Origin of the sequence: Pantoea sp. GL120224-02, from assembly GCF_900215395.1 — a bacterium.
Classification (GTDB): Bacteria; Pseudomonadota; Gammaproteobacteria; order Enterobacterales; family Enterobacteriaceae; genus Pantoea; species Pantoea communis.
Window position 1 is genome coordinate 56149 of record NZ_OBEC01000001.1, and the last position, 115343, is coordinate 171491.

Here is a 115343-nt window from a genome sequence, read left to right on the forward strand (position 1 = left end):
GATTTCACCGCAAGGCAAAACTCTTTCAGGTTATCCCGATCTGCCCCCTTTACCGCGCAATGCGCCGCTTTCTGAAGCCTATCCCGCTTTAGTGCACTTTTACGATGGCAGCTATCGTAAGCAGCCGATTCGTATTGCGGCGTTATGGCAACCGGTAAACGAGCAGGGCGTAGAGGGGATGGCGCTGGTTCTGGTGGCGGAAACCCTGAATTCTCGTCATGGGTTTGCGGAAGGATTATTGCGCACCGCGTTGATCAGTCAAAGCTTTCTGGTGTTGATTACCCTGCTGTTAGCCAGCCTGTTATTACGCAAAGTGTTGCGGCCGCTGCGCCGATTATCGCGCATCATGCTACGACGTGCGCCAGGTGAGTTGACGCCTTTGCCGTCGCTATTGCCCTGGTCGGAATTGCAGCCGTTAATTATTGCCTTTAACCGGCATCTGGAACGACTGCGCGGTTTGCTGGCACGACAGGAACGTTTTAGTGCCGACGTTTCACACCAACTGCGTACGCCGCTCACCATTTTAAAAACCCAGGTTGGCGTTGCGCTCAACAGTGATGATCCTGCGCAGTGGCGCGAAAGTCTGCTCGGCATGCGCCGTACGCTCAACGATACGGTGCAACTTACCGATCGGCTGTTGCAGCTGGCGCAAATCAAAGCCCGGCACGGTGAGGACAAGCCTTTTTCTCGGGTCAGTTTGAATGAAATTGTGGAACAGGCATGTTTCAGCAGCTATGCCGGCGCGCGCCACAAACACATCGATCTGGGATTTGAAGGCGACATTCCCTGTGTGGTGCAAGGCGATGGCTTATTACTGGCCGAACTCTGTGCCAACCTGCTGGACAATGCGATTAAATACACGCCAGAAGGCGGGATCGTCACGGCGAGATTGCGGGAGAAGCAGCTGGAAATTGAGGACAGCGGACCGGGCATTAGCGCGGCACAACAGCATCAGGCATTGCAGCCGTTTGGTCGCCTGGATACTGCCAGCCAGCCCGGTGCGGGCATCGGGCTGGCGCTGGTCAAAGATATCTGTGCCTGGCACGGTGCGCAGTTGCTGCTGGATCGCAGCCCGCAGCTGGGCGGGCTGCGCATCATCATCAGCTTTCGCTGAGCTGAACGGTACGTTCACGTGGCTTGCGCAGCGGTGTTTTCAGGCGTTGTGCCAGAATCACACCCACTAACGTCATGCCACCGCCAATCCAGTGATAGGCATGCAGTTGCTCATGCAGGAACATCACGGCAATGATGGCGGTAAACGCGGGCACAAAATTCATAAAAATGGTGGTGGTACTGGCACCTAGACGTTGCACACCAAGGATCCACAAGAACGGCGCGATAATGGACGCGAAAAGCCCGGCAAACAGCACCAGCGGAATGTTATGCAAGTTCAGCGTGACGTCCGGTGCGCGCAAGAATCCAGGCAGTAACAGCAACACACCAAAGAAAATCTGCACGTACAGGCTCTGCCAGGTCGGCAGAGGGATCGCCCAGCGTTTGGTCAGCACACCGTAAAGCGCATACGAGGTGGAAGCCGCCAGCATCATCAACTCGCCGTTGCCCAGACGCTGATTCAGCAACTGAGCTGGATTCCCTTCACTCACCAACCATACTAAACCGGCAAAGGACAACAGGCCGCCGATCAAAATGCCGCGCGTCGGCGCAAGGCGTAAAACGAACAGGCTGAGCAGAATGGTCAGTAGCGGAATCGTGGCACCCAATATACCCATCATCACCGCCGACACGCTGTGGGCGGCATAGTAGGCGAGACTCTGATAAAGCACCATGCCCAACAGGCCGAGGATCAATAATCGCCACAGATTGGCCTTCACGGCATGGCGATGGCGCCACACGCCGGGCAGGCTGAAGGGGGCCAGCACGATGAGCGCCAGCAGCCAGCGATAAAAGGAGATGGCGGCAGGATCGATGCTCCCGGCAGAGAGTTTGCTGACAATGGTGTTGATCGACCAGATCATCACCGCAATCAACGGAAACAGTAAATTCATCGTACGACTCCTGAGTTTAATCGCGAATAGTTTACATTTGACCGGTTTTGTTCAGATAGTTAAAATCGGACAATATTCGTTAGTGACCGGACAGAATGAATTTACAGATCGAGTATCAGCCGCCGATTGATGCGCCGCTACTGCGCTATTTTATGCGCTACGAGCAGGCTAATGCGAAAACTGAATATCTCCCGCATCTGCACAGTTGGGGTCAGGTGATTTTTGTCACCAGCCACGTGCTGGAGATGGAAGTGGAGGGGGAACGGTTATTAACGCCCGCTGATATGCCGATCTGGATCCCGCCAGAACAGCGCCACAGCAGCTATAACCATTGCCATGCCCAGTTCCGCACCTTCAATCTCGCCGCCGATCTCTGTGCGGAGATGCCCGACAATGCCTGTTTACTGCACGTCGATGCGATTGTGCACGCCATCATGAATGATTTTGCACAGCGTGAGTTGGAGCAGCCTCAAACGGAAGCGGACTGGCGACTGTGTGAAGTCTTGATTGATCGTCTGCGTCAGGCACCGGTGCACACCAGCTATTTGCCGTTGTCGGACGACAAATTTCTCGCGCCTATTTTGCGCGCGCTGGAAGAAAATCCCGGTGATAACACCACGCTGGCACAATGGGCGAAGCGGGTGTTCACCACCGAGCGTACGCTGGCGCGACGTTGTCAGCAGCAGTTGAAGATGTCTTTCAGCGAATGGCGCCAGCGTTTACGGTTTTTGCGTGCCATTGCGCTGCTGGAGCAGGGGTGCAGCGTGCAAGGCATTGCACACGAACTGGGCTATAGCTCGTCATCAGCCTTGATTGTGATGTTCCAGCAGCAGGCCGGCACCACGCCGGATCGCTATCGCAGCCGGTTAGGTTAATCCCCGGCTTTATGTAAGAATACGCGCCTCAAAACGCATCAGCAGACAGGACCGCCGCAGTGAAAATTCTCGTCGATGAAAACATGCCTTACGCTCGTGAACTCTTCAGTCGCACGGGTGAAGTATTGGCCGTGCCGGGACGTCCGTTACCCGAAGCAGAGTTACAGGATGCCAGCGGACTGATGGTGCGCTCGGTGACTAAAGTGAATGCGGCGCTGTTGGCCGGTACGCCGGTGAAGTTCGTTGGCACCGCCACGGCTGGCACTGATCATGTGGACGATGGTTCTTTGGCGGCCGCCGGAATCGCCTTCTCGGCGGCACCCGGCTGTAACGCAATTGCGGTGGTGGAGTATGTGTTCTCCTCCTTACTGCTGCTGGCCGAACGCGATGGTTTTGAACTGCGCGATCGTACCGTAGGTATTGTCGGCGTGGGCAATGTAGGGGGGCGTTTGCAAAAACGTCTTGAAGCCTGGGGGGTGAAAACCCTGTTGTGCGATCCGCCGCGTGCGGATCGTGGCGATCAGGAAACGTTCCACACGCTGGATGAGCTGGTGGCGCAGGCCGATATTCTGACCTTCCATACGCCGCTATTTAAAGACGGCCCCTATAAAAGCTGGCACCTGGCCGATATGGCACTGCTGATGGCACTCCAACCCAACACCATTCTGATCAATGCCTGCCGTGGCCCGGTGGTGGATAACGCCGCGCTGCTTGAAGTGATGAAAATGCGCAGCGACCTCAGCGTGGTGCTGGATGTGTGGGAGCCGGAGCCGGATCTGAACCTCGATCTGCTGGACAAAGTCGATATCGCCACGGCACATATCGCCGGCTATACGCTGGAAGGCAAAGCGCGCGGCACCACACAAGTATTTGAAGCCTGGTGCGCGTTTATCGGTCAGCCGCAACAGGTGGCGCTGGAGAGTCTGCTGCCTGCACCGGAATTTGGCACCATTACGCTGCACGGCAAGCTCGATCAGCCAACGCTGAAACGACTGGTGCACCTGGTGTATGATGTGCGCCGCGACGATGCGCCACTGCGAAAAGTGGCTGCCAAACCGGGCGAATTTGATCGCCTGCGCAAGCAGTATGAAGAGCGTCGTGAATGGTCATCACTGCAGGTGAAATGTGATGATGCCGATAGCGCCGCGATGCTGGAAAAGCTCGGTTTCCGCGCCAGTTTGTAAAGTTAAATCAATCCCCTGCGTTTCGCGCGGGAAAAGTCTTAAATGTCAGGCGGTGTCATCACCGCCTTCTGTTTTTATGTCATTGTCTGGAGTAAACCAACATGTCTGACGGCTGGAATATTGCGCTATTGGGCGCAACAGGCGCAGTAGGGAACGCTGTACTGGAATTGCTGGCAGAACGCCAGTTCCCGGTTGGTGAATTGTATCTGCTGGCGAGCGAAAACAGCGCCGGTGAAAGTGTGCGTTTTGATGGTCGCACCCTGCGCGTGCAGGATGCGGCTGAATTTGACTGGACGCAGGCGCAGCTGGCGTTTTTCGCTGCCGGACGTGAAGCTTCCGCGCGTTACGCGGATGAAGCCGCAAGCCAGGGTTGCCTGGTGATCGACAGCAGCGATCTGTTCGCGCTGGAGCCGGATGTCCCGCTGGTGGTGCCTGATGTGAACCCGCAGGTGCTGGCCGATTATCGCAATCGCAACATCGTGACGGTGGCCGATGCGCTGGTAAGCCAGCTGTTAAGCGCTATCAAACCGCTGGTGGATACGGCGGGGTTAAGCCGTTTGCAGGTGACCAATCTGATGTCGGTTTCCAGCCACGGTAAAGCGGCAGTGGATGGCCTGGCGGGCGAAAGCGCACGTTTGCTGAATGGTGTACCGGCAGATGAGCACTATTTTGGTCGTCAGTTGGCGTTCAACCTGTTGCCGCAGTTAGCGGATAGCCATGGCAGCGTGGAGAGTGAACGTCGTCTGGTGGATCAGGTGCGCAAAGTGCTGCAGGACGAAGGCTTGCCAATTGCCGTCAGCAGCGTGCAGGCGCCAGTGTTTTACGGCAACACGCAGATTGTGCATGTCGAAAATTTACGTCCGCTGTCAGCCGAAGAAGCGCGAGATGAACTGGCGCGTGCTGATGACATCAACCTCAGTGAGGACGGTGAATATCCGACGCCCGTCAGCGATGCATCAGGCAATGATGCGCTGAGCATTGGCAATGTGCGTAATGATTACGGTCTCCCTGAGCTGCTGCAATTCTGGTCCGTGGCTGACAACGTTCGTTTCGGCGGCGCACTGATGGCGGTAAAAACCGCTGAGAAATTGGTGCAGGAGTACTTCTATTAATGTTGTCTGAAGAAACGACATTTAAGCTGGCGTTAGGCATTGAGTACGACGGCAGCCGTTACTACGGCTGGCAGCGACAGAACGAAGTGCGCAGCGTGCAGGAAAAGCTGGAAAAAGCGCTGTCGAAAGTGGCGAATCACCCGGTGGTGGTGTTCTGCGCCGGACGCACGGATGCCGGTGTGCACGGTACCGGGCAAGTGGTGCATTTCGAAACCACCTCGCAGCGCGCCGACAGCGCCTGGACGCTGGGCGTCAATGCCAACCTGCCGGATGACATCGCGGTACGTTGGGTGAAAGCGGTGCCGGAGGAATTTCATGCCCGCTTTAGCGCCACCGCGCGTCGTTACCGCTATGTGATTTTCAATCAGCGGCTGCGACCGGCGATTCTTGGCAACGGCATCACCCATTTTTATCATCCGCTGGATGTCGAGAAAATGCAGCGTGCCGGTCAGTGTTTAATTGGCGAGAACGACTTTACCTCGTTCCGTGCGGTGCAGTGCCAGTCGCGCACGCCGTGGCGCAACGTGATGCACCTTAACGTCACACGTTACGGACCTTATGTGATTGTCGATATCAAAGCCAACGCGTTCGTGCACCACATGGTGCGCAATATTGTCGGCAGCCTAATGGAAATTGGCTGCGGCAACCAGCCGGAAAGCTGGATGGCTGAGTTGCTGGCGGCAAAAGATCGTACTCTGGCGGCAGCGACCGCTAAAGCCGAGGGGTTGTATTTGGTGGCGGTGGATTACCCATCTCACTTTGCGTTACCTCAGCCTGCGTTGGGACCGTTGTTCCTCGCAGATTAATTTAAATGAGTAAGGATGTTTGGGAGCCGGAACATTATGGAATTCATCCACTTTTTGATCGACTTTATTCTCCATATTGATGTGCATTTAGCCGAACTGGTGGCGCAGTACGGCGTCTGGATTTACGCCATTCTGTTCCTGATCCTGTTCTGCGAAACCGGCCTGGTGGTCACACCTTTCCTGCCAGGGGATTCGTTACTGTTTGTTGCTGGCGCGCTAGCGGCACTGCCGGGTAACGATCTCAACGTGCATTTAATGGTCACGCTGCTGGTGGTTGCTGCCATCCTCGGCGATGCGGTGAACTACACTATTGGTCGGTTGTTCGGTGAGAAGCTGTTTAGCAATCCGAACTCGAAAATTTTCCGTCGCAGCTATCTGGATAAGACCCACGCCTTCTACGATCGCCACGGTGGCAAAACCATTATACTTGCGCGCTTTGTACCAATCGTGCGAACCTTTGCCCCCTTTGTGGCGGGGATGGGACACATGTCTTATCGCCACTTTGCGCTCTTCAACGTGACGGGCGCACTGCTGTGGGTGCTGTTGTTCTCCTATGCCGGTTACCTGTTTGGTGATTTGCCGGTGGTACAGGAGAACCTAAAACTGCTGATTGTTGGCATCATTGTGGTCTCAATTTTGCCAGGCGTGATTGAAGTATGGCGCCATCGCCGTCAGGCACGTCAGCAGAAGCCACAGTAAGGCTGTCACCAGATTTTTATCCACAGCGTGAACGGGTTGTGGTTTAATGAGCGACATTTACGGCCTGCTGAAGGTGATTTCAGCAGTCACAAGAAGACTGGACCAGGTCAGCATTAAACAGAAAGGTCATCAATGAGCTGGATTGAACGCATACTGAATAAAAGCACCACCACGCCAACACGCAAAGCCAGTATCCCTGAAGGGGTCTGGACCAAATGCGATAGCTGTGGTCAGGTGCTGTACCGCGCCGAACTGGAGCGTAACCTTGAGGTCTGCCCGAAGTGCGACCACCACATGCGCATGCACGCCCGTGAGCGTTTGCACACCATGCTGGATGAAGGTTCTCTGGTTGAATTAGGCAGCGAGCTGGAACCGAAGGATCTGCTCAAGTTCCGCGATTCTAAGAAGTACAAAGATCGTCTGGTTGCCGCGCAGAAAGACACCGGTGAGAAAGATGCTCTGATCGCCATGAAAGGCACCCTGCACGGTATGCCAGTGGTGGCGGTGGCTTTTGAGTTCTCCTTTATGGGCGGCTCAATGGGCTCTGTGGTTGGCGCGCGCTTTGTGCGTGGCGTTGAGCAGGCACTGGAAGATAACTGCCCGCTGATCTGCTTCTCTGCCAGTGGCGGTGCCCGTATGCAGGAAGCGTTACAGTCGCTGATGCAGATGGCAAAAACCAGCGCAGCGCTGGCGAAAATGCAGGAACGCGGCTTGCCGTACATCTCCGTGCTGACCGACCCAACCATGGGCGGTGTGTCTGCCAGCTTCGCGATGCTGGGCGATTTGAACGTTGCTGAACCGAAAGCGCTGATTGGCTTTGCCGGTCCACGCGTTATCGAACAGACCGTGCGTGAGAAACTGCCACCGGGCTTCCAGCGCAGTGAGTTCCTGATCGAAAAAGGCGCGATCGACATGATCATCCGTCGTCCGGAAATGCGCTTTAAGCTGGCCAGCCTGCTGGCGAAAATGATGAACCTGCCAGCGCCGCTGCAGGATGGTGATCAGCCTTCTACGGCTGTGCCAGAGAGCAACGAGGCCTGACAGGCAACGAAAAGCGGTGGTTAAACGCTTTTCACCAATGAACCGTAAACACCCAGTCATTCGAGTTGCAGCAAGGCGGCAAACGAATGAAGCCCCGGCAGCTTACCCAGTAAGGGATCGGGGGTGATTGAGTGCAGCCCACGCCGCTGCGGCTTGAATGACGATGTGTAAGATGAGTAAACGGGACACATGGACACTCTGCAGCTTCCTCAAGCCACGTCGCCTTTGGCCACGTGGCTTCATTATCTTGAACACCTGCATTCACAGGCCATCGAATTGGGCCTGAATCGTATTCAACGCGTCGCCGCACGCCTTGATCTGCTAAAACCCGCTCCGTTTATCTTCACCGTTGCCGGTACCAATGGCAAAGGCACCACCTGCCGCACGCTGGAAACGCTGTTGATGGCCGCAGGCTATCGCGTGGGCGTGTATAGCTCGCCGCATCTGGTGCGCTACACCGAACGCGTGCGCGTGCAGGGCTCCGAGCTGGATGAAGCGCTGCACAGCGCCAGTTTCGCCAGTATTGAAGCTGGACGCGGTGACATTTCACTCACCTACTTTGAATTCGGCACCCTCTCTGCACTGAATCTGTTCCGTGAGGCCAATCTTGATGTGGTGATCCTCGAAGTGGGTCTTGGCGGACGTCTTGATGCCACCAATATCGTCGATGCGGATGTTGCGTTGATCACCAGCATCGCGCTCGATCACACCGATTGGCTGGGGCCGGATCGCGAAAGCATTGGTCGCGAAAAAGCCGGCGTGTTCCGTGGTGGCAAACCTGCAGTCGTCGGTGAAGCCGATATGCCGCACACCATCGCCGAAGTCGCGGCGGAGAAGGGCGCGCAGCTGCTGCAAATCAACCGTGACTGGCAGTGGCAGAAGCAGGAAAATAGCTGGACGTTGCAAGATAGACACGGTGAACTGCGCGACCTGCCGTTGCCGCAGGTGCCGTTGCCCAATGCGGCGACCGCGATCACCGCGCTGCGCGCATCAGGACTCAATGTCAGCGAAGCGGTGATCCGCGAACACCTGCCTCTGGCGATTCTGCCCGGACGTTTCCAGACGGTGAGCGAATCACCACGCGTGATTCTCGATGTGGCACATAATCCGCATGCGGCGCATTATCTGGCTTCACGTCTGGCGGAGTTGCCGAAAAGCGGTAAAGTGCATGCAGTGGTCGGCATGTTGCATGACAAGGACATCGCGGGGACGCTGGCCGCGCTGGCACCGCAGGTGGATCGCTGGTTCTGTGCACCGCTTGACGGTCCGCGTGGCGCCACCGCCGATGAGCTGATCGCCCACCTTGAAGGTGGCAATGCGTATGATAACGTCGATGCAGCATGGCAGGCCGCGCGTCAGCAAGCCGCGCCTGAGGATGTGATTCTGGTGTGTGGTTCTTTCCACACCGTTGCACAGGTTATGGAATCGATGTCAGCGGAGAATGGCAGTGGCAAGTAAGTTTCAAAATCGCTTAGTCGGTACCGTCATTTTGGTGGCGATTGGCGTCATCGTGCTGCCGGGGCTGCTCGACGGCAAGAAAAAGCATTACAAAGAAGAGTTCGCGGCGATTCCGCTGGTGCCAAAGCCGGACGATCAGCAGGATAGCGAAATGGTGCCGCCGGTGACGCAACCGCTCCCGGCGCAGCCGCCGGAAGGGGCGAGCACGGCGCAAACCTCGGATAACGGTAAAGCCAGCAGCTCGGCCAGCAATGGCAATGCGCAACCGGTGCAGAACAGCGAGCCTACGCTGGTGACACCGCCGCCGGTGCATCAGCAGACGAAGCCGGTTGAGCAGCCGAAGCCAAAAGTGGTCGAGCAGCCCAAACCTAAGCCGGTTGAACAGCCGAAGCCAAAACCGGTCGAACAACCGAAGCCCAAAGTGGTAGAACAACCGAAACCGGTTGAGCAGCCAAAAGTGGTCGAAACACCGAAACAGAGTGAACCGGAAGCGGCTCCTGCGGGGCAGGCGTTTGTGGTTCAGCTGGGTGCGCTAAAGAATGCGGCCAAGGTCAGTGAGATTGTGGCGCAACTGCGTCTGTCAGGATATCGTGCCTTTACCGTGCCATCCACGCCGGTGCAGGGACAAATCACGCGCATTTATGTGGGGCCGGATGCCTCAAAAGCGAAGCTGCAGAGTTCGCTGAGTGAGCTACAAAGCATCTCCGGGCTCGGTGGCGTGGTGAAACCGTACGGCACGCGTTAATGCTGTGATAAGCCGCGCCGATAGCAGTAAAAGGCGCGGTATAGCACAAGCGGTTAAGCGAAATGTTGTCGTAAAGCTGTTTTATATCAGTGGGTTAAATTGCTGATTTTACTCAGGGCGAGGAAAGTTTTTTTCATCGCCCTTTTTATGGATACAGAACCGGAAAACCCTACGCAAACGTTTTCTTTTTCTGTTAGAATGCGCCCCGAACTGGATGCAGGGGTGCATAAGCACTGGGTTGGAAGCGTTCATGATCTGGATTGATTACGTCATTATTGCGGTAGTTGGTTTTTCGGCTCTGGTCAGCCTGATTCGTGGGTTTGTCCGGGAAGCCTTATCTCTCGTTACCTGGGGATGCGCGTTTTTTGTCGCCAGTCATTACTACACCTACCTTGCAGTCTGGTTTACAGGTTTTGACGACGAACTGGTTCGCAACGGCATCGCGATAGCGGTGTTATTCGTTGCCACTCTGATTGTGGGTGCCATCGTGAACTATGTGATCGGCTCGCTGGTGGAAAAAACCGGCTTGTCGGGAACCGACAGGGTGTTGGGGGTCTGTTTCGGGGCGTTGCGTGGCGTGCTGATTGTTTCCGCTATGCTCTTCTTCCTCGATACATTCACCGGCTTTTCCAAAAGCCCGGACTGGCAACAGTCGCAACTCATTCCCCAGTTCAGTTACATCATCAGGTGGTTTTTCGATTACCTGAAAAGCACGTCCAGTTTTATACCCCGGTAACGCCACCGGGAGTGCGGCCAATGAGGAAATGACAACATGTGCGGTATTGTTGGTATCACCGGTTTTATGCCAGTAAACCAGTCGATTTATGACGCGTTAACGGTGCTGCAGCACCGCGGGCAAGATGCCGCCGGCATTTGTACCATCGATGCGCTTAACTGCTTCCGTCTGCGTAAAGCGAATGGCCTGGTGAGCGATGTCTTCGAAGCACGCCACATGCAGCGTTTGCAGGGTAATATCGGGATTGGCCATGTTCGCTATCCAACCGCGGGCAGTTCCAGCGCTTCTGAAGCGCAGCCTTTCTACGTAAACTCCCCGTATGGCATCACGCTGGCGCACAACGGCAACCTGACCAACGCGCACGAACTGCGTAAGCATCTGTTCGAAGTGGGTCGCCGTCACGTTAACACCACCTCTGATTCTGAAATCCTGCTGAACATCTTTGCGCAGGAGCTCGACCGTTTCCAGCATGACCCGCTGGAAGCTGACAACATTTTTGCTGCGGTAGCGGCAGTGCACCAACAGGTGCGCGGCGCTTACGCAGTGGTTTCGATGATTATTGGCCATGGCTTAGTTGCGTTCCGCGATCCAAACGGGATTCGCCCATTAGTGCTGGGTAAACGCGTGATTGCTGATGGTCGCACCGAATATATGGTGGCGTCAGAAAGCGTAGCACTGGATACTTTAGGCTTCGAGTTCATCCGCGATGTGGCGCCTGGTGAAGCGGTGTACATCACCGAGCAGGGACAACTCTCCACGCGCCAGTGTGCTGAGAATCCCAAAACCAACCCTTGCCTGTTCGAATACGTCTACTTTGCGCGTCCAGACTCCTTCCTTGATAAGGTGTCGGTCTACAGCGCACGTGTGCGTATGGGCACCAAACTCGGTCAGAAAATTGCCCGCGAATGGGAAGACCTGGATATCGATGTGGTGATTCCTATCCCGGAAACCTCCACTGATGCCGCGCTGGAAATCGCCCGTATTCTCGACAAGCCATATCGTCAGGGCTTCGTGAAAAACCGCTATGTGGGCCGCACCTTTATCATGCCAGGCCAGCATATGCGTCGTAGCGCGATTCGCCGCAAACTGAACGCCAACCGTGCTGAGTTCCGTGATAAGAACGTGCTGCTGGTTGACGATTCTATCGTGCGTGGCACCACGTCTGAGCAGATCATTGAAATGGCGCGCGAAGCCGGTGCAAAACGTGTTTACCTGGCGTCTGCCGCGCCGGAAATTCGTTTCCCGAACGTCTACGGTATCGATATGCCGAGCGCTACCGAACTGATCGCGCATGGCCGTGAAGTGGAAGAAATTCGTCAGCTGATTAAAGCCGATGCGCTGATCTTCCAGGACCTCGATGATCTGATCGAAGCAGTACGTGAAGAGAACCCGGATATCGCACAGTTTGAGTGCTCGGTATTCAACGGCGTTTACGTCACCAAAGATGTCGACCAGCAGTACCTCGAGTATTTGCAGTCACTGCGTAATGACGATGCGAAAGCGATTCAGCGTCAGAACGAAGTGGAAGGTCTGGAGCTGCATAACGAAGGCTAACCGCCTCGTGGTGCTCATCTTTAACAGGGCGGGGGAAACTCCGCCCTGTTTGTTTTTGTATTTTTGCTCAGTGAGCGGCTATCATTGCCGCAATCTGAACGGGCAGGGCTGAATAATGAAACGACTGATCATTGGTATTTCCGGCGCCAGTGGCGCGATATACGGCGTGCGATTGTTGCAAGTGCTGCAACCTTTGGCCGATGTGGAAACCCATTTGGTGATCAGTCCGGCTGCGCGTCAGACGTTATCGCTGGAAACGGATTACAGCCTGCGTGATGTGCAAGCACTGGCTGATGTGGTGCATGACGTACGTGATATCGCTGCCAGCATCTCATCAGGTTCCTTCAAGACACTTGGCATGGTGATTTTACCCTGTTCAATGAAAACCCTTTCCGGCATCGTGCACAGCTACAGTGATAGTTTGCTGACGCGCGCCGCCGATGTGGTGCTGAAGGAGCAGCGTAAACTGGTCCTGTGCGTGCGCGAAACGCCGCTGCATCTTGGGCATTTACGCATGATGACCACGGCCGCGGAATTGGGCGCACTGATCATGCCGCCGGTGCCCGCTTTTTATCACCGCCCACAAAAAATTGAAGATCTGGTCGATCAAACTGTCAATCGCGTCATTGATCAATTCGATATTGAGCTGCCGCAAGACCTGTTTACCCGTTGGCATGGCGCATAATGGTGCAATTTTGCACTAACTGTGTGCAATTTCGCGTGCCCGATCACTCTTCGTGCATCTTGTGCACCAAAAGTTAACAATGTCGCTTTTTCTTCCTCACGTCGCTGTTATATTTCCCTCACAAACTAAGTGCTTGCGCCCCTGAAGGGCGCGGTATTTAGTGCGCCTGAGCACGCTTTCGCCGTTTTGCATAACTGGCATGAAACCTGCAAATCATTCAGCGCAAACACACATCACGACCATATAACAATAAGCACTTCACTTGAGGGTTACCTATGAAAAAGCGAGTTCTGGCTCTTTCCCTGATGCTGGCCATGTCCAGCGCTGCGAGCGTGTTCGCTGCGGTACCAAAAACGCTGCGCATCGGGACAGACCCGACATACCCGCCGTTTGAATCCAAGAATGCACAAGGCCAGTTAGTCGGCTTTGACATCGATCTGGCGAACGAAATCTGTAAGCGTATCGAGACCAAATGTACTTATGTGGAAAGTGATTTTGATGCACTGATCCCGTCGCTGAAAGCGAAGAAGATCGACGCTATCATCTCTTCTCTCTCCATCACCGAGAAACGTCAGGAAGAGATCGCCTTCTCTGAAAAACTTTACGCCGCCAATGCGCGTTTAGTGGCGAAGAAAGGTTCCAGCCTGCAACCGACCATCGAATCGCTGAAAGGTAAAAACATTGGTTTGCTGCAGGGCACCACTCAGGAAACCTACGCCAACGAAAACTGGCGTCCTAAGGGTGTCACTGTAACGCCATACGCCAACCAGGATCTGGTGTATCAGGATCTGGATGCAGGTCGTATCGATGCGGCTTTCCAGGATGAAGTGCAGGCGAGCGAGGGCTTCCTAAAACAGCCAGTGGGCAAAAACTATGCGTTTGCCGGTCCAGCGGTTAAAGATGACAAAATCTTTGGTGTCGGTACTGGTATGGGCTTGCGCAAAGACGATGCCGATCTGAAAGCAGCCATCGACAAAGCGTTCGATGCCATGCGTAAAGATGGCACCTACGACAAGATTGCGAAGAAGTACTTTGATTTCAACGTGTACGGCGATTAATTGTCCTGTTTTCTGACCTTGATGATTGATTTGCAGCAGGGTTGGTCATAACTATTCACTCCGGGCGCTTACTTATGTAAACTCCCGGGGTTCATACGCTTGCCGCCATCTACCCTGTGATTCAAATCCTGGTCAGGACTGTCCGTTAGTTGGGCAGCGTTTGTTATTTTCCCTCACGACAGGATCGAACCCATGCTGTATGGCTATTCTGAAGTAATCCTAAAAGGCACCCTGGTGACCCTTGAGCTGGCACTCAGCTCCGTGGTGCTTGCCTTAGTGCTTGGCTTAATGGGCGCTGGCGCCAAACTCTCTCGCAGTCGCCTGCTGGTGATGATTGCTGAAGGCTACACCACCTTAATCCGCGGTGTACCTGATCTGGTTTTGATGTTGCTGATCTTCTACGGTCTGCAAATCGCTCTCAATACGGTCACTGATGCGCTGGGCATGGCGCAGTTTGATATCGATCCGATGGTGGCCGGTATCATCACACTTGGCTTCATCTATGGTGCCTATTTCACTGAAACCTTCCGGGGTGCTTTCCTCGCTGTGCCAAAAGGGCAGATTGAAGCGGCTACCGCTTTCGGTTTCACCGGTTCGCAAACTTTCCGTCGTATTTTGTTCCCGGCGATGATGCGTTTTGCGTTACCAGGTATTGGCAATAACTGGCAGGTGATTCTCAAAGCCACAGCGCTGGTGTCGCTGCTGGGGCTGGAAGACGTGGTGAAAGCCACGCAGCTGGCGGGTAAAAGTACCTGGCAGCCGTTCTACTTCGCGATCGTCGCGGGGGTGATTTATCTGGTGTTTACCACGCTGTCGAACGGCGTGCTGTGGTGGCTTGAACGCCGCTACACGGTGGGTGTGAAAAGGGCAGAGCTATGATCGATATTATTCAGGAGTATTGGAAACAGCTGCTCTGGACAGATGGTTACCGTTTTACCGGCGTCGCCATTACGTTGTGGTTGTTGATTCTTTCCGTGGTGATCGGTGGTTGTATGGCGGTGTTGCTGGCGATTGCGCGTGTATCGCCAAATCGTTATATCTCAACGCCCGTCTGGCTGTTCACCTATGTCTTCCGTGGTACGCCGCTGTATGTCCAGCTGCTGGTGTTCTATTCCGGCATGTATACGCTGGAAGTGGTGAAAGGATCGGAGCTGCTGAATGCCTTCTTCCGCAGCGGCCTGAACTGTACGCTGCTGGCCTTTACGCTGAACACCTGCGCTTACACCACCGAAATTTTTGCCGGGGCCATTCGCGCGGTTCCCCATGGCGAAATTGAAGCGGCACGCGCTTACGGTTTCTCCCCGTTTAAAATGTATCGCTGCATCATACTACCGTCGGCGCTGCGTACCGCGCTGCCAGCCTACAGTAATGAAGTGATCCTAATGCTGCACTCCACCGCGCTGGCATTTACTGCCACGGTGCCAGATCTGTTGAAAATCGCGCGTGATATTAACTCGGCGACCTACCAGCCGTTTACCGCGTTTGGCATCGCTGCGGTGCTGTATCTGATTATCTCTTACGTGCTGATTAGCCTGTTCCGCAAGGCGGAACGCCGCTTCCTGGCGCACGTGAAACCTTCTTCATCGCATTGAGTATCACTATGGCTGACAACAAATTAAGCGTTACCGAACTGCACAAGCGTTACGGTGAACATGAAGTTTTGAAAGGCGTATCACTGCAGGCGAACGCCGGCGATGTGATCAGCATTATTGGCTCGTCCGGTTCCGGGAAAAGTACCTTCTTACGCTGCATTAACTTCCTCGAAAAGCCGAGCGAAGGCACCATTTCGGTTAACAACGAGCAAATCAATCTGGTGCGCGATACCGATGGACAGCTGAAAGTGTCCAACAAAGAGCAGCTGCGTTCACTGCGCACTCGTCTGACCATGGTGTTCCAGCACTTTAATTTGTGGAGCCATATGACGGTGCTGGATAACGTCACCGAAGCGCCAATCCAGGTGCTGGGGCTGAGCAAAGCCGAAGCGCGTGAGCGTGCGATTAAATATCTGGATAAAGTCGGCATTGATGAGCGTGCGCGTGCTAAATATCCGGTGCATCTTTCGGGCGGTCAGCAGCAGCGTGTGTCCATTGCCCGCGCCCTGGCGATGGAGCCGGAAGTGCTGTTATTTGATGAACCGACTTCTGCGCTCGATCCCGAGTTAGTCGGCGAAGTGCTGCGCATCATGCAGAAACTGGCTGAAGAGGGTAAAACCATGGTGGTGGTGACGCATGAGATGGAGTTTGCTCGTCATGTTTCCAATCACGTGATTTTCCTGCATCAGGGCAAGATTGAAGAGCAGGGCTCGCCAGATGAGCTTTTCGGCAATCCGAAAAGCCCACGTTTGCAGCAGTTCCTGTCGGGATCGCTGAAGTAAATTTTGCACGATGGTTAAGGCGATGGAAGCGGGGGCAGAGGAGTAAAGCATCCCGCGCCAGGGATGGCGCGGGCTGAGGCCCAGGGATGGTTTATGCCGTCTTTACGATCTGCCCCCGCTTCCTGAGCAGGCGCTGAAAACTCACTCTCGCAGTAACCTCAGCGCCGTATCTTCATCGGTTACCAGTCCCGATACCCAGCCGCCCTGCAATGCAGCCCGAATCGCCGGATACTTCCGCTCGCTGCCGGAAAAACCAATAATCTTGCGCTGTGTCTGGCTCTCCAGCAATACGCTGGTCAGTAGCTCATCGGTTTCGCCCCGCACGCGCTCACCTTGCTGATTGAAAAAGTGACCGAGCATTTCGCCCACCACGCCGCGTGCATTCAGTGCCTCAACCTGTGCATCGGTGATAAATCCTTCGGCATTTAACGGACAACCCGGCATCACTTCCCCAATCCCCACAAAAGCCACGTCCGCCTGCAATGCGCGATCGGTGACGCGCTGATACACCTGATGCTGCACCCACATCGCTTTATCCTGTGGTGTGTCGGCGTACAGCGGCGCAGGAATGAAGAAATATTTGCCCTGCATCTTTTCGGCCATTTTTAACGGCACATCGTAGCGTGTACCGGAATCATCGCGTGCAATCGCCCCAATCATCGAAACGCACTGATGCTGCGGACGATCCACCCAAGGCAATGCATCGATCATTGAGCGTAGAGTCTTGCCCGAACCAATGCCAAACACCTGCGGCGTTTCCTCATTGATGAACTGTGACATCACCGCCGCGCCTTCCACCGCCAGCATTTGTTGAATGGCGTCATCATTCAGATTGGCCGATGGCACCACGCGGCACAGATCCAGACCAAATTTCTCCTGCACCTCGCGCGCCAGCTGCAAACAGTGGGTGACGGGATGATCGATTTTTACGCTCACCATGCCCATCTCGCGTGCGCTGGAGACCAGACGCTGCGCAACCTGACGTGACAATCCCAATGCCTGCGCAATCTCTTGCTGCGTGACGCCTGCAACGTAGTACATCCACGCGGCACGTGCGGCCAGCTCCTGCTTTTTCTCTTCTCTGCTCATCACGCTGTTCCGTCAAAACTGATGCGACATCTTAGCGCGTGTTTTACGAAAAGCACTAACTGAGCAAAAGCCCCAAAAAAGAGCAAATGTATTATTTGTGATAAGGCTCTCAGAACGATCCTCGCCACGCACACTATGCTACCTGTCATCGGGCAAATGCCCTGTCTTGTGGCAAATGTTTAATTGAGGCGATTATGACCAATCAATCAGTGTGGATGCACATCGGCGCGGGATCTTTCCATCGGGCACATCAGGCGTGGTATCTGCATAAACTGCGCGAGCAGGGAGACGAAAGCTGGAGCATCGCGCTCGGCAATATCCGCAATGACGCTGTTTCGCTGCTCAATCAGTTAGCGGTGCAGAACGGCGAATATGTGCTGGAAACCGTGACGCCAGAAGGTGATCGCGACTATGAAACTATCACTTCGCTGCGCAAAATCATGCCGTGGGACAGTGAAATTAGCGCGCTGGTTGAGCAGGGGGCCAATCCGCAAACCCGTGTAATTGGCTTTACCGTGACTGAAGCGGGCTACTACCTGACACCTGAATTTAAATTGGATCTCAATCAGGCAGACGTGAAGGCCGATCTGGGTGGCGACATCCGCACTATTTATGGCGCACTCAGCCGCATCCTGACAGCGCGTGTTGCACAAGGTGGCGCGCCGGTCACACTGCTGAACTGTGACAACCTGCGCCATAACGGTGAGCGTTTCCGTGAGGGATTCCTCGCCTTCCTTGCCGCCAAAGGCGATACCGCGCTGGCAGATTGGGTGCGCACGCAGACCACTTCACCGAATACCATGGTCGATCGCATTACTCCACGCCCAACGCCGGATGTGGCGGAGCGCGTGCAAGCCGCAACCGGCAAACAGGATGGGGCAGCGGTGATGGCAGAGTCCTTTATTCAGTGGGTGATTGAAGATGACTTTATTGCCGGGCGTCCGGCGCTGGAAAAGGTCGGCGTTGAGCTGGTGGAGTCGGTGCTGCCGTGGGAAGAAGCGAAAATCCGCATCCTCAATGCGACGCATGCCGCGATTGCCTGGGCGGGCACGCTGATTGGCTTGAACTATATCGATGACAGCACACGTCATCCGGCGATTTATCAACTGGCGCACGACTACGTCACTCAGGATGTCATTCCCTCTCTGTCGCCCAGCCCGCTTGATTTAGCCGATTACCGCGACGTGGTGCTGGCCCGCTTTAGCAACCCATACATCAAAGACACCAACCAGCGCGTGGGCGCTGATGGCCTGTCCAAAATTCCCGGCATGGTGACGCCAACCCTGCAACAGTGCTACCAGCGCGGTGCGCAACCCAGTGCAACAGCGGTGATTCCGGCACTGTTCTTCCTGTTTATGCAGCGCTGGGCCAACGACGATCTGCCGTATTCCTATCAGGATGGTGCGCTACAGGCCGATGCGCTGCGTAACCAGTTCGCCAGTGCCGATCCGCTGAAGGCCTTCCTGAGTGATAGCGCGCTGTTTGCCGAATTGGCAAACGACAAGGCGTTTCATGCGCTGGTGACGCACCGTGTCGCAAGTTTGCAACAGTGGCTGAAACAGCCAGAACTGGCGGCGGTGTAATCATGTATCTCGGCATTGATATCGGTACGTCAGAGCTTAAAGCGCTGATCATCAACGCGTATGGTGAGATTGTGGTGTCACAGCATGCCACGCTCACTGTGCAGCGCCCACATCCCCACTGGGCAGAACAGGATCCCGAACGCTGGTGGCAAGCCTGCACTGAGGTGCTGGCGGCATTGCGTCAGCAATCTCCTGATGCGTGGGCTGCTATCCGTGCCATCGGCTTATCCGGCCAGATGCACGGGGCCGTGCTGCTGGATGCGGATGGCAAGGTTTTGCGCCCGTGCATCTTGTGGAACGACACGCGCAGTGCGCCACAGTGTGAGGTGCTACGTAAATGCTATCCGCAGATGATGGCGATCAGCGGCAACATGATCATGCCCGGCTTCACCGCGCCGAAACTGCGCTGGGTGGCGGAACATGAGCCGGAGATCTTCAGCCGCATCGATAAGGTCCTGCTGCCGAAAGATTATCTGCGCTGGCGTCTTACCGGGCACTTTGTCAGCGAGCCTTCGGATGCTGCCGGTACGCTATGGCTGGATGTGGCACAGCGTGACTGGTCTGAAGAACTGCTGGCCATCACCGGACTGACGCGCGCGCAGATGCCTGAACTGGTGGAAGGCAGCGCGGTGAGTGGCCGTGTGCAATCGGCACTGGCGAGTGAGTGGGGTCTATCCACCTCGGTTACGGTGGCGGGTGGTGGCGGTGACAATGCCGCATCGGCGGTCGGCGTGGGTGCAGTGAATACGGGGGATGCTTTTATCTCATTGGGCACTTCCGGTGTGATTTTCGTTGTGAACGATCGCCTGCAAGCCGACCCTCAATCCGGCGTGCATGCCTTCTGCCATGCGCTACCGGGTCGCTGGCATCAAATGAGTGTGATGCTGAGTGCCGCCAGTTGCCTGCGCTGGTTGTGTAATCTGCTGTCGGTTAGCGAAAGCCAGTTGATGCAGGAGATGGCACAGCTCAGCGATGAACAACTGCGGAGTGCCCCGATATTCCTGCCTTACCTGTCAGGTGAGCGCACGCCGCATAACGATCCTGATGCCTCCGGTTCTTTCTTCAATCTTCGCCACGAAACACCGCGTGCTTTGCTGGGCTATGCGGTGATCGAAGGTGTGGCATTTGGGCTGGCGGATGGGCTGGCGGTGCTCGGGGATGCCCAGCACCACATTCAGCAATGCAGCCTGACCGGCGGTGGAGCACGCAGCACGCTGTGGGCACAGCTGATTGCCGACGTGTTGCAACTGCCCATCGTCACCCATCCGGCCAGCGCATCCGGTGCGCTGGGCGCCGCACGACTGGCATGGCTGGGCGATGGCGGTAATGAGCAAGAGGTCTGCCTGAAACCACTGGTGCAGGCACGATATCAACCGGATGCCACGCGCGGTGCGGTGCTGCAAAAGCGGCTGCGTCTGTTCCGCGAACTCTACATCCAACAACAACAGGTGCGCAGCTTGCTGCCTGCATAACGGCTTACCGAACAGAAGGTGATGGTGATGCAATCGAACGAATACTGGTTTGGCTTACCGAAAAAGATGTTTTGGGGCTTCCTCGCTATCGCGATTTTCATGGCGGGTGATGGCTTTGAAATGGCGTTTCTGTCGCGCCATATCACCGACATGGGCTTTACACCTGCGCAATCTGCGGTGGTGTTTACTTTCTATGGTTTAGCGGCGGCGCTGGCGGCCTGGGCGTCGGGCGTGGTGGCTGAGCTGATCACCCCGCAGCGCGCCATGATGATTGGCTTTGTGCTGTGGATCGTGATGCATGCGCTGTTTATGTCGCTGGGGCTTGGTCTGCGCAACTATCCGCTGATGGTGCTGTTCTACGGTATCCGCGGGCTAGCTTATCCGCTGTTTATCTACTCGTTCATGATGATGCTGGTGCAGGTCTTGCCACGTGAGAAACTGGCAGCAGCTACCGGCTGGTTCTGGGCAATGTATTCCGTCGGCATCGGCGTGGTCGGCAGCTATTTGCCAAGCCTGACCATTCCGATGCTGGGGGAAACCGGGACGCTGTGGCTGGCGATTATCTGGGTGGCCTGTGGTGGAATTCTGGCGTACTTCAGTCTGCGCAACGTGCCGGTGGATCGCTCACGTGTGAATTTGCCGATACGTGACAAAATGACCGAGATGTCGCGGGCCGTGACCATCCTGTTCACGAATCAGCACGTGTTTTATGCCTGCCTGATTCGCATCATCAACACGCTGTCGCTGTTTGGTTTTGCCATCATCATGCCACTGCTGTTTGTCGATCGTCTCGGCTTCACTATCTCTGAATGGCTGCAGATCTGGGCGGTGTTCTTCTTTGTTACCATTTTCACCAACATCTTCTGGGGCATCACCGGTGAGAAGCTAGGCTGGATCCGTCAGGTGCGCTGGTTTGGTTGCCTGGGAATGGCGATTTCCAGTCTGATGTTTTATTACCTGCCGCTGTATGCCGGTCACAACTTCTGGGTGGCGCTGATTCCGGCAGTGATGCTGGGGATCTTTGTGGCGGCATTTGTACCGATGACGGCGGTATTTCCAACGCTGGAACCGCATCATAAAGGTGCCGCCGTCTCGATCTACAACCTGTCGGCGGGCCTGAGCAATTTCGTGGCTCCGGCTATCGCCTCAGTGATGCTGCCGTTCTTTGATATCGTCGGGGTGGTATGGGCTTATACCGCGCTGTATGTGTTTGCGGGGGTGCTGACCTTTATCATTCGCGTGCCGCAGCCGGGACATACGCGTGAAGAGAGGGCGGTGAAATCGCGAGTAGCGGAACAACGCAGCTAAGCGAAAAACGGCGGCTCAGGGCCGCCGTCTGTTTATCAGACCACATCCTGCAGCGCTTCCTGCAAATCATACCAGCGGAAGCCAAAACCCGACTCCTCCAGCCGTTTCGGCAAAACATGCTGCCCACCCAGCACCAGCACGGCAGATTCTCCCATCATCAACTTAATCGCGCTGGCTGGGGTGCGCATAAACGCCGGTCGATGCATCACGTGGCCGAGTGTGGCGGCGAACTGCTCATTGCGCACCGCATAAGGCGCAACCATATTGAACGGTCCGCTCAGGTCGTTATTGTCGATCAGCCAGATGATCGCGTTAACCAGATCGTCAATGTGAATCCACGGCAGATACTGCTTCCCACTGCCAATCGGACCGCCGACGCCAAGTTTGAACGGTAGCTTCATTTTTGCCAGCGCGCCGCCTTCCTCTGCCAGCACTACGCCAGTGCGTAATAAACAAACCCGGGTGCGATCGCTCTGTGCATTAAGTGCCAGCTGTTCCCAACGTGCACACAGGGCATGAGTGAACTCATCGTGACCGGGATCGTCTTCCGTTAATACCAGATCGCCGGTATCACCATAAAAACCGGTCGCGGATCCGGAAATTAAAAAATGCGGTGGGTTGCTGCTGGCGTGGATCAGCGAAACGATTTGCTCGGTGATCTGCCAGCGACTTTCACACAGCCGCTGTTTCTGTTGTTCGGTCCAGCGTTTATCGGCGATCGGCTCGCCCGCCAGATTAATCACGCCATCAATACCGTCGAGATCGGTTTGCTGATTGATACCGGACCAAAGCGAAACGCGAGGATCCAGTTTGTCCCGTGCCGCCGCGACATCTCGGGTGACGACGTTCACCTGATGTCCGAGCAACAGCAGACGTGGTATCAAATGGCGGCCTATCAAACCTGTGCCACCGGTAATAAGCAGGTGCATGCTGAGCCTCCTTGTAATTTATTTTCTGCTCAGACTGATCATAGAAGAGAAGCGCACGGATAGCGTGACAGCGCTTACGCTAATGAAGAAAAAGGGAAAGTTTGTGTTGGTCTTAAGGTCAAAGATCCGACCAGCACACCATTGCCTAAACAAATAAAAATCGGTAAATAGAAAGCACACCTGATGCTTATTGAGGCAGCCGATGAACTATCCATCCATCACCTTGTGGTCCGATGCATCCTTTTTCAGCCCTTACGCCATGTCTGTCTACGTTGCACTCACCGAGAAAGGCATTCCTTTCACCCTGAAGCGCGTGGACTTAGCGCAAAACGCTCAGCTTGATGATGACTACCGCGCGCTGTCGCTGACGTGTCGCGTACCTACGCTGCAGATTGATGATCTGGTGCTGAATGAATCTTCAGCGATTGCTGAATACCTCGAAGAGCGTTTTCCGGCCCCTGAATTTGAGCGTCTCTATCCACGCGATCGTGAAAAGCGTGCGCACGCGCGTGAAGTGCAGGCGTGGTTGCGCAGTGATTTAATGGCGCTGCGTGCTGAGCGTCCGACGGAAGTGCTGTTTGCCGGCGAGCGCTTTGCGCCATTAACCCCGGCAGGCGAGCAGGCGGCAAGCAAATTGATCGCGGCGGTTCAGCGTCTGCTTCCGGATGGACAACAAAACCTGTTTGGTGAATGGTCGATTGCCGACACCGATTTGGCAGTGATGATTAACCGCCTGGCACTGCATGGCGACACGTTACCGGTGAAATTGCAGCATTACGCCGAGTTTCAGTGGCAACGTGCGTCAGTGCAATTGTGGCTGGCCGAATCGGGCAAATCGCGCTAAGCACGAAGAGCCTTGCGGAGGCGAAAAGAACGCTTTACCTTACCGCTCATTCTAATAAGGCATCGCAAACAGGCGCGTGCTGGGCACGCCGAAAACAGAAAAGGGTTACGGATGGTGGATCAAACGGCAGATAGCGGTATCGAGTGGGTTGATATCGTTAGTGAAGAGAACGAAGTCATTGCGCAGGCCAGCCGTGCGCAGATGCGTGCGCAGAATTTGCGTCATCGTGCGACCTACATCGTGGTGCATGATGGTATGGGCAAAATTCTGGTGCAGCGTCGTACTGAAATCAAAGACTTCATGCCGGGTATGCTCGATGCGACCGCCGGTGGCGTAGTGCAGAGTGGTGAAGACATGCTGGAATCTGCACGCCGTGAAGCGGAAGAAGAGTTAGGGATCGCCGCAGTGCCGTTTGCCGAGCATGGTAAATTCTACTTCGAAGATGAGCACTGCCGCGTCTGGGGTGGATTGTTTAGCTGTGTGTCACATGGCCCATTCGCCATGCAGGAAGAAGAAGTGGATGAAGTGTTCTGGATGACGCCAGAAGAGATCACTGCACGCTGCGATGAATTCACCGACGACTCGCTCAAAGCCGTATCACTGTGGCTGAGCCGCAACAGCGATGCCGCGCGTCGCAAGCAGAGCAGCGAATCCTGATTCCCGCTACGTTCGAACAAGGCGCCCAACGGCGCCTTTGTTGTTTCTAATGCTCACGTAAAATGTCTTTGAGCAGTTGCAGGGCCTTATCAAACTGTGGCTGCGGAATCGTCAGCGGATAAAGAAAACGGATCACATTACTGTGTACGCCACAGGTCAGTAAAATCAGCCCTTGTGCCAGCGCCTGTAACTGAATCGCTTTGGTGATTTCTGCTGATGGTCGGCCTGCGTCATCCTGAAACTCTGCCGCAACCATTGAGCCGTAACCGCGCATCTCAGCAAGGGATGCGCATCCTGCACTCCGCAAAGTGGCACTGAGCTGTTCGCCCAATTGATTAGCGCGTGCGCACAGCTGTTCTTCATCAATAATATCCAGCACGGCATGCGCGGCGGCTATCGCGGGCGGGCTGCCCGCATAAGTGCCACCTAAACCACCCGGCTCAGGGGCATCCATCACTTCGGCACGCCCGGATACGGCCGATAACGGAAACCCGCCCGCCAGACTTTTTGCCATGGTGATCAAATCTGGCTGCACATCATAATACTCACTGGCGAACAGCTTGCCGGTGCGTGCAAAACCGCTTTGAATCTCATCGGCGATTAACAAAATGCCGTGACGATCGCATAAGGCACGTAACGCAGATACAAACGCTGGTGGCGCAATATAAAAACCGCCTTCGCCCTGCACGGGTTCGAAAATGATCGCCGCCACCTGCTGTGGGCTGATATCACTGCGGAAAATCGCTTCCAGACTCTCTAATGCCTGATGCACGCTCACGTTGTGCAGCGCATTAGGATACTGGGCGTGAAATACCGAACCGGCAAACGGCCCAAAGCCGGTTTTGTAAGGCACGACTTTGCCCGTCAACGACATGGTCATATTGGTGCGCCCGTGGAATGCGCCTGTGAACGCAATAATGCCGGGACGCCCGGTCGCCGCGCGGGCAATCTTCACCGCGTTCTCTACCGCTTCTGCACCGCTGGAAAAGAAGGTGGTTTTCACCTCGCCACTAATGGGCACGCGCTGGTTAAGCCGCTCAGCGAGATGAATATAATTCTCGTAAGGGATAACCTGAAACGCGGTATGGGTAAAGCTATCCAGCTGCTGCTGCACGGCCGCCATCACTTTCGGATGACGATGCCCGGTATTCAGCACCGCAATGCCTGCCGCGAAGTCAGCGTATTCGCGCCCATTCTGATCCCACACCGTGGCGTTTTCCGCCTTAACCGCATAAAAATCACACATCACACCCACACCGCGCGGCGTGGCCTTCAATCGACGACGGTGCACATCACTGTTGCTCATCATTCACCTCGCAAGTCACGGGAGCCTGAGATCAGTGTGATCGTCAGGATGTTTTTTTGCCAGTGAACCACTGCGTGAAAGTCGCCACGTTACATTCGCTCTGAATGCGAAGGTGTGCGCCACAAAAGCGATGATGAAGTTTGAAGGGCAGGGAAGAAGAGTATTAACAGAAACGTACGACATAGCCTTTCATGACAAACAGTAAGAATGCTGAGGTGTGCACCTCAAAAGCGATGATCAAGTTTGAAAGACAGGGCAGGCCAGTGCGAAGAGCGAAGCGTCCGCGCCATGGACGGCGCGGCCGATCTGCAGGGATGCGTTAATCCTTCGCGATCGGACTGGCCTTCCCTGTCGTTTGCACCGAGCATTCAGCGACAACTGCACCCAGCCCACAGCAACACCCAGCCCACAGCAACACCCAGCCTTCACCACCCACCAATCTTAAAGCAAAAAAAAAGAGCACAAGGTTTAACCCTCATGCTCCTTACGTTCAGCAGAAAGAAAAAGGAATTAACCTTCCGCCTGCTTTGACTGAATCGCGGTCAGTGCGATGGTATAAACAATGTCATCCACCAATGCGCCACGTGACAGATCGTTCACTGGCTTGCGCATACCCTGCAGCATCGGCCCGATGGAAATCAGGTCGGCCGAACGCTGAACCGCTTTGTAAGTGGTGTTACCGGTGTTCAGATCCGGGAAGATAAACACGGTCGCACGGCCTGCAACGGCAGAGTTTGGTGCTTTCGACTTCGCGACATCTTCCATAATCGCAGCGTCATACTGCAACGGACCATCGATCACCAGATCAGGACGTTTCTCCTGCGCGATACGCGTCGCTTCGCGTACCTTCTCAACGTCGCTACCCGCACCGGAGTTACCGGTTGAGTAAGAAATCATCGCCACGCGTGGATCGATACCAAAGGCTTTGGCGGAATCCGCAGACTGAATCGCGATCTCTGCCAGCTGTTCTGGATTCGGATCCGGGTTAATCGCGCAGTCACCGTACACCAGCACCTGCTCAGGCAGCAGCATAAAGAACACGGAAGACACCAGTGAACTGTTTGGCGCGGTCTTGATCAACTGCAACGGCGGACGAATGGTATTGGCGGTGGTATGAACAGCACCTGACACCAAACCGTCCACTTCACCGCGCTCCAGCATCATGGTGCCGAGCATCACGTTATCTTCCAGCTGCTCCTGCGCGACCACTTCGGTCATGCCTTTGCTCTTACGCAACTCAACCAAACGCGGCACATAATTCTCGCGCACCACTTCTGGATCGACAATCTCAATGCCCTGGCCCAGCACCACACCCTGAGCGGCAGCGACACGCTGGATCTCATCCGGGTTACCCAACAGTACACAAGATGCAATGCCACGCTCGGCACAAATCGCAGCGGCTTTCACGGTACGTGGCTCGTCGCCTTCTGGCAGCACAATGCGTTTGCCTGCTTTACGTGCCAGCTCGGTCAGTTGATAACGGAAGGCTGGTGGAGACAGACGACGGCTACGTTCGGAAGTCGCAGTGAGTGATTCCACCCAATCGGCATCGATAAAGCTGGCCACATACTCCTGCACCTTCTCAATGCGCTGGGTATCATCTGCAGGCACTTCCAGATTAAAGCTCTGCAGGCTCAGTGAGGTCTGCCAGGTATTGGTTTTCACCATAAACACCGGCAGGCCCGTCTGGAAGGCACGTTCACACAGACGCGCAATCGGTGCTTCAATCTGATAACCACCGGTCAGCAACACGGCACCGATCTCAATACCGTTCATGGCGGCGAGACAAGCTGCAACCAGCACGTCTGGACGATCGGCCGATGTCACCAGCAGTGAACCCGGACGGAAGTGCTCCAGCATATGCGGAATGCTACGTGCGCAGAACGTCACCGATTTCACGCGGCGGGTCTGGATCTCACCTTCGTTAATGATCTCTGCATTCAGATGGCGGCACATATCGATGGCACGCGTCGCGATCAGATCGAAACTCCAGGGTACACAGCCCAGAATCGGCAATGGGCTGTTAGCAAACAGCTGCTTAGGATCGATATTGGCAATATTTGCTTTCGTCGAATCATCGAAAATTTCAGACAGGTCAGGGCGCGTACGACCCTGCTCATCCACTGGCGCATTCAGTTTATTAATGATCACGCCGGTGATGTTTTTGTTCTTACTGCCGCCAAAGCTGCTTTGCGTTAATTCAATGCGCTCTTTCAATTGCGCAGGCGAATCATTGCCCAGCGCCGTCACAAACACGATTTCCGCATTCAGGGTTTTTGCGATTTCATAGTTCAGTGAAGAGGCAAACTGATGCTTGCGGGTTGGCACCAGTCCTTCAACCAACACCACTTCCGCGTCTTGCGCATTAGCGTGGTAGTTAGCGATGATCTCTTCCATCAACACGTCTTGCTGGTTCGAACCCAGCAGTGACTCAACGCGTGACATCTGCAGCGGTTCAGCGGCAGGGATCGCGGAGTTCTTACGAATGATGGTGGTGGTCTGATCGGGCGCATCGCCGCCCGCACGTGGCTGGGCAATCGGCTTGAACACGCTCAGGCGAACGCCTTTGCGCTCCATGGCACGAATCACGCCGAGGCTGACGCTTGTCAGGCCGACGCTGGTGCCGGTAGGGATGAGCATGATTGTACGTGACACTATAAAAACCTCTCAGGTGTTGCAGACTAGCCAAAACAACTCCGTCAGCCTGAGCTGACGGAGAGAAGTGTATTTAGGCGGTCAGACGCGCGGCGTCCTGGGCGATAACCAACTCTTCGTTGGTTGGGATCACCACGGCCGGGCGGGTGCCCTCTTTGTTGATAAAGCCAGACTTACCGAAGCGGGCCGCGAGGTTACGCTCGTGATCCACTTCAAAGCCCAGAAGACCCAGTTTCGCCAGCGCCAGCTCACGCACCATCGCCGCGTTCTCACCGATACCACCGGTGAACACCACGGCATCCAGACGACCTTCCATCAGCGCGGTGTAGCTGCCGATGTATTTCGCCAGACGATGGCAGAACACGTCCATCGCACGCTTGGCATCTTCTTTGGTCGCGTAGTTGTCTTCAACATAGCGGCAGTCACTGGTGACTTCGGTCAGACCCAGCAGACCAGACTCTTTGGTCAGCAGTTTATTGATCGCATCCACGCTCATACCGAGGGTGTCATGCAGGAAGAACACGATAGCCGGGTCGATATCACCACTGCGGGTGCCCATCACCAGACCTTCCAGCGGTGTCAGACCCATAGAAGTATCGACGCACTGGCCGTTACGGATAGCAGAGACTGAACCGCCGTTGCCGAGGTGGCAAGTAATGATATTCAGTTCATTAACTGGCTTGTTCAGCATTTTGGCGGCTTCCTGCGTCACATAGTAGTGGCTGGTGCCGTGTGCGCCGTAGCGACGAACGCCGTGCTCTTTGTACAGTTTGTACGGCAGAGCATAAAGATATGACTCTTCCGGCATAGTCTGATGGAATGCCGTATCAAAAACCGCCACATTCTTATCTGACAGATGAGGGAAGTTCTTCAGTGCTTCGTCGATACCGATCAGATGCGCCGGGTTATGCAGCGGAGCAAAAGAGGAAGCATCTTTAATGCCCTGAATCACCGATTCATCGATGATCACCGATTGAGTCAGCTGCTCGCCGCCGTGAACGATACGATGGCCGATTGCAGCGATTTGTGCCGAAAGCTCTGGTTTTTGTGCCAGAATAGTTTTAACAATAAAGTTCAGCGCTTCACTGTGCGCTGCACCTGCGCCGAGAGGCGCTTCTTGTTTGCTGCCTTCCAGTTTCCATTTGATACGCGCTTCAGGTAAATGGAAACACTCCGCCAGACCTGACAGATATTCGTCACCGGTGGCTGGATTGAGGATGGCAAACTTAAGTGAAGAGCTGCCGCAGTTCAGAACCAGTACTAACTTCGTTGACATGGAAGTACCTATTGATTAAAGAGTGGCTAAAAATAACGCAATCAGACTAACAGCGTAGCCCATGAATGCTGGTAGATTAATGATTAACATCATGCGGTAGTCAAAAAGAGACCGACATGCAAAAAAATTTCGGTAATTTTACGCAGATTTTTGAAATCTGCTTAGCGAAACATGGCTCTGAACCGCTCTTTTATTGAGCTGAAGCTTTCGGTAATGTTGCTAAAACGGCGTCAGAATACCCACTGTCACCCGCAAAGACAAAATCTTTTGAAGGATGTCACGTAAAGTTGTGTAGTTATCATTATATTTTAATCGTTGCAGAATTAGTTGAGGTCTATCATGGCGAATGACACAAGCAATCCCGGCTGGTTTGGTTTATTCCAGAACGGTCAGCGTTACATGAAGACCTGGCCAGCCGATAAGCGACTGGCCCCCATGTTCCCGGAAAACCGCGTGGTGACGGCAACGCGTTTTGCCATCCGCTTTATGCCCCCGCTGGCGATATTCACCCTGACGTGGCAAATCGCCATGGGCGGACAGTTGGGACCGGCGATTGCCACCGCACTGTTTGCCTGCAGTCTGCCGATGCAGGGATTGTGGTGGCTGGGTAAGCGCTCCATCACGCCATTGCCGCCGACGTTGCTGCACTGGTTCCACGAAGTGCGCGCAAAACTGGAAGAAGCGGGACAAGCGATTGCCCCTGTTGATGGTAAACCGACTTATCAGGCGCTGGCCGATGTGCTGAAGCGCGCCTTCAAACAACTCGACCGTACCTTCCTCGACGATCTTTGATCGATCATCCCCTTTTACTGCCAGAGAATGTGTGCAGTAACCGGGTTTAAATCAAAGAAAAGTGATGCGGGCAAACACGCATCGCTTTCCTTGTGTAATCATTTATCCATTGTTAAATCTTAAGCGGCCGTGATGGCCCGGGAGCGAACCGTGGAAATGACCCATGCACAACGACTGATCCTCTCCAATCAATACAAAATGATGGCGATGCTTGAGCCGGAAAATGCGGAGCGCTATCGCCGCTACCAGACCATCATCGAACGGGGCTATGGCCTGCAACTGCGCGAACTCGACAAAGAGTTTGGCGAGCTAACGGAAGCCACCTGCCGCCAACTCATCGATATTATGGAAATGCACCATGCGCTGCATGTCTCCTGGTCGAACCTGAAAGAAGCCAATAATATCGAAGAGCGCCGTCTGGCGTTTCTCGGTTTTGATGCGGCCACCGAGGCGCGCTATCTCGGCTATGTGCGCTTTATGGTGAACGTCGAAGGACGCTACACCCATTTTGATTCTGGAACTCACGGCTTCAATGCTCAGACGCCGATGTGGGAAAAATACCAACGTATGCTGGCGGTGTGGCACACTTGTCCGCGTCAGTATCATCTTAGCGCGAACGAAATCGCGCAGATTCTTAATGCCTGAATAAGGAGCAACGCGTGGAGTACAGGGGTTTTCTGTTTGATTTGGACGGTACGTTGGTGGATTCGTTGCCTGCGGTGATCCGCGCATGGTCATTGTGGGGCGAGCGCCAGGGTCTTGCGCCGGAAGAAGTCCTGAACTTCATACACGGTAAGCCAGCGATCAATTCACTGCGCCATTTTATGGCAGGCCAGTCTGAAGAGGCGATTCAGGCGGAGTTTATGTGGCTTGAGCGTTTAGAAGCAGAAGACACGCAGGGCGTGCAAGCGATTCCGGGGGCAAAGGCATTGCTCGCCACACTCAACGAACTGCAGATTCCCTGGGCGATAGTGACTTCAGGATCTATCCCGGTGGCTCACGCGCGTCACAAAGCGGCGGGTTTACCGATGCCGGAGGTGTTCATTACCGCAGAAAACATCAAATTGGGTAAACCGAACCCGGAGCCGTATCTGCTGGGTGCTGAACGCCTGGGACTGCCTGCAGCGGAATGCGTTGTGGTTGAAGATGCGCCCGCCGGCATTATTGCCGGGCTGGAGGCGCGCAGTGCAGTGGTTGCTGTTAATGCCCCCACGGATGCCCCGCGCCTGAATGAAGTGACCTGGCAGGTGAAAACACTGGAACCGCTGGTGGTTTCACCTACAGAAAACAGCATGTTTACGCTTTCTGCCAACGTCTGACAGAACGGGCCATAGCGGCCCGTTTTTTATAATGGGGTATCCTGAGAAATTTCATCCAGCGACAGGCTAAAGCTTGGAATGAATATCTCTACAAAGTAATCCATTTCGGGGGAACGACGCTGTGACAATGTTTTCTCCAGACGTGCCTTAGCCAGCAAAAACTCGTTATTTCCTGCTGACAGCTCTTCCAGACATTTCACGTAGGCGCACAGCGCGTCAGCCTGCTTCACCACCGCTTGTTCACTCTCGCTATGCAAATGCTCGTCAATCAACGGACGGTAGGCATCCTGCAATTCCGGCGGCAACATCTCGATCAACTTCTGCTGGGCTATCTTTTCGATCTTTTTGTACTCATGAGCAATTTGCGCGTTGTAATACTTCACCGGCGTGGGTAAATCACCGGTCAGCACTTCGCTGGCATCGTGATACAGCGCCAGCATCGCAATACGCTCTGCATTGAGATTACCGTTAAATTTTTTGTTTTTGATAATGGCCAACGCATGCGCCACCATCGCCACCTGAAGACTGTGTTCAGAGACATTTTCGGTGCGAACGTTGCGCATCAATGGCCAGCGATTGATCAGTTTAAGACGGGAGAGGTGGGCAAAAAAATGGCTACGGGTCATAAACGGTTCCTGTTCTCACGGCGGGGAAGGAGGGCCTTCCCCGAGATGAAAACAGTATATACCCTTCGGACTTCGGCTTGCATGTGCGTTAGCTGCGTTCACTTACCCAAGTCGCTCACGCAGGTAAGCAACCTGGATTCATTCACTTGCTGCCTGCATCCATTGCGGGTCAGTGTGTCAGACTACTGACGATAGCCTTGCAGGAAACGACCAAATTTATTGATCGCCATTTCCAGATCATCAACACGTGGCAAGGTGACGATGCGCACGTGATCCGGCCATGGCCAGTTAAAGGCGGTACCCTGAACCAGTAGCACTTTCTCTTGTAACAGGAAATCCAGCACCATTTTTTGATCGTCAAAGATGTTGAATTTCTTGGGATCGATGCGCGGGAACATGTACAAAGCGCCTTGCGGTTTCACGCAGCTGACGCCCGGAATGTCGTTGATCAATTCCCAGGCACGTTGGCGCTGTTCATACAAACGACCACCAGGTGCAATAAACTCGCTGATACTTTGATAGCCACCTAACGCCGTTTGAATCGCATGCTGAGCAGGCACGTTGGCGCACAAACGCATCGACGCCAGCATCTCCAGCCCTTCGATATAGCCCTTAGCGTGTTTCTTCGGACCGTTTAACACCATCCAACCCTGACGGAATCCCGCAACACGGTAGGTTTTAGACAGACCATTAAAGGTCACGGTCAGCAGATCCGGCGCCAGTGCCGCAATCGAATGGTGCTGTGACTCGTCATACAAAATCTTGTCGTAGATTTCGTCAGCGAAAATGATCAGGTTGTGCTGACGCGCAATCTCCACCACTTCCATCAGCAGTTCTTTGCTGTACACCGCACCCGTTGGGTTGTTCGGGTTAATGATGACGATGCCACGCGTGCGCGGGGTGATCTTACTGCGGATATCGTCCAAATCCGGGAACCAGCCCGCAGACTCATCACACAGATAATGCACAGCTTTACCGCTCGACAGCGACACGGCTGCCGTCCATAACGGATAATCTGGCGCAGGTACCAGCATCTCATCACCACTGTTCAGCAATGCTTGCATCGCCTGCACAATCAGTTCAGAGACACCGTTACCAATGTAGATATCTTCGACGGTAACATCGCGCATATCACGCGCCTGGTAGTGCTGCATAATCGCTTTACGCGCCGAATACAGCCCTTTTGAATCACAATAGCCTTGCGAACTCGGCAGGTTGCGAATCACATCAACCAGAATTTCATCAGGGGCTTCAAAACCAAACGGGGCAGGGTTGCCGATGTTGAGTTTGAGAACTTTATTACCTTCTTCTTCCAGACGCTTAGCTTCTTTCAGTACCGGGCCACGGATGTCATAACAGACATTTTCCAGCTTGCCGGATTTATCAATTTGAAAATTCATCGTTACCGCCTTAACGGGCAGAGTCCTTTAACCTGCCACCAAAATCAAACCTGCCCAATTTACTCCTCTCACTGTCACAAAAGAAGGGCGGCTTAAGGTTTTGGCGCGTTTGCCAATGATTCCTGTCTTGGGTGGCGTAAAACGCAGTTTGAGAAGGTTAATCTGGTTAATAACTCTATTGTTTGATTTTTTTGTAATATAAAATGCTGGTGGTTTGTGCTGGCACTGTAAAGCCGTTAATCCATGGGTAATGGAGGTCATTAAGAAATTTTTTATTTACATCCTGCAAAAAAAACCATTAGCGACCTGATGAAATAGTTAAAGGAATCTTGTTGGATGTCGAAGAACTAAACAGTGCCGTTGCAGCCATCGCTGGTGCCATTAAATGTCACGCATTCTTAATCAGTTTAAGGTGGCAGCATGAAGCGCTGCGAAGTGACCTATTCTGATAACAGCAGCAGGTTAAATAGCATTTACACTGTAACTTTAGCGCGGCAGCAGCAGTTTAAGAACCTGGGGGGTTAAAAAATGAGCGCTGTTGTGGCAGGATGTGGCGGAAAAGGGATTTGGTCAAAAAATGCGATGATTTGATCAAAAACATTTCCCTTTAAAGCGTAAAAATGATTAAGTATAATTTATTATTTGATGCACTTTATCGCTTCGCATCAGCATAACATGATGTTATCTCTTTTTGACCCGCAGGCCGTTTTCGCGGGAAACTAGACAACTACGCAGCTTCCAGCATCTGTGCGACATACGTCTTCGTACCCGAAGTTGTTCTGTCTTATTTGACGGCACTCCTCTGAATACAGAGTGACGTATCCGTCGGCATCCGCCTGACACGATTTTTCCATGACAGCTCCACACAGGGCTGTCATTAAGCACCATTACCTCTTATCTATTTGATAAGTAGGGTAATACACCAGGGTAGTAGTTTTAAAAAATCTTATAAGTGAAGAAAAAACATGACTAATGCAAATCGTCCGATACTGAATCTCGACCTCGATCTGCTGCGTACTTTTGTTGCTGTTGCTGACTTGAATACTTTTGCGGCGGCGGCTGCAGCAGTGTGCAGAACGCAATCCGCAGTAAGTCAGCAGATGCAACGTCTGGAACAATTGGTAGGTAAAGAGCTGTTTGCCAGACATGGACGTAATAAACTGTTGACGGAGCATGGCATCCAGTTGCTAGGCTACGCCAGAAAGATCCTTCGTTTCAATGACGAAGCGTGCACCTCTTTAATGTACAGCAACATCCAGGGCGTACTGACCATCGGCGCCTCCGATGACACTTCCGATACCATTCTGCCGTTCCTGCTTAACCGCGTAACGTCGGTCTATCCGAAGCTGGCCATTGATGTGCGCGTCAAACGCAACCCGTTCATGATGGAAATGCTGAATCAGGGTGAGGTTGATCTGGTTGTCACCACGTCCAGTCCTGGTAATTTCACCCATCAGGTCCTGCGTACCTCACCGACGCTTTGGTACTGTGCTGCGGATTATATCTTCCAGCGCGGCGAAGCCATTCCACTGGTGCTGCTGGATGAGCCAAGTCCGTACCGTGACATGGCGATCGATCACCTGAATGAAGCGGGCATCCCATGGCGCATTTCCTATGTTGCATCAACGCTGGCAGCAGTGCGTGCGGCAGTGAAAGCGGGTCTGGGTGTCACAGCACGCCCGGTTGAGATGATGAGCCCAGAGCTGCGTGTAATGGGTGCGGCTGAAGGGCTGCCGGTATTGCCCGATACTCAGTACCTGCTGTGCCGTAATCCAGACAGTGATAACGAGTTGGCGCTGGCGATCTTCAACGCGATGCAGTCCACCAACGATCCTTACAATCTGACGGCAAATCCAGATGGCACCCTGCTGCTGGATGACGAAGAGTAAGGTCAACAATAGCGGGTTATTCCTTCACGTTGGAATACCAGTTAATTGTTAAAACTTATTAAAATGAGCCTTAGACTGATAAACATCAGCTAAGGCTTTTTTTATGCATTTTAATTCACGCTTTCTAACGCGATTCACCACCAATAATTTTCCTCTCTTCCTGAAAAATGATAATTGTTCCATTTTTGCTCAAAGTGGAACTTCTTTATCATTCCGTGCCATCTTTCCCAGGGCATTTGCCTGTACCAATCGCCGATTTTTACAGCAAAAAACACCATTATGTGTTCTGGATCAAAAAAATACCCCCTATAAGGGGGGGGAAATCCCCGTAAGACCTGTCAAAATATGATTGTTAAATGCACGATCCATGCATGTGAATACCCGCTACACTGAAATTAACCTCACAAACTGAAGCGATTTAGCTGGTATGATGGGGTTCGTTTGTTAATAATATGCTACGGGTGTTAATTAATGTTTGGATGCTTTTGTCAAAGTTGACAAAAGGTTATAGAAAGGAGTAAAAAACCCCATAAAATTGCTGCTTATTTGATAATGACAGCATAGTTTACAAGGTTTTTTATCCTTCCCTTGAATTCATGTGGTGTGTTTGCTGCAACAGTGCAGGATGCCAGCGCCACTTTTGATGAGTAAGCAAAGAGTATGTCGACAACCACAGAAGTGATCGCTCATCACTGGGCGTTTATTGTTTTTATTGTTATTGCATTTGGCCTGTGTGCCTTCATGTTGACCGGCGGTTGGTTGTTAGGTGGTCGTGCGCGGGCACGCCATAAAGACACCCCGTTTGAATCGGGTATCGAATCCGTCGGTGATACCCATATTCGCCTCTCCGCTAAATTCTATCTGGTTGCGATGTTCTTCGTTATTTTCGACGTCGAAGCCCTCTATTTATACGCCTGGTCGACTTCAATCCGTGAGAGCGGATGGGTCGGCTTTGTCGAAGCCGCAATTTTCATTTTGGTGCTATTGGCAGGCCTGGTTTATCTGGTGCGCATCGGTGCACTGGATTGGGCTCCTGCGCGTCGTCGCGTAGTGGTCAAATCAATTCCGGTCAGTCACAACCACACCAACCCTCATAAGCAGTAAAAGCGAGGCAATAAGATGGACTACACGCTGACACGCGTAGACCCGAACGGCGGCGGTGATAACGATCGCTATCCGCTGCAGAAACAGGAGATTGTTACCGATCCTCTGGAGCAGCACGTTCATCGCAGCGTCTATATGGGCAAGCTCGAGCATGCCCTGCATGACATGGTGAACTGGGGTCGTAAAAACTCTCTCTGGCCGTACAACTTCGGTCTTTCCTGTTGCTACGTGGAAATGACCACGTCATTCACTGCGGTGCATGACGTGGCGCGTTTTGGTGCGGAAGTCATGCGCGCCTCCCCACGTCAGGCTGACTTTATGGTGATCGCCGGTACGCCGTTTACCAAAATGGCGCCGGTTATTCAGCGTTTGTATGACCAGATGCTGGAACCGAAATGGGTGATCTCCATGGGTGCTTGTGCAAACTCGGGCGGCATGTACGACATCTATTCTGTGGTGCAAGGCGTGGATAAATTCCTGCCGGTTGACGTGTACATTCCGGGCTGCCCACCGCGTCCTGAAGCTTACATGCAAGCGCTGCTGCTGCTGCGTGAGTCGATTGGTAAAGAGCGCCGTCCACTGTCGTGGGTGGTGGGTGATCAGGGCGTTTATCGCGCCAATATGCAGCCAGAGCGTGAGAGAAAACGCGGCGAGCGTATTGCCGTCACTAACCTGAGAACGCCAGACGAAGTCTAAGCTTCCCGTACACGGATGGCACAACGGCCGCAGCAGAACATCACAATTTAATGCGCGCCGCCATCCTGACGCCTTCTTTTAGCGCCTGATTACAGGCCGGAATGGTGAGTAACGTATGACAGATTTAACCACGCAAGATCTCGCTCAGCCTGCATGGCAAACCCGCGACCATCTGGATGATCCAGTGGTCGGCGAGCTGCGTAACCGTTTTGGGCCGGATGCCTTTACCGTTCAGGCCACCCGCACCGGTATTCCGGTCGTCTGGGTGAAACGTGAACAGTTACTGGAAATTGTCGAATTCCTGCGTAAGCTGCCAAAGCCGTACGTCATGCTGTATGACTTGCACGGTTTCGATGAGCGTTTACGTACCCACCGCGCCGGTTTACCCGCTGCGGATTTTTCCGTTTTCTATCACCTGCTTTCGATTGAACGCAACCGCGACATCATGCTCAAGGTGGCGCTGTCTGAAAACGATCTGAATGTGCCGACCATCACCAAAATCTTCGCCAATGCCAACTGGTATGAGCGCGAAACCTGGGAGATGTTTGGTATCACCTTTAATGGTCACCCGCACCTGACGCGCATCATGATGCCGCAGACCTGGGAAGGCCATCCGCTGCGTAAAGATTACCCGGCGCGTGCCACTGAGTTCGACCCGTTCGAACTGACCAAGCAGAAAGAAGATCTGGAGATGGAGGCGCTGACCTTCAAGCCTGAAGACTGGGGCATGAAGCGTAGCACCACCAATGAGGACTTCATGTTCCTCAACCTGGGTCCTAACCACCCGTCCGCGCACGGTGCCTTCCGTATCATTCTGCAGTTGGATGGCGAAGAGATCGTCGACTGCGTGCCGGATGTCGGCTACCACCATCGTGGTGCTGAGAAGATGGGCGAGCGCCAATCCTGGCACAGCTACATTCCGTACACCGACCGTATCGAATATCTCGGCGGCTGCGTGAACGAGATGCCTTACGTGCTGGCGGTGGAAAAATTAGCCGGCATCACCGTGCCGGATCGCGTCAACGTGATCCGCGTGATGCTGTCAGAGCTGTTCCGTATCAACAGTCACTTGCTGTACATCTCCACCTTTATCCAGGACGTGGGTGCCATGACGCCGGTGTTCTTCGCCTTCACCGACCGTCAGAAAATTTATGACGTGGTTGAAGCGATTACTGGTTTCCGTATGCACCCAGCCTGGTTCCGCATCGGCGGTGTGGCACACGATCTGCCGAAAGGCTGGGAGCGTCTGCTGCGTGAGTTCCTCGACTGGATGCCAAAGCGTCTGAAAGAGTATGACAAAGCCGCACTGCGCAATACCGTGTTGATGGGCCGTTCGCAGGGCGTTGCGGCCTATAACATGGACGAAGCGCTGGCGTGGGGCACCACTGGTGCTGGCTTACGTGCCACCGGTCTCGACTTTGACGTGCGTAAATGGCGTCCCTATTCAGGTTATGAAAACTTCGATTTTGAGATCCCTGTTGGCGCAGGCATTAGTGATGCCTACACCCGCGTTCAACTGAAAATGGAAGAGATGTGGCAGTCACTGCGCATTCTGGAACAGTGCCTGAAAAACATGCCGGAAGGCCCGTTCAAAGCGGATCACCCGCTGACCACGCCGCCACCAAAAGAGCGCACGCTGCAACACATCGAAACCCTGATCACGCACTTCCTGCAAGTTTCGTGGGGCCCGGTCATGCCGGCCAACGAATCCTTCCAGATGATTGAAGCGACTAAAGGGATCAACAGCTACTACCTGACCAGCGATGGCAGCACCATGAGCTACCGCACCCGTGTGCGTACGCCAAGCTTCCCGCATCTGCAGCAGATCCCATCGGTGATCCGCGGCAGCCTGGTATCCGACTTGATCGTATACCTCGGTAGTATCGATTTTGTTATGTCAGACGTGGACCGCTAATTATGCACGATCAAAAAATTGCCATTCACACTATCGACCCTGATGAGGTCTTTGTGCTGAGCGAGACCGAGCACCACGCTATTGAGCACGAAAAACACCATTACGAGGATGCACGCGCCGCCTCAATTGAAGCGTTGAAGATCGTGCAGAAGCAGCGTGGATGGGTGCCAGATGGCGCCATCAATGCTATTGCTGAAGTGCTGGGCATTCCAGCCAGTGACGTAGAAGGTGTGGCGACGTTTTACAGCCAGATCTACCGCACGCCGGTTGGCCGTCACGTCATTCGTTATTGCGACAGCGTGGTGTGCCACATCACCGGTTTCCAGGGCATTCAGGCTGCGCTTGAGCAGAATCTGAATATCAAGCCGGGCCAGACCACAGCCGATGGCCGCTTTACCCTGCTGCCAACCTGCTGCCTGGGCAACTGTGACAAAGGCCCAACCATGATGGTGGATGAAGATACCCATGTTCATCTGACCCCGGAAGGTATCGCCAATCTGCTGGAGCAGTATCAATGACCATTAAACAGATCATTCGTACTGCGGAAACGCATCCACTCACCTGGCGTCTGCGCGACGACAAGCAGCCGGTGTGGATTGATGAATATCGCAGTAAAAACGGTTATGTCGGCGCTGATAAAGCACTGAAAGGCATGAGCCAGGACGAAATCGTTGCGGCAGTGAAAGACTCCGGTCTAAAAGGTCGCGGTGGCGCAGGCTTTAATACCGGCCTGAAGTGGAGCCTGATGCCGAAAGACGAATCCATGAACATCCGTTACCTGCTGTGTAACGCCGATGAAATGGAGCCGGGCACCTATAAAGACCGCCTGCTGATGGAGCAAATGCCGCACCAGTTGGTGGAAGGTATGCTGATCAGTGCGTTCGCCCTGAAAGCCTATCGTGGCTACATCTTCTTACGTGGCGAGTACATCGAAGCGGCCGTGCATCTGCGCCGTGCGATTGCCGAAGCCACCGAAGCGGGATACCTCGGTAAAAACATCCTCGGTACCGGTTTCGATTTTGAACTGATCGTGCACACCGGCGCGGGACGTTACATCTGTGGTGAAGAGACCGCGTTGATCAACTCACTGGAAGGTCGTCGTGCGAACCCGCGTTCTAAGCCACCGTTCCCGGCGAGTGCGGGCGTGTGGGGCAAGCCAACCTGCGTCAACAACGTGGAAACCTTGTCCAACGTCCCAGCCATCTTCCTCAACGGCGTTGACTGGTACAAGAACATCTCTACCAGCGAAGACACCGGTACCAAAATGATGGGCTTCTCAGGCCGCGTGAAAAATCCAGGCGTGTGGGAACTGCCGTTTGGCACGACCGCGCGTGAGATTCTGGAAGATTATGCCGGTGGCATGCGCGATGGCCTGAAATTTAAAGCCTGGCAGCCAGGCGGTGCGGGTACGGATTTCCTGACCGATCAACACCTTGATCTGCCAATGGAATTTGCCAGCATCGGTAAAGCCGGCAGCCGTTTAGGCACGGCATTGGCGATGGCGGTCGATCATGAAATCGGCATGGTTTCGCTGGTGCGTAATCTGGAAGAATTCTTTGCGCGCGAGTCCTGTGGCTGGTGTACGCCATGCCGTGATGGGTTGCCATGGAGCGTGAAGATCTTGCGTGCGCTGGAGCAGAAAAAAGGCCAGCCGGGTGACATCGAAACCCTGCTGCAACTCTGTCGCCAACTCGGCCCAGGGAAAACCTTCTGTGCCCACGCACCGGGTGCCGTTGAGCCATTGCAGAGCGCGATTAAATATTTCCGTGAAGAGTTTGAAGCCGGCATTGCGCCGCAGGTGTTTGGCAATACCCGATCGATCGGTGGTATTCAGCCCAACCTGCTGAAAGCGCGCTGGTAATCAGCCGCCGTACACGGAATTCACCCTGCGCCGACACGGCGCGGGGGACAGAATTAGATGTTTAACGCTCGTCTTAGGGCGAGCCTTACGGAAGCATGTTCACTATGGCTACAATCCATGTAGACGGTAAAGAATATGATGTGAACGGAGCGGACAACCTGTTGCAGGCGTGTCTCTCTCTGGGCCTTGATATTCCTTATTTTTGCTGGCATCCGGCGCTGGGAAGCGTGGGAGCCTGCCGCCAGTGTGCGGTGAAGCAATTCCAGAATGCCGAAGATACCCGTGGTCGTCTTGTTATGTCATGCATGACACCGGCGTCGGACGGCACCTTTATTTCCATCGACGATGGCGAAGCGAAAGAGTTTCGTGAAAGCGTGGTGGAATGGCTGATGACCAACCATCCGCACGACTGTCCAGTGTGCGAAGAGGGCGGTAACTGCCATCTGCAAGATATGACGGTCATGACGGGCCACAGCTTCCGTCGTTACCGCTTCACCAAACGTACGCACCAGAATCAGGATCTCGGCCCGTTCATCTCCCATGAAATGAACCGCTGTATCGCCTGCTATCGCTGCGTGCGTTACTACAAAGATTACGCAGACGGCAAAGATCTCGGCGTTTACGGTGCCCACGACAACGTTTACTTCGGTCGCCCGGAAGATGGCACGCTGGAGAGCGAGTTCTCCGGTAACCTGGTCGAGATCTGCCCGACCGGCGTATTCACCGATAAAACGCACTCCGAACGCTACAACCGTAAATGGGATATGCAGTTCGCACCGAGCATCTGCCAGCAGTGCAGCGTGGGTTGTAACACCAGCCCAGGCGAGCGTTATGGTGAACTGCGTCGTATCGAAAACCGTTACAACGGTACCGTAAACCACTACTTCCTGTGTGACCGTGGTCGTTTCGGTTATGGCTATGTGAACCGCAAAGATCGTCCACGTCATCCAGTACAGAAGCGCGGCAACGATTGGGTCAGTCTGAATGCCGCACAAGCGGTGAATGCCGCGGCTGACGTACTGCGTCAGGCGAAGCGTGTGATTGGGATTGGATCACCGCGTGCCAGCATTGAAAGCAACTTTGCGCTGCGTGAACTTGTCGGTGCGGAAAACTTCTCCACCGGTATGCCTGCCGCTGAGCAGGCACGCGTTGAGTTGATGCTGAAAGTACTGCAGGAAGGCGGTATTTACACGCCATCACTGCGCGAAATCGAAAGCTACGATGCGGTGCTGGTGCTGGGTGAAGACCTGACTCAGGTCGGTGCGCGTGTCGCACTTTCTGTGCGTCAGGCGGTGAAAGGTAAAGCACGTGAAATGGCAGCAGCCCAGAAAGTGGCTGACTGGCAGATCGCGGCGATCCTGAACATTGGTCAGCACGCCAAACATCCGCTATTTGTCACCAACGTTGATGAAACCCGTCTTGATGATATCGCGGCGTGGAGCTATCGCGCACCGGTGGAAGATCAGGCACGTCTCGGCTTCGCTATTGCCAATGCGCTCGATGAAGCTGCTCCAGCCGTCAGTGGCTTTGACAGCAAGCTGAACGGCAAACTGGATGTGGTGGTACAGGCGTTAGCCGGTGCCAAAAAACCACTGATTATTTCCGGTACCCACTCTGGCAGCACCGCGATGATTGAAGCGGCCGCCAACGTGGCAAAAGCACTGAAAGGTCGCGGTGCCGATGTCGGTATCACTTTCCTTGCCGGTGCAGCTAACAGCTTTGGTCTCGGCCTGATGGGGGGGCAATCGCTGGATAGCGCGCTGGAACAGCTGGATAAAGGCGAAGCGGAAGCGCTGGTGGTGTTGGAAAACGATCTTTACCGCCATGCACCGAAAGCCACCGTGGATGCGGCTTTGCACAACACCGCACACGTGATTGTGGTTGATCATCAACGCACTGCGACGCTGGAGAAAGCCGGTCTGGTGCTCTCGACGGCGAGCTTCGCAGAAAGTGATGGCACCTCGATCAACCAGGAAGGCCGCGCACAGCGTTTCTTCCAGGTTTACGATCCGTCTTATTACGACAACAGCATTGTGATGCTGGAGAGCTGGCGCTGGCTGCACTCGCTGCACAGCACTGTTGAAAGCCGTCAGATTGACTGGACGCTGCTTGATCACGTGATCGATGCCACCGTTGCAGCATTGCCACAGTTGAAAGGTATTAAAGACGCGGCGCCGGATGCAAGCTTCCGTATTCGCGGTCAGAAACTGGCGCGTTCACCGCACCGTAACAGTGGCCGTACCGCGATGCGTGCCAATATTAGCGTGCACGAACCGCGTCAGCCGCAAGACAAAGACACCATGTTTGCCTTCTCAATGGAAGGTAACAACCAACCAGGCGCACCACGTTCGCAGATTCCATTCGCCTGGGCTCCAGGCTGGAACTCCCCGCAAGCATGGAACAAGTTCCAGGCTGAAGTCGGTGGCAAACTGCGTCATGGCGATCCGGGTGTGCGTCTGTTTGAAGCGAGCGAAGGATCACTGCCGTGGTTCACCGCCGTGCCAGAAAGCTTTGTTGAAGGCAGCCAATATCGCGTTGCACCTTACTATCAGCTGTTTGGTAGTGAAGAGATGACTCAGCGTTCACCGACCTTCCAGAAGCGTATGTCGCCAGCTACGCTGGTGATTAACCCGGCTGATGCGGAGAAACTGGGCGTCAATAACGGCTCTGCGGTTGAACTGGTTTGTGCCGGTGAAACGCTGCGTCTGCCAGTACGCTTCTCCACTTCCCTGCAAGCAGGGCAGGTGGGTCTGCCGCTGGGTATGCCAGGTGTGCCGCCGTTCCTCTCAGGTGCGCAAGTTGACAAACTGCAGGAGGCTGCACAATGAGCTGGCTGACACCGGACGCTATCGACATCCTCATCCAGATCCTGAAAACCATTGTGATTCTGCTGGTGGTGGTGGGTTGTGGTGCCTTTATGAGTTTCGCCGAGCGTCGTCTGCTCGGCTTATGGCAGAACCGTTATGGACCGAACCGTGTTGGCTGGGGCGGCTCACTGCAGCTCGCCGCTGACATGATCAAAATGTTCTTCAAAGAGGACTGGGTTCCGCCGTTTACCGACCGCTTCATCTTTACTCTGGCACCGGTTATTGCCTTTGTATCGCTGCTGCTGGCGTTTGCCATCGTGCCGGTTTCACCGACCTGGATGGTGACAGATCTGAATATCGGTCTGCTGTTCTTCCTGATGATGGCCGGTCTGGCGGTTTACGCCGTGCTGTTCGCCGGTTGGTCGAGTAATAACAAATACTCACTGCTGGGTGCAATGCGTGCTTCCGCGCAGACGCTGAGCTACGAAGTGTTCCTGGGCCTGTCGCTGATGGGTGTGGTGGCGCAAGCCGGTTCATTCAACATGAACGCCATCGTCGAGAGCCAGACGCACTTGTGGAACATCATTCCGCAGTTCTTCGGCTTCGTGACCTTCTGTATCGCGGGTGTCGCGGTTTGTCACCGCCATCCGTTTGACCAGCCAGAAGCGGAACAGGAACTGGCCGATGGTTACCACATCGAATATGCCGGTATGAAGTTCGGTCTGTTCTTCGTCGGTGAATATGTGGCCATCACCACCGTTTCAGCGCTGATTGTCACGCTGTTCTTCGGTGGCTGGCACGGTCCATTCCTGCCGCCATTCATCTGGTTCGCCCTGAAAACGGCGTTCTTTATGGTGATGTTTATCCTGATTCGTGCTGCGCTGCCGCGTCCACGTTATGACCAGGTGCTGTCGTTCGGCTGGAAAGTGTGTCTGCCGTTGACGTTATTGAACCTGCTGGCGACCGCCGCAGTGATTCTGTACAGCGCGCAGTAAGGGGTTTTGAGATGACTTTAAAAGATATTGTCGTTGGCTTCGGCACGACAGTGCGCAGTATCTGGATGATAGGCATGCATGCCTTCGCCAAGCGCGAAACCCAGATGTATCCAGAAGAACCGGTTTACCTGCCGCCGCGCTACCGTGGCCGTATCGTGCTGACGCGTGATCCGGACGGCGAGGAGCGCTGTGTTGCCTGTAACCTGTGTGCGGTAGCCTGTCCAGTGGGTTGTATCTCACTGCAGAAAGCGGAAACGGTTGATGGTCGCTGGTATCCGGAGTTCTTCCGCATCAACTTCTCGCGCTGCATCTTCTGCGGTCTGTGCGAAGAAGCCTGCCCGACCACGGCGATTCAGCTGACCCCCGATTTTGAGTTGGGTGAGTTCAAGCGTCAGGATCTGGTGTACGAGAAGCAGGACCTGCTGATTTCCGGTCCGGGTAAATATCCGGAGTACAACTTCTATCGCATGGCGGGTATGGCGATCGACGGGAAAGAGAAGGGCGAAGCGGAAAACGAAGCCAAGCCAATCGACGTCAAAAGCTTGTTACCTTAAGGAGCCAGGTATGGAATTTGCGTTTTATCTTTGCGGACTGGTGGCGGTGCTAACGACATTGCGCGTTATCACTCACACCAATCCGGTACATGCGCTGCTGTACCTGATTGTTTCGCTGCTTTCGATTGCGGGCGTGTTCTTCTCAATGGGCGCTTACTTTGCCGGTGCGCTGGAGATCATCGTTTACGCCGGTGCCATTATGGTGCTTTTCGTGTTCGTGGTGATGATGCTGAACCTGGGCAAAACCCAGCAGGACCAGGAGCGCGAGTGGCTGAAGCCTTCGCTGTGGATTGGGCCTGGCATCGTCTCCCTGTTGCTGCTGGTGGTGATGATTTACGCCATTAGCACCGCGCACGATCAGGGCATTGATGGCACCGTTATCGATGCCAAAGCGGTGGGTATCAGTCTGTTTGGTCCTTACGTACTGGCGGTTGAGTTGGCGTCAATGCTGCTGCTGGCCGGTCTGGTGGTGGCCTTCCATATCGGACGTGAAGAGCGTCAGGGCGAAGTGCTGAGCAATCGCCATGCTGATGCACATGCGAATAAGGAGGATCACGCATGATCCCGTTACAACACGGCCTGATGTTGGCTGCTGTGCTGTTTGTTCTCGGCCTGACCTCGCTGGTACTGCGCCGCAATTTGCTATTTATGCTGATTGGTCTGGAGATCATGATCAACGCCGCGGCACTGGCGCTGGTGGTAGCAGGGAGCTACTGGGGACAAGCTGACGGCCAGGTGATGTACATTCTGGCGATCAGCCTCGCGGCGGCGGAAGCCAGCATCGGCCTGGCCCTGCTGCTCCAGCTCTATCGTCGTCGTCAGACGCTGAACATTGACACAGTGAGCGAGATGCGCGGATGAATCTTCTCTATTTAACCGTATTATTTCCGCTGATTGGCTTCCTGCTATTGGCGTTTTCCCGTGGTCGCTGGTCGGAGAATCTGTCGGCAGCGGTGGGAATGGGATCGGTCGGTCTGGCGGCGTTGACCACCGTTTTCGTTGGTATGGATTTCTTCAGTAACGGTCAACAGCCTTTTACTCAGGCGTTGTGGACATGGATTCAGGTCGGCCACTTTGATATCAAAGTGAACCTGGTACTGGACGGCTTGTCACTGACCATGCTGTCAGTGGTGACCGGCGTCGGCTTCTTCATCCACATGTTTGCTTCCTGGTACATGCGCGGTGAAGAGGGCTATTCACGCTTCTTCGCTTACACCAACCTGTTCATCGCGAGCATGGTTGTGTTGGTGCTGGCCGACAACCTGATGCTGATGTATCTCGGTTGGGAAGGCGTGGGCCTCTGCTCTTATCTGCTGATTGGCTTCTACTACAGCAACCCAGAAAACGGCAAAGCGGCGATGAAAGCGTTCATCATCACCCGCGTCGGTGACGTGTTCCTCGCATTCGCGCTGTTCATTCTCTACAACGAACTGGGTACGCTGAACTTCCGCGAGCTGGTGGAACTGGCGCCGGCGCATTTCGCCGCTGACAACCACATGCTGCAGTGGGCAACCCTGATGTTGTTGGGCGGTGCGGTCGGTAAATCTGCACAGTTGCCACTGCAAACGTGGCTGGCTGATGCGATGGCGGGTCCTACGCCGGTATCAGCTCTGATCCACGCCGCCACCATGGTAACCGCGGGTGTTTACCTGATTGCGCGTACCCATGGCTTGTTCCTGCTGACGCCGGAAGTGCTGCATCTGGTGGGTATTGTGGGGGCGATTACGTTGGTGCTGGCAGGCTTTGCCGCGCTGGTGCAAACCGACATCAAGCGCGTGCTGGCTTACTCTACCATGAGTCAAATCGGCTACATGTTCCTCGCGCTGGGCGTGCAGGCATGGGACGCGGCCATTTTCCACTTGATGACGCACGCCTTCTTCAAAGCACTGCTGTTCCTTTCTTCTGGTTCGGTCATTCTGGCCTGCCACCACGAGCAGAACATCTTCAAAATGGGCGGCCTGCGTAAGAGCATCCCACTGGTGTACACCTGCTTCCTGGTCGGCGGCGCTGCGCTGGCGGCACTGCCGCTGATTACCGCAGGTTTCTACAGTAAAGACGAAATTCTGTTTGGTGCGCTGGCGAATGGTCACATCAATCTGATGGTGGCGGGTCTGGTCGGTGCATTCCTGACCTCGATCTACACCTTCCGCATGATCTTCATCGTGTTCCACGGCGAAGAGAAAATTCATGCGCACGCGGGCAAAGGCATCACTCACCATCTGCCACTGATTGTGCTGTTAGTGCTCTCCACCTTCGTTGGCGCCATGATCACGCCACCGCTGGCGGGCGTGCTGCCGCAGAATGAATTCGGTGAGGGCGGAAAAGTGGCGCTGGAAATCACCTCAGGCGTGGTCGCGATTGTCGGCATCCTGATTGCTGCTGCCCTATGGCTTGGCAAACGCCAGCTGGTCACCAGTGTTGCCAATAGCGCGCCGGGCCGTTTCTTCGGCACCTGGTGGTTCGCGGCATGGGGCTTCGACTGGCTGTATGACAAGGTGTTTGTAAAACCTTATTTGGGCATTGCCTGGCTGCTGAAGCGCGATCCGCTGAACTCACTGATGAACCTGCCTGCGCTATTGTCGCGCATTGGTAATAAAGGCCTGGTGGTGAGCGAGAACGGTTACGTGCGCTGGTATGTGGCTTCCATGAGTGTCGGTGCCGTGGTGGTACTGGCGCTGATGCTGGTGATTTAAAGATTGATGAGCGGGGGCGAGAGAATCAAGGATTCTCTCATCCCAGAAGCGAATGTGAAAAATTGCCTGAATGACGAAGCGTTATTGATGTAGCCCGTTTCGTTGCCGTCAGTGTGCAGCAACCCAAGCGTATTTTGTACGTGAGGGTGGCGAGCGCTGACGGTGATGAACGTGGCAAGCAAGATAGCTCGAAATCAGGTTGAAAAAAGGGAAGTATGCCGTGCTATTACCTTGGCTAATAATCATACCTTTTGTTGGGGGTCTGCTTTGCTGGTTAGCAGAGCGCCTCGGCGCAAAAGTGCCGCGTTGGATCGCCATGATCACCATGGGGCTGACGCTGGCACTCGGTCTGCAGTTGTGGCTGCAGGGAGGCTATTCACTCACCCAGGCTGCAGGAATGCCGCAGTGGCAGTCGACTTTCTCGGTGCCATGGATTCCGCGCTTCGGCATTAACTTCCATCTGGCTATCGACGGTTTGTCACTGCTGATGGTGGTGCTGACCGGTCTGCTCGGGTTGATGGCGGTGCTCTGTTCCTGGAATGAAATCGAGAAGTATCAGGGCTTTTTCCACCTCAACCTGATGTGGATCCTCGGTGGTGTGATTGGCGTGTTCCTCTCCATCGACATGTTCCTGTTCTTCTTCTTCTGGGAAATGATGCTGGTGCCGATGTACTTCCTCATCGCGCTCTGGGGTCACAAAGCCTCTGACGGTAAAACCCGTATCTCGGCAGCGACCAAATTCTTCATCTATACCCAGGCTTCGGGTCTGGTGATGTTGATTGCGATTCTGGCGCTGGTGTTCGTGCACTACAACGCCACGGGCGTCTGGACCTTCAGCTACGAAGAACTGCTGAAAACGCCAATGTCGCACACCGTTGAATATCTGCTGATGCTCGGCTTCTTTATCGCTTTCGCAGTGAAAATGCCAGTGGTGCCCCTGCACGGCTGGTTGCCGGATGCGCACAGTCAGGCGCCAACTGCGGGTTCGGTTGACCTCGCAGGAATCTTGCTGAAAACGGCGGCGTATGGTCTGCTGCGTTTCAGCCTGCCACTGTTCCCGAATGCTTCCGCAGAGTTTGCGCCGATTGCTATGTGGCTCGGTGTTCTGGGTATCTTCTACGGTGCCTGGATGGCGTTCTCGCAGACGGATATCAAACGTCTGATTGCTTACACCTCCGTTTCGCACATGGGCTTCGTGCTGATTGCTATCTACACCGGCAGCCAGCTGGCGTTCCAGGGCGCGGTGATTCAGATGATTGCTCACGGCCTGTCCGCCGCAGCACTGTTCATCTTGTGTGGGCAGCTTTATGAGCGTCTGCATACCCGTGACCTGCGCCAGATGGGCGGTTTGTGGGGACGTATCAAATGGATTCCAGGCCTGTCGCTGTTCTTCGCGGTGGCCAACCTCGGTATGCCAGGCACCGGTAACTTTGTCGGCGAATTTATGATTCTGACCGGCAGTTTCCAGGTGGTGCCGGTGATTATCGTGATTGCCACCTTTGGTCTGGTGTTTGCCTCGGTGTATTCGCTGGTGATGATGCAGCGCGCTTACTACGGCGAAGCGAAATCGAAAGCTCCGCTGCCGGGCATGTCACCGCGTGAATTCATGACGATCGGCGTGCTGGTGGTGCTGCTGGTTCTGCTGGGTGTTTATCCACAGCCGATCCTTGATACCTCTCACGCTGCGATGAGCAATATTCAGCAGTGGTTTACCGCTTCAATTTCAACTACAAGGCCGTAATTCGCCATGACAATAACTCCTCAACATCTGATTGCGTTACTGCCGCTGTTGATCGTCGGATTGACGGTGGTGGTGGTGATGCTGTCCATTGCGTGGCGACGCAACCACTTTGTTAATGCCACGCTGACGGTGATTGGCCTGAACGTGGCGCTGTTTTCACTGTGGTTTGTCGGTCATGTCGGTGCCATGGATGTCACGCCGCTGCTGCGCGTTGACGGTTACTCGATGTTCTACACCGCGCTGGTGCTGCTTGCCAGTCTCGCCACCTGCACCTTTGCTTATCCGTGGCTGGCTGGTTTCCCGGACAACAAAGATGAGTTCTATCTGCTGGTGCTGATTGCGGCACTGGGTGGGATCGTGCTGGCCAGTGCTAATCATCTGGCGGCGCTGTTCATCGGTATCGAACTGCTGTCACTGCCGCTGTTTGGCCTGATTGGTTATGCCTTCCGCCAGAAACGTTCGCTGGAAGCGGCACTGAAGTACATGATCCTGTCCGCTGCAGCGTCCTCGTTCCTGATCTTTGGTATCGCGTTGATTTATGCCGATTCTGGCAGCCTGAGCTTTGTGCAGCTGGGTAAAAGCCTGAATGACAGCATGATCCAACAGCCGCTGCTGCTGGTCGGTTTGGGCATGATGATTATCGGCCTCGGCTTTAAGCTGTCACTGGTTCCGTTCCACCTGTGGACACCAGACGTTTATCAGGGTGCGCCTGCGCCGGTTTCAACCTTCCTGGCCACCGCCAGCAAAATCGCCATCTTTGGTGTGGTGATGCGCTTGTTCCTGTACGCGCCAGTGACCGACAGCGAAGCCGTGCGCACCGTGCTCGGTGTTATCGCCTTTGTGTCGATTCTGTTCGGTAACCTGATGGCGATTTCGCAGAGCAACATCAAACGTCTGCTCGGTTACTCATCGATCGCGCATCTTGGCTATTTGCTGGTGTCGCTGATTGCGGTGAAAACCCATCAGCTGTCACTGGAAACGGCGGGTGTGTACCTGGCGGGTTACCTGTTCAGCAGCCTCGGCGCGTTCGGTGTGGTCAGCCTGATGTCCAGCCCGTACCGTGGCCCGGATGCGGATACGCTTTACTCTTATCGTGGTCTGTTCTGGCATCGTCCAATTTTGTCAGCGGTCATGACCGTCATGATGCTGTCTCTGGCCGGTATCCCGATGACGCTGGGCTTCATTGGTAAGTTCTACGTCATTGCTTCCGGTGTGAACGCGCATCTGTGGTGGTTAACCGCGGCAGTCGTTGCCGGCAGTGCGATCGGTCTTTACTACTATCTGCGTGTGACGGTGAGTCTGTACCTCAGCCCACCAGAAATGCACACGCGCGATCGTGACACGCCAGCCAACTGGGCGTTCACCGCCGGTGGTGTGGTGGTGCTGATCTCGGCGATTCTGGTGCTGCTGCTGGGTGTCTATCCTCAGCCACTGATTTCGCTGGTGCAGATGGCTCAGCCGCTGATGTAAATGCGCTTTGACCCCATGAATCAGGCCTCAGGGCCTGATTTTTTTTGCCTGTAATCTGAGAATACGATCACGGCAAGGCAATGCGGCAACCCTGTATGGCTGCTCAATCCCCGCGCGCTGTGATACTCTCAGGAGATCACTTTTTTCGCTCAGACAAGGAAGCATCATGGAAATGCAATGGCTTGATTGCCACCACAGTGAACTGAGTGCACAGCAGTTATATACCGTGCTGGCACTGCGCAATCACGTATTCATTGTGGAGCAGAACTGCCCCTATCAAGACGTAGATGGTCAGGATTTGCGAGCAGAGAATCGCCACATCATGGGCTTCCTTGACGGCAAATTATTGGCCTACGCTCGTGTGCTTACGCCCTCACTGGACAGCGCCCCGGTGATGATTGGTCGCGTGATCGTATCCGAAGAAGCGCGTGGCCTGAAGTTGGGCTATCGACTGATGGAGAAAGCGCTGGAGAGCTGCGATACCCATTGGCCGCAACGCACTATTTATTTATCGGCGCAGGCCCATCTGGAAGGGTTTTACGGTCGTCTTGGCTTCAAAGCGGTGGGGGACGTTTACATGGAAGATAACATTCCACACATCGGTATGCAGAAAGCGTAATGGCGAGGAATACTCCTCGCCATTTATACCCGTCATACTTCAAATTTCCGGTGAGTTGGCTGCCTGGCTCACCCGAATCACTGACTTGAGTCAGCTCATCGGGCTCTCTTGTTTGCCGCCTTCCTGAAATTCGAACTTTTTAGGGGATATCAGCCCGGCGTCATCTGTCGGTCATCGGTGTATTTACGCTGATCCGGCGGCGGTGGGAAATACTGATACAGCCAGGTTTCACTTAAGGTCTCATCTTTGGTGCGCAGGAACAGGCGCATATCCACCGGCTTGGTGGAGTCGCTGTTCGGATACCAGTCAAACAAGATGCGGTAGCCGTTGAGGGGTTCAACATACAGAATCTCAACCTGCTTGATGGTACCGGCATTGACGGTGATCACCGGCTCAATACCTTTCGGCGCTGCGGCTTTCAGATCGCCACCGACGAAATCAATCGCAAAGCGACGGCACCACTGATCGGGGAAGTGTTCGCCCGGCGCCCAACCTTCTGGGAAGCCACCAATACCGGTACGTGTCGCATCCACGCGCGCCAGCCCGCTGCGCACAGGTGGCAGTTGGCTCCAGTAGAGTTTGTACTGGAAGTTAAATTCGCTGCCCGCTTTAACCGGTTCCGTTGGCTGCCAGAAGCACACTACGTTATCCAGGGTTTCACCGGTCGTCGGGATCTCCATCAGGTTGATGGCGCCTTTGCCCCACTTGCCAATTGGCTCAACCCACAGGCTTGGGCGTTTGTCATACCAGCCAATGACATCCTGATAATCTTTGAAGTCGTGATTGAGCTGCAACAGACCAAAACCACGTGGGTTTTCATCTTCATAAGCATTGAACTGTAAGCGTTGCGGGTTGTTCAGCGGACGTGCAATCCATTCCCCTTTTCCGGTCCACATTGCCAGACGATCGGAGTCATGGATTTGTGGATGATAGGTATTGCACATGCGACGCTCGTTGGTGCCGCAGCTAAACATACTGGTCATCGGCGAGATGCCGAGCTGACGAATGTCGTTACGAGCAAACAGGTGGTTTTCCACCTCCATCACCACGCGTTTCTCTTCGCAGTGGATAGTGAACTTGTACGCACCGGTGACGCTGGCGCCGTCCAGCAGCGCATAAACCACAAAGGTGGTATCGTCGGCTTTCGGTGTTTCAAACCAGAAGGCGGTAAAGTCCGGGAACTCCTCGTGGCCGTTGCTAAAGGTGTTGACTGCCACACCGCGCGCTGACAAGCCGTACTGGAAAGTTTCATCAACCGCACGGAAGTAGCTCGCGCCGAGGAACGAGACGATATCGCGACGCGCCAGTTCTGGTTTTTTAAACGCGCGGAAACCGGCGAAGCCCAAATCGGTTTTGCCGACCAGCTGCTGGGTATCGACATTAGCGTTGTGATAGTTAAACAGTTCGGGGCGGAAGTGGATTTCGCGCGCTTCACGGCTATCGGCATCCACGGAGAACATGCGGATACGACGTTTAAAGCCCATCCCCACGTGGAAGAACTGCACATCTAACTCGCGATCGGGAATGTTGTTCCACAGCGAATGGTTGGCATCGTACTGAATTTCGTTGTAAGCCTGCGGTGTCAGATTGGCCAGGGTGTCAGGAAGCGGGCCGGGTGCGCCGCCCCAGGGCTGTTTCGCCAGCGCGGATGCTTTCTTTTTCAGTGAGTCGAAATCGAAGCGCACTGCGGTGCCGTCGGCGATGCCATCATCGGCCCAGGCGGACTGCGCAAACAGCGAGGAGAGCCCGGTCATACCGCTTGCGGCAGAGAGGGCCATGGACGCTTTCATAAATTTTCTACGATTCATGCCGGAAATCTAATCCTTAGCTGCTCTGGTGTGTTGTGACTGTCGTAAGACGCATTGCGTCTGGCTACAAGGGGATACGACAGTCGCGAAATTAAAAAATTCAGTCTGACAAAAATTTATCAGATTAATCAAATAAGCGAAGCAGATTTCACGCTGCAACAGCGCGGATTACGCAACTTTGCATTGAGTCGAGCAAAAACCAGCGTAATCCGAATCCCTTGCGCGCAGCAAATACCGAATTTATGACTATAGTTAAACGACGATAAGTGACGAGCATGGAGGAAGTATAACGTGTCATCTTCAGATCAATTTGAAACTCGCCTTGATGACGACCTGGCGCTACTGACAGAAACTTTGGAAGAAGTACTGAAATCGTCGGGTGATCCGGCCGATCAAAAGTACATCGAATTGAAACTTAAAGCGGAACAAGCACTGGAAGACGTGAAGAATCGCGTTAGCCAGGCTTCTGACAGCTATTATTACCGTGCCAAAAAAGCGGCCTACCGTGCCGACGATTATGTGCATGAAAAACCGTGGCAGGGGATCGGCATTGGCGCCGCCGCTGGCCTGTTTGTCGGTTTACTGTTGGCCCGCCGCTAAATTGTCTGGGCGTAACGCCGGTTACGCCCGATTCCTCTTTTTTACCGCGTTATCCCTCTCATTTGTCTCGAATCCTTGTTTCGCATCAACGGCGATTGTGTTTAGCGTGCGCGCTTTCTACAGTAAAGCGACAGGGATAAGGAGAAAGTAACGTGATACGTGTTGAAATGCTCTCTACGGGCGATGAAGTGTTGCATGGCCAGATTGTCGATACCAACGCCGCATGGCTCGCGGATGTGCTGTTCCAGCACGGTTTGCCGATGACCAGCCGCAGTACCGTGGGTGACGCGATGTCCTCACTGGTGGAGGCGCTGCAGAGTCGCAGCCAGATTGCCGATGTGCTGATTGTGAACGGCGGCCTTGGGCCAACCAGCGACGATCTTAGCGCGCTGGCGGCAGCTACCGCGTGTGGTACCGAATTAGTGATCCAGCAAGAATGGCTGGAAAAAATGGAAGCCTGGTTTGCCAGCCGTGGACGCATCATGGCGCCGAGCAACCGCAAGCAGGCGGAAATTCCGGCGAATGCCGAGCTGATTGATAATCCGGTGGGGACCGCGTGTGGCTTTGCACTTCAGCTCAATCGCTGCTGGATATTCTTCACGCCGGGCGTGCCGTCCGAATTTAAAGTGATGGTCGAGCAGGAGATCATTCCGCGTTTGAAAGCGCGTTTTGATTTACCTGAGCCGCCGCTGTGTTTGCGTCTGACTACCTTTGGTCGCGGCGAGAGTGACATTGCTGCCGAACTGGAGCCGTTACCGTTGCCGGAAGGTGTGGTAATGGGCTATCGCTCATCAATGCCAATCATTGAAATCAAACTCACCGGACCGGCCAGCCAGCGCGTGGCGATGGAACAGGCGTGGCAGCAGGTTAAGCTGCTGCTGGCGGAATGCACTATCTTCGAAGGCACTGAAGGTTTGCCTGCTTTGTTAGCGCGTGAGTTGCAACAGCGTGGTTTCCGGCTGGCGCTAAGCGAGCAATATACGGCGGGATTCCTCAACTGGCAGCTGGCATCAGCAGACGTGCCGCTCAGCGCAGCAGAGATTCTGCCTCCTCATGATGAACCGCTGGAATCCCAGGTCGAGCGCACGCGCGATCTGGCCGCACATCACGGCACGGTATTGGCGCTGTCGGTGGGCAATCTGGAAGAGGGCGAAGTGGCGATTGCGCTGCATACGCCGGAAGCCAGCTGGGGCCAGCGCGTGAAGTTCACCCATGGGCGTCACAATGTTGAAACCCGGCAGAAAGTCGTGGCGATGATGGCGATGAACATGCTGCGTCGCTGGCTGCACGGCAGTGAAGTCAGTAACGGGCATGGCTGGATTGATGTGCTGGAAGCTGTGAAACAGTAGGAATGTGGGCAGGCTTTGCCATGAATTTCACCGGGGCGCCATTGATGGCGACCCGGTGTTTAAATCTCGATCTCAATCTCCCCTTTGGCGCGGCAGCAGCAGGGCAAAATCTCACCCTTCTGAATAAACGCCAATGGGGTTTCCGCGTAAGCCACTTCGCCTTTTAGCAAGCGCATGCGGCATGAACCGCAGTAGCCTTCACGGCACTGAAACTCTACGCAAACATTGTGCGCTTCCAGTGCCGTCAACAGATTGGGATGATCTTCTGCGCACTCCAGCCGGGAGCCGGAACTGCGCAGAATAACAACAGAACGACTCATGCTTACAGCTGGAAGTCGTTGAAGTCGTCTTCGCCGACTTCGGCATCAATCTGACCCACCAGGTAAGAACTGACTTCCACTTCCTGTGGTGCCACCTGCACGTTATCTGATACCAACCAGGAGTTGATCCATGGAATCGGGTTAGAACGCGTCTGGAACGGCAGATCGAGGCCAACCGCTTGCATGCGAATGTTGGTGATGTACTCAATGTACTGGCACAGAATGTCTTTATTCAGACCGATCATCGAGCCACCGCTGAACAGATAATCTGCCCACTCTTTCTCTTGCTCGGCGGCTTTCTTGAACAGGTCGAAACACTCATCACGGCACTCGGCGGCGATCTCTTTCATTTCAGGATCATCTTCACCGGTGCGCAGCAGGTTCAGCATGTGCTGAGTGCCGGTCAGGTGCAGAGCTTCATCGCGCGCAATCAGTTTGATGATTTTGGCGTTACCTTCCATCAGCTCGCGCTCGGCGAAGGCGAATGAACAGGCGAAGCTGACGTAAAAGCGAATCGCTTCCAGGGCGTTAACGCTCATCAGGCAGATATACAGCTGCTTTTTCAGCGCACGCAGATTCACGGTCACGGTTTTACCCGCCACTTCGTGCGTGCCTTCTCCCAGCAGATGCCAGTAGCTGGTCATCTCGATCAGATCGTCGTAATACTTCGAGATGTCCTGTGCACGCGCCAGAATCTGCTCGTTAGTGACGATGTCGTCAAACACCAGTGAAGGATCGTTGACGATGTTACGGATGATATGGGTGTAAGAGCGCGAGTGGATGGTCTCAGAGAACGCCCAGGTTTCGATCCAGGTTTCGAGTTCTGGAATCGAAATCAACGGCAGCAGTGCCACGTTAGGGCTGCGACCCTGAATGGAATCCAGCAGCGTCTGGTATTTCAGGTTGCTGATAAAGATGTGTTTTTCGTGATCTGGCAGCGCCTGATAATCGATACGATCGCGTGAGACATCCACTTCTTCCGGACGCCAGAAGAAGGAGAGCTGTTTTTCGATCAGCTTTTCAAAGATGTCATATTTCTGCTGGTCGAAACGGGCAACGTTCACTGACTGGCCGAAGAACATCGGTTCTAACAGCTGGTCGTTTTTGTTCTGCGAAAATGTGGTGTAAGCCATGGCTAAGTCCAAAAGTGATGAGGGCCGACCATTGCCGGCCCTGACAAGATAGGGCGTCTGACTAATTAAATCTTACAAGCGCCGCTTTCGCAGCCGTCATCCTGAATGGAAGGAGCCAGGTCGTCCTGCGCATCTTCCGCACCATCACGGGTGTTTTGGTAGTACAGGGTTTTCACGCCAAATTTATACGCGGTCAGCAGATCTTTCAGCAGCTGTTTCATCGGCACTTTGCCATTGGCAAAACGGCTTGGATCATAGTTGGTGTTCGACGAAATCGCCTGATCGATAAATTTCTGCATCACACCAACCAACTGTAAGTAACCGTCGTTAGAGGGCATTTCCCACAGCAGTTCGTACTGATCTTTCAGACGCTCATACTCTGGCACCACCTGACGCAGAATACCGTCTTTAGATGCTTTGATGCTGATGTGACCGCGCGGTGGCTCAATACCGTTGGTGGCGTTTGAAATCTGCGAAGAGGTTTCAGACGGCATCAGGGCAGAGAGCGTGGAGTTACGCAGACCGTGCGTAACGATCGACTCACGCAGACCTTCCCAATCCAGGTGCAACGGCTCGCTGCAAACGGCGTCGAGATCCTTTTTATAGGTGTCGATCGGCAGAATGCCCTGTGAGTAGGTGGTCTCTTTGAACCACGTACAGGCACCTTGCTCTTTTGCCAGCTCGTTCGAGGCTTTCAGCAGGTAGTACTGGATCGCTTCAAAGGTTTTATGCGTCAGGTTGTTGGCGCTGCCATCAGAATAACGCACGCCGTTTTTCGCCAGATAGTAAGCGTAGTTGATCACGCCAATACCCAGAGTACGACGACCCATTGCGCCGCGTTTTGCCGCTGGGATGGGGTAATCCTGGTAATCCAGCAGGGCATCCAGTGCACGTACCGCGAGGGTCGCCAGCTCTTCCAGATCGTCGAGGCTGTCAATCGCACCGAGGTTAAAGGCAGACAGCGTACACAACGCGATTTCACCGCTTTCGTCATTCACATCGTTCAGCGGTTTGGTCGGCAGCGCGATTTCCAGGCACAGGTTAGACTGGCGGACGGGCGCGATAGCCGGATCAAACGGGCTGTGGGTGTTGCAGTGATCGACGTTCTGGATGTAGATACGGCCAGTAGAAGCACGTTCCTGCATCATCAGTGAGAACAGTTCAACTGCTTTCACACGCTGTTTGCGGATGCTGTCGTCTTTCTCGTATTTGGTGTACAGACGCTCAAACTCGTCCTGATCGGCGAAGAACGCATCGTACAGACCTGGCACGTCAGACGGGCTGAACAGGGTGATCTCTTCACCTTTCAACAGACGGGTATACATCAGCTTGTTGATCTGTACGCCGTAGTCCATGTGACGTACGCGGTTGCCTTCAACGCCACGGTTGTTTTTCAGCACCAGCAGGCTTTCCACTTCCAGATGCCACATTGGGTAGAACAGGGTGGCTGCACCGCCACGTACGCCGCCTTGTGAGCACGACTTCACTGCCGTCTGGAAATGTTTATAGAACGGGATGCAACCGGTATGGAAGGCTTCGCCGCCACGGATTGGGCTACCCAGCGCACGAATGCGACCAGCGTTGATACCGATACCCGCACGCTGCGACACGTATTTTACGATAGCGCTGGAGGTGGCATTGATGGAATCAAGGCTGTCACCGCATTCGATCAAGACGCAAGAGCTGAACTGACGCGTTGGGGTACGCACGCCAGACATGATTGGCGTCGGCAGTGAGATCTTGAAGGTGGACACGGCATCATAGAAGCGACGCACGTAATCCATACGCGTCTCACGCGGATAACCGGAGAACAGGCATGCAGCAACCAGAATATACAGGAACTGGGCACTCTCGTAGATTTCACCGCTCACACGGTTCTGCGCCAGGTATTTACCTTCCAGCTGCTTCACCGCAGCGTAAGAGAAGTTCATGTCGCGCCAGTGGTCGATGAAGCCGTCCATCTGCTCGAACTCTTCTACGCTGTAATCTTCCAGCAGGTGACGGTCGTATTTGCCCATCTCAACCATTTTCACGACCTGATCGTACAGCTTCGGCGGCTCAAACTGGCCGTACGCTTTTTTACGCAGGTGGAAGATGGCGAGGCGAGCAGCCAGGTACTGGTAATCCGGCGCATCACGGGAGATCAGGTCTGCAGCGGCCTTGATGATGGTCTCATGGATATCAGAAGTACGAATTCCATCGTAGAACTGAATGTGGGAGCGCAACTCAACCTGAGACACGGAGACGTTATTCAGCCCTTCAGCGGCCCAATCCAGTACCCGGTGAATCTTATCGAGATCAATGCGCTCCTGGCGGCCATCGCGTTTAGTAACGAGCAGACTTTGGTTCATGTCGCGTGTTTACCTGTCCATGAAAGAGTGAGTTATCCCCCATCTATTCACAAGGCCTATGCACAAGCCGCTCGTTGTGAGTAAGCCTGTGGATAAACACTATATATAGGGGGTGCGGGAAGTTTGAACAACAATATGGTGAGTATTCTAGTCAGCATTCTGATCATCACAAGAGTTGATTTTCGCGAAAAAATCCGTCCAGGGGGGTAGCGAAATTCCTGGATCCCCATTCCATAAGGCCTGCCAATGGTGTCAACTGCCAGCGACTTTTTTTTCACTTTTTGATCGAGCGCGTGTTTATTGCTCAAAGGTTCTCATCACGGAAATTTCTGAAGTCAAAAAAGCCCTGACAAGGCCGCCAGTAGCGAACTTATCTAAAATTGCTTATGAATTTTTTGTGACCAATCCAGCCTACAAAAATGCGTGGCATGCGTCTAAAAGGAAATTGATCTGGATAGCAGTGAGTTACAAACCTGGCGCTTTCCACATCGAGGTGGTTAACCCACTGTCCACCAGGGTGAGTTGGTCGGCATAGACTTTCTGCCAGTTGGCTTTTTGCTGTTGATAGAGTTGGTGGTGTTCTGCGTTGGGGTGAAATTCGCGCTCCCAGCGTACTAATGCTTGCCCGGTTTCCTGCAAACTGCGATAAACCCCAGCGGCGACGCCAGCCGCAATCGCGCAGCCCAGGGCGGTGGCTTCTTTCACCTGCGGCACTTTGACCGTCAGCCCCGTGACATCGCTCAAAATCTGGCTCCACAATTTGCCCTTCGCACCGCCTCCGGCAAACACTATCTGTGAGGTTTGGACACCGGAAAAGGCGGCCACCAGATCCAGATTGCAGGCCGAAACAATCGCGGCATTCTCTTCCAGCGCACGGAAGAGCGTCTGTTTATTGCAGCGTTCGGGGTCGATGGAAAGATTAATAAAGGAAGGCGCAGCGTGATACCACTTGTTGAAGTGCATTGCATCTGAGAACACCGGCATCACGCCCCACGAACCGGCGGGGACGCGTGCCGCCATCTCTTCCAGCAGGCTGTAGCAATCCACACCCAGCCGCTCCGCCAGCAGTTTCTCTTCGCTGCAAAAGGCATCACGGAACCAGCGCATCGTGAGGCCGGTAAAGAAACTGATCGCTTCCGCCTGCGCCATACCGGGGATCACATGCGGATTCACGCGAATGTTCATTTGAGGATCAATCTGCGGCTGCGGCAGATTCACCACCTGCTGCCAGAAAGTGCCGCCGAGCACAGCAGTTTCCCCCGCATTCACGACACTTAACCCCAGTGTCCCCAACTGCACATCACCGCCGCCCATGCCAACCACTGTGCCTTGCACCAGCCCACACTGACGAGCGGCTTCGGCTGTCACGGTTCCCAGTTGCGTACCGGTTTCGGCCACGGGTGACAATATATCGCCGCGCAAACCCGCCATCTCCAGCAAATCAGGCCGCCAGTTTCGGGTGCGTAAATCCAGCAGGCCGGTGGTGCCCGCGTTGGAGGGATCCACTGCCAGTTCGCCACTCAGGCATTTTGCCAGCCAGTCGCTGATCATCGACAGCGTTGCCGCCTGACGATAAATATCGGGTCGATGATGCGCCAGCCATAACAGGCGTGGCATTGCCCCAAGTGCCAGGGTTTGCCCTGAGCACTGATAGATTTCACGCTCAAACTCGCCGTGATGAATCTCTTTCAGCTCACTCACTTCGCGGCTGGCGCGGGCATCCACGTTGGCACAGGCCCAAATTGCTTCGCCAGCTTTGTTATAGAGCACGATCCCTTCGCGCATCGAGCAGCAGGCCACGCTGCGAATCGCGCTGGCTGGCAACTGCGACTGTTGCAGCACCTGCTGAATACACTGACAGGCGAGTGACCAATTGTGGCTCAGATCAAACTCCATCGATCCCGGCACATCGGGCAGGGCGAGATGACGCCATTCAGCTTGCGCCACGGCGACCTGTTCACCCTGAAGATTGAAAATCACGGCGCGAATACTGCCAGTACCGGCGTCGAGCGCCATCAAATGCGGGGCGTGTGACATCGCAAAACTCCTGTTGAAACGGAAAAGTGCTCCACGCCGACGGCCCAACGGGTGTTACTGCAAAGATAGCTGTGCGCGAGGGTTTTCACCTCCAGATGAACGGCTTAGCCCACCGCTGAAAGTTTGAACTGTGATCGCTGCGAGAGTTTTATTAAACAAGCTTTACCAGGATTGCCACTTTGCCAATCGCGATAAAAAGGACAAGCCGATGGAAGTCACGCTGGTCGAGATCAACGTCAAACCCGACTGTATCGACGAGTTTTTGCGGGTTTTTAAGCTCAATCATTTAGGTGCGCTGGAGGAACCCGGCAATCTGCGTTTTGATGTGTTGCAGGACAGCCATGTGCCGACGCGCTTCTTTATTTATGAAGCTTACACCGATGAGGCCGCCGTGCTGGCGCACAAGAAAACGGCACACTACCTGGCGTGCGTTGAGGCGTTGGAAGCGTTAATGAGCGAACCAAGAAAGAAAACCGCGTTTAAGGGGATATTTCCGCAGTGATGGCGGCATGGACATCTCCGCACAATCGGGTAGCAGCATGATTGAAAGTACCTAAAGCGGGTAGATAGGAAGAAAAACGCGCTGCTGCATCATGTTAATGGCAGCGGCTGCGAGGGCAACTTAATGAAGCTCAATCCACAACGCAGCGCGACTCAAAGCCATGATCAACGTTCAGGGCCAGTAAAGCCCCGCCCGAAGAGCAAAGCGTCCGCCGCAGGGATGCGGCGGCCGATCTGCATGGATGCGTGTTTCCTTTGCGATCGGGCGGGGCTTTACTGGCCGACGCACGGTTCCCACAGCAACCAGCAACCACGCTAACACTCAATCCTGACGATGCGTATGCACCATATAATTCACATCCACACCACGCCCCAGACGGAACTGATTGGTCAGCGGATTGTAGTGCAGGCCAATCATGCCTCTCTCACGCAATGGCGTCTCATCAACCCAATTCAGCAACTCCGCCGGACGGATAAACTTCTTCACGTCATGTGTACCGCGCGGCACCATGCGCATCACATATTCGGCACCAAACACCGCCAGCAACCACGCCTTGGGATTACGGTTAATGGTCGAGAAGAACACTTCGCCGCCCGGCTTTACCAACTGCGCACATGCCATCACCACAGAACGCGGATCCGGTACGTGCTCCAGCATCTCCATGCAAGTCACCACGTCATAGGCCCCCGCATGGCTAATCGCATGGTCTTCCACGGTCTGCTGCACATAGTTCACGCTCACACCGCTCTCCAGCGCATGCAACCGTGCTACTTCCAGCGGCTCCGCACCCATATCCAACCCGGTCACGTTGGCTCCTTCACGCGCCATGCTCTCCGCTAAAATACCGCCGCCGCAGCCGACATCCAGCACCTTCTTACCAAACAAACCATTGCTGTGCTGGGCAATCCAGCCAAGACGCAGGGGATTGATGCGGTGTAACGGCTTAAACTCACCCTCTAAATCCCACCAGCGCGATGCGACCGCTTCAAACTTGGCAATCTCAGCATGGTCGACGTTTTGGCGGCTTTCCTGCGGTTGTTCACTCATTGAATCACGACTCCTGACAAAATATTCTCTCAGTATAAACGCTTAACTCTTGCTAGCGCATCTCTCACCTGCAAGGAAAAGCGGCATTAAACCCTGCTTTACGTTCACCGAGGGCAACCACTGTGATATACTTTCGCACCATTAAAAACCGGCATTATGTAGAGGGATAGCGGCTCCATGAGCGACCTTGCGAGAGAAATTACACCGGTCAATATCGAAGAAGAGTTAAAAAACTCTTACCTCGATTACGCCATGTCGGTCATCGTTGGCCGAGCTTTACCCGATGTGCGTGATGGCTTGAAGCCGGTGCACCGCCGTGTGCTTTTTGCCATGAGCGAACTGGGTAACGACTGGAACAAAGCTTATAAGAAATCGGCCCGTGTGGTCGGTGACGTGATCGGTAAATATCACCCACACGGTGATTCCGCGGTATACGAAAGTATCGTTCGTATGGCCCAGCCGTTCTCCCTGCGCTACATGCTGGTAGATGGTCAGGGTAACTTCGGTTCCGTTGATGGCGACTCCGCCGCAGCGATGCGTTATACCGAAGTGCGTATGGCGAAGATCTCTTCTGAACTGCTGGCGGACCTCGAAAAAGAGACCGTCGATTTTGTGCCGAACTATGATGGCACCGAGCAGATTCCTGAAGTGCTGCCGACCAAAATTCCTAACCTGCTGGTGAACGGCTCGTCCGGTATCGCCGTAGGTATGGCGACCAACATTCCACCGCATAACCTGACGGAAGTGATCAACGGCTGCCTCGCCTTTATCGAAGACGAAGACATCACTGTTGAAGGCCTGATGGAACACATCACCGGTCCTGACTTCCCGACTGCGGCGTTCATCAACGGTCGTCGTGGTATCGAAGAAGCCTATCGCACCGGTCGCGGTAAGATTTATATCCGCGCACGCGGTGAGATTGAAACCGACGCAAAAACCGGCCGCGAAACCATCATCGTCAATGAAATCCCGTATCAGGTAAACAAAGCGCGCCTGATCGAGAAAATTGCCGAGCTGGTGAAAGAGAAGCGTGTGGAAGGCATTAGCGGCCTGCGTGATGAATCCGATAAAGACGGTATGCGTATCGTTATTGAGATCAAACGCGATGCGGTCGGTGAAGTGGTGCTCAACAACCTCTATTCCCTGACGCAACTGCAAGTCTCCTTCGGCATCAACATGGTGGCACTCCATCAGGGCCAGCCGAAGATCATGACGCTGAAAGGCATCATTGAAGCCTTCGTGCGCCACCGCCGTGAAGTGGTGACGCGCCGTACCATTTTCGAACTGCGCAAAGCGCGTGACCGTGCACACATCCTTGAAGGTCTGGCCATTGCGCTGGCCAACATCGATCCGATTATCGAACTGATTCGTCGCGCACCAACGCCAGCTGAAGCGAAAGCGGGCCTGTTGGCACAGCCATGGAATCTGGGCAACGTAGCCACCATGCTGGAGCGTGCGGGCGATGACGCAGCACGTCCAGAATGGCTGGAAGCGCAGTTCGGTATTCGTGACGGTCAGTACTACCTGACTGAACAGCAAGCTCAGGCAATTCTGGATCTGCGTCTGCAGAAACTGACCGGCCTTGAGCACGAAAAGCTGCTCGACGAATACAAAGAGCTGCTGGACCAGATCGCAGAACTGATCCACATCCTGCAGAGCGCCGAGCGTCTGATGGAAGTCATCCGCGAAGAGCTGGTGGCAATGCGTGACCAGTTTGGTGATGAACGTCGTACTGAAATTACCGCCAACAGCGCCGACATCAACATTGAAGATCTGATTAATCAGGAAGATGTGGTGGTCACGCTGTCGCATCAGGGTTATGTCAAATATCAGCCGCTGACTGACTATGAAGCGCAGCGTCGTGGTGGCAAAGGCAAATCCGCAGCACGTATTAAAGAAGAAGACTTTATTGATCGTCTGCTGGTAGCCAACACCCATGATACCATTCTGTGCTTCTCCAGCCGTGGCCGTCTCTACTGGATGAAAGTTTACCAGCTGCCAGAAGCGAGCCGTGGCGCACGTGGTCGCCCAATTGTTAACCTGCTGCCGCTGGAAGCCAACGAACGTATCACCGCCATTCTGCCGGTGCGTGAATACACCGAAGGCTTCAATATCTTTATGGCGACCGCTGACGGTACCGTGAAGAAAACTGCCCTGCAGGAATTCAGCCGTCCACGTAGCGCCGGTATTATCGCCATCAACCTGCGTGAAGATGATGAATTGATCGGTGTTGCACTGACCAACGGTAGCGATGAGGCCATGCTGTTCTCTGCTGCGGGTAAAGTGGTGCGCTTCTCTGAGACTGCGGTTCGCGCCATGGGCCGTTCGGCCTCTGGTGTTCGTGGTATCAAGCTGGCTGAAAGCGATAAAGTGGTTTCACTGATCGTGCCACGTGAAGAGGGTGCCATCCTCACTGTGACGCAAAATGGTTACGGTAAACGTACAGCGAATAGCGAATACCCAACCAAATCGCGTGCAACTCAGGGTGTCATCTCGATTAAAGTCACCGAACGTAACGGACCGGTCATCGGTGCGGTGCAGGTGGTGGATGGCGATCAGATCATGATGATTACCGATGCCGGTACGCTGGTGCGTACACGCGTATCGGAAGTCAGTGTGGTCGGCCGTAACACCCAGGGCGTGATTCTGATTCGTACCGCGGAAGACGAAAACGTTGTGGGTCTGCAACGTGTTGCTGAGCCGGTGGAAGAAGAAGAACTCGACGCCATCGACGGCAGCGTCGCGGAAGGCGAAGACGATATCGCGCCGGAAGTGGACAACGACGACGACGCACCCGAAGCGGACGAAGAAGAGTAATCCGCAGCGGTGAACAACAGCGGCAGGTCAGGGCAACCGACCTGCCGTTTTTTATCTGAGTTTTACTCCCAAAGTCGCGCACCAACTGGCTTTTTCGGGCCGATAAAGCTAGTGTATGAGGGTTTTTCAACTTCCTGACAACCCCTTACCTCCAGTGAGTCTCTTTTGAAATATCTCGTCTCCTTTCGCACTACGCTTCGCATCTCGCGCTATCTGTTCCGTGCGCTGGCGCTGCTGCTTTGGACGTTGGGTGCGTTGCTGACTACCTTCTTCATCATCAACGTACTGCACGAAAAAGAGAACGCGGTTCGCCAGGAATTTGACACCAATTATGGCCAGGCGGAATGGTATGTACGCCACTCGGCCGACGTCATGCGTGAACTGAAATACATCACCGAAAACCGCTTAAGTAACAGTAGCAACGGTTTGGACGTGCTGAATGGCCTGCCTGCCGGTAAAAGTACCTTGCCACAGTTCACGCCGCTGTTTTCTGATGGTGATTGCACTTCAATGAGTAACACCTGGCGTAACTCGCTCGATTCGCTGGGTTACTTCATCAACTACTGGAAAAGTAACTTCACCTCCGCTTACGAACTCAACCGGGTGTTCTTTATTGGGGGTGAAAATCAGTGTCTGGCCGATTTCGCCATTGGTAACAACAATTCAGTCGATCGTGAACGCAGCCTAAAAGCCCTGCGCGAGCGGGTGCTGCACTATCGCAGCGGCAATGAAGAAGAGCGGCGTAATCCGATGTACTGGATTACGCCGAGCAGCCAGCCTGGTGTCGGTAATTTCTACATGGTGATGCCGGTGTATGTGGCCAACAAGCTACAGGCGTTGCTGGGCGTGGAACAAAATATCCGTCTTGATGAGTTTATTCAGCCGGGCGGCTTGCCGCTGGTTGCCACCATTACTGATGAGAACTACCGTCCGTTGCTGAGTTCGCGTCGCGGTGGCCCCGGCTACTCTTTTGACGATCTGCCGGATGACAGCACCTGGTTTGGTTATCTTGATAGCTATCGCCAGTTAGTCCTGAAGAAACCGCTGCCGCCGTCCAATCTTAACGTGGTGTGGTCACTCTCTACTGACGTGCTGGTGGATCAGCTCAAGCTGATGCTGATTAACGCGCTGTTGCTCAATATCTTCAGCGCATTGATCCTGTTCACGCTGGCATGGATATTCGAACGCCGTATGTTCCTGCCAGCGGAAGATAACGCACATCGGCTGGAAGAGCACGAGCAGTTCAACCGCAAAATTGTCGCTTCGGCGCCGGTCGGTATCTGTATTTTGCGCACCAGCGACGGCACCAATATTCTGAGTAACGAACTGGCTCACAACTATCTGACGCTGCTGACGCAGGAAGATCGTCAGCGCCTCAATGAGATCATCGGGGGCCAGCAGGTCAACTTTGTCGATGTGCTCACCGGTACCAATACCAACCTGCAAATCAGCTTTGTGCATTCACGCTATCGCAATGAAAACGTCGCAATTTGCGTGCTGGTGGACGTTTCAGCGCGTGTGCGCATGGAGCAGTCGTTGCAGGAGATGGCGCATGCGGCAGAACAGGCCAGCCAGTCCAAATCCATGTTCCTTGCCACCGTCAGTCACGAACTGCGCACCCCGCTGTACGGCATCATCGGTAACCTCGACCTGCTGCAAACCAAGTCGTTGCCAAAAGGTGTGGAATCGCTGGTGACGGCGATGAACAACTCATCGAGCCTGCTGCTTAAAATCATCAGTGATATTCTCGACTTCTCGAAAATTGAGTCGGAGCAGCTGAAGATTGAGCCGCGCCCGTTCTCGCCGCGTGAGGTGGTCAATCACATCGCCAGCAACTATCTGTCGCTGGTGGTGCGTAAACGTCTAACGTTATATGTGATGATCGAAAATGATGTGCCGCTGACGATGGATGGCGATCCAATGCGTCTGCAGCAGGTCATTTCTAACCTGCTGAATAACGCGATCAAGTTCACCCATACCGGCTGCATTATTCTGCATGCTTATGTCAAAGATGGGTATTTAGCCTTCCGCGTGCGCGATACCGGCGTCGGTATTCCAGCGAAAGAAGTGACGCGTCTGTTCGATCCCTTCTTCCAGGTGGGCTCTGGCGTGCAGCGCAACTTCCAGGGCACCGGGCTGGGTCTGGCAATCTGTGAAAAGCTGATCAACATGATGGACGGTGATATTGAGGTCGACTCTGAGCCGGGCATGGGTAGCCAGTTTATCATCCGTATCCCCATTTACGCTGGACAACAGCCTGCGCCGCCGCTGCTGGATGGTTTGCAGGAAAAAGCCATCTGGCTGGATATGCGCAATGATTATCTCGCGGTCTTCCTGCTGCGTCTGTTGCAGCAACAGGGTATTGCGATCGCGCATTATCAGGGTAATGCCGGTAGCGACGATGTGATTATTAGCGACCATCAGGATACGGTGTCACAGGCCGTGCGCGCGCAGATTCACATCTGCGGTCAGCACATCGACATGCCGCAGGAAACCGCGCCGGGTCAGTGGGTGCAGAGCAGTGCGATGCTGCACGATCTGCCTTCATTACTTGGCCGCATCTATCGCCTCAATATTGATAGCGAAACCAGCACGCCGTTGCAGTTGGCCGCACCGCAAGAGGCCAACCGTTACGATGACATTATGGTACTGATTGTTGATGATCACCCGATTAACCGTATGTTGCTCTCCGAGCAACTCGGCACACTGGGCTATCAAACCAAAACCGCACAGGATGGGGTCGATGCGCTGAACGTGCTAAGCCGTAATCACATTGATATTGTGCTGAGTGACGTCAATATGCCGAATATGGATGGTTATCGCCTGACGCAGCGCCTGCGTCAGTTGGGCCATGCCTTCCCGGTGATTGGGGTGACGGCCAATGCGTTGGCAGAAGAGAAGCAGCGCTGTATGGATGCCGGGATGGATAATTGCCTATCCAAGCCTGTTACGCTTGATGTGTTGAAATCGACGTTGGCAATCTATGCCGAGCGGGTAAGAAAAAGCAGGAAAGGGTAGTACAGAAGAACAGGCGCACCGAAGTGCGCCTTTTTTACATCTTAATCTCTTTCAACCTGAGTCGCGCTCACGGAAGAGAGGTAATTCAGCAGGGCGATATCATTTTCCACCCCGAGCTTCATCATCGCCGATTTCTTCTGGCTACTGATGGTTTTGATACTGCGGTTCAGTTTTTTAGCGATTTCCGTTACCAGGAAACCTTCGGCAAACAGGCGCAGAACTTCACTCTCTTTCGGCGACAGACGTTTGTCTCCGTAACCGCCAGCACTGATTTTCTCCAGCAGTTTCGCCACGCTTTCAGGCGTATATTTTTTGCCTTTCTGCAGGGCTGCCAGCGCTTTTGGCAGATCGGTCGGTGCACCTTGCTTCAGTACAATCCCTTCGATATCCAGATCCAATACGGCGCTCAGGATCGCTGGGTTATTGTTCATGGTCAAAACGATAATTGAGAGATCCGGATAGTGACGTTTGATGTACTTAATCAGTGTGATGCCATCACCGTATTTCTCGCCTGGCATAGAGAGATCGGTAATCAGAACGTTAGCATCCAGTTTGGACAAGCTGTTAATCAGTGCTGTTGAGTCTTCAAACTCACCTACAACGTTGACCCATTCGATCTGTTCCAGAGACTTACGGATACCGAACAGAACAATCGGATGGTCATCGGCAATAATTACATTCAGGTTATTCATCTTATGGGTTACCTTGCTGCAGCAGTTGGTTGACGTATGCGTCAATTTCACTGGTGGTATTTATAATGGTTAAATCTTCACATAGTTTTATGTGATTTTCTAACTCTTCACAAAGCTGTTTACCTGGAACCAGATTTAGCATGGCGAACACGCCTTTCAGGCGATGTGCAGTCTGAGCAAGCGAGGGATAATCCTTCTCCGCTGCCTCAGTATACAGTCTCTTCACATCAGGCGGTACTGTCTCGGTAAACAGCTGGAAATAGCCTCCGCTCAACAGCGGCGTGGCAGCCTCATCTTCACTACTTTCCTCCATCAAATCATGAGCCATTTGCTTTTCAATCAGTGCCAGCAGTGCGTCAAGCAGCGCATTGCTGAGATTGAAATTGACCCGGTATTGCTGATCGTTCAATGCGTGGTGACCCATTTCGTCACCGGCTAATAGCAGAGCCCAGCCATTGAGGCGGGCGGGATCGTCAGTGATCAGCACATCATGATCCTGACCGGATAAACGTTCGTCAGAGGTCAGGCAATTCGCTCCCCAGTTTTCTAACTGGCGGCAAACAATTTTGTGCACATCCTCGACGGCGATATCGACCAGTGCGGTTACACCTTCCAGCAGCTTCTCTTCCTGCTCGCCTTGTAGTTCCAGCGCGAGGGGCAGTTGAATATTATAGCGTGTGCCGATATCGGGTTTGGCGATGATCTCCAGCTGGCCACCCATTTGCTTGCACAGCTGCTTGCAGAGGAAAAATGCCATGCCAGAGGCCTGACCGTAACGATCCTGGGTGGTTTCGCCCAGATACGGGAAATCAACATTGGCCAGCTCATCGACACTCAGGCCTGAGCCGGTATCCACCAGTTGCAGCAGCACTGAGTTAGGTTTGTTCTCGCTGGCCTTAATCTCCAGCGTAATTTTGCCCCACTGCGTGGTGGTGAGCGCATAGTGCATCAGGGTGGTCAGGACTTTGCGCAGTGCACGGCGATCGCCAAAGCGCATCTCGTCGTTGGCCAGATGGTTGTTGACCACCAGCGCCAACCCTTTACGGCGCATCAGCGGTAGGCTCTCCAGCGCGATGTCATCCAGCAACTCCTGCAAATTGAACACGCTAGCATCCGGCGACCAGTCGTGTGCTTCCAGGCGGTTCAGCAATACAATGTCATCGACCAAACGAGACAGGCCCTGACTTTCATCAAGCAAATCCAGCACGCTTTCGTCTTCATCACGCTGGCTGAGTTGCACCAGTTGCGCCACCATACTCTCCAGCGGACGGTTGAGGGCGTGACCGAGATTTTGCATCAGCTGCTGACGCATCTGATGATTACGATCCAACACCTGCTGTGCCTTCTGCAGTTTTTTATTCACCAGCAATTCACGGTCCTGATCGCGCATCATAAACAGCTGAGTATGCGGTGACAGCACGCTACGGGCGTGGCGGATCTCGTACACCTCGTTGTTGATGGTGGCCTGCAGCACGCCCTGATGCTGATCGGACATATTGATGATTTTCTGCAGGTTCAGATGGGGTAACAGATGCTCAGCAATCTTGTTGCTCAACAGCGTGCGATTGGTAGCGAAGTCATACACCAGCAAACCCACCGGCAGGCTCGCAACAATCTCTTCATTCAGCATGCGCAGCGAATCTAACTCGGCGCTTTGGTTCTCGTTCGGGCGCAATGACTGCTGACGCAATAAAGTAATGCCGGCAATCGAGAGCAGTAACAGCACCAGATTGATCAACAGCGGCCACATCAGATTATGCAGGGTATCCAAAGCGAGGCTGGTGAGCGGCACGCGATATACTAACTGTAACGAAGTGCTGGGCAGTGACGCCGCAATGACGAGATTAGGATTCGCGAGTGAAACAGATGTCGTTTCGCTAGTGGCATCGTCGCTGCTGGTGCTGGAAGATTGCGTGGCATCCTGAATCAACTGGAAATTTTCCAGCGGCATGCTGTGCGGGATCAAATCGTTGATCGGCAGATCAAAAGCGACCACCGTGGCGAGGTGACCAGGCTGGTTGAAGGTGGTGCGCAGGGTAAAGTAGTGATCGTTCTGCCAGGCGAAATGGCGCAGCGGTGAGAAGCTTTCACGTTCGTCCAGCGCATTGGCCTGTTGCAGCATCTCGGCACGGCGGCTGTCGACCAGCGTATTAATAGCGCTCTCTTTATAACGCGTTGCCATGTCTTTTAATGGCAGCGTCGAGATCATGATCAGGCTGTTGTCCTGGCCATTGAGGAAATACATCGACCAGGTGGGATTCTCTGCACCCCACAGCGTATCGAGGTAGTTGGACATGCGCATCGTCATATCCAGCGTGCTGCTGTCGTGGGAGCCAAAGATCAGCGCCTCCGTTTTACGGCGCGTCTTTTCCAGGTAGTAAACATCCGGGCGCAGGCGGGTTTCCAGAAGATTGGTGTTGGGTGCAGATCCGGCCGCACTGGTGGCGAGATTTTCATAAATCTGCCAGGTCGCGAAACGCGAAGCGTCGATGCGTTTTTGTACGGCACGCGCTAAATCGGTCATCGCGTAACGCTTCTCAGTAAGCCAGGCGTTAACACTGTTGTGCACCATAGCTCCCAGGGCCAGAAACAGCACCAGGTTGAACACCACGAAGAAGCGGGTGACGTTACCCGAGGTCAGCGGAAATTTATAAGGCAGCATAGTGTCTCAGGATCCTGCGATTAGCGCGCCACCAGGCGAGCACTGGCGGCAACGGCCAGCAGCAGCAGGGCGATCAATAAAAATGCGCCACTCAAACTGAGCCACTGGGAAATAAATCCGATTAGAGCCGGACCTGAAAGAATACCTGCATAGCCTAATGTTGTCATGGCAGAAATCGCCAGATTCGACGGCATATCGTGTTGATTCCCGGCCGCATTAAACAGCATTGGCACGGTGTTGGCTAAGCCGAATCCCACCAGCAGGAAAGCCAGCAGTGCAACCTGTGGCCACGGCAGTAACACCGCCAGCGTCATACCCGCTGCAGCGGCTAACGCACCCGTGACCATGACGGGATAGCGACCAAAACGTTGAATGACTTTATCACCGGTGAGACGGCCAATTGTCATCGCCACGGAGAAGATGGCATAGCCCAATCCCGCATGTGCTACGTCCATCTCTGTGTTTTGCAGTAACAGCAGTGCGCTCCAGTCAAGCACCGCGCCTTCTGCCAAAAACAGAATGAAGCACAGTAACCCCAGGAAAGCGACCCAACCGCGTGGGATCACCAGCCAGGGTTGATCGGGCTGATGCAACCGTTCAGTCATTAACGTTGGCAGGCTGATCACCAGCAGCACCACGATTAACACCATCACCACCGCGACAGCATGCAGGGGCGAGAGACCACTGGCCAGCAATAAACTGACGCTACCGGCACCAATAATCCCGCCCAGGCTGAAGAAACCATGGAAACCCGACATCATCGGCTTGCGTGCTGCTTTCTCCACTTCAACGGCCTGCACATTCATGGCGACATCCAGCATGCCTAACCCGGCACCGAAGATCATCAGTGCCGCAGCCATCAACCACATCACATTTAGCAGAGTGAGCAGTGGCAGGATCGTCAGCACCACTAACGTGGAACATAACATCACCCGACGGCCGCCCACGCGGGCAATCAGCGCACCGGTAATCGGCATCGCTGCGAGCGATCCCACACCGAGGCACAGCAGCAGCCCACCTAACGATGCGCCGCTCAGTGCCAGACGCTGGCTGGCAAAGGGAACCAGTGGCGCCCATGCCGACATGCAAAGTCCGGCGATCAGAAAGACGATGCGTGTACCCATGTTGACACGCTGATGCAAATGATTGTGCTGTGCGGCGTCCAGTGCTGTCATAAAAGTCTTTTTCAATAGCCGTCAAAGCGACGAAGTTTAGCATTAAAGCTGACGTCTCACCGCAGTTCAAAACCGATGAGTTCAGAAAAGATGAGCGACAGAAACAGGCATATTACCGAGTTTTGGCGTGGCGTGACGCTTTTCCAGAACTTTCCTGGCACTTTCACGGCCTTCCTGCCGCGATCAATCGGTCGCGAATTGAAATTTCATGATGGAAAAGGACGAATATAAAATCATCATCGGTAATAAATCAGCGCTGCACTTTGCCTTAACCAATTGAATAAGAGGAGACTCATGTAGGCTAATAGGAGAGAGTCTGGGCCAGAGCATATTCCAGTATTCTTCATTACGCACAGAAATTAACATTGCAGAATGATGGCTATCGATTGAACAAAAAGTGCGAAAAATAGCTAATAATGCGCCCGAGAGATTGTGTTAATTTAACTCAATCAACTAACTTTACTTAAAATTACGCGGGGATGAGTGATTTTGGCAAAAAAAATGCCGGACAAACATGTCCGGCGGGAATTAGGGTAAAACAACTCATTCGGGGTGAATGAAGGGAATAATGAAATAAATGATGATAGCGGGAGTAATTGTATGCGCTGAAGTGACTTTAGTTTTATCATTCAGTGCGGCAGGGCGTGTCAATTTAAGTTGTTGTTATTTAATGTATAAATAATCGATTACCAATATGTGCTGTATTCTTTGTTGATCCGTGCTGATTATTAGTTCCACGATATTTACATTTGGAAATAACTGTTAAATACAATGAAACACTTTTGGAAATTTAGTATCATTTTCGTGATAGATTATTGCCCCGTATAAAATAACAATGGCTTGCCGGCTGAATTTTTAATCGTTCAGTTTGCAGTGGCATAAATAAAGGCACATTAAAGAGGGTAATAAAATGAAACGTCGCGTTCTCTCCCTGATGATCCCTGCATTGCTGGTTGCAGGTTCAGCAAGCGCAGCTGAAATTTACAACAAAGATGGCAACAAATTAGACCTCTACGGTAAAGTCGATGGTCTGCACTATTTCTCCGACAACTCAGGTTCAGACGGTGATCAGTCTTACCTGCGTTTCGGTTTCAAAGGTGAAACTCAGGTCACAGACCAACTGACCGGTTACGGCCAGTGGGAATACCAGGCTGCCCTTAACACCTCTGAAAACGAAGGCACCGCCAACAGCTTTACGCGTGTCGGTTTTGCGGGGCTGAAATTCGGTGATGCCGGTTCATTCGACTACGGTCGTAACTATGGCGTGATCTATGATGTTTCGGGCTGGACTGACGTATTGCCAGAGTTCGGTGGCGATACCTACGGCGCGGACAACTACATGTTCCAGCGCGGTAACGGCATGGCGACCTACCGCAACACCAACTTCTTTGGCCTGGTGGATGGCTGGAACTTTGCAGTCCAGTATCAGGGCAAAAATGACAACCCAACTGAATCCTCTAGCGGTCGTGATGTGCTGGGTGAGAACGGTGATGGTTACGGCCTGAGCACCACTTATGACATCGGCTCCGGTTTCGGTATCGGTGCAGCGATGTTCCAGTCTGACCGTACTAACAACCAGAACACCGGCGCTATCCTGGGTCGTGGTGATAAAGCTTCTGCTTACACCGGTGGCCTGAAATATGACGCCAACAACGTGTATCTGGCCGCGATGTACACCCGTTCGTACAACGCGACGCGCTTTGGCTCAAGCGATGCGACCTCATACGGTTATGCGGATACGGCGGATAACTGGGAATTGGTGGCACAGTACCAGTTCGACTTCGGTCTGCGCCCATCCCTGGCGTTCGTTTCTTCTCGCGGCAACGTGCAGAACTACGGCGATCAGAACCTGAAAAAATATGTTGATGTGGGTGCGACTTACTACTTCAACAAAAATATGTCGACCTATGTTGATTACCAGATCAACATGCTGGACGACAACAACTTCACCAATGCGGCCGGTATCAACACCGACGACATTGTGGCACTGGGCCTGGTTTACCAGTTCTAAGTTGCAGCTTGGTAGGGCGCGCCATGGTGCGCCCTCGGCGGGCTTCGGGTCGCCGCTACTGCATTTGTTGCATTAACGCACTTAGTCATACCTCCACGATCTCCTTTGCCTGTTTCCTCCTCTGTATTCGCACAATGGCACCGTCGACCAGCAACATCATCTGTGCAGCCTCAAACTGCCTTTATGCTGGCAACTTCTCAGGGATTTTCTTTTTTAACGGCTGACCGATAGCGGCAGAAGAGTCTCTGTTTCACTGTAAGGCAGGAAGACGCCCGGATGACTATCCGGGCCTGGGCGAGCGGAGAAATGAGATTACGATACAGTGCGCCATTTTTTGGCTTTTGGCGCGGGCACTACCGACGTATGGGGCGTGGGTGTGCTGCCTTCCATTGCGACGCCTGCCAGCGTAAACGCGGAGAAGCGCAACCAGTGTTGCCAGGTTTGTTGGGTTTTTGTCTTATTCATTTTGCACCTCGCTGATGTTCAACTCAGTCTCAACGGTGCAGAATTCATGCCAGGTCACCGCTCTCAGCGCCACGCGGCCTCAATCTGATTTGCTACACTCCGGCAGCGCTGAAGCGGTGCATATCATTAATCCATGGTGCAAAAATTTAACGTTTGCGCGAGGGGTAATGCTGAATCAGGCGATGGCGATAGTGTTGCCAGCAGCGGAAAGTCCCGAAGATGAACAGAACGGCGGATACAGCGAGAATCATAAAAATCATCTGTCGCTCCTGTGCGGTTGGGGGGCTTGAACGCTCAATCCTGTGCAAGTCAGGTATGAACATCAAGCAGCTTTAGCCTGTTTTACAAGCGGTTTATGCTTTGAAACAGGATGAATTAATGAGTTACAGATGAGGAAGTGATGAGTATTAAGAATATTCTGCTAATTGGCGTTATCACCAGCGCGTTGTTCGGCTGCGACCAGCAGGCCTCCCGTAGCGCACTGGTGCTGGAAGGGAAAACCATGGGCACCCAGTGGCGCGTCAGCCTGGCGGGCGTCGATCCCCAACGGCAGGCCGCTTTGCAGCAGGCTATTCAGCAGCAGCTTGATCGTGATGATCATGAACTCTCCACCTGGAAGCAGGATTCAGTTTTGTCGCGCTTCAACCAGTATCAGGGTGATCAGCCGCAGCCGGTGAGCGCGGATATGGCGGATATCGTGGTTGAAGCCCTGCGCATCGGTCATAAAACCGAGGGTGCGATGGATATCACCGTCGGCCCGCTGGTCAATTTGTGGGGGTTCGGGCCCACGAAACAGCCTGCGCACACCCCGAGCCAGGCGCAGATTGACGCAGCGAAAGCGCAAACCGGCTTACAACATTTGCATGTGATCCAGAGCGTGGAGGGGCAGTGGTTGCAGAAAGATCTGCCCGCGCTGGATGTCGATCTTTCGACCATGGGGGAGGGATATGCCACCGATCATCTGGCACGATTGATGGAGCAGCAGGGCATTACCGACTATCTGGTGTCGGTGGGGGGCGCAGTACTAACCCGTGGGCAGAATGCCAGCAATCAACCCTGGCGTGTGGCGATCCAGAAACCCACCGATCGTGAAAACGCCGTCGAAGCGCGCGTTGACTTACAGGGGCACGGAATCAGCACCTCAGGCAGCTATCGCAACTATTATGAACTGGACGGCAAACGCATTTCGCACGTTATCGATCCCGCGACCGGACGCCCCATCGAACATAAACTGGTGTCGGCCACCGTGATTGCGACTACCGCGCTGGAAGCCGATGGCTGGGATACCGGGTTGATGGTGCTGGGCAGCGAACGGGCACAAGCGTTGGCAATCAAGGAACATTTGGCGGTTTATCTGATCAGCAAGCAGGGTGACGGCTTTACGCACTGGATGTCACCCCAGTTCAAATCCTTCCTGATCGATCAGGAAAGCAAATAACGGCAGGAGGCGCAGATGTTGGATCTGTTTAGTGAAGAAGCACCCTGGCAGGAACCGTTAGCGGAAGGCGCGGTGATTTTACGGCGCCGCGCGCGCGATGAAGCGGACGCATTGCTGGCGGCGATACAGGAGATTGCCGGGCAAAATCCCTTTGCTCACCGCATCACGCCGGGCGGGCATCGCATGTCGGTGGCGATGACCAACTGTGGCGACTTAGGCTGGTCAACGGATTCGCGCGGCTACCAATACACGGAGCAGGATAATGCCAGTGGGCACAAATGGCCGCCGATGCCTGCGCTGTTTCGCACGCTGGCGCAACAAACTGCGCAGGAAGCGGGATTCCCCGGCTTTAACCCGGATGCCTGCTTAATCAACCGCTATGAACCCGGTGCCAAACTCACCTTGCACCAGGACAAGGACGAGAGGGACTTGCGTCAGCCGATAGTTTCAGTGTCATTAGGCCTGCCAGCGGTGTTCCAGTTTGGTGGTTTTGAGCGCGGTGATGCCACGCAGCGGGTGCTGCTGGAGCACGGTGATATCGTGGTGTGGGGCGGCCCCTCACGCTTGCGTTATCACGGCATTCTGCCGCTCAAACCCGGTATTCACCCGGCAGCGGGCGCCTTTCGCTTTAATCTCACTTTCCGCCGCGCCCACTAACGGCGCGGTGAATGAGAATTAATCTTGCTATCATCCGGAGCGCCATTAAACTGCAGGCTGCTTGGTTGACCTCCGGAATCTGTTAATGGCATTGCTGCATGTGGTTTATCGCCAGTATCGCTGGCCTTTTATTGGTGTCATTCTGCTTACGCTGTTAAGCGCCGCGCTCGGCATCGGCTTAATCGCCTATATCAATAACGAGCTGATCGTCGCGGTAAATACCTCGATTTCTGTGCTGCCGAGTTTTCTGGGGCAGCTGTTTCTGCTGATGGCCGTGACGCTGGGATCGCAACTGGCGTTGACTCAGCTTGGTCATCACTTTGTCTGGCGCCTGCGCGGCGAATTCATCAAACGTATCCTCGATACTCGCGTCGAACGCATTGAGCAGATAGGTAACGCGCAACTGCTGGCGGGACTCACCAGTGATGTGCGTGCCATCACCATCGCCTTTGTCCGCCTGCCGGAACTGATTCAGGGCATCATTATTACCCTGGGTTCCGCGCTCTATCTGGCGTGGCTGTCACCTAAAATGCTGCTGATCACCTCGCTGTGGTTAGTGATCACGCTGGTTGGCGGCTGGCTGCTGGTGTCACGCGTTTATCAACACATGGCGAAGCTGCGTGAAATCGAAGACGATCTCTATCGTGATTTCCAGACCATTATTGAAGGACGCAAAGAGCTACAGCTTAACCGCGAGCGCGCTCAACTGATTTACGACAACGTCTATCAGGAAAACGCCACAAGCTATCGTCATCATATCGTTCGTGCCGATACCTTCCATCTCAGCGCGGTTAACTGGTCAAATATCATGATGCTGGGCGCGATTGGCATTGTGTTCTTTATGGCTAACGGTCTGGGTTGGGCGAACACGGCGGTGGCCGCCACCTATTCACTGACGCTGCTGTTCCTGCGCACGCCGTTACTGGCGGCGGTGGGTGCCTTGCCGACCTTGCTCAGTGCGCAGGTCGCCTTCCGTAAAATCAACACCTTCGATCTCGCGCCTTACGATGCACAGTTCAAAGTGCTGCCACAGGTGAGTAACTGGCAAACATTGGAACTGCGCGATGTCTGCTTCCATTATGGCGATCACGGTTTCCAGGTTGGCCCGATTAATCTGACGCTGCGTCGCGGTGAGTTAGTGTTCCTGATTGGGGGCAACGGCAGTGGCAAGTCAACGCTGGCGATGTTGCTGACCGGGCTTTATCAGCCTCAATCGGGCAGTTTGCTGCTGGATGGCAAAGTGGTTGACTGGCATAACCTCGATGCTTACCGCAAACACTTCTCAGCGGTGTTTACCGATGTGCATTTGTTTGATCGCCTGATCGGTCACGGCGGTCAGCCAGCGAATCCTGGGCTGGTGCAGCAGTGGCTGGAACGCCTGAAGATGCAGGATAAACTGAAGCTGCAAGGCAATAAGGTGCTGAATCTGCAGCTCTCTAAAGGGCAAAGCAAGCGACTGGCGTTGCTGCTGGCAGCGGCAGAGGAACGCGACATCTTGCTGCTGGATGAGTGGGCTGCCGATCAGGACCCGCATTTCCGCCGCATCTTCTACCGCGAACTGCTGCCCTGGCTGCAGGCGTCGGGCAAAACCGTGTTTGCTATTAGCCATGATGATCACTACTTCATTCACGCCGACCGCTTGCTGGAGATGCGCGAAGGCCAGCTGAGTGAACTCACCGGTAACGAACGTGAGATGGCTACGCTGGATGCGGTGAAGCGCACCGACACCGGCCATTAACATCTGCCGGGAAAGCTTAGCAAAAAGCCTTATTGGGCAAGGTGTTGCCAGGCGAGTAAGGTGAGTTTCAACAGAGATTCCTCGTCTCTGTCTCCCTGGAACACTTCTGTCGTCTTGTGTTGTCACCGGCTTAGATTGATTCTGAGCCGGTTTTTTTATGGGTTATTCAGGGGGTGAGCGATCAGCGTGATAACGCGGTCGCCGCGTCGCCAGAAGTGCGCCTGCAGGCGAGTACCGGCGTTAAACTCGCGTGAAAAGTCCTGCGTCAACGTGAGCGTGGCGCGGCCTTGCGTCAAATCCCACTCCAGCAACTCCGCGTGCAGAAAATCCATCGGCTGATGCAACTGTGGCCACAACGCTTTATAGACACTCTCTTTCAGTGAAAACAGCAAAGTAGCCGCCGCTGCAAACGGCAGTGCAGCGGCGGTTAACCGTTGACGCTCTGCACGGCTCATCAGCATCTCCGCCGTTTCCTCTGCGGTCTGTTCTGCCATCAATTGCTCAACATCAACGCCTATACATAGGGGCGCCTGCGTTGCCGCGATGACGGCCATTTGCTGCGAATGCGAAAGTGAGGCCTGAATCCCCACCGGCCATACAGGCGAGCGATCGGGCGCATTACGCAGGATAAAGTCAGGCATCGCGAAGCGCGCCAGCATCTGCTGCGCCAGCCAGCGACTGGCTAAATGCTCAGCTTTACGCTTGGTGACGGCATTGTGTAACGCCAGTGGTAGCGGGAGCTGCCAGTGTTGATGCAGATCGCTGTGCCATGCCTGCTGATTAAATTCACACCACGCAATAGGGAGCGGAGAGCTTGTCATAGCCGCAGCGGTAATAAACGGAGAGGGGGTCAGTGCCAGGGGAATTTCAGAAGCAAACATTAAGCATCACGGCTGACGGTTAAAACGCTATTTTTACCCGTCAGCCGTGAAAAGAGCAAGCCAAAACGGCTCACCCACGTTTAGTGATTAGGCGGAATTGACATGCCTTTGATCTGTACCACAAAGTGCTCGTTGCCTTTAGTTATACGCGCACCGCGGTCACACCACCGCGAAGCCAGGCGGAAAAAATCGTCGCTGCCGATATCGTAAGCCAGTTCAACTTTACTGATACCTGAATGCAGGAGTTCTTCCGCGTCCTGCAGGTTTTTAGCTTTGATGACCATAATAAGTGTCCATCGAAAAACAGGAAGGATAAGAGTAATTAAACAGTATGACAGTTTTGTTTCAATCAGATGAAATGCTGTCATATTTGACGAAAAATGTGATCCCGCTCCGCTTTGATTGCTTTCGGTAACTGACTGATTATTTCCGAGAAGATTTCCCACTCAGGCCGTTTTACGATAATACTGAATGGGTTAACCAAGGAGGTTGTTATGGAAATACCGCGTCTGGAAACGCCCCGTTTACTGCTGCAACCGCTGCGAAGCGAAGATGCGATTCAGGTACAGCAGGTTTTCCCGCGCTGGGAAATCGTGCGGCATTTGATCGGTTCTGTGCCCTGGCCTTATCCCGCTGATGGCGCCCGTCAATATATTGAGGGTATGGCGCTGCCTGCAATGAAAGCAGGGCAGGCGTGGCACTGGAGCCTTCGCCATCGATCTGATCCCAACAGTCTGATTGGTTTAATCTCACTGCGTCTGGGGCCGGAAGATAACCGGGGATTCTGGTTGGTGCCCGAATGGCAGAAGCAGGGATTGATGAGTGAAGCCTGCGCAGCAGTCACCGAATTCTGGTTTATCCATCTCGATCAGACGCGTCTGCGTGTGCCCAAGGCGATGGATAATCTGGCTTCTCGTCGCATCTCGGAACGCACTGGCATGCGGTTAGTGGATACCTATCGCAAAACTTTTGTTGAGGGCGAGTTACCGGCGGGCACCTGGGAACTGACGCGTGACGAATGGCTGGCGCAGCGTGATAGAGGATAGCGGCCTTCAGAAAGCAAAAAAGCAACCTTAAGGGCTGCTTTTTTATAGGATTTTGGTCGGCACGAGAGGATTTGAACCTCCGACCCCGGACACCCCATGACCGTGCGCTACCAGGCTGCGCTACGTGCCGAACGTGGAGAAGTAGTCTACTGGTTCCGCTCACGATTGCAATATGCGCAGGTTTTAACTGCCTCATAATTAATCAGTTTGCGGTAAAGCGCTTCTCTTCCGTCAATACCTGTAGCAGTAATGCCAGCTGCGGTTTGTGATCCTTCAGTTTGTTACCCTGAGCATCGTAGGCGCTATAACTGCCGTTGTTATTCAGCACCAGCGTCACGGTTGGCGTTGTCACCACCAGTTTGCCCTCTTCACTACTGGCGACCCAGTTGTGACTGCGTTGAGCAGCAAACAGATCTTCACCCTGTGAATAATTGGCCGGATTGGTGCGCACGTGCAGCAGACGTTGCATCAACGTCGTCATCACATCCTGCTGATCGGTTAGACGATCGATGGTCTGCGCCGGCGTATTCGGCCAGTGCACCACCAGAGGCACCCGTAACGTTGCACGGTTGCCCGGATTATCATCATTATCCGGCGTAACCGCACGCTGGGCGGTAATCACCACCACGGTATTTTTGAGCAAATCGCGTTGCTGCAACGTCTGTAGCACGGCCGCAATTTGCTCATCAACGCTGTTAGCCTGGCGCAAATAGCTGCGCTGACGCGCTTTAATGCTTTCGCCAGTCACGTTGACGCCATCAAGTGAAATCCAGGAGAACCAGGGCGCACCCTCGGCTTTCTGGCCGTTGAGCCAGTTTTGCCATTGGTTCACCGTCGTGCTGTTTGGCTGAGCATCCGCCTCTGGCAGGCTGTAATCCGCTAACAGCGCCTGGCGATACAAGGGTTGGCTGAAACCATCGGAGGAGAACAGACCAAACTGATACCCCTGCGAATTTAGCGCACCGAGTAACGCCGAAGGCATGCGCGCGGCAAGTACGCCGTCCATATAGCTGGAGGAGATGCCGTAAAACAGCCCGAACATGCCTTTCTCCGGCGCAATCCCGGCACTGTAGTGTTGGGTAAAGCGTACGTTGTCACTGGCAAACTGATTCAGCGATGGCATTGCCTTATCCAGATTGTCATGACTCAAACCATCAACGGTTAGCAGCAGCAGGTTGTGGCGTGTGCCGCCATCGCGGAAGGTGATATCACTCAGCGGATACTGCACTGACAGCGCCTCAGGATCACCCTGTTGCACCAGACGACGCTGATACTCCTGCGCATCCAGCAAGCCATGGCGTTCAAGAAAGCGTCGCGCGGTCATCGGATAGGAGAGCGGCAGATTGGCGCGCTGCATGGTAATCGGGCGATAGAAATTGGCGTCGGCCCAGATATACAGCAGATGGCTGGCAAAGAAAGCACAGATAAACAGCGCGGCCAGCGGCTTACCAAATGAGCGTCGATTCAGGCTGCGCAGCTTCTGCCAGCTCCAGGTGGCAAACAACATCTCCACGAGGAAGATGACCGGTACGCTAATAAACATCAGCTGCCAGTCACGCGCCATCTCGCTTTGGTCGGGGTTGATGACCAACTCCCACACCACCGGATTCAGATGGAGGTGGAAGCGGTTGAATACCGCGCTATCGACCATAATCAGCGTCAGCCCGGCAGTGGCGATAATCGCCGACAGCACCCTAAGCAATCGCTGTGACATCACCACAAAGGTGAGTGGGAAGATAATCAGCAGATAACCGGCAAACACAATAAAGCTAAAGTGGCCAATCCAGCTGGTATAGGCATAAATACGGCCCGCAAGCGAGGCGGGCCAGTCGGCGACCAACAGGTAGCGGCTGCCTAAAATCAGCGCGAAGATGATGTTAAACAGGGCAAACCAGTGCCCCCAGCTGATCATCTGGGAGACTTTTTCGCGGTAGCGCTGCCGGTTGGTTACCATATTTATGAGGTCAGATCTGCAATTTAGTGGGCGTTGTCATCGCGAACGGAAGACTGCAACGCTTCCGCGAAAGATTTCGCCAGGCTGCGGCGCTGGGCCGGCGAGACACTGGTGTTAATCAAATTGGTTACCATGTTCCCTAACACCATCAGGGAAAGGTCGGTTGGCGCTTTGTCTTTTTCAAGAATCTGCGCCATCTGCGCGAGAAGCTTCTCTACGCGCTCGTCGCTATAACGGGATGATTGTGGCATATCGTCGACTAATCAAGTGTGAAAAGGCGGTATATTACCGTAACAACGCGCTTTTTTCCGCAATTAAATCGCAAGCAGAGCGATCAGTTTGTGCGTGGAGTTGAAAGCAGCGGCGGGCGGTGTTTGAATACGCGCCTGAGCCCAAAGGAGAGTCTACCATGAGTCTGGATATCGACCAGATTGCCCTGCATCAGTTAGTCAAACGTGATGAAAACCAGCTTGAGGTGGTCCTGCGCGACACTTTGCTGCCCGCGACCCGTGCGGTAGAAGAGATGGCAGAAGAGCTGCATCGGGTGTACAGCGCCAAAAGCAAAGCCTATGGCCTGTTTAATGAAGAGAGTGAACTGGCCGATGCGCTGCGCAATTGCCGCAAAGGGGAAGATGACTTTCTGGCCTTTAGCCGTGCCGCGACCGGGCGTCTGCGTGATGAGCTGGGCAAATATCCGTTTGCGGAAAGTGGCGTGGTGCTGTTCCTGCACTATCGCTATCTGGCGGTGGAGTATTTGCTGGTGGCGATGCTGAGCAGCCAGTCAAGCATGCGCGTCAATGAACAACTGGATATTAGCAGCACTCATTATCTCGATATTAATCATGCGGATATTGTGGCGCGTATCGATCTTACTGAATGGGAAACCAACCCAGAATCCACCCGTTATCTGACCTTCCTGCGTGGACGCGTCGGGCGCAAAGTGGCCGATTTCTTTATGGATTTCCTCGGTGCCAGCGTTGGACTCGATACCAAAGCACAGAACCGGGGGTTGCTGCAGGCGGTAGATGATTACTGCGCGGAATCGAATCTCGATAAGAACGAGCGCCAGAACTATCGTCAGCAGGTTTACAGCTACTGCAACGACCAACTGCAGGCGGGTGAGGAGATTGCGCTGGAAGATCTTTCCAGTGAACTGCCGCCGCTGGGAGAGAAAACCTTCCAGGCCTTTACCCAGGAGCAGGGTTATGAGTTGGAAGAGCATTTCCCGGCTGACCGTAGCACATTACGCCAGTTGACCAAGTTTGCTGGCAGCGGTGGCGGCCTGACGCTGAATTTTGATGCCATGCTACTGGGCGAGCGCATTTTTTGGGATCCCGCGACCGATACCCTGACCATCAAAGGCACACCGCCTAATCTGCGCGATCAGTTACAGCGCCGAACCGGCGGTAACTGATTTTCAGGCAAAAAAAACGCCGCGTAAGCGGCGTTCTCTTTTCAACTCGTTGGCGATTAAGCGCGAACGAAGTCGATGTGGTGCAGTTTTGGCTTGAACGGATGACGCTGTACCGCCTGAGCTTTAACTTTAACTTCTTTACCATCAACAACGATGGTCAGCACGTCGGTGTAGAACTCAGGCTTAGCCTGCAGGTTCATTACAACGTCGTGGTCCAGTTCGATAGCAACTGGCGCTTCGTTTCCGCCATAGATGATGGCTGGGAATTTATTTGCTACACGCAGACGGCGGCTCGCACCCTTACCCTGCTCTTTACGTACTTCAGCGTTGAAAGTGGTCATTTGATTTCTCTTCAATCATTTCTGCTACAGGCGACCCAGCAACAGACGGTTATTCATATGCTTTTACGGATGCAAAAGCGGGCGGCATTATAGCCGCAATAGAAGACGCGGGCAAATGATTCCGTCGCTTAACGCAGCTCATTCGCGCGTCGATAACGTCCCTGATAATCGAACATCTTCTCGCGAATTTGCCAGAAATGACCTTTCGCGCGTGCCACCACAAAATCGGGATGACGCAGCAGTGGCTGCAAAGCGATAACATCCGCAGCCGTTTGCCAACCGAGTTCCACGCCGGGTGCGCGCTGGTGTGGGCGCATAAACAGCTGCTCGAAGGCTTTACGTTGAGCAGGCGTTTGCAGACGAAAACGTTCACTGACGCTGGTGCCATCTTCATCAAAGTAGGTCGCTTTTAGCCATTCGCCTTTCTCGTCGCGCCCTTGCTCCAGCGTCATACCGCCGCAGCGCAGCACACGTGCATCTTTAAGTTTTAGCGCGGCTTTCAACATATCATCAGGGTCGACCATAATACGATCGCACTGATGACAGCGGCGGGCCGCAATATCGTTTTCTGCACCGCAGTCGGGACAACTTTTAAAGCGGAAGCGATAGTCGCACTGTTCACGATTGCCCTCATCATCCTCCATCACGCCCTGACACCGACGGCCAAAATGTTCAATGATATGGCCATCTTCGGTGGTTTTTCCCCAGAAGGTATTGGCGAAACCACAGGCTGGGCAGAACACTTGCACCGGCTGATTGTCACTGGCGCCTTTTGGCGTGCCGACTTCAGGGGTAAAGAGATCGTGCGGATTGCCAGCATAATCGAGGATCAGGCAGTCGGTTTTGCCTGGTGACAAACGCAGGCCGCGCCCGACAATCTGTTGATACAAACTGACCGATTCAGTGGGGCGCAATATGGCGATAAGATCCACATGCGGCGCATCAAAGCCGGTGGTCAGCACCGCGACGTTCACTAAAAACTTTAACTGTTGCGCTTTAAATTCGCTGATCAAACGATCGCGTTCTTTCACCACTGTTTCCGCTGACACCAACGCGCTGTTCTCGGGCAACAGAGATAAAATCTCACGCGCATGTTCTACCGTGGCGGCGAATACCATCACGCCACGACGATCCTCCGCGAACTCCACGATCTGTCTGATGATGTGCGGCGTCACGCGATTCTGCTGCTTTAATTCGCGATTGAGATCGGCTTCGCTGAATAAACCGTTATTTTGCGGGATCAGGCGGCTGAAATCGTACTGTACGACCGGCATATCCAGCCGTTCGGGTGGCACAAGGAAACCGTGCTTGATCATGTAGCGCAGCGGCAATTCATAAATACAGTCGCGGAATAGCGCGTGCTGATCGCCGCGTACCATGCCGTGATAGTGAAACTGATAAATCCAGCCTTTACCGAGGCGAAAGGGCGTCGCGGTGAGCCCCAGCAGGCGCAGTTGAGGATTATGCTGCCGCAGATGGGCGAACAGCTGCTGATACTGACTCTCTTCGTTGTCGCTGATGCGGTGGCACTCATCGACGATCACCAGAGAAAAGGCGCTGTCGAAGCGATCCAGATTGCGCGCCACGGATTGCACGCTGCCAAATACCACTTTGCTTTCGCTCTGTTTGCGCTGTAAACCGGCGGCAAAAATATCGGCTTCCAGACCATACGCCTGATATTTGCTGTGGTTCTGCTCGACCAACTCTTTCACATGCGCCAGCACCAGCACGCGGCCTCGGGCAATGCGCGCCAGTTCAGCAATCACCAGACTTTTACCGGCACCCGTCGGCAGCACAATCACGGCGGGCGCATCGTGGCGGCGAAAATGCTGGAGCGTGGCGTCAACCGCCTCTTGCTGGTACGGGCGCAGGGTGAAGGACATCAGGGCAAACTTTTTTCTTCAAACGGACACGCATTATGCCATGAAAACAGCTGAAACGCAGGCGCGGTACTGTTAGCAGGCGAAGGATCAAGCTATACTGCCCACACTTTTTTAACGGTTTAAAAACGCCGTTTCAGTTCCCTCCGTAGTAACAGGCAAAAGCGAATTCATGCGACTCGAAAAATTCATATCTCAGCAGCTGGAAGTCAGCCGTGCTATCGCTGGCCGCGAAATCCGCGCCAGGAAAGTCACCATTAACGGCGAAGTGGTTCGCGACGCGGGCTACAAAGTGTTGCCAGATGACGAAATCGAATACGACGGCAACCCCCTGGTGGTGCAAACCGGCCCACGCTACTTCATGCTGAATAAGCCGCAGGGCTATGTCTGCTCCACTGACGATCCCGATCATCCTACCGTGTTGTTCTTCATGGAAGAACCGGCTGCTTTTAAGCTGCATGCGGCGGGCCGTCTGGATATCGACACCACCGGTCTGGTGCTGTTGACGGACGATGGTCAGTGGTCACACCGTATTACCTCTCCGCGCCATCACCTGGAAAAAACCTATCTGGTTGAAGTGGAAGAGCCGATTGATCCTGCGCTGGTGGAGAAGTTCGCGACGGGGATTCAACTGCACAATGAGAAAGAACTGACCAAACCGGCGGTGCTGGAAATCCTCGATGAAAAAGCCGCTCGTTTAACTATCACGGAAGGCCGCTATCATCAGGTCAAACGCATGTTTGCCGCGATGGGTAATCATGTGTCCGCGCTGCATCGCGAAAGCATTGGCGAGATCGTGCTGGATGACGACCTGGCTGAAGGTGAATACCGTGAACTCACGGAAGAAGAGGTCGACAGCATCGGCCTGCCAGAAGAGCTGAAAAAACGCAAATAGCGGGAGAGAGCGGTGCGTAAGGAAAAGAATTCACCGGTAGGGTTGGTCGTGATTCTGGGATTGCTGGCGATGCTGATGCCGCTCTCCATTGATATGTATTTGCCGGCAATGCCGCAAATCGCACGCGAATTTGCCGTTTCGGCAGGCAGCGTGCAGATGACGCTGAACCTTTACATTCTGGGGTTTGCTATCGGGCAGTTGGTGTATGGCCCGCTGGCGGACAGCTACGGACGTAAACCGGTGATTGTGCTGGGCACGCTGATCTTTGCCTGCGCCGCGGCGGCATGTGCCTTGTCGCAGTCCATTGATCAACTGATCTTTATGCGCTTCCTGCACGGCTTGTCGGCGGCAGCGGCCAGCGTGGTGATTAACGCGCTGATGCGAGACAGTTACTCGAAAGAGGATTTCTCGCGCATGATGTCGTTTGTCATGCTGGTCACCACCATTGCACCGTTACTGGCACCGATTATCGGCGGTTGGCTGTTGCTGCTGTGGAACTGGCACGCGATTTTCTGGACGCTGGCTGTGGCCGCATTGATCACTACCGTACTGGTGGTGACGCAGATCCGCGAGACGCTCAAGCCTGAACTGCGGCAGCGCTTCCATTTGCGAACCACGCTGAGTAACTTTGTCGCGCTGGTGCGCCATAAACGTGCGTTCAGCTACATGCTGGCAAGCGGCTTCTCCTTTGCGGGATTGTTTACCTTCCTCAACGCCGGGCCTTTTGTTTACATCGAAGTGAATCACGTTTCACCGCAAAACTTTGGTTACTACTTTGGCCTTAACGTGGTGTTCCTGTTTGTGATGACGCTGATCAACAGCCGCGCGGTACGCCGCTTCGGGCCTTTGGCGATGTTCCGTATCGGACTGATCACACAGTTTGCGATGGGCATCTGGCTGCTGATTGCTAGCGCGCTGGATTTAGGTTTCCTGTCGCTGGTGTTTGGCGTGGCGATGTTTATCGGCTGCGTCTCGACGGTTTCTTCGAACGCGATGGCGGTGATTCTCGATGAGTTTCCGCATATGGCGGGCACCGCATCGTCACTGGCCGGTACTTTGCGCTTTGGCGTGGGTGCGCTGGTGGGGGCATTGCTGTCACTGGTGAGTATTAACAGCGCCTGGCCAATGGTGGCGACCATTGCCCTATGCGCAACCGTATCCATTGTGTTGTTTAGCTACGCCGCACGTCCACGCCACGCTTAAATCTGCACTTTCCTCTTACGGCGCGGTTGATCGCGGAGTTCACTGGTTTTTAGAGCCATTGAAATCGCGAATAAAAAACCGCGCCGTTGTCACATTCCCTCTTGCCGTATGCGATGAATTCTTCACGTTCACTCGCGAATCCCCACATTTTCGTTATGCTTAATGTTTCCATAATGTGAAAATTTAGGTGTAAAAAAGTAACTATATTGCGTCTAAAATGATTGTTAACTGCCGCCGAACAAGGTACACATAGGCACAAATGCGAGAAAGCTCGCAAATAATAACTTTGCTACATGCTTTGTGTTTAAAACGAGAAGGCAAACCTTGACGTCCGTATTCTGAGTTTACCAGGTAGGGATTCACTGCGTAATCGCCGTCGTCGTGAATAAGCGTTAACGTCTCTGGGGACTGTAATTATGCTGCAACTTTCGGTTATGCATCGCTTACCGCAACATTATCGTTGGTCAGCCGACCATGTCGGTGAAATTGAACGTCAGGAAGCGGTCAACGGTGTGCACGATGAAGATCTCGTCGCACTGCGTCTGTTAAGTCACGATGGCCATCCGGCGCTGGAAATTCTGCACCAGTTGCAAGAGACGCTGGCGCAGATTCAGGTCGATTGCAAAATTGCCCTATGTGAAGGGCAGCCCTGTTTACTGATTCAGCGCGGTGACGAAAGTACCACCAACTGCTGTCTGAAAAATCAGGGCGTTGCCATCGCAGAGACCTTTGAAGGTCACTGAGTTAACGATTCGCCCTGCGCGGAGGCTAAAAGCTGACGCGTATAATCGCTGGCCGGTGCGTTAAACAACGCTTCGCATTCTCCCTGTTCCACTACTTCCCCCTGGCGCAGCACAATTAGCTGATGGCAGAGTGCGCGCACCACCTGCAAATCATGGCTAATAAACAGATACGCTAACTGGTGCTGCTGCTGTAAACGACGCAGCAGGGTGAGAATTTGCTTCTGCACTGAGCGATCCAGCGAAGAGGTCGGTTCATCCAGCACGATTAACTGCGGCTCAAGAATCAGCGCTCTGGCAATGGCGATACGCTGACGTTGTCCACCGGAAAACTCTGCGGGGTAGCGTGAACGGCTCTCTGCATCCAGTCCCACTTCCTGCATCACGGCAATCACTTTCGCTTCCTGCTCGGCGGCACTTAGTTCAGGACGATGTACTGCCAGCCCTTCTGCAATCACCTGTTGTACCGTCATGCGCGGATTGAGTGATGAGTTGGGATCCTGAAACACCACCTGAATATGCGGACGCAGCGGCAAAAGCTGTTTACGCGATAGGCTATGCAGCGGCTGACCGTCAAACCAAATCTCACCGCGCGCGGTAATCAAACGCAGCAGCGCCAATCCGGTGGTGCTTTTGCCTGAACCGGATTCCCCCACCAAACCAAGGCTTTCACCCCGGCGCAGTGTGAAGTTGAGATCGCTGAGCACGGTTTTTTCCGCCACGCTGCGTTTGAACAATCCGCGTTTAATCGGAAAGCCCACGTGCAGGTTTTTGACCTGCAGCAGCGGCTGTGCATCGTTAAGCGGCACAGGCTGACCATCCGGTTCGGCGGCGAGTAATTCACGCGTATAAGGATGCTCGGGCTGGCTGAACAGCGGCTTGCATAGATTGTGCTCCACTTCCCGACCCTCGCGCATCACCGTGACACGATGCGCCAGCTGGCGGACGATATTGAGATTGTGGGTGATGAACAGCATGCCCATATTCAGTTCGCGCTGCAGTTCACGCAGCAAGCGCAGAATTTGTGCCTGCACCGTGACATCCAGCGCGGTGGTGGGCTCATCGGCAATCAGCAGTTTGGGCTGCGTCAGTAACGCCATGGCAATCATCACGCGCTGGCGTTCCCCACCTGACAGCTGATGCGGGAAATCGCCGAGGCGTGATGCCGCATTGCGGATGCCGACGCGATCGAGGCAGCTAAGAATTTCGCCGCGCGCCGCTTCTTTACGCATCCCACGATGCAAAGACAGCACCTCATACAGCTGCTTCTCAACGTTGTGCAGCGGGTTGAGCGACACCATCGGTTCCTGGAAAATCATCGCCATCTGATTGCCACGCAGACCGCGCATCTCGCGCTCGCTGGCCTGCAAGATATTTTGGCCATTGAACAGGATCTCACCTTGCGGATAGGTCACAGGCGGCTGCGGCAGCAGGCGCATAATCGAGAGCGCGGTGACACTTTTGCCTGAACCGGATTCACCGACCAGCGCCAGAGTTTCACCGGCCTCAATCTGCAGAGAGATATCTTCCACCACGCGGCGCTGATTGAAGGCCACGGCGAGATGATTGACGCTTAACAGGCTCATTTCACCCCCCGGCTGGGATCAAAAGCATCACGTACCGCTTCACCGATAAAAATCAGCAGCGAGAGGAGCAGCGCGAGGGCGAAGAAGCCGGAAAGTCCCAGCCACGGCGCCTGTAAGTTGTTTTTGCCCTGTAAAAGCAGTTCGCCCAGCGAAGGGGAGCCCACTGGCAGGCCGAAACCAAGGAAATCCAGCGAGGTCAGAGTGGTAATCGAACCGCATAAAATAAAGGGCAGGAAAGTGAGTGTTGCTACCATCGCATTCGGCAACATGTGGCGCAGCATAATGCGTCCATCGCTGACGCCGAGCGCGCGCGCCGCACGCACATAATCAAAGTTACGCGTGCGCAGAAACTCGGCCCGCACCACGCTCACCAGGCTCATCCAGCCAAATATCACGGTGACCAGCAATAGCCACCAGAAGCCGGGTTGAATCACGCTCGAAAGCAAAATCAGTAAAAATAGCGATGGCATGCCAGACCACACCTCAATCAGACGCTGGCCAACTAAATCGACACGACCACCAAAATAGCCCTGCACCGCACCGATTACGATACCGATCACGCTGGAGAACAGGGTCAGCAAGATCCCGAACAGCAGCGAGACGCGCGTGCCATATAGCAAACGCGCCAGCACATCACCGCCATTGGCGTCGGTGCCGAGCCAGTTCTGCTTCGAAGGAGGAGAAGGGAAGGGCACATCGGTGGCGAAATTAATGGTGCTGTCACTGAAACGGATCGGTGCCCACAGCGCCCAGCCCTGCTGGTCAATCCGCTGCTTTAGCCACGGGTCCTGGTAATCGGCTGGGGTAGCAAAGTCACCGCCAAAATCACTTTCGCTGTAATTGAACAACAGCGGCATATACCAGCGTTGCTGATAGTGCACCAGTATTGGCTTGTCATTGGCCAGTAACTCCGCACCGAGTGAAAGCACAAAAATCACCAGAAAAATCCACAGCGACCAGTAACCACGACGGTTATGGCGAAAGCGTTGCCAGCGCTGCTGGTTGATTAGTGATAAACCCATTAGCGCCCCTCAAAATCGATGCGCGGATCGACCAGCGTATAGGTCAGATCGCTGAGAATGTTCATCAGCAAGCCGATCAGCGTGAAGATATACAGCGTGCCAAACATCACCGGATAGTCGCGTTGAATGGTGGCATCGTATCCCAGCAAACCGAGTCCGTTGAGAGAGAACATCACCTCAATCAATACCGAGCTGGTAAAGAACATGCTGATAAAGGTGGCAGGGAAACCGGCGATCACCAGCAGCATGGCGTTGCGGAATACGTGGCCGTACAAAATACGTTTTTCATCCAGCCCTTTCGCGCGAGCGGTGACCACATATTGTTTGCGGATCTCATCGAGGAATGAGTTTTTGGTCAACATGGTTAGAGTGGCAAAACCGCCAATCACCGTGGCCAGTACCGGCAGCGTGATGTGCCAGAGATAGTCGCCAATCTTGCTGTACCACGGCAACGTATCAAACTGCGGCGAGGTCAGCCCGCGAAGTGGGAACCAGTCGAAATAGCTGCCCCCGGCAAACAGCACAATCAGCATGATGCCGAAGAGAAAGGCCGGGATGGAGTATCCAATGATGATAAAGGTACTGCTCCAGATATCGAAAGCGCTGCCGTTGCGCACTGCCTTTTTAATCCCCAACGGAATCGAGACCAGATAAATGATCAACGTACTCCACAAGCCCAGGCTGATGGAAACCGGCAAGCTCTCTTTGATCAGCTGCAGCACCGAGGCGCTACGGAACAAACTGTCGCCAAAATCAAAACGAATATAGTTCCACAGCATTTCGCCATAGCGCTGCAGCAGCGGTTTATCAAAACCGTAGCGGTGTTTGATCTCGGCGATCACCTCAGGATCAAGGCCACGCGCGCCGCGATATTGGCTGTCGCCCGGATTATCATGCGCCAGCGCACCGCGCCCGCCGACATCTCCAGCACTACCCGAGGAAAAACCGGAGCTATGACCAAATTGCGCATTCGCCAGCGCCTGATCCACCGGTCCACCGGGCGCAATCTGCACGATAAAAAAGTTCAGGGTGATGATCGCCCACAGTGTGGGAATAATCAGCAGCAACCTGCGCAGGAAATAGGAACCCAAACCGCTCTCCTCAGCGTCTGTCGGCCGGCAATTGTGCGGCTTTGTTCACGTCATACCACCAGTTCTCTAACCCGGTTGCATACGCGGGTTTGATTTCAGGGCGGGAAAATTTATCCCAGTATGCCAGCCTCTGTTCGGCGTTGTACCACATCGGGATCATATAGGCATTCCATAACAGAATGCGATCCAGTGCCTGGCCCAGTGGCAGTAGCGCTTTTTCATCGCCCTGATGTTCGACGATCTCCTGCACAAAGTGATCCACGATGGGATCTTTCACCCGTGGCGTGTTCCACGAGGAGGCAATGTATTGCGACTGCCAACTGATACGTAAGTTGGTGGAGGGCCATGGATTGGCCTGATACAGCGTTGGGATCATATCGTAATCGCCTTCGCGTAAACGGCGCAGATACTGCGAGCTATCAATTTGCCGCAACTCCACCTGAATCCCCAAACGCTGCAGGCTATGCTGGAACGGCAGCGCCCAGTCGTTCTGCGTGCCGCTGCGCATCAGCAGTTCAAAGCGGAAGGGCTGTCCGGTCTTATCGTTTACCAGATGCTGATTCTTAATCTGCCAGCCCGCTTCTTTTAGTAGCTTCATGGCTTTTAGCAGATTGCCGCGATCGAAGCCGCTGCCATTGGAACGCGGCGGTGCATAGTCGTTGTTGAACACTTCAGCGGGCAGCTGCGCTTTGTACGGTGCCAGCAGAATGAGCTGGTCGGCTTTAGGGTAATCTTTGGCCGCATAGGCGGTGTTCTGGAAATAGCTATCAGTGCGTTTGTACGCCCCGTAAAACAGCGCTTTGTTCATCCACTCGAAATCGAACGCCAGCGTCAGCGCCTCACGCACCCGACGGTCAGCAAACAGCGGTTTTTCATTGTTAAAGGCCAGCCAGCGAGTATCGGTGGAGACGGTATTCGGCGTGGTGGCTTTCACGATGGCGTGGCTATCAAAGTTACGCCCGCGGTATTGCGTGGCCCACTTCTTCGCCGAACCCTCTTCGCGCAGATCGGAGGCGCCGGCTTTGAAGGCTTCAAAGGCGACATTGTCATCAAGATAGTAATCGTAGCGCAGCGTATCAAAGTTAAAACGTCCCCGATTGACCGGCAGATTTGCCGCCCAGTAGTTTTTCACCCGACTGTATTGAATGAACTGACCTGGCTTATAAGACGTGATGCGATAGGGGCCGCTGGAGAGCGGGGGATAGCCGATCGGCTCGTTGAATTTTTTATTCTGCCAGAAGGCTTGCGGCAATACCGGCAGCGTTAACCAGCTCAGGATCATATCCTTGTCCGGTTTCGGCATGTCGATACGCACGGTGAGATTGTTGAGCGCTTTCACTTCAACTCCACGGAACGCCACGCGGAACTGCGGCACACCTTCGGTCATAAATTTCTGGAAGGTGAAAGCGACATCTTTGGCGGTGATCGGGCTGTCGTCCTGAAAACGCGCATGCGGATTGATGGAGACTTCCATCCAGTGATAATCGCTGGGATAGCGGGCGGATTCAGCAATCAAGGGATAGTAGCTGCCAGGCTCATCATCGGAGGTGGTGAACAGCCCGTCATACAGCGTATCGGTGCCGACGCCAGGATTACCGCGTGAAGCAAAGCGATTGAAGTTATCGTAAGTGCCCACCACCGCGATGGTCATCTTGCCGCCTTTAGGCGCAGCGGGATTCGCGTAATCATAATGGGTGAAATTCACCACATACTTCGGTTCGCCCAGCTTGGCAAAGGCATAACTCTCATTGATGGTTTCCGCATGCAGTGGCGCGATGGCGCTACAAACCAACAACGCGGTGACAAGACGCAGCAGCATAAGTGGGGCGCTCTCCTTAAATAATCCGCACTGAATGGTAGCAGTTTCGTGACGATAGCGTGACGTTAACCGAGTGCTGCCTGACGTTGGTAATAACTGATCAGGTTTTCCGGACGCAGCGGGCGGCTGAATAAATATCCCTGCAGATGTGTCACCCCACGGTTCACCAGCCACGCTGCCTGATCGCCGGTTTCAACGCCTTCTGCCACGGTTTTGAGATTGAGCTTCTTCGCCAGCAGCAATACCGCGTCCAGTACCGGTGAGGTCACCGTTTCGGTACCAATACTCTGTACAAAACCGCGATCAATTTTGAGGTAGTCAAACGGATAGCGTTCAAGATAGATCAATGCGCTGTGGCCAGTGCCGAAGTCATCAATGGCAATTTTAATATCCTGCTCATGCAGCCAGGCAAAAATCTCGCCAGCATTTCTTTCGCCCACCATGGTGCGTTCGGTGATTTCAAAAACATAGTTGAAGTGGTCTTTTGGCATGTCGGCAATCCACTCCTGCACATGCTGACGAAAACTTTCTGATGCGAGATGCAGAGGGGAAAGGTTCAGGCTCATACGCGTGCCGCGCGGCAGTTGCTGGCAGAGGAACTTCGCATCGCGTGCCACCAGCTTAAACAAATGCTGAGTCAGGGGAATAATCAGATTTTGCGCTTCGGCGTTGCTAATAAAGGCATCGGGGGGAATCATTCCCTCGGTGGGATGTGTCCAGCGCAGTAGTGCTTCAACGCCATACGGTTGCCCATCGTGGGCGGTGACCAGGGGCTGATATTCAACATGAAACTGACCACGTTTAATGCCCTGCATAATCTCTTTGCCAGGACGCTGATACAGTGTCAGCAGCAGCCAGCTACCCGCACTCATAAACAGGGCTGAGAGGAGGCCGGTCAGCAGGATCAGATGATAATCGCGTTGCGCCAGCGTCGTACCGTACAGCACGAAGCGCATGCCATTATCTTTAAAACTCATTTCTTTCAAGGCTGGTGGTAAATCGTGGATGTTCACCACCTGATTCTTGCCACTCAGCAGGGCTTTATCGCCAATCACCAACGCCATACCGGTGATTTCGGGATGATAAGAAGCCAGCAGCTGATAAGGCGTCAGGCTGATATTCATGGTGGCGAGAATGCCGGTCTCAGCTGAGCCTGGATTCTTCATCCACAACGCCAGCGCCGGTTTGGTTGGCAAGAGGGGCGTGCCTTCCAGTAAGCGTAAATCGCGATCGCGCTCCAGTTCCGATTGTGGCGAAATATCATTCGCAGGCAGCAGAAAGGCGCCGGTAGCAGATGAACAATAGGCATTACTGTTACGTACCAGCAAAATCGCGCGGATATTGCCGGCAAAGGCGGCACGTGAAGTGAGTTCGCGGCTGACGCTACTGCATTCAAGCTGGGTGTATTGTTGCAATGGATAAAGGGTATCCACCAGGGTCGACATCACCTGTTGTAGATCGTCGCGGCTATGGATCAGCAACTGTTCATGTTGTTGTACTCGTTTTTGCCAGGTGAGCGTCAGCAGTACGATGACAAACAACAGAAAGAACACACCGCCGATGATCGCACTACTCCAGGCGATACGGCGCGAATAGGTTGCATGACGTTTTAACGTCCCCGACAGTGGCATGGAGTGCATTCCCCTTTATGGCGCCATTATTATTATGTAAATCGTGCACTACTGCTCGCTGGTGTCTGGCGTAAAACATTGCATCAGGACGGGTTTTTTCAGCCGACGAAGACGCAACAATTTGCTGCCAGTAAGCAAACGAGAATATAACGAGGAAGCGCGAAAAGTCTCGTTATATTTCTGATTCTCAATTACTTTTTATCTATCGGATTTGCGTTAAGAAACGGCAGGCGAAAAAAAACGCTGCCTGGGCAGCGTTTTCTGATTCTCTGGCTGAGAGGATCTTCAAAAGGATACGTTAGCTAGGGTTTTTAGCTAAAACCCTGCGGGCTTCACGGTAACGCGTTTTCCAGTAACTATCGTTTAAACTGGAGATCATCACACCACTGCTGGTGGACGCGTGAACGAAGTTATCGTTACCCAGATAGATGCCAACGTGTCGTCCGGTAGAACCGGCACGGAACAGCACTAAATCACCCGGGCGCAGTTTGCCGCGAGAAATCTCTTTGCCCGTATCCTGCTGTTCTGACGTTGAACGGGGTAAATCTAAACCGAACTGCTCGCGAAAGGTGCGCTGAACAAAAGCAGAACAATCAATGCCGCGTTTGGTGTCGCCGCCTAAGCGATAACGAACACCTTTCCAGTCACTGTACTGTTCCATGATGCGGGACTTAACGTCCACATTCTGCACCATTTGTTCAAATTCGTCCTGAGACGCTTGAAGTAAAAAACCATTCTGGTTGTTAACTTCATGATTCTCGTTATTCGCGTTCTGACCGTTATGCGTACTACTACATGCCGATAAGAGTGTTGCTAATGCTACTGCGGGAAGGATCCGCCTGAGGTATCTCAGTATTGGTTGAGACTTGACCATTATACGTGTGTTCCTTTGAAGTCCTTACGACACAATGTCGCCAGCCAGATGACAAAACGGGTTTGAGATTAATAAGAGCTAAGGCTTAAGACAATTCCTTAATTACTAAAATGTGTTAATGAACACATTTTTGTTGCATAAGGCACCGAATTTTATGCTGCACTCTAAGTAATCGCGTTTGAGGTTAACCGATTACAGACCGCGTGGCGAGTGCTTTTATATAAATTTTTATAGCTTTTATTGATGTGAAATCAATCCTTAACACAATGGTTACTTTATCAACGATTGGTAGCGATTTAATAGCCAATAAGGCGGGTTTTCAGGGGGTAATTCCGGCGCTAGGGCTGATTTTGAGAGGCTTCTGGCTGGACAAGCCAGGAAAAAGGCGATTGTTACGCGTTTTGCATCATAATGTTTTCTTTTAATAGAAAAACGTTAGCCTGCTAATAATGTATTTCTGAATTCGATAAGCGCGGATGATCGACTTTTCTACTTATTGTCATCCGCGCTTAACAATTATGTGCGTGGCTTATATTTCCCTGGCAGGGCGCGATTGAGCCAATTCACCAGTTTGTCACTGAGCGGAGTTAATAAACACCAGCTCAACCCCACCAGAATCACCGACATCGATCCCACCGCAATATCGGTAAACCAGTGAGAACCCGCCATCACCCGCGGCAGTGCAAATACCACCACAATCACTAAACCCACCAGGAAAGCGCGAAAGCCAAAATAACGCCACATAAAGCAGGCAAAAATAATCAGCATCATGCCGTGATCGCCTGGGAAGCTATTACTGGAGGCATCTTTCGCCGGAATCCCTGTCAGTTCACTCACGCGATGCACGTTGTCAAAGAACAGCGTTGGGCTGGCGTGTTGCACGGGGATCAAATGACCCAATTGATTGAGCACCACGGCGGTGAGCAGCATGGTGATACCAATGGCCAGCATGCGGCGGCGGCCCTGTGGCGTTTCACGACGCCAGAACCACAGATACAGCAGACCCATCGCCAGCAGCGATACCGCATCAAAGCCACGGTAATTGGTGATCGCCACCAGCAAAGCGAAACCGTGGTGATCCACCATCTTATCGTTAAAGCTAAAGAAGATGGCTTTATCAATACCAAACCAGAAACCATGGTCTGGCGGCAGATACCACGAGAAGAACAGCATGATCCCCAATGCATTCAGCAGCAGGATGGTGATTAAACGAGACGCGCGCATAAGAAATAGACTCAAAAAGAAAAATAACGGGGCAACCTAACGCAGCTAATTTAAACGAATCTTCAACAAGGTTGATTGCAAAACGTTCCAGTCCACAGATTGGTGGTGGATTAACTCGATACGGCTGTCCGGCGGTGTGGTAGGGCGCGTTTCCATAAAGAAGTCGTCACCCTGACGATTAATGTTCACCAGACCGTCTGGTGTGCGCAGTACACCTTTGACGCGATCCACCGGTGCAAGTCGCGCCCACTCTAGCGCCGGGATGGTATCGAACACGGTATCACCATCAAAAATCCAGCCACAGGAAGCATAGCCCTGGCCTTCATTTAATGCACGGCGCCAACGTGCGGAACCCTCAAGTTTCAGTGCTGCCAGTCCTTTTGGACGTGAAGTATGATGATGATGGGCCGCTTCAGGAACCGCACGATCCGTCAACGCGGGCTGGCTGAGCAGGGCGGGGTCGACTTTACCCCAGGCCGACTCGACCAGTTGGCGATCGCCCAGGTTGTCCTGTTGCCACTGCTGCAAGCGCTGACGATCTTCCTCGCTCCAGCGATCGCTCTTATTGGCGACGATAATATCGGCGGCGGTCAGTTGATCGCGGAAGTTTTCATTCTCGACGACACGCGTGTCGGCTAACTGGCGCGCATCAAGCAGCGTGATGGTGGCATCAACCTGAATCCAGGGTTGATACACAGCGGCGCGCAGCATATCCAGCAGTTGTTTAGGGTGGCCAAGGCCGGTGGGTTCGATAATCAGACGATCGGGCTTATTTTGCTTTAACAGCATATTGAGTCCGACCTGCAGTGGCAGGCCGTTCACGCAACACATGCAACCGCCAGGAATTTCCTTCAGCGTGGCACCGCGATCGGCGAGCAGTGCGCCGTCGATGCCTACTTCGCCAAACTCGTTGACCAGAATCGCCCAATTTTCATTGGCCGGTTTATGGGCTAACAGATGCAGCAGAGTAGTGGTTTTGCCGCTGCCGAGAAATCCGGTGATTACATTAACGCGCGTCATTACAGGCTCCATTTTCAGGCGCGCGGACAACATACCCGGCGCGCACGACGTTGTTATACTATAACAACCTTCAGCGGCCGGATAAAATCGTGCGGTTAGTCCGCGCGACTCATATAGCGGCGTTCAGCCACGTGAATACGGATGCGATCGCCATTGCTCAGGTATTCCGGTACCTGGATCGACAAGCCGGTGCTCATGCCCGCGGGTTTGGTGCGTGCGCTGGCGGAAGCGCCTTTAATGCCTGGTGAAGTATCGACAATTTCCATGTCCACGGTCTGTGGCAGTTCCAGCGCCAGCACCTGACCCTCCATCGTTAACACCTGGATGCCAGGAATGCCGCCTTCAGGGATGAACAGCAGTTCTTCTTCAATCTGATCTTTCTTGAAGCTATAGGGCGTGTAATCTTCATCATCCATAAACACGTACTCGTCACCGTCTATATAAGAGAAGGTCACGGCGCGACGGCTAAGCTGAATGGCATCGATAATATCGTCACCCTTGAAGCGCTCTTCCACTTTCAGGCCAGTGCGCACGTCGGTAAAACGCATCTTATAGAGGGTGGCAGCACCGCGTGCGCTTGGGCTCTGGACATCAATGTCCTTTACCAGCAACAGTTTGCCGTTCCAGGTAACAGCCATTCCTTTTTTGATTTCATTTGCCTTTGGCATGGGGATAACTCGCTGTGAAAAGGTTAATGCGCGCCACGTTACTCGCGCCGTGAAAAACAGGCAAGGGAGGCAGTGTAAAATTGTTGCCCGCGCATGGCATTCCCGTCATCAGCCTGCTATTGTCGCGACGAAATCCTCAGGAGCGCATGATGTATTGTCGTGACCAGTGCGGTGCCTGTTGCACAGCCCCCTCAATCTCTTCCCCGATTCCCGGCATGCCCCAGGGCAAACCGGCCAATACCCGCTGCGTTCAGCTGGATGACAATCAGCGCTGCAAAATTTTTGGTTCTCCGCTGCGTCCCGCAGTCTGTGCGGGTTTACAGCCCAGCGCAGAGATGTGCGGTAGCAGTCGCGAAGCCGCGATGACCTTCCTGTTACAACTCGAAGCAGATACCGCGCCTTAAATTGCTGACGCGGTGCTGAAGAATTTGCCTTATGTGACCCATGCGTTACAGCAATGACGTCAGCCGTACAGGCCTGAAAAATCTTAAATCCGATCTGAAGTGTGCGGAACATCAAAAATCTGCTACGCCGATCGCGCATTTTCTTGCCTGCTTTCTCATGCTGTACCATATTCCCTGAAACGTTTCAGCGTTGTCCTTTCGGTAACCCCCGAGAAGTACAGCGTAATTTTTCGCCATTAAGCTGAAACGATTCAATTTCAGCAAGCGAGGAGAAATATGTTCCAGCTCGACGTTCAGGCCATCCATACCGGTGCCAGTGCACAAAATAAAGAAGAGGCTATCCGTCAGGTTGCCGCTGCGTTAACTGCAGCCGGTAATGTGTCGGAAGGCTACGTTAACGGCATGCTGGCGCGCGAACAGCAGACCACCACCTTCCTGGGTAATGGTATTGCCATTCCGCATGGCACCACCGATACGCGCGATATGGTGCTGAAGACCGGCGTACAGGTTTATCAGTTCCCGCAGGGCGTGGAGTGGGGTGACGGGCAAACGGCTTATGTCGCCATCGGTATCGCGGCAAAATCAGATGAACATCTTGCGCTGCTGCGCCAGCTGACTCACGTATTGAGCGATGACAGTATCGCAGAGCAGTTGAAAACCGCCTCAGCCGAAGATCTCCGTGCCATCCTGATGGGTGAAAAGCAGGCGGCTGAGTTCAAATTCGATACCTCGCTGATTGCGGTTGACGTTGCAGCCAGCGATCTCATCACCTTGCAGGCGCTGAACGCTGGACGTTTACAGGCAGCAGGAGCTGTTGAAGCGGCGTTTGTGGCGGATGCGGTATCGCATACCCCACTGAGCCTCGGTCAGGGCATCTGGCTGAGCGACAGCGCCAATGGCAACCTTGGTAGCGCCATTGCAGTCAGCCGTACCGCCACGCCATTCGTGCATCAGGGCGAAAATGTGGCGCTGTTGTTGACCGTGGCAGCTACCGACGATCGTCCGCTGGAAGTGCTGGGTTATCTGAGCAATCTGCTGCTGAGCAACAAAGCTGAACGTTTGCTGAAAGCCGACGCGGCAGGCATCCTCGCGCTGCTGACCAGTGAAGTGGACGAAAGCGCGGATCAACTGGTGGCTGAATTTACTATCCGCAACGAGCACGGACTGCACGCACGTCCGGGTACTGCGCTGGTTACGGTCATTAAACAGTTCAACAGTGACATCACCGTCACCAACCTTGACGGCAGCGGCAAACCGGCCAACGGACGCAGCCTGATGAAAGTTGTCGCGCTGGGCGTGAAAAAAGGCCATCGCCTGCGCTTTACCGCCAGCGGTGAAGATGCACAGCAGGCGCTGAATGCCATCGAAGAGGCCATCAATTCTGGACTGGGCGAGGGGGTCGCATGAGCCGCCGCGTTGCCACAATCACATTGAATCCCGCTTACGATCTGGTGGGCTATACGCCAGAAATCGAACGTGGCGAAGTTAACCTGGTGAAAACCACCGGTCTGCACGCGGCGGGTAAAGGCATCAACGTTGCCAAAGTGCTGAAAGACCTGGGTATCGACGTCACCGTCGGTGGATTCCTCGGCAAAGAGAATCAGGATGGTTTCCAGCAGCTGTTCAGCGAGCTGGGTATCGCCAACCGTTTCCAGGTGGTGCAGGGCCGTACCCGCATCAACGTTAAGCTGACGGAAAAAGACGGTGAAGTCACCGATCTGAATTTCTCTGGCTTTAACGTCACCGCGCAGGACTGGGATCGCTTCACTGCCGATTCCCTGACCTGGCTGGGACAATTCGACATGGTGTGCGTCAGCGGCAGCTTGCCCGCGGGCGTGGCGCCCGAAGCGTTCACCAAATGGATGAGCGATCTGCGCACCCTGTGTCCGTGCATTATTTTCGACAGCAGTCGTGAAGCGCTGGTGGCGGGGCTGAAAGCCGCGCCGTGGCTGGTGAAACCGAACCGTCGTGAACTGGAAATCTGGGCCGACCGCAAACTGCCAACCTTGCAGGATGTGATCGAAGCCGCGCATGAACTGCGTGAGCAGGGCATTGCCCATGTGGTGATTTCCCTTGGTGCGGAAGGCGCACTGTGGGTCAACGCCTCTGGCGAATGGATCGCCAAACCACCAGCCTGTGAAGTGGTCAGCACCGTAGGCGCGGGAGATTCAATGGTCGGCGGCCTGATTTACGGGCTGCTGATGCGTGAATCCAGCGAGCATACCTTGCGTCTGGCTACCGCAGTGGCTGCGATGGCGGTGAGCCAGAGCAACGTTGGTGTGACCGATCGTACCCAGTTGGCCGCGATGATGGCGCGCGTCGACTTACAACCCGTTAACTAACAGCAGGAGAGCGATAATGAAAACGCTGCTGATAAAAGATTCTTCACTGGGACTGGCATCAGGACATCTGGCTTTAGAACGTCTGCGCGCAACCGCAGCACAGGCTGGCCTGACGCTGACTGACAACGCGGCCGATGCTGAACTGGTATTGGTTGCTGGCCATGCTGTGCCGAACGATGCACAACTGGCAGGCAAATCCGTGGCGCTGGTCGATGTGCAGCAGGCGCTGCGCGATCCGCTGGCGGCCATTAATCAGGCTCAAGCCAGTGCCAAAGTCTGGCAGGCTGCCGCGGCGGTTACTGCTCCAGCTGCCGCTCAGAGCACCGGTCAGAAACGCATTGTCGCGGTTACCGCTTGCCCAACCGGCGTAGCGCACACCTTTATGGCGGCTGAGGCGATTCAGGCAGAAGCGACCAAGCGTGGCTGGTGGGTGAAAGTGGAAACCCGCGGTTCCGTGGGTGCAGGCAATGCCATCACCCCTGAAGAGGTGGCGGCGGCCGATCTGGTGATCGTGGCAGCAGATATCGATGTGGACCTGGCGAAGTTTGCTGGCAAGCCGATGTATCGCACCTCAACCAGCCTGGCGCTGAAGAAAACCGCGCAGGAACTGGATAAAGCGCAGGTTGAAGCCAAAACCTATCAACCGAGCGGCAACGCGTCAGCCAGCACGCAAAGCGACAGCAAAGAGAAAGCCGGTGCTTATCGTCACCTGCTGACCGGCGTGTCCTACATGCTGCCGATGGTGGTAGCGGGTGGTTTGAGCATCGCGCTCTCCTTTGCCTTTGGTATCACCGCATTTAAAGAGCCGGGCACCTTAGCGGCTGCGCTGATGCAGATTGGTGGCGGCAGTGCCTTCGCGCTGATGGTACCGGTGCTGGCAGGCTTTATTGCTTTCTCGATTGCTGACCGTCCGGGTCTGACCCCAGGTCTGATTGGCGGTATGATCGCCACCAGCATTAACGCCGGTTTCCTTGGCGGTATCATCGCCGGTTTCATTGCCGGTTACGCCGCGAAGATGCTGAGCAGCAAAGTTAAACTGCCGCAAAGTATGGAAGCGTTAAAACCGATCCTGATCATTCCGCTGGTAGCGAGTTTAATTACCGGCCTGCTGATGATTTACGTGGTGGGTAAACCTGTTGCGGGCATCATGAGCGGTCTGACGCACTGGCTGGCGAACATGGGCACCGCCAACGCGGTTCTGCTGGGCGCGATCCTCGGTGGCATGATGTGTACCGACATGGGTGGTCCGGTGAACAAAGTGGCGTACGCCTTCGGTGTCGGCCTGTTGAGTTCGCAAACCTATGCGCCGATGGCCGCGATCATGGCCGCCGGTATGGTGCCACCGTTAGCGATGGGCCTGGCAACAATTGTTGCACGTCGTAAGTTCAACAAAGGTCAGCAGGAAGGGGGCAAAGCGGCACTGGTGCTCGGCTTGTGCTTCATCTCTGAAGGTGCAATTCCGTTTGCGGCGCGTGACCCTATGCGTGTGCTGCCTTGCTGCATCGTCGGCGGTGCAATCACTGGCGCGGTATCCATGTTGGTTGGCGCGAAACTGATGGCACCTCACGGTGGTCTGTTTGTACTGCTGATCCCGGGTGCAATCACCCCGGTGCTGGGTTACCTGATGTCGATTGTGATTGGTACCGCAGTGGCTGGCCTCGGTTACGCGATTCTGAAACGTCCGGAAGAAGAGCTGGCGAAAGCCGCGTAATTTTCACGGGTTAAAAAAAGGGAGCTGCGGCTCCCTTTTTGCTGTCTGTTTTAAGCCTGTTGTTCCGACTTCAGCCACGCAATCTCATCTTTCCAGATATCCGGATTGATGGTTTCCAGAATCATTGGGATGCCATCAAAGCGCTTATCCTTCATCAGCCAGCTAAACACCGTCTTGCCAATGTTGCCTTCACCTAAGCTGTGGTGGCGATCCACACGGCTGCCGAGCGTGCTTTTGGCGTCATTCAGGTGCATGCCGCGCAGGAACTGGAAACCAACGATGCGTTCGAATTCGGCAAAGGTCTCCACGCAGGCTTCTTCTGTCCGCAGATCGTAGCCGCCAGCAAATGCATGGCAGGTATCGATACACACACCGACGCGTGATTTATCTTCGACGTGCTCGATAATGGTGGCGAGGTGTTCGAAACGGAAACCGAGATTGCTACCCTGACCCGCGGTGTTCTCAATTACTGCCACCACGTTGTGGGTCTGATCCAGCGCGATATTGATCGATTCGGCGATGCGCTTCAGGCAGGCCTCTTCTTCAATCTGCTTCAGGTGACTGCCAGGGTGGAAATTCAGCAACGTTAGCCCCAACTGCTCGGCGCGCTGCATCTCATCCAGAAACGCCTCTCGGGATTTCTCCAGCGCATCCATCACCGGATGGCCAAGGTTAATCAGGTAGCTGTCATGCGGCAAAATCTGCGCGGAAGTGAAGTTGTATTTCTCACAGGCGGTTTTGAAGGCATCAATCACTTCACCTGAAAGCGGGGCGGCTTTCCACTGGCGCTGATTTTTGGTGAACAGCGCAAAGGCTGTGGCTTCGAGTTCGTGGGCACGGATAACTGCCTGGTCTACGCCGCCTGATGCACTGACGTGTGCGCCGATATATTTCATGCCGCTCTCCTGGTTGGCGATTGCTGCTGCAAAGGGCACATCATAGCGGATGCGCTACCGCCATGAAATGTTGCATCGCTCGTGGGGAGAAAAACGGCACGGGTAAACACTTATCCAAATTATCAACACACCTACCAAAGTTAGCAGGTGCGCTTTTTTTCTGGTTAACTATAGTTTAACAAATTAGAAACTTTTAACTATAACCATGAAAACAGCTTATAGAAGTACTTTGGATACCGCTTTACAGCATGAAAAATTTAACGTAATCCATAAATTAACTTTAGGTAAAACCAATGCAGTGACCCTTTTTTATAATGGTCATGGCGCTGTCGGCTTCACGCTCGCCGTGCCCGATAGCGACAACTCGCTGGTCCATTTTTATCGTTATGGAGTCAATAACAGCGATCCGAAAAAGTTGTACCGCTCTGAATGCCTCTATTCCCGCCGGGAAAACTTTGGCTATCAGGACTGGTTGATTCGCACCATTACCGATGAGTTCACGGCCTGTGACACAGAACTGGAAGAACTGATCGGTATGAAAGCCTGACACACACTCCGCCGACAATCTCCTGGCGGCTGCTAGCCTGCGCATATACCCGACTGGTTTAAAAGTTAAATTGGTAATATATTGTCCATTGACCAGTATAACTAATAAGGAAGAGTCGGGATGTTGAAGCGCTTGCGCCGCTGGGCACGCTTAATTAAACGCGATGTGCTCACGCTGTGGTTTGCCTGCCGCGATCCGCGTACCCCCTGGTGGTTTAAGCTGCTGGCATTTGGCATTGTCGCCTATGCACTCAGCCCCATCGATCTCATTCCTGATTTCATTCCCATTATCGGCTTACTCGACGATGCCATCATCGTCCCGCTGGGTGTGATCATCCTGCTGCGTTTGCTTCCGCGTGAAATTCGCATCAGCAGTGCAGAACGGGCTGATGTCCAGCGGGCACGCGGCAAAAAGATTGTCAGCTGGGCTGGATTCTTCCTGACGGTGATCGTCTGGTTAGCGGTGGTGGCTTATCTTGTGAAGCGTTACGCAATGTGAGGAGGGCGCATGCATATCACGCTGCGTCAGATTGAAGTCTTTACCGAAGTGTTGAAAAGCGGTTCAACCACGCAGGCCTCGCAGGTGTTGGCCCTGTCGCAATCAGCGGTGAGTGCGGCGCTGGCCGATCTGGAAAACCAACTCGGGGTACAACTGTTCGATCGCGTCGGCAAACGACTGGCCCTGAACGAGCATGGTCGTTTGCTCTATCCACGCGCGGTCGGATTGCTGGAACAGGCCGGCGAGATCGAACAGCTGTTTAAAGAGGATAATGGCGCCATTCGTCTGTTTGCCAGTAGCACCATCGGCAACTATCTGCTGCCAGGGATGATCGCCGCCTATCGTCGTGACTTCCCCACGCTGCCGCTCGAACTGAGCGTCGGCAACAGCCAGGATGCGATTAACGCAGTGGCGGATTTCCGTGTGGATATCGGCCTGATTGAAGGGCCGTGTCACGAGCCGGATATCGTTAGCGAAGCATGGCTGGAAGATGAACTGGTGGTGTTTGCCGCGCCTGATGCTGAGATCCTGCAACAGCCGATCACGCTGGCATCACTGGCGGCCGCCCCCTGGATCCTGCGTGAGCGCGGTTCGGGCACGCGTGAAATTGTTGATTACCTGCTGTTGTCTCACCTGCCGCAGTTTCAACTCGGCATGGAGCTGGGCAATTCTGAAGCAATCAAACATGCGGTGCGTCACGGCATGGGCATCAGCTGTTTATCGCGCCGGGTGATCAGCGATCTGCTGGAGGCGGGCACGCTGGTGGAAGTGGCTGTACCCTTACCACGCCTGACGCGCACGCTGTATCGCATTCATCATCGGCAGAAGCATTTGTCGAAAGCGCTAAGTCGATTTCTCTCCTATTGCCGTGAGTAATCGCGGCTGTCATAACGTAAACGGCTAATAATTTCGCGCCGATTATGAAGGTAACTAATAACCCGACGTGAATGCTATACAGCCTGGGGTTAGCTGCTACAATCGCGCCTTATTTTTATCCAGCATAGCGTTTACACATGCATAATGACTCAAAAACAACACAACAACCTGGGCTGCGCCGTGAATTAAAAGCGCGCCATCTCACCATGATCGCCATCGGCGGTTCCATCGGTACCGGCCTGTTTGTCGCCTCGGGTGCCACCATTTCTCAGGCAGGTCCCGGTGGCGCATTACTCTCTTACGCGCTGATTGGCCTGATGGTTTACTTCCTGATGACCAGCCTCGGCGAACTGGCGGCGTTTATGCCGGTTTCTGGCTCCTTCGCCACCTACGGCTCTAAATACGTTGAAGAAGGCTTCGGCTTCGCGCTCGGCTGGAACTACTGGTACAACTGGGCGGTCACCATCGCCGTTGATCTCGTCGCCTCGCAACTGGTGATGAACTACTGGTTCCCGGATACGCCGGGCTGGATCTGGAGCGCGCTGTTCCTTGGTCTGATGTTCCTGCTTAACTACATTTCCGTCAAAGGCTTCGGCGAAGCGGAATACTGGTTCTCGCTGATCAAAGTTGCCACCGTCATCATCTTTATCGTGGTGGGTGTGCTGATGATCGTCGGCATTATGCGCGGTGCAGAAAACGCCGGCTGGCATAACTGGACCGTGGGCGACGCACCTTTTGCCGGCGGTTTTGCCGCGATGATTGGCGTGGCGATGATTGTCGGCTTCTCGTTCCAGGGTACAGAGTTGATCGGCATCGCAGCCGGTGAATCACAGGATCCCGGGAAAAATATTCCACGCGCCGTGCGTCAGGTGTTCTGGCGTATTCTGCTGTTCTATATCTTTGCGATTCTGATCATCAGCCTGATTCTGCCGTACACCGATCCGAAACTGCTGCATAACGATGTCACCGATATCGCCATCAGCCCGTTCACGCTGGTGTTCCAGAATGCCGGATTACTGTCGGCAGCGGCAGTGATGAACGCGGTGATCCTGACGGCGGTGCTGTCAGCGGGTAACTCAGGCATGTACGCTTCAACGCGCATGCTGTTCAACCTGGCGCAGGAAGGCAAAGCCCCACGTATTTTTGCCAAACTGTCGAAAGGCGGTGTGCCGCGTAATGCCCTGATTGCCACCACCGTGGTAGCGGGTTTGTGCTTCCTGAGCTCGAAGTTCGGCAACCAGGAAGTCTATCTGTGGTTGCTGAATACCTCAGGCATGACCGGCTTTATCGCCTGGCTGGGTATTGCGATTAGCCACTATCGCTTCCGTCGCGGCTACGTGGCGCAAGGGCATGATTTAGCGGCTCTGCCATACCGTTCCGGCTTCTTTCCGCTCGGTCCGATTTTCGCCTTCGTGCTGTGCCTGATTATTACACTGGGTCAGAACTACCAGGCGTTTCTGGCGGATCGTATTGACTGGTATGGCGTGGCGGCGACCTACATCGGCATTCCGCTGTTCCTGCTGATTTGGCTCGGTTACAAGCTGGCACGTGGCTCGCGCTTCGTGAAGTACAGCGAAATGGAATTCCCGACGTTTAAAGAGTAATGCGTTAAACGTGGGTGACATAACGCCGCTACCTTTGACTAGCGGCGTTTTTTTTGGCAAAGATGAACCGTGTTACAACGTTTTGGGCTTTGTCATACAGATATAATTGATAATTATTATCACCTGCACTATTGTGGCTGCCGTTATGATTTCGATAAGAAACAGGTAGAACAATGCAGACCACGGATTCCGCGCTGCTGGCGGAAAATAACCGCGAAGCCGATACCATGACGCGTTATCGTCAGGTGTTACGTCAGCGCCTGATGCTGATTGGCGTACTGGTGCTGGCAATACTGGCGTCAGTGATTCTTGATTTCACGCTTGGCCCGGCTGGGCTCTCCCTCGACACCCTGTGGCAAACGCTCACCCATCCTGATGCGGTGGATGCGGGCACGCGCGTGATCGTCTGGGATATCCGCTTACCTTATGCGTTGATGGCTGTCGTCGTCGGCTTTTCGCTGGGTCTGGCGGGAGCTGAGATGCAAACTATCCTTAATAACCCGTTGGCGAGTCCGTTTACGCTCGGCGTCTCTTCAGCGGCCGCTTTCGGCGCGGCGCTGGCAATTATTCTCGGCATCGGTATTCCCGGTGTGCCAGACCAGTGGTTTATCTCGGCGAACGCCTTTGTGTTTGCGCTGTTTGCCGCACTGATGCTGGATGGCGTGACGCGCTGGACCAAAGTGTCCACTTCAGGCGTGGTGCTGTTCGGCATCGCGCTGGTGTTCACCTTCAACGCGCTGGTCTCGATGATGCAGTTTATCGCCAGTGAAGATACCTTGCAGGGCCTGGTGTTCTGGACCATGGGCAGCCTGGCGCGTGCTTCGTGGGAAAAACTCGGTGTGCTCACGGCGGCTTTCGCCATCCTGATCCCGTTCTCGATGCTAAGCAGCTGGAAACTGACCGCGCTGCGCCTGGGTGAAGATCGTGCGGTGAGTTTCGGCATTGATGTGCGCCGTTTGCGTCTGGCGACGCTACTGCGCATCAGTATTCTCTCCGCGCTGGCGGTGGCTTTTGTCGGGCCGATTGGCTTTATTGGTCTGGTGGCACCGCACATCGCTCGCATGATGTTTGGTGAAGATCACCGCTACTATCTGCCGGCCAGTGCGTTGGTCGGTGCACTGGTGCTGTCACTGGCCTCGGTAGCGTCGAAGAACCTGATTCCAGGCGTGATCATTCCAGTGGGTATCGTCACTTCACTGGTTGGCGTGCCATTCTTCCTGAGTATTATTCTGCGTCATCGGGGGACGGTGTAATGGAACAGGGATTAGGTCTCAGCCATTTCTACGCCGGTTATCCGAAGCGTAAAGTCATTGAAGATCTCAACGTGCCGATGCTGCCACGCGGCAAAATCACCGTACTACTTGGACCTAACGGCTGCGGTAAGTCTACCTTGCTGCGCGCACTGGCGGGCCTGAGCAAAGGGCAGGGCGAACTGTGGTTGAATGGCGAAGAGCTGATGTCACAGCCGTTTGCCCGTCGTGCCCAGCGTGTGGTGTATCTGCCGCAAAGTTTGCCGGCAGGCGTGCATCTGCATGTGCTGGAGTCAATCATCGTGGCGCAACGTGCGTCCGGTGGCTTACACAGCGCATCAAGTGAAGCCGAGATTATGCATCTGCTGGAACAGCTGGGCATTGCCCACTTAGCGATGCGTTATCTGGACCAGTTATCGGGTGGGCAGAAACAGCTGGTGGGTCTGGCGCAATCGCTGATTCGCCGTCCGGAACTGCTGCTGCTGGATGAACCGCTGAGTGCGCTCGATCTCAATTACCAGTTCCACGTAATGGATTTAGTACGTCGCGAAACCCGCCTGCGCAATATCGTCACGCTAGTGGTGGTGCATGATATCAACATTGCACTGCGTCATGCCGATCATGCGTTGATGCTGAAAGAGGGCACCTTGCTGGCTGACGGCGAGCCGTCACAGGTGATCACGCCGGACACATTGGCGCAGGTGTATGGTGTGCGCGGGCGTATTGAACACTGCTCGCAGGGCATGCCGCAGGTGATGATCGATGGGCTGGTGGCGGAATCGCTGGCTTAAACCTCGCAAAAGACGCTTAAGCTCAACATCAAGAGAAGCTGAGGATGAATGTTGGTGCGGCTTTTAGCCAATCACAGTCAGCCATAGCCAAAAAAGGGCGCACCTGGTGCGCCCTTACTGTCTCCACATCAACTGACGTGAACTACACCAACAGATGCTTCGCGTGGAACCGTAGATGGTCCTCGACAAAGCTGGCGATAAAGAAGTAGCTGTGGTCATAGCCCGGCTGCACGCGCAGCTCCAGCGGAAAACCTTGCTCACGCGCTACCGCTTCGAGGCGATCCGGACGCAGCTGATCGGCGAGGAACTGATCGCTATCACCCTGATCGATCAGAATCGGTAAGCGCTGTTCCACTTCACGCATCAGCAGGCAACTGTCCCACTCGCGCCAGGTCTGGCGATCTTCACCCAGATAGGCGGTGAAGGCTTTTTGTCCCCACGGCACTTCGGTTGGATTGACGATTGGAGCGAACGCAGATGCCGAAGCAAAACGTCCACCCTGACGCAACGCCAATACCAGCGCGCCATGGCCGCCCATCGAATGACCCATTACCGACTGACGATCGCTCACTTTGAAGTTGTCCGCCACCAGGGCCGGCAACTCCTCACTGAGATAATCGAACATACGATAGTGCGCCGCCCAGGGCTGCTGCGTGGCGTTGAGGTAAAAACCTGCGCCCTGACCGAGATCGTAACCGCTGTCGTTGGCCACTTCGTCACCGCGCGGGCTGGTGTCCGGCATAATCAGCACCAGGCCCAGCTCAGCGGCAACACGCTGCGCACCGGCTTTGGTGGTGAAGTTCTCGTCCGTACAGGTCAGTCCGGCGAGAAACCATACCACCGGCGGCGGTGTGTCATCCTGCGGTGGCGGCAGGAAAATGCTGAAGGTCATCGGGCAGTTCAGCACCGCCGACTGATGACGCCAGCGCTGCTGCCAGCCGCCGAAGATACGATGTTCTTCCAGCAGTTCCAGAGTGGATGCCATAACGCCTCCTTTTTACTTGTTAAAATGCACAACCGAACGAATGGATTTCCCTTCGTGCATCAGATCAAAGGCTTCGTTAATCTCTTCCAGTGGCATGGTGTGCGTGATGAAATCGTTCAGCGCGAACTTACCGTCCAGATAATCCTGCACGATGCCCGGCAGCTGGGTACGGCCTTTCACGCCACCAAACGCCGAACCGCGCCATACACGACCGGTCACTAACTGGAACGGACGCGTGGAAATTTCTTCACCTGCACCGGCTACGCCGATAATCACTGACTCGCCCCAGCCCTTGTGGCAGCACTCCAGCGCGGAACGCATCACGTTCACGTTACCGATGCACTCAAAGGAGAAGTCTACACCGCCGTCGGTCAGCTCAACGATCACATCCTGAATTGGCTTATCGTAATCTTTCGGGTTGATCAGATCGGTCGCACCCAGTTTGCGCGCCAGGTCGAATTTGCTGGTGTTCAGGTCGATACCGATGATGCGACCGGCTTTCGCCATTTTCGCACCGATGATCGCCGACAAACCAATGCCGCCGAGGCCGAAGATCGCCACCGTATCGCCTTCTTGGACTTTGGCGGTATTCATCACGGCGCCCATGCCGGTGGTCACGCCGCAGCCCAGCAGGCACACTTCTTCCAGTGGCGCTTCTTTGCTGATCACCGCCAGTGAAATTTCCGGCACCACGGTGTACTCAGAGAACGTTGAAGTCCCCATGTAGTGGAAAATTGGCTTGCCGTCTTTAAAGAAGCGGGTGGTGCCATCTGGCATCAGGCCTTTACCCTGGGTGGAGCGAATCGCCTGACACAGGTTAGTTTTGCCTGACAGACAGAACTTACATTTACCGCACTCTGGGGTATAAAGCGGGATTACGTGGTCGCCGACCGCCACGCTGGTGACGCCTTCGCCCACCGCTTCCACCACGCCGCCGCCTTCGTGACCGAGGATCGCCGGGAACACGCCTTCCGGATCTTTACCGGACAGGGTGTAAGCATCGGTGTGGCACACCCCGGTGGCGACGATGCGCACTAACACTTCACCTTTCTGCGGTGGCATTAGATCCACTTCTTCAATTTTCAGCGGTTCGCCCGCTGCCCAGGCAACGGCAGCGCGGGTTTTAATCATGTTCATGCAATCCCTCTTCTTCAGATGTCGTGATTTACTTAAAATTAAAAACTCACTCAGCGGTTTGCAGCGGATGCAGCAACTCATCGTTAAGTGGGCGGTCGTCAAACATTTCAATAATCAAATACTTCAGCGCTTCCACGTTGGGTGTGAAGGCATCGCGGCGCCACATCAGCCAGGTGGCGGTATCGCGATAAGCGGGTGGCAATGCATGCTCCTGCACGCGCGCGCGGCCGGGCATCTGCGTCAGGACCGACGCCGGAATCATTGCCACGCCCGCACCGCCTGCCACACACGCCACCATCGCGTGGTAAGACTGAATCTCCATCACGCTTTTCGGTGAGGTCTGGCTTTCGCGATACCAGGATTCCAGTTTGGTGCGATACGAACAGCTGTTACCAAAGGCAAACAGCGTGTCATGCTGCGTGTCGCGGGCGCTGGTAATCGGGTCGTGATCGAGACTGGTGATCAGCACCATCTCCTCGCGAAAGGCGATGCAGCCGTTGAGATCATCATGGGTGGCTGGGCCATCCACCAGCGCGGCCGCCAGCGTACCGGCGCGCACTTTATCGATGATATCGCCCGAGGTGCCCGTCACCAGCGATAGCGCCACATTGGGAAATCGTTGATGATAAGCCGCCAGCAGACCAGGAAGACGGGTCGCGGCGGTGCTCTCCATCGAACCAAAGGCAAAGTTCCCGCCCGGTTCTCCGGCACGGGCCATATTCAGCGCCTCATCGCTCAGGCTGAGGATGCGCTGCGCATAATTGAGGAAATTGTGGCCCATCGGCGACAATCGAATACGCTGCTTCTCACGGATAAACAGATCCACGCCAATCTCTTCTTCCAACTGACGCAGACGAGTGGTGAGATTGGAGGGCACGCGATGCAATAGCTCCGCGGCGCGCGCCAGCGAACCGGTTTCGGCCACAGAACAGAACATGCGGAGTTGTACTAAATCCATATTCTCTTTCCGTAAACAACTTGGTTAATATTATTCACTTTTCGTGAGTGTAATCGTCATGCATGCTAATAACAAGTGCTAAAAGAATCTGAACGGGAGTGGGAATGGCGTTTCGTGTCGCGCTGAGCGCGTTTTTAAGTTTAGTGGTTGCGATGGGGATTGGGCGATTTGCTTTCACCCCGCAGGTGCCATTGATGATTCAGGACCATCAGTTAACGCTGACCAGCGCCAGTCTGGTGGCGGCGCTCAACTATCTTGGTTATCTGTGTGGCTCCTTTGATGCCATGCGCGCGCATAAGCGT

102 protein-coding genes and 1 tRNA gene (2 of these 103 only partly in view) are annotated in these 115343 nt (G+C 54.1%); 64 read left to right on the forward strand and 39 right to left on the reverse strand.

Annotation, left to right across the window (positions count from 1 at the left end; all coding sequences use genetic code 11):
- Positions 1-1114, forward strand: the 3' portion of a protein-coding gene (locus CRO33_RS00290; protein WP_097116563.1) for a sensor histidine kinase. It extends 263 nt beyond the left edge of the window; 1114 of the gene's 1377 nt are visible here — the last part of the coding sequence; its start codon lies beyond the left edge, outside the window; it ends in the stop codon at positions 1112-1114.
- On the opposite strand, the gene CRO33_RS00295 is transcribed toward CRO33_RS00290, so the two are convergent.
- On the reverse strand, positions 1101-2006 hold the full coding sequence (locus CRO33_RS00295; protein WP_097116564.1) for a DMT family transporter: 906 nt from the start codon (positions 2004-2006) through the stop codon (positions 1101-1103). The two genes, CRO33_RS00290 and CRO33_RS00295, sit on opposite strands and share 14 nt — an antisense overlap.
- Before the next feature lie 95 nt (positions 2007-2101).
- Here CRO33_RS00295 and CRO33_RS00300 point away from each other — a divergent pair, with 95 nt between their 5' ends.
- The 15 genes from CRO33_RS00300 to hisP all read left to right on the forward strand — a co-directional run bounded on the left by CRO33_RS00300 (position 2102) and on the right by hisP (position 16333).
- Positions 2102-2881 carry an AraC family transcriptional regulator gene (locus CRO33_RS00300; protein ID WP_097116565.1) on the forward strand — a complete coding sequence of 260 codons (780 nt, stop codon included), beginning with the start codon at positions 2102-2104 and terminating at the stop codon, positions 2879-2881.
- Between the two features lie 59 nt (positions 2882-2940).
- Complete coding sequence (pdxB, locus tag CRO33_RS00305) at positions 2941-4065, forward strand: 4-phosphoerythronate dehydrogenase PdxB (protein WP_097116566.1); 1125 nt, start codon at positions 2941-2943, stop codon at positions 4063-4065.
- A 101-nt stretch (positions 4066-4166) separates the two neighbouring features.
- The gene (locus CRO33_RS00310) at positions 4167-5177 is read left to right on the forward strand and encodes an aspartate-semialdehyde dehydrogenase (protein ID WP_058962341.1); all 1011 of its coding nucleotides are present in this window, start codon (positions 4167-4169) and stop codon (positions 5175-5177) included.
- Positions 5177-5983, forward strand: a complete 807-nt coding sequence (gene truA, locus CRO33_RS00315; RefSeq protein WP_097116567.1) for a tRNA pseudouridine(38-40) synthase TruA — start codon at positions 5177-5179, stop codon at positions 5981-5983. Before CRO33_RS00310 ends, truA begins: the two co-directional genes overlap by 1 nt.
- Positions 5984-6019: 36 nt before the next feature.
- Complete coding sequence (locus CRO33_RS00320) at positions 6020-6682, forward strand: DedA family protein (protein ID WP_097116568.1); 663 nt, start codon at positions 6020-6022, stop codon at positions 6680-6682.
- A 132-nt stretch (positions 6683-6814) separates the two neighbouring features.
- Complete coding sequence (gene accD / locus CRO33_RS00325; protein ID WP_034825118.1) at positions 6815-7723, forward strand: acetyl-CoA carboxylase, carboxyltransferase subunit beta; 909 nt, start codon at positions 6815-6817, stop codon at positions 7721-7723.
- A 189-nt stretch (positions 7724-7912) separates the two neighbouring features.
- Complete coding sequence (folC, locus tag CRO33_RS00330) at positions 7913-9181, forward strand: bifunctional tetrahydrofolate synthase/dihydrofolate synthase (protein WP_097116569.1); 1269 nt, start codon at positions 7913-7915, stop codon at positions 9179-9181.
- Entirely contained in the window at positions 9171-9926 is a 756-nt protein-coding gene (gene dedD, locus CRO33_RS00335; protein WP_097117239.1) for a cell division protein DedD, read from the forward strand. Before folC ends, dedD begins: the two co-directional genes overlap by 11 nt.
- Before the next feature lie 250 nt (positions 9927-10176).
- Positions 10177-10662, forward strand: coding sequence for a colicin V production protein (cvpA, locus tag CRO33_RS00340; protein WP_034825265.1), 486 nt, complete (start codon positions 10177-10179; stop codon positions 10660-10662).
- 36 nt (positions 10663-10698) lie between these two features.
- Positions 10699-12216, forward strand: coding sequence for an amidophosphoribosyltransferase (gene purF / locus CRO33_RS00345; RefSeq protein ID WP_034825114.1), 1518 nt, complete (start codon positions 10699-10701; stop codon positions 12214-12216).
- A gap of 115 nt (positions 12217-12331) precedes the next feature.
- Positions 12332-12901, forward strand: coding sequence for a UbiX family flavin prenyltransferase (locus CRO33_RS00350; protein ID WP_038645698.1), 570 nt, complete (start codon positions 12332-12334; stop codon positions 12899-12901).
- A 275-nt stretch (positions 12902-13176) separates the two neighbouring features.
- Complete coding sequence (argT, locus tag CRO33_RS00355) at positions 13177-13959, forward strand: lysine/arginine/ornithine ABC transporter substrate-binding protein ArgT (protein WP_034825110.1); 783 nt, start codon at positions 13177-13179, stop codon at positions 13957-13959.
- Between the two features lie 192 nt (positions 13960-14151).
- Complete coding sequence (locus tag CRO33_RS00360) at positions 14152-14838, forward strand: histidine ABC transporter permease HisQ (RefSeq protein ID WP_038645701.1); 687 nt, start codon at positions 14152-14154, stop codon at positions 14836-14838.
- Positions 14835-15551, forward strand: coding sequence for an ABC transporter permease (locus CRO33_RS00365; protein ID WP_034825106.1), 717 nt, complete (start codon positions 14835-14837; stop codon positions 15549-15551). The genes CRO33_RS00360 and CRO33_RS00365 overlap by 4 nt, the downstream gene beginning before the upstream one ends.
- 8 nt (positions 15552-15559) lie before the next feature.
- The gene (gene hisP / locus CRO33_RS00370) at positions 15560-16333 is read left to right on the forward strand and encodes a histidine ABC transporter ATP-binding protein HisP (RefSeq protein ID WP_038645703.1); all 774 of its coding nucleotides are present in this window, start codon (positions 15560-15562) and stop codon (positions 16331-16333) included.
- Positions 16334-16474: 141 nt separating this feature from the next.
- Here the strand turns inward: hisP and CRO33_RS00375 are convergent, their stop codons facing one another.
- Complete coding sequence (locus tag CRO33_RS00375; RefSeq protein ID WP_097116570.1) at positions 16475-17422, reverse strand: sugar-binding transcriptional regulator; 948 nt, start codon at positions 17420-17422, stop codon at positions 16475-16477.
- A gap of 194 nt (positions 17423-17616) precedes the next feature.
- Here CRO33_RS00375 and dalD point away from each other — a divergent pair, with 194 nt between their 5' ends.
- The 3 genes from dalD to CRO33_RS00390 are packed head-to-tail and all read left to right on the forward strand — an operon-like array spanning position 17617 to position 21785.
- Positions 17617-19005, forward strand: a complete 1389-nt coding sequence (gene dalD, locus CRO33_RS00380) for a D-arabinitol 4-dehydrogenase (protein WP_097116571.1) — start codon at positions 17617-17619, stop codon at positions 19003-19005.
- Between the two features lie 2 nt (positions 19006-19007).
- Positions 19008-20477: a xylulokinase gene (gene xylB, locus CRO33_RS00385; RefSeq protein ID WP_097116572.1), complete on the forward strand. Its 1470-nt coding sequence runs from the start codon at positions 19008-19010 to the stop codon at positions 20475-20477.
- Positions 20478-20504: 27 nt separating this feature from the next.
- Positions 20505-21785, forward strand: a complete 1281-nt coding sequence (locus CRO33_RS00390) for an MFS transporter (protein WP_097116573.1) — start codon at positions 20505-20507, stop codon at positions 21783-21785.
- 35 nt (positions 21786-21820) lie between these two features.
- Here CRO33_RS00390 and CRO33_RS00395 read toward each other — a convergent pair whose 3' ends face one another.
- A complete protein-coding gene (locus CRO33_RS00395) occupies positions 21821-22714 on the reverse strand; it encodes a TIGR01777 family oxidoreductase (protein ID WP_097116574.1) in 894 nt (297 codons plus the stop codon).
- A gap of 202 nt (positions 22715-22916) precedes the next feature.
- Between CRO33_RS00395 and yfcF the strand changes: the two genes are divergently transcribed.
- Together yfcF and yfcD are read left to right on the forward strand one after the other, a co-directional pair.
- Complete coding sequence (gene yfcF, locus CRO33_RS00400) at positions 22917-23558, forward strand: glutathione transferase (protein WP_038645717.1); 642 nt, start codon at positions 22917-22919, stop codon at positions 23556-23558.
- A gap of 111 nt (positions 23559-23669) precedes the next feature.
- Positions 23670-24215 carry an NUDIX hydrolase YfcD gene (gene yfcD / locus CRO33_RS00405; RefSeq protein ID WP_034825091.1) on the forward strand — a complete coding sequence of 182 codons (546 nt, stop codon included), beginning with the start codon at positions 23670-23672 and terminating at the stop codon, positions 24213-24215.
- Positions 24216-24261: 46 nt separating this feature from the next.
- On the opposite strand, the gene CRO33_RS00410 is transcribed toward yfcD, so the two are convergent.
- From CRO33_RS00410 to ackA, 3 genes are all read right to left on the reverse strand, one after another.
- Entirely contained in the window at positions 24262-25521 is a 1260-nt protein-coding gene (locus CRO33_RS00410) for a 4-aminobutyrate--2-oxoglutarate transaminase (protein WP_097116575.1), read from the reverse strand.
- Positions 25522-26031: 510 nt separating this feature from the next.
- On the reverse strand, positions 26032-28176 hold the full coding sequence (pta, locus tag CRO33_RS00415; protein ID WP_176505707.1) for a phosphate acetyltransferase: 2145 nt from the start codon (positions 28174-28176) through the stop codon (positions 26032-26034).
- 73 nt (positions 28177-28249) lie between these two features.
- Positions 28250-29452, reverse strand: coding sequence for an acetate kinase (gene ackA / locus CRO33_RS00420; RefSeq protein WP_097116577.1), 1203 nt, complete (start codon positions 29450-29452; stop codon positions 28250-28252).
- 339 nt (positions 29453-29791) lie between these two features.
- Here ackA and yfbV point away from each other — a divergent pair, with 339 nt between their 5' ends.
- From yfbV to CRO33_RS00435, 3 genes are all read left to right on the forward strand, one after another.
- Complete coding sequence (gene yfbV / locus CRO33_RS00425) at positions 29792-30244, forward strand: terminus macrodomain insulation protein YfbV (RefSeq protein WP_034825085.1); 453 nt, start codon at positions 29792-29794, stop codon at positions 30242-30244.
- Positions 30245-30394: 150 nt separating this feature from the next.
- On the forward strand, positions 30395-30889 hold the full coding sequence (locus tag CRO33_RS00430; RefSeq protein ID WP_097116578.1) for a YfbU family protein: 495 nt from the start codon (positions 30395-30397) through the stop codon (positions 30887-30889).
- A gap of 14 nt (positions 30890-30903) precedes the next feature.
- On the forward strand, positions 30904-31563 hold the full coding sequence (locus CRO33_RS00435) for a sugar phosphatase (protein ID WP_097116579.1): 660 nt from the start codon (positions 30904-30906) through the stop codon (positions 31561-31563).
- A 26-nt stretch (positions 31564-31589) separates the two neighbouring features.
- On the opposite strand, the gene yfbR is transcribed toward CRO33_RS00435, so the two are convergent.
- The 3 genes from yfbR to CRO33_RS24340 form a co-directional block, all read right to left on the reverse strand.
- Positions 31590-32189 carry a 5'-deoxynucleotidase gene (yfbR, locus tag CRO33_RS00440; protein WP_034825080.1) on the reverse strand — a complete coding sequence of 200 codons (600 nt, stop codon included), beginning with the start codon at positions 32187-32189 and terminating at the stop codon, positions 31590-31592.
- A gap of 182 nt (positions 32190-32371) precedes the next feature.
- Positions 32372-33589 carry a pyridoxal phosphate-dependent aminotransferase gene (locus CRO33_RS00445; RefSeq protein WP_034825078.1) on the reverse strand — a complete coding sequence of 406 codons (1218 nt, stop codon included), beginning with the start codon at positions 33587-33589 and terminating at the stop codon, positions 32372-32374.
- A gap of 27 nt (positions 33590-33616) precedes the next feature.
- A complete protein-coding gene (locus CRO33_RS24340; RefSeq protein ID WP_141398990.1) occupies positions 33617-33850 on the reverse strand; it encodes a hypothetical protein in 234 nt (77 codons plus the stop codon).
- A gap of 704 nt (positions 33851-34554) precedes the next feature.
- Between CRO33_RS24340 and lrhA the strand changes: the two genes are divergently transcribed.
- The 15 genes from lrhA (at position 34555) to CRO33_RS00520 (ending at position 51933) form a co-directional block, all read left to right on the forward strand.
- On the forward strand, positions 34555-35478 hold the full coding sequence (gene lrhA, locus CRO33_RS00450) for a transcriptional regulator LrhA (protein WP_034825076.1): 924 nt from the start codon (positions 34555-34557) through the stop codon (positions 35476-35478).
- Positions 35479-36138: 660 nt separating this feature from the next.
- Positions 36139-36582: an NADH-quinone oxidoreductase subunit A gene (locus CRO33_RS00455; RefSeq protein WP_034825074.1), complete on the forward strand. Its 444-nt coding sequence runs from the start codon at positions 36139-36141 to the stop codon at positions 36580-36582.
- 15 nt (positions 36583-36597) lie between these two features.
- A complete protein-coding gene (locus tag CRO33_RS00460) occupies positions 36598-37278 on the forward strand; it encodes a NuoB/complex I 20 kDa subunit family protein (RefSeq protein ID WP_007889318.1) in 681 nt (226 codons plus the stop codon).
- Between the two features lie 115 nt (positions 37279-37393).
- A complete protein-coding gene (gene nuoC, locus CRO33_RS00465; protein ID WP_097116580.1) occupies positions 37394-39193 on the forward strand; it encodes an NADH-quinone oxidoreductase subunit C/D in 1800 nt (599 codons plus the stop codon).
- A 2-nt stretch (positions 39194-39195) separates the two neighbouring features.
- Entirely contained in the window at positions 39196-39711 is a 516-nt protein-coding gene (gene nuoE, locus CRO33_RS00470; RefSeq protein WP_058961298.1) for an NADH-quinone oxidoreductase subunit NuoE, read from the forward strand.
- 2 nt (positions 39712-39713) lie between these two features.
- Positions 39714-41054 (forward strand): NADH-quinone oxidoreductase subunit NuoF, encoded by a 1341-nt coding sequence (gene nuoF / locus CRO33_RS00475; RefSeq protein ID WP_176505727.1) that lies wholly within the window; start codon positions 39714-39716, stop codon positions 41052-41054.
- Positions 41055-41158: 104 nt separating this feature from the next.
- Positions 41159-43882, forward strand: coding sequence for an NADH-quinone oxidoreductase subunit NuoG (gene nuoG / locus CRO33_RS00480; protein WP_097116581.1), 2724 nt, complete (start codon positions 41159-41161; stop codon positions 43880-43882).
- Entirely contained in the window at positions 43879-44856 is a 978-nt protein-coding gene (gene nuoH / locus CRO33_RS00485) for an NADH-quinone oxidoreductase subunit NuoH (RefSeq protein ID WP_045813644.1), read from the forward strand. The genes nuoG and nuoH overlap by 4 nt, the downstream gene beginning before the upstream one ends.
- A gap of 11 nt (positions 44857-44867) precedes the next feature.
- Entirely contained in the window at positions 44868-45410 is a 543-nt protein-coding gene (nuoI, locus tag CRO33_RS00490; protein WP_034825061.1) for an NADH-quinone oxidoreductase subunit NuoI, read from the forward strand.
- 10 nt (positions 45411-45420) lie between these two features.
- Positions 45421-45972, forward strand: a complete 552-nt coding sequence (nuoJ, locus tag CRO33_RS00495; RefSeq protein WP_034825059.1) for an NADH-quinone oxidoreductase subunit J — start codon at positions 45421-45423, stop codon at positions 45970-45972.
- On the forward strand, positions 45969-46271 hold the full coding sequence (gene nuoK / locus CRO33_RS00500) for an NADH-quinone oxidoreductase subunit NuoK (RefSeq protein ID WP_034825057.1): 303 nt from the start codon (positions 45969-45971) through the stop codon (positions 46269-46271). Before nuoJ ends, nuoK begins: the two co-directional genes overlap by 4 nt.
- Complete coding sequence (gene nuoL, locus CRO33_RS00505; protein WP_058961299.1) at positions 46268-48103, forward strand: NADH-quinone oxidoreductase subunit L; 1836 nt, start codon at positions 46268-46270, stop codon at positions 48101-48103. Before nuoK ends, nuoL begins: the two co-directional genes overlap by 4 nt.
- A 220-nt stretch (positions 48104-48323) precedes the next feature.
- Positions 48324-49844 carry an NADH-quinone oxidoreductase subunit M gene (gene nuoM / locus CRO33_RS00510; protein ID WP_034825053.1) on the forward strand — a complete coding sequence of 507 codons (1521 nt, stop codon included), beginning with the start codon at positions 48324-48326 and terminating at the stop codon, positions 49842-49844.
- 6 nt (positions 49845-49850) lie between these two features.
- A complete protein-coding gene (gene nuoN / locus CRO33_RS00515; RefSeq protein WP_034825051.1) occupies positions 49851-51314 on the forward strand; it encodes an NADH-quinone oxidoreductase subunit NuoN in 1464 nt (487 codons plus the stop codon).
- A 166-nt stretch (positions 51315-51480) separates the two neighbouring features.
- Positions 51481-51933 (forward strand): GNAT family N-acetyltransferase, encoded by a 453-nt coding sequence (locus CRO33_RS00520; protein ID WP_097116582.1) that lies wholly within the window; start codon positions 51481-51483, stop codon positions 51931-51933.
- Positions 51934-52082: 149 nt separating this feature from the next.
- Here the strand turns inward: CRO33_RS00520 and CRO33_RS00525 are convergent, their stop codons facing one another.
- Positions 52083-53741, reverse strand: a complete 1659-nt coding sequence (locus tag CRO33_RS00525) for a glucan biosynthesis protein D (protein ID WP_045813641.1) — start codon at positions 53739-53741, stop codon at positions 52083-52085.
- A 291-nt stretch (positions 53742-54032) separates the two neighbouring features.
- On the opposite strand from CRO33_RS00525, the gene elaB reads away from it, so the two are divergent.
- Positions 54033-54341 carry a stress response protein ElaB gene (gene elaB / locus CRO33_RS00530; protein WP_034825045.1) on the forward strand — a complete coding sequence of 103 codons (309 nt, stop codon included), beginning with the start codon at positions 54033-54035 and terminating at the stop codon, positions 54339-54341.
- Positions 54342-54493: 152 nt separating this feature from the next.
- Positions 54494-55690: a nicotinamide mononucleotide deamidase-related protein YfaY gene (locus CRO33_RS00535; RefSeq protein WP_097116583.1), complete on the forward strand. Its 1197-nt coding sequence runs from the start codon at positions 54494-54496 to the stop codon at positions 55688-55690.
- 59 nt (positions 55691-55749) lie between these two features.
- Here CRO33_RS00535 and yfaE read toward each other — a convergent pair whose 3' ends face one another.
- The 4 genes from yfaE to lsrK all read right to left on the reverse strand — a co-directional run bounded on the left by yfaE (position 55750) and on the right by lsrK (position 61531).
- The gene (yfaE, locus tag CRO33_RS00540; RefSeq protein ID WP_058961303.1) at positions 55750-56010 is read right to left on the reverse strand and encodes a class I ribonucleotide reductase maintenance protein YfaE; all 261 of its coding nucleotides are present in this window, start codon (positions 56008-56010) and stop codon (positions 55750-55752) included.
- A 2-nt stretch (positions 56011-56012) separates the two neighbouring features.
- Positions 56013-57143, reverse strand: a complete 1131-nt coding sequence (nrdB, locus tag CRO33_RS00545) for a class Ia ribonucleoside-diphosphate reductase subunit beta (protein WP_034825039.1) — start codon at positions 57141-57143, stop codon at positions 56013-56015.
- 65 nt (positions 57144-57208) lie between these two features.
- Positions 57209-59494 carry a class 1a ribonucleoside-diphosphate reductase subunit alpha gene (gene nrdA, locus CRO33_RS00550; protein WP_097116584.1) on the reverse strand — a complete coding sequence of 762 codons (2286 nt, stop codon included), beginning with the start codon at positions 59492-59494 and terminating at the stop codon, positions 57209-57211.
- Positions 59495-59959: 465 nt separating this feature from the next.
- Complete coding sequence (gene lsrK, locus CRO33_RS00555) at positions 59960-61531, reverse strand: autoinducer-2 kinase (protein WP_097116585.1); 1572 nt, start codon at positions 61529-61531, stop codon at positions 59960-59962.
- Positions 61532-61739: 208 nt separating this feature from the next.
- Here lsrK and lsrG point away from each other — a divergent pair, with 208 nt between their 5' ends.
- Positions 61740-62033 carry a (4S)-4-hydroxy-5-phosphonooxypentane-2,3-dione isomerase gene (gene lsrG, locus CRO33_RS00560; protein ID WP_097116586.1) on the forward strand — a complete coding sequence of 98 codons (294 nt, stop codon included), beginning with the start codon at positions 61740-61742 and terminating at the stop codon, positions 62031-62033.
- Between the two features lie 321 nt (positions 62034-62354).
- Here lsrG and ubiG read toward each other — a convergent pair whose 3' ends face one another.
- Positions 62355-63080 (reverse strand): bifunctional 2-polyprenyl-6-hydroxyphenol methylase/3-demethylubiquinol 3-O-methyltransferase UbiG, encoded by a 726-nt coding sequence (gene ubiG / locus CRO33_RS00565; RefSeq protein ID WP_097116587.1) that lies wholly within the window; start codon positions 63078-63080, stop codon positions 62355-62357.
- A gap of 177 nt (positions 63081-63257) precedes the next feature.
- Here ubiG and gyrA point away from each other — a divergent pair, with 177 nt between their 5' ends.
- On the forward strand, positions 63258-65897 hold the full coding sequence (gene gyrA / locus CRO33_RS00570; protein WP_097116588.1) for a DNA topoisomerase (ATP-hydrolyzing) subunit A: 2640 nt from the start codon (positions 63258-63260) through the stop codon (positions 65895-65897).
- A 165-nt stretch (positions 65898-66062) separates the two neighbouring features.
- Complete coding sequence (gene rcsC, locus CRO33_RS00575; RefSeq protein ID WP_097116589.1) at positions 66063-68915, forward strand: two-component system sensor histidine kinase RcsC; 2853 nt, start codon at positions 66063-66065, stop codon at positions 68913-68915.
- A gap of 41 nt (positions 68916-68956) precedes the next feature.
- On the opposite strand, the gene rcsB is transcribed toward rcsC, so the two are convergent.
- From rcsB to CRO33_RS00590, 3 genes are read right to left on the reverse strand one after another with little or no spacing between them, the layout of a single operon-like run.
- Positions 68957-69607, reverse strand: coding sequence for a response regulator transcription factor RcsB (rcsB, locus tag CRO33_RS00580; RefSeq protein ID WP_034825012.1), 651 nt, complete (start codon positions 69605-69607; stop codon positions 68957-68959).
- A gap of 1 nt (position 69608) precedes the next feature.
- Positions 69609-72266 (reverse strand): phosphotransferase RcsD, encoded by a 2658-nt coding sequence (gene rcsD / locus CRO33_RS00585; RefSeq protein WP_097117240.1) that lies wholly within the window; start codon positions 72264-72266, stop codon positions 69609-69611.
- A 23-nt stretch (positions 72267-72289) separates the two neighbouring features.
- Positions 72290-73444: an MFS transporter gene (locus CRO33_RS00590; protein WP_097116590.1), complete on the reverse strand. Its 1155-nt coding sequence runs from the start codon at positions 73442-73444 to the stop codon at positions 72290-72292.
- Positions 73445-74354: 910 nt separating this feature from the next.
- On the opposite strand from CRO33_RS00590, the gene ompC reads away from it, so the two are divergent.
- A complete protein-coding gene (ompC, locus tag CRO33_RS00595) occupies positions 74355-75455 on the forward strand; it encodes a porin OmpC (RefSeq protein ID WP_097116591.1) in 1101 nt (366 codons plus the stop codon).
- Positions 75456-75767: 312 nt separating this feature from the next.
- Here ompC and CRO33_RS24485 read toward each other — a convergent pair whose 3' ends face one another.
- On the reverse strand, positions 75768-75920 hold the full coding sequence (locus tag CRO33_RS24485) for a hypothetical protein (RefSeq protein WP_176505708.1): 153 nt from the start codon (positions 75918-75920) through the stop codon (positions 75768-75770).
- 400 nt (positions 75921-76320) lie between these two features.
- On the opposite strand from CRO33_RS24485, the gene apbE reads away from it, so the two are divergent.
- The 3 genes from apbE (at position 76321) to CRO33_RS00610 (ending at position 79753) form a co-directional block, all read left to right on the forward strand.
- A complete protein-coding gene (apbE, locus tag CRO33_RS00600; protein ID WP_097116592.1) occupies positions 76321-77358 on the forward strand; it encodes an FAD:protein FMN transferase ApbE in 1038 nt (345 codons plus the stop codon).
- 15 nt (positions 77359-77373) lie between these two features.
- Positions 77374-78015, forward strand: a complete 642-nt coding sequence (gene alkB, locus CRO33_RS00605) for a DNA oxidative demethylase AlkB (RefSeq protein ID WP_097116593.1) — start codon at positions 77374-77376, stop codon at positions 78013-78015.
- Between the two features lie 85 nt (positions 78016-78100).
- The gene (locus CRO33_RS00610) at positions 78101-79753 is read left to right on the forward strand and encodes a multidrug ABC transporter permease/ATP-binding protein (protein ID WP_097116594.1); all 1653 of its coding nucleotides are present in this window, start codon (positions 78101-78103) and stop codon (positions 79751-79753) included.
- A 155-nt stretch (positions 79754-79908) separates the two neighbouring features.
- Here the strand turns inward: CRO33_RS00610 and CRO33_RS00615 are convergent, their stop codons facing one another.
- Positions 79909-80634, reverse strand: a complete 726-nt coding sequence (locus CRO33_RS00615) for a 4'-phosphopantetheinyl transferase family protein (RefSeq protein WP_097116595.1) — start codon at positions 80632-80634, stop codon at positions 79909-79911.
- Between the two features lie 80 nt (positions 80635-80714).
- Positions 80715-80918: a hypothetical protein gene (locus CRO33_RS00620; protein WP_034824993.1), complete on the reverse strand. Its 204-nt coding sequence runs from the start codon at positions 80916-80918 to the stop codon at positions 80715-80717.
- Between the two features lie 210 nt (positions 80919-81128).
- Here CRO33_RS00620 and CRO33_RS00625 point away from each other — a divergent pair, with 210 nt between their 5' ends.
- Complete coding sequence (locus tag CRO33_RS00625) at positions 81129-81680, forward strand: GNAT family N-acetyltransferase (protein WP_097116596.1); 552 nt, start codon at positions 81129-81131, stop codon at positions 81678-81680.
- Between the two features lie 53 nt (positions 81681-81733).
- On the opposite strand, the gene CRO33_RS00630 is transcribed toward CRO33_RS00625, so the two are convergent.
- The 3 genes from CRO33_RS00630 to CRO33_RS00640 form a co-directional block, all read right to left on the reverse strand.
- A tRNA-Pro gene (locus CRO33_RS00630) sits at positions 81734-81810 on the reverse strand.
- Positions 81811-81882: 72 nt separating this feature from the next.
- Entirely contained in the window at positions 81883-83634 is a 1752-nt protein-coding gene (gene yejM, locus CRO33_RS00635; protein WP_097116597.1) for an LPS biosynthesis-modulating metalloenzyme YejM, read from the reverse strand.
- Positions 83635-83657: 23 nt separating this feature from the next.
- On the reverse strand, positions 83658-83885 hold the full coding sequence (locus CRO33_RS00640; protein WP_034824987.1) for a YejL family protein: 228 nt from the start codon (positions 83883-83885) through the stop codon (positions 83658-83660).
- Positions 83886-84043: 158 nt separating this feature from the next.
- On the opposite strand from CRO33_RS00640, the gene yejK reads away from it, so the two are divergent.
- A complete protein-coding gene (gene yejK, locus CRO33_RS00645; protein ID WP_034824985.1) occupies positions 84044-85048 on the forward strand; it encodes a nucleoid-associated protein YejK in 1005 nt (334 codons plus the stop codon).
- A 56-nt stretch (positions 85049-85104) separates the two neighbouring features.
- On the opposite strand, the gene rplY is transcribed toward yejK, so the two are convergent.
- A complete protein-coding gene (gene rplY, locus CRO33_RS00650) occupies positions 85105-85389 on the reverse strand; it encodes a 50S ribosomal protein L25 (RefSeq protein ID WP_034824983.1) in 285 nt (94 codons plus the stop codon).
- Between the two features lie 128 nt (positions 85390-85517).
- Positions 85518-87272: a DEAD/DEAH box helicase gene (locus CRO33_RS00655; RefSeq protein WP_097116598.1), complete on the reverse strand. Its 1755-nt coding sequence runs from the start codon at positions 87270-87272 to the stop codon at positions 85518-85520.
- A gap of 169 nt (positions 87273-87441) precedes the next feature.
- Here CRO33_RS00655 and rsuA point away from each other — a divergent pair, with 169 nt between their 5' ends.
- The 3 genes from rsuA (at position 87442) to CRO33_RS00670 (ending at position 90110) form a co-directional block, all read left to right on the forward strand.
- A complete protein-coding gene (gene rsuA / locus CRO33_RS00660; protein ID WP_058961320.1) occupies positions 87442-88164 on the forward strand; it encodes a 16S rRNA pseudouridine(516) synthase RsuA in 723 nt (240 codons plus the stop codon).
- A 12-nt stretch (positions 88165-88176) separates the two neighbouring features.
- Positions 88177-89367 (forward strand): Bcr/CflA family multidrug efflux MFS transporter, encoded by a 1191-nt coding sequence (locus CRO33_RS00665; RefSeq protein WP_097116599.1) that lies wholly within the window; start codon positions 88177-88179, stop codon positions 89365-89367.
- 416 nt (positions 89368-89783) lie between these two features.
- A complete protein-coding gene (locus CRO33_RS00670; RefSeq protein WP_097116600.1) occupies positions 89784-90110 on the forward strand; it encodes a hypothetical protein in 327 nt (108 codons plus the stop codon).
- On the opposite strand, the gene yejF is transcribed toward CRO33_RS00670, so the two are convergent.
- The 9 genes from yejF to yeiP all read right to left on the reverse strand — a co-directional run bounded on the left by yejF (position 90104) and on the right by yeiP (position 101042).
- Complete coding sequence (gene yejF, locus CRO33_RS00675) at positions 90104-91693, reverse strand: microcin C ABC transporter ATP-binding protein YejF (RefSeq protein WP_097116601.1); 1590 nt, start codon at positions 91691-91693, stop codon at positions 90104-90106. The two genes, CRO33_RS00670 and yejF, sit on opposite strands and share 7 nt — an antisense overlap.
- Entirely contained in the window at positions 91690-92715 is a 1026-nt protein-coding gene (locus CRO33_RS00680) for an ABC transporter permease (RefSeq protein WP_097116602.1), read from the reverse strand. The genes yejF and CRO33_RS00680 overlap by 4 nt, the downstream gene beginning before the upstream one ends.
- A complete protein-coding gene (locus tag CRO33_RS00685) occupies positions 92715-93806 on the reverse strand; it encodes a microcin C ABC transporter permease YejB (protein WP_034824974.1) in 1092 nt (363 codons plus the stop codon). Before CRO33_RS00685 ends, CRO33_RS00680 begins: the two co-directional genes overlap by 1 nt.
- A gap of 10 nt (positions 93807-93816) precedes the next feature.
- Positions 93817-95625, reverse strand: coding sequence for an extracellular solute-binding protein (locus tag CRO33_RS00690; RefSeq protein WP_097116603.1), 1809 nt, complete (start codon positions 95623-95625; stop codon positions 93817-93819).
- A 65-nt stretch (positions 95626-95690) separates the two neighbouring features.
- Positions 95691-97256, reverse strand: a complete 1566-nt coding sequence (locus CRO33_RS00695; RefSeq protein WP_034824972.1) for a cyclic di-GMP phosphodiesterase — start codon at positions 97254-97256, stop codon at positions 95691-95693.
- 298 nt (positions 97257-97554) lie between these two features.
- Positions 97555-98130, reverse strand: coding sequence for a bifunctional murein DD-endopeptidase/murein LD-carboxypeptidase (gene mepS, locus CRO33_RS00700; RefSeq protein WP_034824970.1), 576 nt, complete (start codon positions 98128-98130; stop codon positions 97555-97557).
- Positions 98131-98646: 516 nt separating this feature from the next.
- Positions 98647-99354: a phosphatase PAP2 family protein gene (locus CRO33_RS00705; RefSeq protein WP_097116604.1), complete on the reverse strand. Its 708-nt coding sequence runs from the start codon at positions 99352-99354 to the stop codon at positions 98647-98649.
- A gap of 45 nt (positions 99355-99399) precedes the next feature.
- Positions 99400-100374 (reverse strand): CobW family GTP-binding protein, encoded by a 975-nt coding sequence (locus tag CRO33_RS00710; protein ID WP_097116605.1) that lies wholly within the window; start codon positions 100372-100374, stop codon positions 99400-99402.
- 95 nt (positions 100375-100469) lie between these two features.
- Complete coding sequence (yeiP, locus tag CRO33_RS00715) at positions 100470-101042, reverse strand: elongation factor P-like protein YeiP (RefSeq protein WP_034824964.1); 573 nt, start codon at positions 101040-101042, stop codon at positions 100470-100472.
- A 149-nt stretch (positions 101043-101191) separates the two neighbouring features.
- Between yeiP and CRO33_RS00720 the strand changes: the two genes are divergently transcribed.
- The 4 genes from CRO33_RS00720 (at position 101192) to fruA (ending at position 105499) form a co-directional block, all read left to right on the forward strand.
- Complete coding sequence (locus tag CRO33_RS00720; protein WP_097116606.1) at positions 101192-101446, forward strand: YkgJ family cysteine cluster protein; 255 nt, start codon at positions 101192-101194, stop codon at positions 101444-101446.
- A gap of 276 nt (positions 101447-101722) precedes the next feature.
- The gene (gene fruB, locus CRO33_RS00730) at positions 101723-102853 is read left to right on the forward strand and encodes a fused PTS fructose transporter subunit IIA/HPr protein (protein ID WP_097116608.1); all 1131 of its coding nucleotides are present in this window, start codon (positions 101723-101725) and stop codon (positions 102851-102853) included.
- The gene (fruK, locus tag CRO33_RS00735; protein WP_038645831.1) at positions 102850-103788 is read left to right on the forward strand and encodes a 1-phosphofructokinase; all 939 of its coding nucleotides are present in this window, start codon (positions 102850-102852) and stop codon (positions 103786-103788) included. Before fruB ends, fruK begins: the two co-directional genes overlap by 4 nt.
- A gap of 16 nt (positions 103789-103804) precedes the next feature.
- Entirely contained in the window at positions 103805-105499 is a 1695-nt protein-coding gene (gene fruA / locus CRO33_RS00740; RefSeq protein WP_097116609.1) for a PTS fructose transporter subunit IIBC, read from the forward strand.
- A gap of 50 nt (positions 105500-105549) precedes the next feature.
- Here the strand turns inward: fruA and nfo are convergent, their stop codons facing one another.
- Positions 105550-106395, reverse strand: a complete 846-nt coding sequence (nfo, locus tag CRO33_RS00745) for a deoxyribonuclease IV (protein ID WP_038649994.1) — start codon at positions 106393-106395, stop codon at positions 105550-105552.
- A gap of 229 nt (positions 106396-106624) precedes the next feature.
- Here nfo and CRO33_RS00750 point away from each other — a divergent pair, with 229 nt between their 5' ends.
- From CRO33_RS00750 to CRO33_RS00775, 6 genes are all read left to right on the forward strand, one after another.
- Positions 106625-106942 carry a hypothetical protein gene (locus tag CRO33_RS00750; protein WP_058962262.1) on the forward strand — a complete coding sequence of 106 codons (318 nt, stop codon included), beginning with the start codon at positions 106625-106627 and terminating at the stop codon, positions 106940-106942.
- Between the two features lie 120 nt (positions 106943-107062).
- Positions 107063-107440: a YkvA family protein gene (locus CRO33_RS00755; RefSeq protein WP_034824950.1), complete on the forward strand. Its 378-nt coding sequence runs from the start codon at positions 107063-107065 to the stop codon at positions 107438-107440.
- 9 nt (positions 107441-107449) lie between these two features.
- The gene (gene yieE / locus CRO33_RS00760) at positions 107450-108316 is read left to right on the forward strand and encodes a DNA-binding transcriptional regulator YeiE (protein ID WP_034824948.1); all 867 of its coding nucleotides are present in this window, start codon (positions 107450-107452) and stop codon (positions 108314-108316) included.
- A 137-nt stretch (positions 108317-108453) separates the two neighbouring features.
- Positions 108454-109920, forward strand: a complete 1467-nt coding sequence (locus CRO33_RS00765) for an amino acid permease (RefSeq protein ID WP_097116610.1) — start codon at positions 108454-108456, stop codon at positions 109918-109920.
- A 173-nt stretch (positions 109921-110093) separates the two neighbouring features.
- Positions 110094-111173: a FecCD family ABC transporter permease gene (locus CRO33_RS00770; protein ID WP_034824944.1), complete on the forward strand. Its 1080-nt coding sequence runs from the start codon at positions 110094-110096 to the stop codon at positions 111171-111173.
- Positions 111173-111961 (forward strand): ABC transporter ATP-binding protein, encoded by a 789-nt coding sequence (locus CRO33_RS00775; protein WP_097116611.1) that lies wholly within the window; start codon positions 111173-111175, stop codon positions 111959-111961. The genes CRO33_RS00770 and CRO33_RS00775 overlap by 1 nt, the downstream gene beginning before the upstream one ends.
- A gap of 142 nt (positions 111962-112103) precedes the next feature.
- Here the strand turns inward: CRO33_RS00775 and fghA are convergent, their stop codons facing one another.
- From fghA to ptrR, 3 genes are read right to left on the reverse strand one after another with little or no spacing between them, the layout of a single operon-like run.
- Complete coding sequence (gene fghA, locus CRO33_RS00780) at positions 112104-112946, reverse strand: S-formylglutathione hydrolase (RefSeq protein WP_058962266.1); 843 nt, start codon at positions 112944-112946, stop codon at positions 112104-112106.
- Positions 112947-112958: 12 nt separating this feature from the next.
- On the reverse strand, positions 112959-114083 hold the full coding sequence (locus tag CRO33_RS00785; RefSeq protein ID WP_097116612.1) for an S-(hydroxymethyl)glutathione dehydrogenase/class III alcohol dehydrogenase: 1125 nt from the start codon (positions 114081-114083) through the stop codon (positions 112959-112961).
- Positions 114084-114129: 46 nt separating this feature from the next.
- On the reverse strand, positions 114130-115041 hold the full coding sequence (gene ptrR, locus CRO33_RS00790; protein WP_038645851.1) for a putrescine utilization regulator PtrR: 912 nt from the start codon (positions 115039-115041) through the stop codon (positions 114130-114132).
- A gap of 104 nt (positions 115042-115145) precedes the next feature.
- On the opposite strand from ptrR, the gene CRO33_RS00795 reads away from it, so the two are divergent.
- Positions 115146-115343, forward strand: the 5' portion of a protein-coding gene (locus CRO33_RS00795) for a YbfB/YjiJ family MFS transporter (RefSeq protein WP_097116613.1). 933 nt of this gene lie beyond the right edge of the window; the window shows 198 of its 1131 coding nt (coding positions 1-198); its start codon is at positions 115146-115148; the stop codon falls past the right edge of the window.

Bases quoted from the DNA above. Each gene is read 5' to 3' on its own strand.
- CRO33_RS00365 (WP_034825106.1), top strand. From the start codon at position 14,835: ATGATCGATATTATTCAGGAGTATTGGAAACAGCTGCTCTGGACAGAT.
- CRO33_RS00615 (WP_097116595.1), bottom strand. From the start codon at position 80,634: ATGTTTGCTTCTGAAATTCCCCTGGCACTGACCCCCTCTCCGTTTATT.
- ubiG (WP_097116587.1), bottom strand. From the start codon at position 63,080: ATGAGTGAACAACCGCAGGAAAGCCGCCAAAACGTCGACCATGCTGAG.
- CRO33_RS00310 (WP_058962341.1), top strand. From the start codon at position 4,167: ATGTCTGACGGCTGGAATATTGCGCTATTGGGCGCAACAGGCGCAGTA.
- nuoJ (WP_034825059.1), top strand. From the start codon at position 45,421: ATGGAATTTGCGTTTTATCTTTGCGGACTGGTGGCGGTGCTAACGACA.
- nuoG (WP_097116581.1), top strand. From the start codon at position 41,159: ATGGCTACAATCCATGTAGACGGTAAAGAATATGATGTGAACGGAGCG.
- rplY (WP_034824983.1), bottom strand. From the start codon at position 85,389: ATGACCACTTTCAACGCTGAAGTACGTAAAGAGCAGGGTAAGGGTGCG.
- CRO33_RS00610 (WP_097116594.1), top strand. From the start codon at position 78,101: ATGGCATTGCTGCATGTGGTTTATCGCCAGTATCGCTGGCCTTTTATT.
- CRO33_RS00620 (WP_034824993.1), bottom strand. From the start codon at position 80,918: ATGGTCATCAAAGCTAAAAACCTGCAGGACGCGGAAGAACTCCTGCAT.
- CRO33_RS00770 (WP_034824944.1), top strand. From the start codon at position 110,094: ATGCAGACCACGGATTCCGCGCTGCTGGCGGAAAATAACCGCGAAGCC.
- yejF (WP_097116601.1), bottom strand. From the start codon at position 91,693: ATGAGCCTGTTAAGCGTCAATCATCTCGCCGTGGCCTTCAATCAGCGC.
- truA (WP_097116567.1), top strand. From the start codon at position 5,177: ATGTTGTCTGAAGAAACGACATTTAAGCTGGCGTTAGGCATTGAGTAC.
- yejM (WP_097116597.1), bottom strand. From the start codon at position 83,634: ATGGTAACCAACCGGCAGCGCTACCGCGAAAAAGTCTCCCAGATGATC.
- yfbV (WP_034825085.1), top strand. From the start codon at position 29,792: ATGGCGAATGACACAAGCAATCCCGGCTGGTTTGGTTTATTCCAGAAC.
- CRO33_RS24340 (WP_141398990.1), bottom strand. From the start codon at position 33,850: ATGACCTCCATTACCCATGGATTAACGGCTTTACAGTGCCAGCACAAA.
- fghA (WP_058962266.1), bottom strand. From the start codon at position 112,946: ATGGCATCCACTCTGGAACTGCTGGAAGAACATCGTATCTTCGGCGGC.
- CRO33_RS00775 (WP_097116611.1), top strand. From the start codon at position 111,173: ATGGAACAGGGATTAGGTCTCAGCCATTTCTACGCCGGTTATCCGAAG.
- CRO33_RS00695 (WP_034824972.1), bottom strand. From the start codon at position 97,256: ATGCCACTGTCGGGGACGTTAAAACGTCATGCAACCTATTCGCGCCGT.
- accD (WP_034825118.1), top strand. From the start codon at position 6,815: ATGAGCTGGATTGAACGCATACTGAATAAAAGCACCACCACGCCAACA.
- CRO33_RS00520 (WP_097116582.1), top strand. From the start codon at position 51,481: ATGGAAATGCAATGGCTTGATTGCCACCACAGTGAACTGAGTGCACAG.
- yfaE (WP_058961303.1), bottom strand. From the start codon at position 56,010: ATGAGTCGTTCTGTTGTTATTCTGCGCAGTTCCGGCTCCCGGCTGGAG.
- ptrR (WP_038645851.1), bottom strand. From the start codon at position 115,041: ATGGATTTAGTACAACTCCGCATGTTCTGTTCTGTGGCCGAAACCGGT.
- CRO33_RS00390 (WP_097116573.1), top strand. From the start codon at position 20,505: ATGCAATCGAACGAATACTGGTTTGGCTTACCGAAAAAGATGTTTTGG.
- rcsB (WP_034825012.1), bottom strand. From the start codon at position 69,607: ATGAATAACCTGAATGTAATTATTGCCGATGACCATCCGATTGTTCTG.
- dalD (WP_097116571.1), top strand. From the start codon at position 17,617: ATGACCAATCAATCAGTGTGGATGCACATCGGCGCGGGATCTTTCCAT.
- CRO33_RS00525 (WP_045813641.1), bottom strand. From the start codon at position 53,741: ATGAATCGTAGAAAATTTATGAAAGCGTCCATGGCCCTCTCTGCCGCA.
- CRO33_RS00640 (WP_034824987.1), bottom strand. From the start codon at position 83,885: ATGCCACAATCATCCCGTTATAGCGACGAGCGCGTAGAGAAGCTTCTC.
- CRO33_RS00395 (WP_097116574.1), bottom strand. From the start codon at position 22,714: ATGCACCTGCTTATTACCGGTGGCACAGGTTTGATAGGCCGCCATTTG.
- CRO33_RS00670 (WP_097116600.1), top strand. From the start codon at position 89,784: ATGCTGCAACTTTCGGTTATGCATCGCTTACCGCAACATTATCGTTGG.
- mepS (WP_034824970.1), bottom strand. From the start codon at position 98,130: ATGGTCAAGTCTCAACCAATACTGAGATACCTCAGGCGGATCCTTCCC.
- CRO33_RS00350 (WP_038645698.1), top strand. From the start codon at position 12,332: ATGAAACGACTGATCATTGGTATTTCCGGCGCCAGTGGCGCGATATAC.
- CRO33_RS00360 (WP_038645701.1), top strand. From the start codon at position 14,152: ATGCTGTATGGCTATTCTGAAGTAATCCTAAAAGGCACCCTGGTGACC.
- fruA (WP_097116609.1), top strand. From the start codon at position 103,805: ATGAAAACGCTGCTGATAAAAGATTCTTCACTGGGACTGGCATCAGGA.
- CRO33_RS00300 (WP_097116565.1), top strand. From the start codon at position 2,102: ATGAATTTACAGATCGAGTATCAGCCGCCGATTGATGCGCCGCTACTG.
- fruK (WP_038645831.1), top strand. From the start codon at position 102,850: ATGAGCCGCCGCGTTGCCACAATCACATTGAATCCCGCTTACGATCTG.
- CRO33_RS00320 (WP_097116568.1), top strand. From the start codon at position 6,020: ATGGAATTCATCCACTTTTTGATCGACTTTATTCTCCATATTGATGTG.
- lsrG (WP_097116586.1), top strand. From the start codon at position 61,740: ATGGAAGTCACGCTGGTCGAGATCAACGTCAAACCCGACTGTATCGAC.
- nuoN (WP_034825051.1), top strand. From the start codon at position 49,851: ATGACAATAACTCCTCAACATCTGATTGCGTTACTGCCGCTGTTGATC.
- hisP (WP_038645703.1), top strand. From the start codon at position 15,560: ATGGCTGACAACAAATTAAGCGTTACCGAACTGCACAAGCGTTACGGT.
- CRO33_RS00755 (WP_034824950.1), top strand. From the start codon at position 107,063: ATGTTGAAGCGCTTGCGCCGCTGGGCACGCTTAATTAAACGCGATGTG.
- CRO33_RS00680 (WP_097116602.1), bottom strand. From the start codon at position 92,715: ATGGGTTTATCACTAATCAACCAGCAGCGCTGGCAACGCTTTCGCCAT.
- CRO33_RS00375 (WP_097116570.1), bottom strand. From the start codon at position 17,422: ATGAGCAGAGAAGAGAAAAAGCAGGAGCTGGCCGCACGTGCCGCGTGG.
- yejK (WP_034824985.1), top strand. From the start codon at position 84,044: ATGAGTCTGGATATCGACCAGATTGCCCTGCATCAGTTAGTCAAACGT.
- CRO33_RS00705 (WP_097116604.1), bottom strand. From the start codon at position 99,354: ATGCGCGCGTCTCGTTTAATCACCATCCTGCTGCTGAATGCATTGGGG.
- CRO33_RS00720 (WP_097116606.1), top strand. From the start codon at position 101,192: ATGTATTGTCGTGACCAGTGCGGTGCCTGTTGCACAGCCCCCTCAATC.
- yieE (WP_034824948.1), top strand. From the start codon at position 107,450: ATGCATATCACGCTGCGTCAGATTGAAGTCTTTACCGAAGTGTTGAAA.
- yfcD (WP_034825091.1), top strand. From the start codon at position 23,670: ATGGTGGATCAAACGGCAGATAGCGGTATCGAGTGGGTTGATATCGTT.
- xylB (WP_097116572.1), top strand. From the start codon at position 19,008: ATGTATCTCGGCATTGATATCGGTACGTCAGAGCTTAAAGCGCTGATC.
- nuoE (WP_058961298.1), top strand. From the start codon at position 39,196: ATGCACGATCAAAAAATTGCCATTCACACTATCGACCCTGATGAGGTC.
- CRO33_RS00625 (WP_097116596.1), top strand. From the start codon at position 81,129: ATGGAAATACCGCGTCTGGAAACGCCCCGTTTACTGCTGCAACCGCTG.
- CRO33_RS00460 (WP_007889318.1), top strand. From the start codon at position 36,598: ATGGACTACACGCTGACACGCGTAGACCCGAACGGCGGCGGTGATAAC.
- lsrK (WP_097116585.1), bottom strand. From the start codon at position 61,531: ATGTCACACGCCCCGCATTTGATGGCGCTCGACGCCGGTACTGGCAGT.
- lrhA (WP_034825076.1), top strand. From the start codon at position 34,555: ATGACTAATGCAAATCGTCCGATACTGAATCTCGACCTCGATCTGCTG.
- nuoH (WP_045813644.1), top strand. From the start codon at position 43,879: ATGAGCTGGCTGACACCGGACGCTATCGACATCCTCATCCAGATCCTG.
- CRO33_RS00445 (WP_034825078.1), bottom strand. From the start codon at position 33,589: ATGAATTTTCAAATTGATAAATCCGGCAAGCTGGAAAATGTCTGTTAT.
- CRO33_RS00655 (WP_097116598.1), bottom strand. From the start codon at position 87,272: ATGTCCTTCACCCTGCGCCCGTACCAGCAAGAGGCGGTTGACGCCACG.
- alkB (WP_097116593.1), top strand. From the start codon at position 77,374: ATGTTGGATCTGTTTAGTGAAGAAGCACCCTGGCAGGAACCGTTAGCG.
- cvpA (WP_034825265.1), top strand. From the start codon at position 10,177: ATGATCTGGATTGATTACGTCATTATTGCGGTAGTTGGTTTTTCGGCT.
- nfo (WP_038649994.1), bottom strand. From the start codon at position 106,395: ATGAAATATATCGGCGCACACGTCAGTGCATCAGGCGGCGTAGACCAG.
- CRO33_RS24485 (WP_176505708.1), bottom strand. From the start codon at position 75,920: ATGAATAAGACAAAAACCCAACAAACCTGGCAACACTGGTTGCGCTTC.
- yfcF (WP_038645717.1), top strand. From the start codon at position 22,917: ATGAACTATCCATCCATCACCTTGTGGTCCGATGCATCCTTTTTCAGC.
- CRO33_RS00590 (WP_097116590.1), bottom strand. From the start codon at position 73,444: ATGACAGCACTGGACGCCGCACAGCACAATCATTTGCATCAGCGTGTC.
- nuoL (WP_058961299.1), top strand. From the start codon at position 46,268: ATGAATCTTCTCTATTTAACCGTATTATTTCCGCTGATTGGCTTCCTG.
- fruB (WP_097116608.1), top strand. From the start codon at position 101,723: ATGTTCCAGCTCGACGTTCAGGCCATCCATACCGGTGCCAGTGCACAA.
- nrdA (WP_097116584.1), bottom strand. From the start codon at position 59,494: ATGAACCAAAGTCTGCTCGTTACTAAACGCGATGGCCGCCAGGAGCGC.
- CRO33_RS00785 (WP_097116612.1), bottom strand. From the start codon at position 114,083: ATGAACATGATTAAAACCCGCGCTGCCGTTGCCTGGGCAGCGGGCGAA.
- folC (WP_097116569.1), top strand. From the start codon at position 7,913: ATGGACACTCTGCAGCTTCCTCAAGCCACGTCGCCTTTGGCCACGTGG.
- CRO33_RS00455 (WP_034825074.1), top strand. From the start codon at position 36,139: ATGTCGACAACCACAGAAGTGATCGCTCATCACTGGGCGTTTATTGTT.
- CRO33_RS00710 (WP_097116605.1), bottom strand. From the start codon at position 100,374: ATGACGCGCGTTAATGTAATCACCGGATTTCTCGGCAGCGGCAAAACC.
- nuoI (WP_034825061.1), top strand. From the start codon at position 44,868: ATGACTTTAAAAGATATTGTCGTTGGCTTCGGCACGACAGTGCGCAGT.
- nuoC (WP_097116580.1), top strand. From the start codon at position 37,394: ATGACAGATTTAACCACGCAAGATCTCGCTCAGCCTGCATGGCAAACC.
- apbE (WP_097116592.1), top strand. From the start codon at position 76,321: ATGAGTATTAAGAATATTCTGCTAATTGGCGTTATCACCAGCGCGTTG.
- purF (WP_034825114.1), top strand. From the start codon at position 10,699: ATGTGCGGTATTGTTGGTATCACCGGTTTTATGCCAGTAAACCAGTCG.
- CRO33_RS00295 (WP_097116564.1), bottom strand. From the start codon at position 2,006: ATGAATTTACTGTTTCCGTTGATTGCGGTGATGATCTGGTCGATCAAC.
- rsuA (WP_058961320.1), top strand. From the start codon at position 87,442: ATGCGACTCGAAAAATTCATATCTCAGCAGCTGGAAGTCAGCCGTGCT.
- ackA (WP_097116577.1), bottom strand. From the start codon at position 29,452: ATGTCAACGAAGTTAGTACTGGTTCTGAACTGCGGCAGCTCTTCACTT.
- yeiP (WP_034824964.1), bottom strand. From the start codon at position 101,042: ATGCCAAAGGCAAATGAAATCAAAAAAGGAATGGCTGTTACCTGGAAC.
- CRO33_RS00765 (WP_097116610.1), top strand. From the start codon at position 108,454: ATGCATAATGACTCAAAAACAACACAACAACCTGGGCTGCGCCGTGAA.
- CRO33_RS00410 (WP_097116575.1), bottom strand. From the start codon at position 25,521: ATGAGCAACAGTGATGTGCACCGTCGTCGATTGAAGGCCACGCCGCGC.
- nuoK (WP_034825057.1), top strand. From the start codon at position 45,969: ATGATCCCGTTACAACACGGCCTGATGTTGGCTGCTGTGCTGTTTGTT.
- argT (WP_034825110.1), top strand. From the start codon at position 13,177: ATGAAAAAGCGAGTTCTGGCTCTTTCCCTGATGCTGGCCATGTCCAGC.
- nrdB (WP_034825039.1), bottom strand. From the start codon at position 57,143: ATGGCTTACACCACATTTTCGCAGAACAAAAACGACCAGCTGTTAGAA.
- ompC (WP_097116591.1), top strand. From the start codon at position 74,355: ATGAAACGTCGCGTTCTCTCCCTGATGATCCCTGCATTGCTGGTTGCA.
- gyrA (WP_097116588.1), top strand. From the start codon at position 63,258: ATGAGCGACCTTGCGAGAGAAATTACACCGGTCAATATCGAAGAAGAG.
- CRO33_RS00690 (WP_097116603.1), bottom strand. From the start codon at position 95,625: ATGCTGCTGCGTCTTGTCACCGCGTTGTTGGTTTGTAGCGCCATCGCG.
- yfbR (WP_034825080.1), bottom strand. From the start codon at position 32,189: ATGACCCGTAGCCATTTTTTTGCCCACCTCTCCCGTCTTAAACTGATC.